Consider the following 104,406-nt stretch of genomic DNA (forward strand, 5'->3'; position numbering starts at 1 on the left):
GTTTCGACAGGTGCGAGATCGAGGCTGTTGGTCATCGCAGCCAGAAGGTGACCATTCTGTCCGACAAGATCGCGATCCATCCAGACGAATATGCCGCGCAACTGATCGCCGAAAAGCTTGGCGTCCATGCGCAGGATCTCCGTAGAGTCGCCTCCTCTAATCGTCAAAACGCCGTTCTCGAAGCGCACAGCCGAGGTCTCGAATCCGGGAACGTCTTCGAAAACGTGCTCGCTGAAGGTTTCGACCTTTTCAGTACTCATATCAGCGATACGGAAGGAGGAGATACGAAGCGTCTTTTCCGGATCGGCAAAGTTCAGCCCGTTCCACTCGTTTTCGCCGACCACGGAGACCAGAGAATAGGGAAGGCCGTAGGTGAGGCCGGCATCGCCGTCCGTGCCGATCGTGAACTGCGCAGTCTTGTAGGCACTGCGGGCGGCTTCACCCATGGCTTCGGCCTCACCGACCGCCAGAACACCGTCGGAACCGTAACCGTTATCTTCCTGCCAGGCGCGAATGGCTGCGACCGTCTGCGGACCAATCGATCCATCGATCGGCGCATCGTAATGGCCGGTCCACACCAGATAATCCTGAATGTTGCGACGAGCTTCTTCCGGCAGGGTATCGTAATATCCGGCATAGGCAGGAGAGACGGCCGTCACGGCGGCGACAAGCGCTGCGCCCGCCATCATCTTGCCTGTCAGTGATCCCGCCTCGAACTGCATTTTCCCTCTCCGGACCTCAAGTCGTGTGAGAGATGAACGTGCATTCCGGCAAAAAGGTTCAATTCCGTCGTTCACACTTCGGTTACGATACCGCCAGGGTGAAGAGATACAGGGCCGGAACTTCATGATTCATAAAGAAAACCCCGCCGCAGCAGCGACGGGGTTTTCATTGCTGCAATCGAGGGCGAAAGCCTAGATTCCTTCCATCGCCTTGACGATTTCCTCGGTCATCTTCTTGGCATCGCCAAGAAGCATCATCGTGCCGTCCTTGTAGAACAGCGTATTGTCGATGCCGGCATAGCCGGAGCCGAGTGACCGCTTGACGAAAAGGCAGGTCCGCGCTTTGTCGACATCGAGGATCGGCATGCCGTAGATCGGCGACGACTTGTCATCGCGCGCAGACGGGTTCGTCACGTCGTTCGCGCCAATGACATAGGCGACATCGGCCTGCGCGAACTCGCTGTTGATGTCCTCAAGTTCGAAGACCTCGTCATAAGGCACATTCGCTTCGGCCAGCAGGACGTTCATATGGCCGGGCATGCGGCCAGCCACCGGGTGAATGGCATACTTCACCTCGACCCCTTCTTCCTTCAGCGCATCGGCCATTTCCCGAAGCGCATGCTGCGCCTGCGCCACCGCCATGCCGTATCCCGGCACGATGATGACCTTGGAAGCATTCTTCATCAGGAAGGCTGCATCGTCGGCGCTACCGCGCTTGACGGTCCGCTCGATGCCGTCGTCACCCGTAGTGGCCGCGCCTCCATCGGAACCGAAGCCGCCGAGAATGACCGAGATGAAGGAGCGGTTCATGCCCTTGCACATGATGTAGGAGAGAATGGCGCCCGACGAGCCGACCAGTGCGCCGGTGATGATCAAGGCGAGGTTGCCGAGAGTGAAGCCGATGCCTGCCGCGGCCCAGCCTGAGTAGGAATTCAGCATGGAGACGACCACCGGCATATCGGCGCCGCCGATCGGGATGATGATCAGCACGCCAAGAGCCAGCGAAACAGCCACGATCAGCCAGAAAACAAGCGGCGATGCGCTCATCACCAGAATGACGATCAGGACGACCAATGCCAATGCCAGAGCCGCATTGATCACGTGACGCATCGGCAGCATGATCGGTGCGCCGCTCATCCGGCCGTCGAGCTTCAGAAAGGCGATGATCGAGCCAGTAAAGGTGATGGCGCCGATCGCCACTCCAATGCTCATTTCCACGAGCGCCTGGCCGTGAATGTCACCGACCGTGCCGATGCCGAAGCTCTCCGGCGCATAAAGTGCAGCAGCAGCCACCATGACAGCGGCAAGGCCGACAAGGCTGTGAAACGCGGCCACAAGCTGCGGCATATCCGTCATCGGAATGCGGCGGGCGATCACCGCACCGGCACCACCGCCGATAGCCAGACCGAGCACGATCATCAGGAAGCCGCCGAGACCGGGAGGCGCGATCAGCAAGGTCGTCAGAATGGCGATACCCATGCCGACCATGCCGAAAGTATTACCCTGACGGCTGGTGGTCGGGTGCGACAGGCCGCGAAGGGCCAGAATGAAGAGGACGCCCGAAACGAGGTAGAGAAGGGCTGCGAGATTGAGGCCGATCATCGTCTCAGCGCTCCTTCTTCTTGTACATTGCCAGCATACGCTGCGTGACGAGGAAGCCGCCGAAGATGTTCACCGAAGCGAGGATCAGCGCGACGAAGCCGAACCCGGTTGCAAGGCCCGAAGCCGAAATGCCCACGGCCAGCAAGGCGCCCACGATGATCACGGAGGATATGGCGTTGGTCACGCTCATCAGCGGCGTATGCAGCGCCGGCGTCACGCTCCAGACGACGTAATAGCCGACAAAGATCGCGAGGACGAAGATCGCGAGGCGGAAGACGAACGGATCGACAAGCCCGCCACTAGCCGCATGGGCGGTTGCGCCTGCGGCGTCGGCGACCCCGTCGATCGGAGCGAGAAGTTGCTCGCGTGCGGCGTCGCGCACCGCTTCGGTCGCGCTCTCCAGCTGTTCGAGCGCGTCTTGCAGAGTGGTTTCCATCACGCTTTTCCTTCGCTCGTATTGCCTTTGCCGGCATCACTGTCGCCCGTACCGGGCTCAACGGCAGGGGCCGCCTCACCTTCCGGGCTTGCGCCGTCATCTGGAGCCGCTGCCGGTGCCTCGGTGGATGCTCCGCCAAACCGTTCATGGACGACCTTGCCGCCATGGGTGAGAAGCGTCGCGGAGACAAGTTCGTCTTCGCGATCGATCGCCACCGAGCCGCTCTCGCCGTCGACCATCGTTTCCAGAAAGGCGTAGAGGTTCTTGGCGTAAAGCTGCGAGGCCGTTGCCGCTATCCGTCCAGCCACGTTGAGATGGCCGATGATCGTGACGTCGTTTTTCGTCACGACGACTTCACCGGCCTTCGAGCCCTCGACATTGCCGCCACGTTCGACTGCAAGGTCGACGATCACCGAGCCGGGCTTCATGGAGGCGACCATGTCCGCGTCGATCAGTTTCGGCGCCGGGCGGCCCGGAATGAGCGCCGTGGTGATGACGATATCCTGCTTGGCGATATGACCGGCGACGAGTTCAGACTGCGCCTTCTTCTCATCATCGGTCAGTTCGCGGGCATAGCCGCCCTCGCCCGAAGCATCCTTCAACGCTTCGGTCATGATGAACTTGCCACCAAGGGATGCCACCTGTTCGCCGGCGGCGGCCCGGACGTCGGTCGCGGAAACCACGCCACCGAGACGCTTGGCCGTTGCAATGGCCTGAAGCCCGGCGACGCCCGCGCCCATGACAAAGACCTTTGCGGCAGGAACCGTGCCGGCTGCCGTCATCATCATGGGTAGCGCCCGGTCATAGGCTTCAGCCGCGTCGATCACGGCCTGATACCCTGCCAGATTGGCCTGACTGGAGAGCACGTCCATGACCTGAGCGCGCGTAATGCGCGGCATCAATTCCATGGCAAAGGCCGAGAGACCGGCATCCGCCATTGCAGACAGAGCCTCTTCGGCACCGAACGGATCCATCGTCGCAAGCACGATGGCGCCTTGCTTATAGGCAGCGATTTCTTCGGTCGTGGGTCGACGAACCTTCAAAATCACGTCGGCCGAGGTCGCATCGGACGCCGAACCAATACGAGCGCCCGCAGTCTCATAGTCTGAATCGAGAATGCGGGAGGCTCGTCCAGCCTCCGTTTCGACAACCACATCCAGGCCGAGCGCCTTGATCCGTTTGACCGTGTCCGGCGAAGCGGCCACCCGCCCCTCGTCAGCCAAACTCTCTTTCGGTACGAAAACCGTTTGCGCCACTTGGCACCCTCCCCTGTGGATCAGCGGAGCCGCGTCATCGGCTCCGTGTCGAAGTCTCATCCGGCAGCCATATGGCAGCCAGCGATTCTTACTTGATCAGAAATGCGCTGACGACCAGCAACAGAATGAAAAGGATGGTGGACGAGATAAAGCCGGCCGTCGTGAAGAAACCAAAAGCCATCGCAATCAGCAATGCGACGCAGAAAAGCGCGCTCCACTTGGTCACCGAAAGGAACATCGAGTAGGTCTTCTCGTGCTCGCCATAATCCATTTCGGCGCCCGTCTCGAACTTCGCCTCATCAAGATGTTCGGCCATGGATGCGTCTCCTCGCTAGCGGCTCGTCCTTTGAATGTCAGCCAATAGCGAAATGCGACCAAGGGAGCAAGCAGCCCTGTCTCTTCGCGCCCACATCAGACGGTCGGACGGCCGCCTCATTCCTCTACCTTGTCGGTCGGGCAGGAAGGCGCCTCGGCACGCTCATCGCCAATCTGAGACGTGAGCGCAGACGATCCGTTTCGAGCAGAAGAGCCCGCCGCGGCTGGAAGCTCGAGCGGTATCTGCGCAAATACCCCGCCACTCCATTGCAGGAAAACCGGTTCGGCCGACCCCGCATGATCGGTGCACGAAAGTTTCAAAGCGGAAGGCAATGGCGCGAGACCGAGCGCTTTCATGCGCTCCGGCGTAAGATTGACGCGTTCCAGCGCAGTGCGAACATCCCCACGCGCCGGATAACGGTCATTCGCCAGTTCCTGTGCTGCTCCCAGCGCCTCGACGGATAATGCTCCGACCAGTTCACCAGTGGCGCGCAGCGGCGGCGTGCCCTCGCCCTTACCTTTACTCGCATCGTCATCGGTCTCGGGCGATGGCGAGCTGGCGGGCGCGGTCATGGCCACCACGCCGAAGCCCTTTCCGCGAGCACCGAGATCCACAAGTGTTTCGTACGCTGCATCGGCAAAGCCACTGACGAGCTGGCCCACCGGATAATCACGCTTTACCGCTTCGCGAAGGACGGTATCGGCGACACCGCCATTACCCCATATAATGATCCGATCGGGCGGACTGACGCCGAAATCCCGAAAGGTGGAGATGATGTCCTGCGCTTCACCGGCTCTCACGGAATAGGTCTGCAAGGTGAAGCCCTGCCGCTCGGACGCGCTCATCAGAGCATCGCGCATATCGCCCCCCCAGGCATCCGCCGAGTGGAAGAGAGCGATGCGCTGCACCGGCTCCTTCTTGTCTGCAGTGCTGGAGGCGGCTTCGAGCAGAGCCAATGCCTGCCGGGAGAGCGAAAGAGGCGGCGCGAAAGACCAGCGCAGCTCCTCACCCTGACTCAGCGCGTCGCGTCCCGCGACGGCGATGAGCGGAAAACCGGATCGCTCGGCTTCGATAGCGAAGGCTTCCAAATCTTCTCGCGGCCAGACGATTGCGAGGCGCGCTTCTGCGGCTGCACCGTTGCAACCCGACGCGCCGAGAAGCGTCGCCGCTTCGGCACCAGCCGGGATATCACATTCCTTCAAATCTACAGTTATATTGTTCAATCCGCCGTCGCGACCGTTTACCGCCGAAACGGCATCCGCAAGCCCCTTCCCGAAGGCTTCGCCGCCATCGTCGCGGCGTCCGGCCTGCCTGAAATACAAAATGGTGAGGGGAGCGCCTTGCGCCTCACCGGACTTGGCATCAGTGGACGCTTCAGCGCCCTCCGCTTTTGGTGGCTCCGGCGCCGTTTCCTGCGCCTCCACCGCCCCGGCCAGTATCACGAACGTGATAAAGGCTACGCAAAACCGTGCAAATCCACCAAAGGATGAACGCAAACCAACTGGACAACGCCGAAGAGCTCGTGCCAATAAAGTGCTCTGCAGGAGGGCAGGCAATCCGTAATAGTGACAGTAAAGGGAAGGGCGCGACCGCATGACGTTCCTCATCGGCCTGTCGTCGATCATTGATGCCGTAACGCGGTTCATGGGGAAGGCCGTCTCCTGGCTCGTACTCGTCGCTGTTCTCGTTTCGGCCTACAATGCGACCATCCGTTACCTGGGAGGTTCGGTTCCGGACTGGATCCCGATCCCCCGCGCGTCAAACGCGCTTCTGGAACTCCAGTGGTACCTTTACGGAGCGGTCTTTCTCATAGCGGCATCATGGACATTGCAGGATAACGAACATATCCGCATCGATCTGCTTTCCAACCGTTTTTCGAAGCGCACGCGCGATATTGTCGATCTCGTCGGGCATCTCGTCGTCCTTCTGCCCTTTACCGGCCTCATGGTCTGGCTCGCATGGCCCTGGTTCTGGCGCTCATACAATAGCGGCGAAATCTCCGGCAACGCCAACGGCCTGATCCTGTGGCCGGCGAAGTTCATCCTGCTTTTCGGTTTTATTCTTCTCTTCATCCAGGGCGTGTCGGAAATCATCAAGCGCGTTGCGGTCCTGATGGATCGCATGGAAGACCCGCACCTCGAAGATTATGATCTGCCGCCCGCAGTCGCAGAGATGGAAAGCGGCAGCGGCCTTTCCGGTGAAGAACAGGGAGGCCACTCGTGATCGATCTTATCGCCCACGAACTCGCGCCCATCATGTTCGTTACCGTGATGGCGATGCTGCTGATCGGCTATCCGGTCGCCTTCACCCTGGCCGCTGGCGGTCTCGCCTTCTTCGTCATCGGCGTGGAGATGAGCAGCATTTCCAGTGAGATCCGTTTGTTCTGGCCCCTGCTCGGGAGCCACCCTGAACGGATCTACGGCATCATGTATAATGATACGCTGCTGGCCATTCCGTTTTTTACCTTTATGGGCCTGGTCCTCGAACGCAGCCGCATGGCCGAGGATCTGCTTGACACGATAGGACAGTTATTCGGTCCCATTCGCGGTGGCCTGGCCTATGCCGTGGTTCTGGTAGGCGCCCTTTTGGCCGCAACGACCGGCGTCGTCGCCGCTTCCGTCATCGCCATGGGCCTCATCTCGCTGCCGATCATGATGCGCTATGGCTATGACCGCTCGTTTGCGACGGGAACGATCGCCGGGGCCGGCACGCTGGCTCAGGTCGTGCCGCCCAGCCTTGTTCTGATCGTGATGGCCGACCAGCTCGGCCGTTCGGTCGGCGATATGTATGTCGGTGCGCTACTGCCCGCTGCCATCATCATCGGTCTCTATTGCCTTTACGTTTTCGGCGTCACGCTCGCTCGACCGGCATGGGCGCCCGCCCTGCCCCCGGAAGCGCGAACATTGGGCACTGGCGTCCTCTCGCTACTTGTCATGATGGCGCTGGCTGCGGGTATCTACGTCGCGGGGCGGAACTACCTCTTCGCCGATTTTCGATACGAAGTTTCGGTGGTGTGGTCGGCCGTCGCGGCGGTCGCCTTTGCGCTGGTGGTCTCGCTGATCAACAGATATGCAAAACTGGGGCTCATCAGCCGGCTGGCGGAGCAGGTCATCATCGTCCTGATCCCACCGCTGGCGCTGATCTTCCTCGTGCTCGGCACGATCTTCCTCGGCATCGCCACCCCGACCGAGGGCGGCGCGATGGGCGCCACCGGCGCACTGGCTCTTGCCCTTATGAAACGGCGGATCAACGGCGAGGTGCTGCGCCAGGCCCTCTATTCGACCACGAAACTCTCCAGTTTCGTCATGTTCATCCTGATCGGTGCACGCGTCTTCGGCCTGACCTTTTACGGCATCAACGGCAATGTCTGGATCGAGGATCTGCTGCTTGCTCTGCCCGGCGGCGAATATGGCTTCCTGATCGTCGTCACCATCATCGTCTTCATCCTTGGCTGCTTCCTCGATTTCTTCGAGATCGCCTTCATCCTCGTGCCCTTGCTGGCTCCGGTTGCCGAAAAGCTCGATATCGACCTGATCTGGTTCGGCATCATTATCGGCCTCAACCTCCAGGCCAGCTTTCTCACGCCGCCCTTCGGTTTCGCGCTTTTCTACCTGCGCTCGATCGCACCGAAATCGGAATGGCTGGACGAGGTGACGGACCGCATGATGCCGGCGATCCGGACAACGGATATCTACAAGGGCGCCCTGCCCTTCATCCTTTTGCAGATGCTGGTCATCGGCCTGATCATCGCGTTCCCCGGCCTTGTCACCCATTACAAAGACGAACCGGTCAAGGTCACCGCTCCGGCAGAGCCGAATACGGGCGGCGGCCAGACGCAGGAACAGCAGGTCCAACCCGACAACCCGTTCCAACTGCCGCCACTCAATCTTGGTCCGCCATCGCCAGGCCCTGCTGGCGAACCGGGCAATGGCGAGGGATCGTCGTCAAACCCGCAATTGCCGGGCCTTCAGCTTCCACCCCTCGAATTCGGCCCGCCCGGCGGAACCTCTGGGGGCGAGCAAGGCTCGTCGCAATCCCCCAGCGCGGAGAGTGGAGAAACGTCAGGCAACGGCACCGGCACACCGCCCGGTTTCCAACTGCCCGATCTTCAGCCTCTCGGCTCGCCCGTTATGCCGCCACAAAATCCGACCGATCAGAACTGAATATTCGGCGAGGATCGCAAAAGCGTTATCATGACGCGTTTGCGGCTCCCCTTGGCATTATAGAACGGTGCAAGATGGTTCGATGAACGAAACGATACGTATCGGCCATACGGCCTGCCCGCATGATTGCCCCTCCACCTGCGCCCTCGAGGTGGAAATCCTCGATAGCGGCCGCATCGGCCGCGTGCGGGGTGCCAAGGCGAATAGCTATACCGACGGCGTGATCTGCGCCAAAGTCGCGCGCTATGCCGAGCGTGTTCACCATCCCGACCGCCTGACAAAGCCGCTTATCCGCACAGGTTCGAAGGGCGGCGGCGCATGGAAGGAAGCCGGCTGGGACGAAACGCTGGACCTGATTGCCGAGCGCTTTCGGCAGGCGGCTGAACGGTATGGCACCGAGACGGTCTGGCCGTATTACTACGCTGGCACGATGGGCCTCATTCAGCGGGACGGCATCCATCGCCTCCGCCATGCCATGCGCTGGAGCTACCAGTTCGATTCGATCTGCATCAATCCCGCATGGACTGGCTACCATGCCGGATGCGGTGCCGTGCGCGGGCTCGATCCGCGCGAAATGCACGAGTCGGATGTGATCGTGATCTGGGGGACGAACGCCGTCGCGACCCAGATCAATGTGATGCGGCACGCCACGCAGACCCGCAAGGAACGCGGGGCGAAGATTGTTGTGATCGACGTCTACGATACCGAGACCATGCGCCAGGCCGATATGGGCCTTATGCTCAAGCCCGGCTCGGACGCGGCCCTCGCATGCGCCGTCATGCATGTCCTTTTTCGCGACGGCCTGGCCGACCGCGATTACATGGCGCGTTTTACACGCGGCTCCGAGGCTCTGGAAACCCATCTGAAATCGCGCGGACCGCAATGGGCCGCGCCCATCACTGGATTGAGCGTCGAGGAGATAGAGGCCTTCGCCCATCTCGTAGGGCGTACGAAGAACAGCTTTTTCCGCCTTGGCTACGGCTTCACCCGCGGGCGCGGCGGGGCGGTGTCCATGCATGCCGCCCTTTGCATTCCCGCTGTCACGGGCGCCTGGCAGGTGAAAGGCGGCGGCGCGCTTCACGGCAATGGCGATATTTTCGGCATCGATAGCTCGGTGGTGAAAGGAACGCGCCGTGCGGACCCGTCGATCCGCCATCTGGATCAAAGCCGTATCGGTGCCATCCTGACCAACGACCCGGAGGCGTTGAATGGCGGCCCGCCTGTAACGGCCATGCTGATCCAGAATACCAATCCCGTGAATGTTGCGCCCGAACAGGAAAAAGTGCGGCGCGGTTTTCTGCGCGACGATCTTTTTACGGTGGTCCACGAGCAGTTCATGACCGAGACGGCCGAACTGGCCGATGTGGTCCTGCCGGCCACGATGTTCGTCGAACATGACGATATCTATCGCGGTGGCGGACATACGCACATCCTTCCGGGCCCGAAACTGATCGACCCGCCGGAAGGGCCGAAGCCAAACCATCATGTGATCGAGGAATTGGCGCGCCGCCTCGGTGTGAGCGAGATGGAAGGGTTCGGCCGGACCGAACGTCAGTTGCTCGATAATCTAACAGAGCGCAGTTGCCTTGGCACTTATGATGAGGTGGTCGAGAAACGCTGGGTCGACAAGGCCATTGCGTTCGAGGAAGCCCACTACCTGAATGGCTTTGCCCATCCCGATGGCCTTTTTCACTTCGATCCGGACTGGACGGATGTCCACAACGGACAGCGGCCAGCCAAGACGATGGGTTTGCAGGGACAGGTTGAGCGTCTCGGAACCCTGCCCGACCATACCGGCCACCTGCTGGAAGAGGCCGACGCGGGTCATCCCTTCAGGCTCGTGACGGCGCCGGCGCGCAACTACCTCAATTCCTCCTTCGCCGAGACAGCGACGTCACAGAAGAAGGAAGTCCGTCCGACCGCCATTCTCAACGAGCAGGATGCGGCGCATCTGAAGATTGCCGAGGGCGACCCTATTGCCCTGTCGAATGGGCGCGGCGAGGTCGTTCTTCATGCCGTGATCGCCAACAAGGCGATGGTGGGCACGGTCGTTGCGGAAGGCATCTGGCCGAACAAGGCCCATGAGAACGGGTGCGGCATCAACACTCTGATCGGCGCGGATCCCATCGCACCGCACGGCGGCGCGGCTTTTCACGATTGCCGTGTGGCTATCCGAAAGCTCTGAAACCACCCTGCACTCACTGCACAGCTAAAAAAGCCCGGCGATCGCAAGACCGCCGGGCTTTTCAGTTTTCAGGGTCGAAGAGATCAGAGCGCGTTGTTGCGCTGCTGGATCATCATGAAGGTATCGAACGTGTTTTCCGAGACCTGCTGCCAGAGATACCACTGCTTGCGGAAATCCTTGACGCTCTCCCACAGCATCTTGAAGTCTTCGTTTTCAGCGCTCACCTCGGAATAGACCTCATTGGCCGCGTCGAAGGATGCGGTAAGGATTTCCTGGCTGAACGGCCGCAGCTGCGCGCCCTTGGAGACCAGACTCTGAACGGCCTTCGGGTTCAACCAGTCATATTGCTGCAGCATGTTGGCATCGGCTGCCTGGCACGCTGTACGCAGCAGCGACTGGTAATGCGGCGGAAGATTCTCATATTCGCTCTTGTTGAACATGAAGTGCACGGTCGGGCCACCTTCCCAGAAACCGGGATAGTAGTAGTACGGCGCCACTTCCTGGAAACCGAGCTTTTCGTCGTCATACGGACCGACCCATTCGGTCGCGTCGATCGTGCCTTTTTCCAGCGCCGGATAGATATCGCCACCAGCGATCTGCTGTGGCACCACGCCCAGCTTCTGCATGACCTGGCCAGCAAATCCGCCGATGCGCATTTTCAGGCCCTGAAGGTCGTTGACCGTGTTGATCTCCTTGCGGAACCAGCCGCCCATCTGCACGCCGGTATTGCCGCCCGGCAGTCCGAAGAGCCCCTGTTTGCCAAGAAACTGGTTGAAGAGGTCAATACCACCGCCATGATAGTGCCAGGCGTTCATGCCACGCGCATTGAGGGCGAACGGCACGGCCGCGCCAACGGCCCAAGCGGGATTTTTGCCGACATAGTAATAGCTGACAGTATGGCATGCCTGCACCGTGCCGGAAGACGCCGCGTCAGCAGCCTGCAGGCCCGGGACGATTTCGCCGGCCGAATAGACCTGAATGTTGAACTTGCCGTCCGTCGCTTCCGAAACCATGCGGGAAAGCACTTCGGCGCCACCATAGATAGTGTCGAGAGCCTTCGGGAAGGAAGACGTCAAGCGCCATGTAACTTCAGGCTGCTCCTGCGCAATGGCCGGGGCTGCCAATGTGGAGCCAGCAGCGGCGCCCGCACCGGCCACACCTGCTTTACGCAAAAAATCGCGACGATCCATGAATATTCTCCTCCCATTCTGGCGTCGTTCGTCTGTCGCAGCAGACAGAGCGGCTAAGCGCCCCGCCTTGAGCTGTCCGGACAATAGGCACACAAATCCGCCTCGTCTATCCCTTGCACGGGCTCCCTTGTCGCCGTTTCGATAAGTTTCTAGAGGAGATATCCCGTTCGAAGGAAATTCGCCCCATGACATCGCCGCTCGTTGCCATCGTCGCCGATACTCTCGTCCATGACAGCTATATCTGGCACGCCACGCCGCAGACCTATCTCAGGGCTGCGATGGAGGTCGCCGGACTGCAACCCTTGATCGTCCCGGCTTTCGGCGACAAGACCGACTTCTATACGATCCTCGCGGCGGTCGATGGCGTGATGCTGACCGGAGCGCGCTCCAACGTCCATCCCGACAATTACGGGGTGAAAGCCACCGAAGCGCATGGCCCGTTCGACCCCGCAAGGGATGCGACATCGCTTCCGATCATTCGGGAAGCGTTGAAGAAGAACTTGCCCGTTCTGGCCATTTGCCGGGGCCATCAGGAGCTGAACGTCGCGCTCGGCGGCACCCTGGCCAACGACATTCAGGATCTTCCCGACAGGGACAATCATCGCGCGCCCGAAGCCGATACACAGGACGAGCGCTATGCCATCCGCCATGAGGTGAATATCCGCAACGGCAGCTCCCTGCAGGACCTGTTCGATGGCGAAACGATTTCGGTCAATTCCCTCCACCGGCAGGCCGTCGATCGGCTTGCCGATGGCCTTTCTGCCGAAGGCACAGCCGAGGACGGCACCATCGAGGCCATGCAGGCGCGGGATGCAAAGGCCTTCGCCTACGGCTTTCAATGGCATCCGGAGTACTGGGCCGAAAGCGATAAGGCATCACGCGCGATCTTCGAAGCCTTTGGCAAAGCTGTCCGCGCTCACGCCTCGAGCCGAGCCTGACAGGCAGGATGGGGCCTCTCTAATGGTCACTCCCGCATAGGGCGTGATCGGCCAGCGACTGGATCACATGGCATTCGCCGAGACAGTCTGCGTCGGAGATATCGACGATCCGCACCAATTCCCGTTCCAGCCTTTTCAGCTTGCGGATGCGTGCCCGGACGGAGGCCAGATGGGCCGATGCGATATGGTGCGCTTCGCCGCACGGCCGCTCCGGCTCCGACGCCAGTTCGACGAGTTCGCGGATATCCTCGATCGAAAGGCCGAGCGCTCTGGCATGCCTTATGAAGGAGAGGCGCTCCAGCCCGGATCGGCTGTAGCGTCGCTGATTGCCTGAGGTTCGCTCCGGGGCCTCCAGCAGGCCGGCCTTTTCATAATAGCGAATGGTCGGAACCTTGACGCCGGTCCGCAGCGATAATTCTCCGATCGAAAACATGAAAACACCCCTTGAACCTCTAGTGGCTAGAGGTTGTACATGATCTGGCATGTCTGAAAAAGGATATGACCATCCGGATAGTCCCGGTCTCGTCAAAGGCGCCGGAGGAACAAAGGAAACCCACAATGCCGCATAGCCATCACGGACACGCCCATGTCGACCCGGAAGCCGGCGATGCGCGCGTCTTCTGGGCGGTTCTCGTCAATCTAGGCCTGACGGTCGCGCAGATCGTCGGCGGCATCCTGTCGGGCAGTCTCGCGCTGATCGCCGACGCTATTCACAACCTCTCCGATGCGCTGGCGCTGATCATTGCGTTCTTTGCACGGAAGATCGCACGTCGCGACGCGGACGAGACCATGACCTTCGGCTATGGGCGCGCCGAAATCGTCGCCGCGCTTATCAATTACACCACGCTGATCGTGATCGGTCTCTACCTGATCTACGAAGCTGCCTTGCGGATCATCGATCCTCAAGGCGTGGACGGGTGGATGGTGGTGATCATTGCCGGCGTTGCGCTGGTGGTCGACGTCGTCACCGCGCTTCTGACATTTTCCCTCTCCAAGGAGAGCATGAACATTCGTGCGGCTTTCCTTCACAATGTGGCCGATGCGCTGGGTTCGGTCGCCGTGATTTTCGCCGGTACGCTGATCATCCTCTATGACTGGCGTCTGATCGACCCGATCGTCACCTTGATGATCGCTGCCTATATTCTCTGGCAATCCTTCGCGGAGATTGGCGGCGTGATCCGGATCCTCATGTTGGGCACGCCGCCCGAAATGGATGCCTATAAGGTGATCGAACGGATGCGTGCGGTAGATGGCGTCGCGGACGTTCATCATCTTCATCTCTGGCAGATGCAGGAGCATGAAAACGCAGTGGACGCGCATGTGGGCATCCAGCCTGGCCGCTGGAGCGAAGCCGACGCCATCAAGCAGGCCGTCAAGGAGCGATTGAAGAGCGAATTCTCAATCGCGCACACCACACTGGAGTGCGAATGCGCAATCCACACCTGTTCGGATCCGGCGATTATCGGGCATGGCAAACCTGAGGAGGATCACGGCCACACAGATCATCAGCATTAAAGAAAAGCGGGTCAGAAACCACAGGACGTAATCGGTCTGACGTCAGATTCTCAGTCGAAAGTGGCGATCAGATCGATCAACTTGCCGCTGTCCGGAGATGCCTCCCAGCCATTGCCGTCGGAAGCGGACAGGTGAAGGAGGTCTTCACCTGCCTCGTTTCTGACGGTCAGGTCACCGGTCCCTCTCTGGAGAACGGAAACGAGCTGGGGATGGCCGATGCCGAGCTTGGAGCACTCAGGCCCGGCGAACCGATAGGCGATCTCGTCTTTGACCTGGCTCATCCAGCAGCGCACGACTTCGCCCTCCACGGCAGCCTGATAGACGGCACGTGGCTGATCGATCGAGCCCGTGGAAATCGCGTCTGTACCCGTTATGGGATCGGGGCCAGAGCGGCCATCGGCGAGGAACGCGGCCGCGCCCACCGACAGGAAGAAACAGATTCCGAGAGCAGTACGCATGGCAGGGACTCGCTAAACGAAGACAGTGCCATGCTTGCAGGCTATGGTTAACGGGACATTACGATCCCGCCCTCTCCGATGGCTTTTAGCGATCCGGTTTTGGAGCGGCAGTCGATTTGCGGACATGCAATTCCGGCGAGATCAGCTGTAGCCCTGTCACCGTCGGATGTTCGTTGATCCGCGCGACAAGCGTTTTGGCCGCCATGCGCCCAACTTCCCGTTGGCCGTTCCAGACGGTGGTCAACGCAGGCGTCGCGATGGCCGCCTCCTGAAGATCATCATATCCCGTGACGGAAAAGTCCTCGCCGATCGAGTAGCCCGACCGGATGAGCCCGTTCATCAGGCCGATCGCCACGAGGTCGTTCCAGCACACCGCCGCCGTTGGCCGGTCGGGCAGGTTCAGAAAGGCCTCTGCCGCCTCGAACCCGGCAAGCTTGGTACGTGGGCCGGAAATGCGCCAGTCTTCTCGAACCTTGAGGCCGGCGCGGTCCATGGCCTGCCGATAGCCGGCATAACGGTCACGGCCTGTCGAGGTCTGGTCGGTCCCGCCAATATGCGCGATCCTCTTGTGCCCGAGTTCGATGAGATGATCGGTTGCAAGCCCGGTTCCGAAGGAATCATCTCCCCGAAAGGAAGGTGTCGAAACCCCATCCACCGAACGCGCGATCAGAACCGCGGGCATCGCGTTGCGCTCGGCCAGCTTGATGTCCTCGGCGGGCGTCCCGATGGCCGGGCTCATAATGACGCCGTCCGCGCCGAGCTGAAGCAGGGTCTCGATGAAATCGCGCTGCTTCTCGACTGAGTCGTAATGGTTGGAGAGAATGAATGTCTGTTTGCTGCGGTCGAGTTCGCTTTCGATCGACTTCAGAATCTCCGCGAAAAAGGGATTCATGATGTCGTGCACGACGACGCCGACAATCCCCGAGCGCGAAGTGCGCAGGGATGCAGCGCGCCGATTGTAGATATAGCCGATCTCGCGGGCATAGGCTTTCACCCGCTCCCGCGTGGTCTCGGCGACCAGCGGACTGTCGCGCAGGGCCAGCGACACCGTCGCAGTTGAGACGCCGAGCGCTTCGGCAATTGTCGAAAGCTTGATCTTTTGTGCCAGAGCTTCGTTTCCCCGAACGCGAAATTAAACTGTTTAATTATGGCCGATCAGGCGGCAAAATCAAATCTGTTTGGCGCAATACCGCAACCGCACGGCCACTGCCCTTCACAAGCCGGAAGAACAGCGTCTCAATCCCGGCGGCCTTGCGAGGTCTTGGAAAGTTCCGCAGTCAGTTCGATATCGATCGATTCGAGAAAGCGCAGAAGCGTTTTCTTCTGCGTCTTGTCCAGCGAGCCAAGCATCTTCCGCTCGACCTTCTTGACTGTCTTCTTGACGTCGTCGACCAGCGCATGGCCGTCATCCGTCAGGGCGATATGGCTCACCCGGCCATCCTCCTCCGAAGGCGTGCGGAAGACGAGCCCCTGCGCTTCAAGCCGTGTGATTGCACGGGTTATGGTCTGCGCTCTCACCCCGAGGTGATCGGCAATCCCGGAAAGCGGCATGCGCTCTTCTTCGCTGAGCGCCAGAAGAATCTGCTCCTGGCCGGCGTGCAGACCAAGCTCGGAAAGCTGTGCCGAAAGCGCGGTGCGCGCATGGCGGGCTGTTGCCGACAACTGGCTAAGTACGGCCCCTTTCGGCGCCTTGTTCATCTTCTTCGGGTTCGACGGTAGTCGTCCCATCGCCTCCTTGTCGATCTTGGCCATTATACTCCGGCGTCCCTTTACCCTTGACCGCCCCCGGTGCGGACTGCTGGAAGAATAAGTCAGCCAGCGAAGCTTCGAGCCCTTGATATGACACAAGTTCATCCGACGTCCACCGATGCGCCGACAATCGCCGTCCTGCCCCTCGGCGCAACCGAGCAGCATGGCCCGCATCTGCCGCCGGAGACCGATACGCTGATCGCATCCGCCATGGCGAAAGCGCTGGAGGAGGCCGCGCCCGATCTGCACCTGGAAATTCTTCCCACCGAAGCGGTCGGCTATTCGCCGGAACATCTCAACTGGCCAGTGACGCAATCAATGGAATGGAACGAGGCGATTGACCGCTGGATCGGGATTGGCGACGATCTTGCAGCGCGCGGCATCCGCCGCCTTCTCCTTTTGAACGCCCATGGCGGCAACTCGCCGCTTCTGACCATTGTCGCGATGGAGCTGCGACGCCGCCATGCCATGTTGTGCGTCGCGACGAACTGGCACCGGTTCATCCAGCCGGGCGGCATCGTTTCCGCTGAAGAACGCGCGCTCGGCATTCACGCCGGCCAGATCGAGACCTCGGTCATGCTGGCTATCGCGCCCGAGCGTGTAGAAATGCAAAAGGCGGCCGATTTTCCCAGCGCCCAGTCCGATTTCTCCGAGCGTTTCACCCATCTGCGCGCATATGGCTCGCACGCCTTCGGCTGGATGATGGACGATCTGAATGCCGACGGTGCTACGGGCGACGCGGCTGCCGCCAATGCCGAGATCGGGCGTCAGCTTATCGATCTGGCTGCACAAGGCCTCGCGGCCCTCGCCCGCGACATTGCAGCGTTTGATCTGACGCGCTTTTCGTCCTCCGCCCCCTAGGAACGCGGCACCGCTCGCTCCTATATGGGGCCAAACATTTCAGAGGTTCTTTCATGACCGAAGCCGCTCAGCAGCAGCTCACACCCATCACCGTTCTCACCGGCTATCTTGGGGCAGGTAAGACCACCCTCCTCAACCGCATTCTCTCTGAGGCCCACGGCAAGCGTTATGCGGTCATCGTCAACGAATTCGGTGAGATCGGCATCGACAATGACCTCATCGTCGAGAGCGACGAAGAGATCTACGAAATGAACAATGGCTGCGTCTGCTGCACGGTGCGCGGCGATCTCGTCCGCGTCGTCCAGGGCCTGATGCGCCGACCGGGGCGCTTCGACGCTATCGTCGTCGAGACGACCGGCCTTGCCGATCCTGCACCCGTGGCGCAAACCTTCTTTATGGATGACGACGTCCGCTCGAAGACGGCGCTCGACGCCGTGGTCGCTCTGGTCGACGCCAAGCATCTGCCCCAGCGACTGAAGGACAGCCGCGAGGCCGAGGACCAGATTGCCTTCGCCGACGTCGTCGTCCTCAACAAGACGGATCTGGTTTCCGCCGATGAACTGGCCAATGTCGAACGCCTCGTGCGGTCTCTCAATCCGATCGCGCCGATCCATCATGCCGAGCGCTCCAATGTCGATCTCGCGAAGGTTCTCGATCGCGGCGCGTTCGACCTGAAACGCGTGCTCGATAACGATCCGCATTTCCTCGATCACGACGATCCCGCTCACGAATGCGGGCCGGCTTGCGATCATCACCATCATGATCACGACCATGAACACCATCATCACCACCACGGCGATGGCCCGGCCGATATTCACGATCTGACGGTCAAGAGCGTCTCGCTGCGCGGGGGCGCGATGGACCAGAGCCGCTTCTTCCCCTGGATCCAGAACCTGACGCAGGTGAAAGGGCCTGACATTCTGCGCCTAAAGGGCATCATCGCCTTTGATGGAGATGATGATCGTTACGTCGTTCAGGGCGTGCACATGATCATTGAAGGGGACCATCAGCGTCCCTGGCGCGCGGACGAAGCCCGCGAGAGCCGGCTTGTCCTGATCGGTCGCGATCTGGACGAGGCCTCTCTTCGGGAGCAATTCGAAGCCTGTCAGACGAAAGCCGCCTGATGCCCTCGGTCGCTCCACTCGATGTTGACGGCCACGTTGCCCATCTCGGCTGGCTGGGAGACGTTGCATTTTTTGGCGATGCCGATGGTTTTCTCCATCGGCTTGGCGGCGAGACCGGCAAAATCGAAGTCCATGATGGCCTTCTTTGCCTCGCGGTCGATCAGAAGCGCCGCCGCATTCTGACCGGCGGCGAGGATGGCCGCGTGGTTGCGACCAACGCCGACGGGACGACCGAGGAACTGGCTCGTGAGAAAGGCAAATGGATTTCCGCCATTGCCTATGCGCCGGACGGAACGGTCGCTTATTCCCATGGCAAGTTTGCCAAGGTGCTTCTAAAAGGCGGAGCGAAGTCCATCGAGCACGAGCGAAGCGTGGAAGCCATGAGTTTCGCGCCGAAAGGCCTGCGCCTTGCCTGCTCGCATTATAATGGCGTGAGCCTGCACTTTCCGGCCACCGAAAGCCTGCCGACGATTCTGGGCTGGGCCGGGGCGCATCTGCTTGTCACCTTTTCCCCCAATGGCGACAGCCTGGTTACAGCCATGCAGGAGCCCGCTCTTCACGGCTGGCGCTTGGCAGACGGCCGCCACATGCGCATGGAAGGCTACCCCTCCAAGGTCAAAAGCCTCTCCTGGAGCGCGAAAGGCAAATGGCTTGCGTCCTCCGGCGCCAACGCCGCCGTTGTCTGGCCGTTTCAGGGCAAGGACGGACCGATGGGCAAGGCGCCGCTTGAACTCGGCACGCGTGGCGACTCGCAGGTCACCGCCGTCGCGTGCCATCCCAAGGAAGAGATGGTCGCCATCGGCTATCAGGACGGGATGATTCTGGCTGTCCGGTTCGAAGATTCCAAGGAGGCGCTGTTGCGACGCCCCGGCAAAGGGCCGATCACCGCCATAGACTGGGATGGAACAGGCAAACGTCTGGCCTTCGGATCCGAAGCCGGCGATTGCGGCATCGTCGATATCAGCGCGTAACGACGCGGTTCGCCGCTTAACGGCTTCTTCAGATTCGATTTTATCGAATCGGCGCGAATCGATGTTCTATTGACGTGAACCTAACACGAACATAAACTGAACATATGGGTAAACTCAGTGTTCGGGATAAGCTGTCGATTCTGTCCGATGCCGCCAAATATGATGCGTCCTGCGCGTCGAGCGGGTCGGCCAAGCGCGACAGCCGCAAGGGCGGCCTCGGCTCAACCGAAGGCATGGGCATTTGCCATGCCTATGCACCGGATGGCCGCTGTATTTCGCTGCTGAAAATTCTGCTGACCAATTTTTGCATCTACGATTGCAGCTATTGCATCAACCGATCGTCGTCGAACACGAAACGGGCCCGCTTCACCATTGCCGAAGTGGTGGATCTCACCATCGAATTCTACAAGCGAAACTATATTGAGGGGCTGTTCCTCTCATCGGGGGTCATCCGCTCGCCCGATGACACGATGGGCGAGATGGTCGAGATCGCCCGTCGCCTGCGCAATGACCATGGCTTCAAAGGCTATATTCACCTGAAGACCATTCCTGAATGCGACCCGGCCCTGCTGGAACAGGCGGGGCAATATGCCGACCGTTTGTCCATCAATGTGGAACTGCCGACCGATAGCGGCGTGCAACGCCTTGCCCCGGAAAAGAAGCCGCAGACGATCCGCCGTGCCATGGGAACGGTGCGCGGCGCGATCGAAGAGAAGAGCGAACCGACCCTCCGCACACGAAAAAAGCCACGCTTCGCGCCGGCCGGTCAATCCACGCAGATGATCGTCGGTGCCGATCCGGCGCCGGATGCGGTGATTCTGAAAAGCTCTGCCAGGCTTTACAGTTCATATCATCTGAAGCGCGTCTATTATTCGGCCTTTTCACCCATTCCGGACTCATCAGCCGCCCTGCCCCTGATGAAACCGCCTTTGATGCGCGAGCACCGGCTTTATCAGGCCGATTGGCTGATGCGATTTTACGGATTCGATAATGAAGAGATCCTGGCCGGATCGCCCGACGGCATGCTCGATCTTGCGATCGACCCGAAGCTCGCCTGGGCGCTGCGGAACCGACATCTTTTTCCAGTCGACATGAATCGTGCCGACAAGGAGACCTTGCTTCGCGTCCCTGGTTTGGGTGCCAAATCGGTGATGAAAATTCTGCAAGTGCGCCGCTACCGCACGCTCCGGCTGGAAGATATCGGCGCGCTTGTCCAATCCATCGAAAAGATCAGGCCGTTCATTACGGCGGTGGGCTGGTCACCCGGCGGCTTGACCGAGATGGAAAACCTTCGCGCGCGTCTCTCGCCAGAGCCGCAGCAACTGGCCCTTTTTTAGTGGGGCGACAATGACAGAAGATGCGGGAACTGCGAGCGAGTATTTTACGATCTCGTTGAAAACCGAGACCGATTTCGAGGGCTGGCGCAAAGCCGCACGCGCTTTGGCGATGTCGGGCGTACCTGCGTCATCCGTCACGTTCCTGACACCGTCATCGTCGTCGCAATCGCTTTTTGCCGGCGCCTCAGAACCTCTGCCCAACGCGTCTGGAGATATCACTTTCGATATTGCCAAAAGTTTCGTGCAGAAGGCGCAAACGGCCACCCATCACTCCGATGCAGATCGCTACGACTTTCTCTATCACCTGCTTTGCCGGCTTCTCGCCGAGCCCAATCTGATGAAAATCGCGTCCGACCCCGACATTCGGCGCCTCGAAGCCATGGGGAAGTCCATTCGCCGCGACGCGCACAAGATGCATGCTTTCGTGCGCTTTCGAAAGACCGGCGATATGGACGCGAGGGACGACGAAGCCCATTATGTCGCGTGGTTCGAACCCGATCATTTCATCGTCGAACGTGAGGCCGGCTTTTTCACGCGCCGCTTCGCGCAGATGAACTGGTCGATCCTGACGCCGAAGGGGTCGATACATTGGGATCGTGAAACGCTCACTGCGGGACCGCCCGCGCGACGTTCGGATGCACCGTCAGATGATGCGACCGAGGAACTGTGGCGCACCTATTTCTCCAACATCTTCAACCCTGCCCGATTGAAGGTGAAGGCAATGCAGTCGGAAATGCCGAAGAAATACTGGAAAAACATGCCGGAGGCGGCGCTCATTCCGGACATGATCGCGGGTGCCGAGAACCGGGCGAAGGCCATGGTTGCCGCCATGCCCAGCACCCCTCCGCCGACCCATGCCGCCATTCGCGACCGGCACTGGAGGAGTGCTCATATGGCCGAAACCGACAATGCGCCGCCGCCTCCTGCCAACGACTTGGCCACCTTGCGAAAACAGGCGGAGGCCTGCCGCCTCTGCCCCCTCCACGAGCCGGCCACCCAGACGGTTTTCGGCGAAGGGCCGGCCGATGCGCGGCTCGTCTTCGTCGGCGAACAGCCGGGCGACAAGGAGGATATTGCCGGCCAGCCGTTTATCGGACCGGCCGGGCAGCTTTTCGATTCAACACTTGAGGAAGCAGGCATAGACCGCTCATCGGTCTATGTGACCAATGCAGTCAAGCACTTCAAATTCCAGCCGCGCGGCAAATTTCGGCTGCATCAGAAACCGAATGGGGATGAAGTCCAGACCTGCCGCTGGTGGCTCGGTCAGGAACTGCAGCTGATCGATCCGGAGCTCACCGTGGCGCTGGGCGCAACAGCAGCGCAAAGCCTTCTCGGCCGGTCGATGGCAGTCACCAAAGAGCGCGGCCAGATCCTGGAAAGTGAAGGAGGCAGACAGGTCTTCATCACCGTGCACCCCTCCTTCCTGCTGCGCATTCCCGATGAGAGACACAAGGCGGATGAGCGCGCGCGCTTTCGCGACGACATGATCGCCGTGCGCGAATTGATGGCGGCTTGAGCCGTCCGGTTATCAGACAGCTTCCATAGCAAGCGCAATTCCCTGTCCGACACCGATGCACATGGTGGCCAGAGCCAGCTTGCCGCCGCGTTCCTTCAACTCCAGAGCGGCCGTTCCGCCAATGCGTGCACCGCTCATGCCGAGTGGATGACCCAGCGCGATCGCCCCGCCATTCGGGTTCACATGTTCGGCTGTCTCCTCGATGCCGAGATCCCGCAGCACGGCAATCCCCTGACTGGCAAAGGCCTCGTTCAGCTCGATCACATCGAAATCGCCAGACTTGAGGCCGAGCCGCGCGCAGAGTTTCTTCGTCGCCGGCGCGGGGCCCATTCCCATGATGCGAGGGGGCACGCCGGCCGTCGCTGCGCCGAGAACACGTGCAATGGGGGTGAGCCCATGGCGCTTGGCAGCCTCTTCCGACGCTATGATGAGAGCCGCCGCTCCATCATTGACACCAGACGCATTGCCGGCCGTCACCGTGCCGCCCTCGCGAAAAGGGGTCGGCAATCCGGACAATTTCTCCAGTGTGGTGTCGGGTCGGGGATGCTCGTCCGTGTCGACGAGAATCGGTTCCTTCTTGCGCTGGGGGATCGAAACAGGGACGATCTCCCTGGCGAAGCGGCCATTCTTCATCGCTGCGGCCGCCTTCTGCTGGCTGCGCATCGCAAAAGCGTCCTGGTCGTCTCGACTGATATTATAGGCCTCGGCGACATTTTCACCGGTTTCCGGCATGGAATCGGTGCCATACTGCTCGGCGAGTTTCGGATTGACGAAACGCCAGCCGATCGTCGTGTCGTAAACGGTGTTGTCACGCGAAAAAGCACTGGTCGCCTTCGGCATGACGAACGGTGCACGGCTCATACTTTCGACCCCGCCAGCGATCATCAGATCCGTATCGCCCGCGCGGATGGCACGAGCGCAATCGGCAATCGCGTTGAGGCCCGAGCCGCATAGCCGGTTCAGCGTCGCACCCGGCACGAGGTCGGGCCAACCGGCCAGCAGCACGGCCATCCGGGCGACATTGCGATTATCCTCGCCCGCCTGATTGGCGCAGCCGAGCAAAACGTCGTCGATGGCTTCCAGATCCATGGAGGGATTGCGTTCCGCGATGGCCTTCAGGGGAATGGCGCCGAGGTCATCGGCACGCACCGGCGCGAGCGCGCCACCGTATCGGCCTATCGGTGTACGAATATAATCGCAGATAAATGCCTCGGTCATGGCTCCCTCCTCTGAACGCCCGGCTCGATCCTTCTATCGTAAATTTTGCCGACCGGTCGGTCAATAAAAGGTTCAGGGTCCGATCATCAGCCGAATGCCGTAACCAAGGGCCGAGACCGCAAGTACGCCGAAGAGCCAAAGCAGGAGAAACCAGCCGAGCTTCGCGGCCATGCTCCGCTGCGATTTGCTTGGCTCAGGACCTTTCAATGATAGCCGCTTTCCGGATCGACCTTCCCGCGGAAGACCCAATAGGCATAGATCGTATAGCCGAGGATCATCGGCACCAGAACGATGGCGCCGACAAGGAGAAACTCCAGCGAGGCCTCCGGTGCGGCAGCCTCTTCGATCGTCAGCGCGGCGGGAACGATATAAGGATAGAAGCTGATCCCGATGCCGATATAGCAGAGAATGAAGATGCCGAGCGCTGACAGGAACGGCCATGCATCCCTGTTTCGAACCATGCCCTGCCACATGATCCAGACGCAGCCAACAATCGCGGCAGGCACGAGAAACGAGAAGATTTCCGTCGGAAACGTGAACCAGCGCTCGTAATAAAGCGGGTCGATAAAGGGCGTCCAGAGACTAACGATTCCGATCAGGGCCAGTGTGGCCAGCATCGCCCACCATACGAAGCTGCGCGCGCGCTCACGCACAGCGTCGGTCGTCTTCATGTTCAGCCACGTCGCACCCAGAAGGGCGTAGCCGACAGCAAGAGCCGCCCCTGTGAGCATGGAAAAAGGCGTCAGCCAGTCCCACCACCCGCCGACATATTCCCGATTTTCGATCGCAATGCCTTGCACCAGCGCACCGAGCGCGATGCCCTGCGCCAGTGCCGCGACCAAACTGCCGGAGAAGAAGGCCCAGTCCCAGATCCATCGTGCGCGATGGGTACGCCAGCGATATTCGAACGCCACGCCCCGAAAGACGAGGCCGAGCAGCATGGCGATGATCGGCGCGTAAAGAGCCGGCAGCACGGTCGCGTAAGCCAGCGGAAACACCGCCATCAATCCGCCGCCTCCAAGAACGAGCCACGTTTCGTTACCGTCCCAGACGGGCGCCACCGAGTTCATGGCCTGGTCCCGCTGCACCCCCTTGTCGAAAAGCGGAAACAGGATGCCCACTCCAAGATCGAAGCCGTCCAGAATGACGTAGGCCAGTACCGCGAAAGCGATCAGCCCGGCCCAGATGAATGCGAGATCAAACTCAGGCATGGTCGGCCGCATCCTTTCCGTGGCTTGGGCCGGGCATGATACCGCCCGCACGTACCGGCCCTTCGCTGTCGACCGGTTCATCGATTGCGATCGCTGGACGGTTCATCAAGCGCAATATGTAATAGGTGCCCGCGCCGAAGACGGCCGTATAGATGACGATGAAGGCCATGAGCGAGGTGCCGACGGCGGGCGCCGCCAGAGGCGAAGCGGCCTCTGCCGTCTTCAGCATGCCGTAGACCACATAGGGTTGGCGGCCGACTTCCGTGGTGATCCAGCCGCAGAGAACGGCGACGAAGCCCATCGGCGACATGATCACCGCTGCGCGGTGCAGCCACGGCGCGCGATAAAGCCGGCCGCGCCAGCGCGCCCAAAGGCTCCAGATACCAAAGCCGAGCATAGCAAAGCCAATGGCGACCATCACCCGGAAGGTCCAGAAAATAAGTTCCGCCGGTGGCCGTTCGTCTTTGGCCCAGCTTTTCAGTCCGCGCAGGGGGCCGTCCAACTCATGCGTGAGAATAAGCGAAGAGAGTTTCGGGATTTCCACGCTGTAGCGAACCGTCTCAGCATCATCGTCGGGCAGACCGAAGAGGATCAGCGGCGCCCCGTCGGGGTGATCGTCGTAATGACCTTCCATCGCAGCGATCTTGGCCGGCTGATGCTCAAGCGTGTTCAGTCCGTGCAGGTCGCCTGCGAAAATCTGGATCGGCGCGACGAGCGTCGCCATCCACATCGCCATCGAAAACATCGTCCTGGCACCAGGCGTATCGATATCCCGTCGCAGCAGGTGAAGCGCACCGACACCCCCGACGACGAAAGCGGTCGTCAGGTAGGCTGCGAGCACCATGTGAACGAGGCGATAGGGAAAGGACGGATTGAAGACGATCGCCCACCAGTCTTCCGGCACGAACTGACCGACCTCATTGATGGAATATCCTGCCGGTGTATGCATCCAGCTGTTCACGGCAAGGATCCAGGTGGCGGAAATCAGGGTTCCGACGCCGACCATCGCCGTGGCGAAAAAGTGCAGTTTCTCGCCCACCCGTTCGCGACCGAACAGCATCACCCCTAGAAAGCCGGCTTCGAGGAAGAAAGCTGTCAGAACCTCATATCCCATGAGCGGACCGAGTACGGGGCCGGTCTTGTCGGAAAACACGCTCCAGTTGGTGCCGAACTGGTAGCTCATCGTGATGCCGGAGACGACGCCCATACCGAAGGCGACGGCGAAGATCTTTTTCCAGTAGTCGAAAAGGGAGAGATAAACCGGCTTGCCGGTCCACAGATGCAAGCCGTTCAATACGGTGAGATAGCTGGCGAGACCAATGGAAAAGGCTGGAAAGATGATATGAAAGGAAACGGTGAAGGCGAACTGCAAGCGCGCCAGAAAAATCGCATCGAACCCTTCGAACATTCCCTTCTCCGGTCTCGTCGAACAGGAAGCGTTTCGCCTCCAGAACATCGGAGGCCCAGCCCTCGAAGGGCAATCGCTTCTCATGCTAAGTGGGTTGCTGGACCAGGGGCTTCAATGCTTGCGCAGACGGCCTGCCAGCCTTCAAACGATTTTATTTCCGGCTTTCGGATGGTGCCTCTTCTGCCGCGTCCTTCCGAAACCGTGCACATGGGTCGCCTCTGTCGACGGCCGGCGTCAGGCGGATCACGTCAAATGCAGCCCCATCGGCCGGCTCGGGCGCTGTGTCGCTCTCAATCTGTCCGATCGCCAGGCTCTGATCCGCTGGCAAGAATCGTGGCACGCCATGATCGCGCCGGACATGGCCGTCCCCGGCAATGAGAATCGCACCGACCGATCCTGCCTCGATCATGATGCGCGCCATCGCGCCATCGCGGGCGCTTTGCATCAGCACCATCGGTTCGGCAGACCTCTCATCCACCATGCCGCAATGGCTTTCAACGATGGTCCGCAGCAGGGTCTGTCGCCCCGCCGCCTCTAGCGGTCGATCCAGCAGAAGTTCCTTTGTCCGCGCCGACGAAAGGGCGTCGCGTCCGCCCGTGCCGATTTTCATCAGCTCGTCACGTTCCAGGGCCGCGCCGCGCATCCTCAGACCATGGGCTTTCGCAGCGTCGAAGATCGGTCGGTAGATTTCGAAATCCGGCCAGCCGCTCTCATTCCAGCCAAGCGCCGGCTCCAGTTCCTCCGGCTGGAGTTCGCCGGCGATCCATCGATCGAGAACCTCGTCCATGGCCCGTGTCACCATCTCCAGCACGATCTGCGGCTCGCGGCCACGATCGGCAAGCGCCTCGATCAGCCGTGCCTGGAAAGCGTGGTGGCTCGCTGCCGGATGGATTTCGCCGATCAGGATAAAGCGCTTCTCCACCGCCCGATCCAGAAGGCTGGCGAAGCGCAAGTCGTCTTCGCCAGCCGCGCCGACCAGACGCGCTTGGGCGGCTGTCAGCGACAGCAGCAGGAAGGGCAAAAGAAAAAGACCTCGTAAAATGAAATGCATTCGGTGGGACCGCCTTTTCACGTGCGATTTTTCTTGGCGCGATTCGCCTGACCAGATCGGGTCAGAACACTTTTACCCTTTCCTGCATATAAAAGAGGCAGTTTTCAGCGAATTATTTTTGCAGTGCAAATTAAATCGAGCCGATTTACTGCGTTGCACATAATACCTTCGCCGCAGTTTTGCCGTCTTTGCTTCAAAATGGGAAAGAACCCTCTTAGTGTTTCGCGACCAACGGCCGGGGAGGGCCGAAGGCAAAACCCTGGGAGGATGCTTATGTCCAAACTGAATTTTTCGCGCCGCGGTCTGCTCAAGGCCGGTGCGGCGACCGGCGTGGCGCTTGGCGCGCCGATGCATTTCATCAAAGGCGCGTATGCGCAGGACCAGATGTCCTGCAACGTACCGACCGGCAGCGAAGTCGTGCTCGGCTTCAACGTTCCGCAATCCGGTCCCTATGCGGACGAGGGCGCGGATGAATTGCGCGCCTATCAGCTCGCCGTCGATATTCTTAACGGCGATAGCGATGCGAGCGCCATTTCCGCCTTTTCGGGCGCCAGTAACCTGAAGGGCAACGGCATTTTGGGCAAGAAGGTCACTTATGTGACCGGCGACACCCAGACCAAGTCCGACGCCGCACGGGCATCCGCGCAGAAGATGATCGAGGATGGCGGGGCCATCATGGTCACGGGCGGCTCTTCCTCCGGCGTTGCGATCGCGGTTCAGTCGCTCTGTCAGGAACGCGGCGTCATCTTCATGGCGGCGCTGACACACTCCAACGACACGACCGGCAAGGACAAGAAGCGCTATGGCTTCCGCCACTTCTTCAACGCCTACATGTCCGGCGAAGCGCTCGGCACTGTTCTGGCCGAGGAATATGGCACCGACCGCACGGCATACCACCTGACCGCCGACTACACCTGGGGATGGACCCAGGAAGAGTCGATCAAGAACGCCACTGAGAAGCAGGGCTGGAAAACGGCGCAGGCTGTCCGTACCCCGCTCGGCGCAGGCGATTTCAGCCAATACATCACCCCCGTGCTCAATTCCGGCGCCGATGTGCTCATCCTGAACCACTACGGCAAGGACATGGTCAATTCCCTCACCCAGGCCGTGCAGTTCGGCCTTCGTGACAAGCAGGTCAACGGGAAGGATTTCCAGGTCGTCGTGCCGCTCTTCTCGGAACTGATGGCGCAAGGCGCAGGGCCGGCCATCAAGGGCATTCTGGGAACGGCCAACTGGGACTGGAAGCTGGACAATGAAGGCACCAAAGCCTTCACGCAGGCCTTCGGCAAGAAATATGGCCAGCCGCCGAGTCAGGCAGCCCAGACGGCCTTCGCCCAGACCATTCTCTACGCCGATGCGTGCGAGCGGGCGGGCACTTTCTTTGCGCCAGAGGTCATCAACGCGCTGGAAGACTACGAGCACGACGGTCTTGGCAACGGCCCGACGCTTTATCGCGGCGCCGACCACCAGTGCTTCAAGGACGTGCTGGTGGTGCAGGGCAAGGACGACCCGAAGGATCAGTTCGACCTCCTCGAGGTTCGAAAGATCGTCGCCCGCGATCAGGTCACCTACGATCCGTCGATCTTTGGCGGTGACCTCGGCCCGGCAGACGCCAAGAAGTGCTGAGCGCCAATAAACGGTCATGAATGAGATCGGCCGCATTGGCGGCCGGTCTTCCCCTTCATTTTCGTAGCTCACGCCACGAACACCGTAACAGGGCAGGATCGCAACGCGATGGACGCGCTGATTCTTCAACTACTCAACGGACTGGACAAGGGCGGCGCCTACGCGCTGATCGCTCTCGGCCTGACACTCGTCTTCGGCACGCTGGGCGTCGTCAATTTCGCCCATGGCGCTCTTTTCATGCTTGGCGCCTTCTGCGCCGTGGTCTTCAACCGTCTCCTGAACATCGAAACCGTGAGGATCGACGAGACTCAGACCACCCCATGGGGCACGCCGATGGAAATTCGCGAGCCTTATGTGCAGGCGATGCTTGGCGATGTGGGCGGTTTTCTTGTCGACTATTCCGTTCCCATCTCTATCCTGATCGCCATTCCCATCATGCTGGTCATCGGCGTGATCATGGAGCGCGGATTGATCCGCCATTTCTATAATCGCCCTCATGCCGATCAGATTCTGGTGACATTCGGCCTCGCCATCGTTCTGCAGGAGGTCATCAAGCACTTCTTCGGAGCCAATCCGATCCCTCAGGGCGCACCGGACGTAGTGAACGGAAGCGCCAATATCGGCGCCATGCTCGGGGTCGACGGCTTCATCGTCTACCCGTGGTGGCGGCTGATCTACTTCCTCTTTTCCCTGCTCTGTATCGGAGCCGTCTTCGCCTTCCTGCAATTCACCACCTACGGCATGGTGGTTCGCGCCGGCATGCGCGATCGCGAGACCGTCGGCCTTCTCGGCATCGACATCGAAAAGCGCTTTACGGTCGTCTTCGGCATCGCCGCAGTCGTCGCAGGCCTGGCGGGGGTCATGTACACGCCCATCCTGCCCCCGGATTACCACATGGGCATGGACTTCCTGGTCCTGTCATTCGTCGTGGTCGTGGTCGGCGGCATGGGATCGCTCGCAGGAGCGGTGCTGGCCGGCTTCCTCCTCGGCATTCTGCAATCCTTCGCTTCCATGACCGAGGTGAAGTCCATTCTGCCTGGCATCGACCAGATCATCATTTACCTCATCGCCGTCGTCATCCTGCTGATCCTTCCGCGTGGATTGATGGGTCGAAAAGGCGTCATGGAGGACTGACATGTTCGGCAATATGTCCGGAAAAGACTGGCTCCTGTTTCTCGGCTTTTCGCTCGTGGTACTGACGGCACCGATATGGCTCGCGCCGCTGGGCGCGGCCTATCCAGGCCTCATGCAGAAATTCTGCATCTTCGGTATCTTCGCGATCGGCTTCAATATCCTGTTCGGCCTGACCGGCTATCTGTCCTTCGGTCACGCCGCGTTTCTGGGCGTCGGCTCCTATGCGGCGGTCTGGATGTTCAAGCTCCTGAGCATGAACGTCATCATCTCGACCCTCTTCGCGATGGTCTGCGCCGGTCTTTTTGCCCTCGTCATCGGCTATGTCAGCCTGCGGCGTTCGGGCATCTACTTCTCGATCCTGACACTGGCCTTCGCGCAGATGATGTACAATGTCGCCTATTCGGTGCTGACACCCATCACCAATGGCGAGACCGGCCTTCAGCTTGAACTCAGCGATCCAAGGATGCTGGATCGGGCGCTCGGTGTTTCGGAGGGCATCGGCCTGCCGCGCACCAGCTTCTTCGGCTTCGATATCTCCGGCGGCGGCATTGCCGGCTTCTATTTCTGCGCCGTTCTGCTCATCATCTGTTTCTTCCTTTCGATCCGCATCTTCCGCTCGCCCTTCGGCATGATGCTGCGGGCGATCAAGTCGAACCAGACGCGTATGCGCTATACGGGCTTCAACCCCCGGCCCTATCTGCTGGCAGCCTTCGTGATCTCCGGCATCTATGCCGGCCTCGCCGGATCGCTAATGGCCGCGACAGACCCCTTGGCCGGTGCCGAGCGCATGCAGTGGACCGCATCGGGAGAGGTCGTGCTGATGACGATTCTCGGCGGTGTCGGCACCCTTGTCGGCCCCATGATCGGCGCCACCGTCATCAAGTATTTCGAGAACATTTTCTCGGCCTTCAACGAGAACGCGCTCAACGCGACCTTTTCCTTCCTGCCTGCCGACCTGCGCGAGCTGGTCGTGGAAGTGGCCAGTCTTTTCGTGGGCGAAGGATGGTTCCTCACGCTGGGCCTCGTCTTCATGATCGTCGTGATCTTCCTTCCCGGAGGTATCATGGAAGGCATTGCGCGGATCCGCGCGCTTTTCTCTCGCAAGAAATCCCAGGACGATGCCGCCGAAGGCAGCGTCGTAGCGGCGGAGTGACCCGATGAGCAATGAAAACGTCGTCCTGCACGTCGCGGATGTGAACAAGAGCTTTGGAGGCCTCAAAGCCCTCACGGACGTCGATCTGTCGGTAAAGGAGGGCACGGTCCACGCTATTATCGGGCCGAATGGCGCAGGCAAGAGCACATTGCTCAATGTTTGCATCGGGCGCATTCCCCCCGATACCGGGCATGTGATCTTCGATGGCAACACGCTCGACGAAATCACGCCGCACCAGATCAATCAGCTCGGCGTGAGCCGCGTCTTTCAGACTCCGGAGATTTTCGCCGACCTGTCACTGCTCGAAAACGTGATGATTCCCGCCTTTGCGCGCCGTGATGGCGCGTTCAAGTTCAACCCGATGAGGGCCTTGGCAGGAGAAGGCGAGATCCGCGAACAGGCCGAGGCCAATCTTCAGGATGTCGGCCTCTACGAGAAACGGCATACCGATGCGGGCTCCCTGTCGCGCGGCGACAAGCGCCGCCTGGAGATGGCGATGTGCCTGATCCAGAAGCCTCGCCTGCTCTTGCTGGACGAACCGACGGCCGGGATGGCGCGACACGATACCAATACGACGATCGAGCTTCTGAAAACGCTGAAGGATCGCGGCATGACCAAGGTCATCATCGAGCACGACATGCATGTGGTCTTCTCGCTGGCCGATCGCATTTCTGTTCTGGCACAGGGCCGGATCATCGCAGAAGGCACGCCGGACGAGGTGCGCAACAGTCCCAAGGTCAAGGAAGCCTATCTCGGGGAGAGCCATTGATGAACGTCGCGGCAAGCCCCGAAAGCCTGGCAGGAGCCCACGAAATGACAGAAACACAGGACTCCTTCTTCTCCGTTCGGGATATCCACGCCTATTACGGCGAGAGCTATATCGTCCAAGGCGTCTCATTCGACCTGAACAAGGGAGAGGTCCTCTCGCTCCTCGGCCGCAACGGCGCGGGCAAGACCACCACGCTGCGCACATTGGCGAGGCTCGACAATCCGCAACTGCGAAGCGGTGAGATATGGCTGAATGGCGAACCGCTTCACAACAAGAAATCCCACCAGGCGGCGCAGATGGGCATCCAGCTCGTGCCGGAGGATCGCCGTATCATCGGGGGGCTGACGGTCGAGGAAAATCTCGTCCTGTCGCAGGTCTCCGGCGAAATCGGTTGGGAAATCGAAAAGATCTACGAGTATTTCCCGCGACTCGCGGAGCGCCGGAAGCAGGAGGCGCCCACCATGAGTGGCGGCGAGCAGCAGATGCTGGCCGTGGCGCGTGCGCTGGCTCGCGATATCAAGGTTCTATTTCTTGACGAACCCTATGAGGGCCTCGCGCCGGTTATCGTGCAGGAGATCGAGGGGATCGTCCGGCAGATCCGCGATATCGGCATCACGACCATCATCGTCGAGCAGAACGCTGTCGCGGCCCTGCGGCTGTCGGATCGGGCCGTCATCATGGATACCGGCCAGATCGTCTATGAAGGCACGGCGCAGGAAGTGCTCGATAACGAGCAGCTTCGCCACGAATATCTGGCCATCTGACGCTGCCTCTGCGCGCCGCTCCGACAGAGGTCCGAGTTCAGCCGGATTGGCGGGAGGCCTTTCTCGCCACCTCCAGCGCTTCTTCGATAATGCCCTTATCGCCGATGTGATTGAACAGCGTCAGGATGAGCCGGGCATTGAGCGCCGCGCTCTCATCGTCGGAAAGACCTTCATGAGCCGCAATCAACGAGGCGTAAATACCGTCGGCATCCGGGATATTCCGGCTTCTGTTCAGCTTTGCCATCTCAAGCCTCCCGCACTTTGCCGGCGGCCCGGTCAAGGGCCTCGCGCACCGTATTGACGTTCCAGTCTGGCCAGCGTCCGGCAATATGCTGGTCGGGACGGATCAAATAGACCGCCTGCTCCACATTACCGAGATAACGTTCATCGATGAGCGGGACGGCCCCCTTGGAAAACACGATGCGGTCCGCATCGAGGTCCCCTTCGAAATCGGGAACATCCACACCGATCGCCAGTACGGCGAAACGGTCTCCGATCCGATCCAGAAGGAAGTCGCCGTCGAGCGGCGCGTCAGGGCAGACGGCGCCGGGACGGCTTCGGGCGGGAGCATCCGGTAGAGCGTCCTCGGTATTCAGAGAAGAGCCGTCGAGCGTCGCCGGCACGGAAAGCCGGCCTGAATTGACGAAAGGCCGCGCGAAATCATTTTCTTCCGACAGATCGAGCACCGCATTTCGGAAAATCTTGCTCATCTTCGATTTCGGCGTGATGAAATCGGTCGCCCGTGTCGAGTTCAGAATGTTCTCGTCGGTGGCGACCAGCCGCTCTTCATCATAGGTGTCGAGAAGGTGTTCCGGCGATTGACCGTCGATCACCCGCTTCAGCTTCCAGCCGAGATTGTCTACATCCTGCATCCCGCTATTGCAGCCGCGCGCACCGAAGGGTGAAACCTGATGCGCGCTATCGCCCACAAAGATCACATGGCCGTGGCGGAACTTCTCCATTCTGCGGCATTGAAAGGTATAGATCGACGTCCAGACGATCTCGTAATCGATACCAAGAGGCCCCAGCATGGCGTCGAGACGCGCACGGATATTTTCTTCTTTGAGTTCTTTCTTCCGGTCGATGTCCCAGCCGATCTGAAAATCGATGCGCCATTCGCCATCCGGCTGTTTATGCAGCAGGGCGGAATCGCCCGAACCCTTGAAAGTCGGCTCGAACCAGAACCGCCGCTCGACCGGAAAATCGGCCTTCATCCGCACATCGGCGATCAGGAAATTATCTTCGAAGACTTTCCCCTCGAAACCGAGGCCCATCATGGTGCGGGTCGGTGAACTGGCGCCGTCGGCCACGATGACCCAGTCGGCGGTCAGGCTGTAGTCGCCATCGGGCGTCGCGACCCGAAGCGTAACCTTCTTCTCGGACTGCTCGATTCCCGTGACCTTGTTGCGACCACGAATCTCGATCGGCACGCCTTCGTCCTGCGCCTGCCGGATGCGCTCCACCACATATTTTTCGAAATAGGGCTGCTGCAGATTGATGAAGGCCGGGAACCGGTGGCCCTCTTCCGGCAGGAGGTTGAAATCGAAGACCTCTTTATCGCCATGAAAGACGCGCCCGAGGCTCCACTCCACCCCCTTTTCGATCATTGGATCCGCACAACCGAGCCGGTGAGCGACCTCCAGACAGCGTTTCGAAAAACAGATGGCGCGACTGCCCTGCCCGACACCTTCATGATCGTCCAGAACCAGAACCTCGATCTCCTTGAGACCCAGTTCCAGCGCGGCAGCCATTCCCACCGGTCCTCCACCAATGACAATGGCCTTGTGATGAACCGGCTGGGCCGCCTCCTGATCCTGCGATCGCGCATACGGATAGAGCCGATGCGCCAGAGCGTAACGGTCTTCAAGCATGTTTTTCCTCCCGGCTAGAAGACTAGCCCTGCAACTCCGCCCACATTTCCTTGTCGCGCTCCGCCGTCCAGATACGCGGATTCTCAATGCCGCGCGCTTCATCGAAGGCCCGCGCCACATTGAACGGCAGGCAGTGCTCGTAAATCGCATAGTCGCCGAATTTCGGGTCGCAGGCGGCACGGACAGCCGCCATGGCCTCCTTGAGCGAGCCACCTCTTGCCGCCACTTTCGCAGCCGCGTCATAGGTCGAGCGAACGAAATCGGCCGTATTGTCCAGCGCCTCATTGACCATTTTCGAACCGGTCAGCGCATCGCCACGGCCCGGCGCGATGGCTGCCAGATCATATTGGCGAATCGACTCCAATGTGCCCGGCCAGTCACCATAATGGCCGTCTCCGCAGTAGCAGGCCGAGTGATATTCGACGATATCGCCAGTGAACATCACATTCTCATCCGGCACGTGGATCACGATGTCGCCGGCTGTATGAGCGCGGCCCACCTGCTTGATGTCGACCCGGCGATTGCCGAGCCAGACCGTCATCGAGCCGGTGAAGCTGATGGTCGGCCAGGTCAGGCTCGGAATTTCCTCATGGCCCTGAAACAGACGCGGAAAGCGGTCGAACTCGCTGTCCCAATCCTCTTGACCGCGTTCCACCACCATCGAGCGTGCCTTGTCGCTCATGATGATTTCACGCGCGTCGAAAGCGGAAGCACCAAGCACGCGGACCGCGTGGTAATGCGTCAGCACAACGTGGCTGATCGGCTTGTCCGTCACCGAACGCACGCATTCGATCACTTTTCGCGCCAGACGAGGCGTGGCCTGGGCTTCGACGATCATCACGCTTTCTTCGCCGATGATGACGCCAGAATTCGGATCGCCCTCGGCGGTGAAAGCGTACAGCCCCTCCCCGATCTGGCTGAAGCTGACATTCTTTTCCGCCATGTCGCCGGCGGATGCGAATTGCTTGCTCATAATCTTGTCCCGCTTCCTCGGCTCAGTCCTGTTTTTCGACGGTCTGCTCGATCGCGCCAAAGATCGAATGGCCCTCCGCATCCTTCATCTCGATCCGGACCTTATCGCCGAACGCCATGAAATCGGTCTGCGGCTTGCCGTTCTGGATGGTCTCGATCATCCGCTGCTCGGCAAGACAGGAATATCCTGCCCCGCCCTCCGAAACAGGCTTGCCGGGATCGCCATCAGGCCCCTTGTTGGAGACGGTGCCCGACCCGATGATCGCGCCGGCGGCGAGCGGCCGTGTCTTGGCGGCATGGGCCACCAGCCTGCCGAAATCGAACGTCATGTCCGTGCCGGCATCGGCCTTGCCGAACGGCTTATCGTTCAAGGAGACCAGAAGCGGCAGGTTCACCTTGCCGCCGTCCCACGCATCGCCCAATTCGTCGGGCGTGACCGCAACCGGCGAAAACGCGCTGGAGGGCTTACTTTGGAAGAACCCGAATCCCTTTCCGAGTTCGTTCGGAATCAGCCCGCGCAGCGACACGTCATTGACCAGCATGATGAGGCGGATCGCCTTGCGCGCGGTTTCCTCGTCGGCACCGAGCGGCACATCGTCGACGATCACCGCGATTTCGCCCTCGAAATCGATTCCCCAGCCCGGCACGGCCTCTGCCGGAAAGACGATCGGCTCACGCGGACCGAGAAAAGCGTCCGAGCCACCCTGGTACATCAGCGGATCGGTCCAGAAACTCTCTGGCATCTGCGCGTTGCGCGCCTTGCGCACCAGTTCGACATGATTGACGTAGGCCGAGCCATCCGCCCACTGATAGGCACGCGGCAATGGCGATGCCGCCGCATGTTCGTGAAACCGCTCACTGGGCTGACTGCCCGATTTCAGCCCTTCCGCCACACGCTCCAGACGCGGCGCGACATGGCACCAGTCATCCAGGGCTTCCTGAAGGGTCCGTGCAATATGCGGCACCTCCGAATAGCGGGTCAGGTCGCGCGAGACGACCACAAGACGTCCGTCACGAGTGGAATCCTTAAGGGTTGCGAGCTTCATCAATCCTCCAGAGCAGGCAATTTCTTGAAATTTGAAATATGAGGGACCCGGCCGAAATAGAAAGGCCGGTCACTTCACGCCGGGCGTGCCATCGAATTTCTTTTCCAGAGTTTCCCAGCAATCGATGTAGTTGTCCTGAAGCGGCGCTTCCTTGGCGGCGAAGGCCGTCAGGTGCTGCGGGAATCGGGTTTCGAACATGAAGCTCATCGTATTGTCGAGTTTTTCCGGCTGAAGTTCGCTGTTGGACGCCTTTTCGAACGCCTCGCGATCAGGCCCGTGCGGCAACATCATGTTGTGAAGGCTCATCCCGCCCGGTACGAATCCCTGCGGCTTGGCGTCATACTGGCCATAAATGTTGCCCATCAGCTCACTCATCACGTTTTTGTGATACCAGGGCGGACGGAACGTATCCTCCATCACCATCCAGCGTTCGCGGAACAGTACGAAGTCGATATTGGCGGTGCCCGGTACGCCCGACGGTGCCGTCAGAACCGTGAAGATCGACGGATCGGGATGGTCGAACAGGATCGCGCCGACCGGGCAATAAGTCTTCAGGTCGTACTTCACCGGAGCATAATTGCCGTGCCAGGCAACGACATCGAGCGGACTGTGATCGATCTCGGTCGTGTGGAACTGGCCGCACCATTTCACTGTGACGGTCGAGGGTGCATCGCGATCCTCGAAAGCAGCGACCGGCGTCTTGAAGTCGCGGCGGTTGGCCATGCAATTGGCGCCAATCGGTCCACGCCCCGGCAATTCGAATTTCTGGCCGTAATTTTCGCAGACGAAGCCGCGCGCCGGCCCTTCGATGACCTCCACCCGATAGACGAGGCCGCGCGGCAAGACGGCGATTTCCTGCGGTTCGAGATCGATGATGCCGAGCTCCGTGGAGAACCGCAGGCGGCCCTGCTGCGGCACCACCAGCAATTCGGAGTCAGCCGAATAGAAATAGTCGTCCACCATCGATTCGGTGACGAGATAGATATGGGTCGCCATGCCGACCTGCGTATTGACATCCCCAGCGGTCGTCATGGTCCGCATACCGGTCAGCCAGTTCATACCGCCCTCGGAATGGGGCACCGGATCCCAGCGGTACTGGCCAAGCGAGATCACGTCCGGATCGACATTCGGCGCACTCTTCCAGTACGGCAGATCGATCTTCTTGAACCGGTGCGTATGCTTGACCGACGGCCGGATACGATAACACCACGTCCGTTCGTTCTGGTGCGCTGGCGCAGTGAAGGCGGTGCCCGTCAGCTGCTCGCCATAGAGGCCGTAATTGCATTTCTGCGGGCTGTTCATTCCCTGGGGAAGAGCACCGGGCAGCGCCTCGGTCTCGAAATCATTGCCAAAGCCGGGCATATAGCCTTCAGTGGTGCCGATGGGCGTCGCTGCCTGCGTCAGAGCCTCGGTCTTCGTCTGCTTGTTCATGTCGATCTCCTCCCGACAATTTGCGCAGGAGCCTAATAGTTGCTTTTGTAACTATCAACCCGAAAGATCGAGCCGATAAAACAGATGAAGAGGAGAAAGAACCACGATGACTGAGAGCGGTGCGTTCGATCTGAAAGGATTTCTCCCCTACCTTCTGAACCAGGCGGCCGAAGAAACAAGCCTCCACTTCAGCAACACCTATCGCGAGCGTTATGGCCTGTTGCGAACCGAGTGGCGTGTTCTGTTTCACCTTGGCCGTTATGGCGATCTGACCGCTTCGCAGATCAGCACCATGGCCAAGATGCATAAGACGAAGATTTCCCGCGCCGTCAGCGCCTTGGAAGACAAACACTTTCTGAAGCGCGATGAATCGCGCGAGGACCGGCGCCGCGAAATCCTCTCTCTGCTCCCCCAGGGAAAGGCGGCCTATGACGACCTCACTGCGGCGGCCGAGATCTATAATAGGGAGTTGGCCTGCCAGTTTTCGCCGGAAGAATGGGCTATCCTGAAAGACAGCCTGACGCGGCTTGCCCAACTGCCGCAAACCGGAGAATAACGCGGGCCAACAGACGGCATATCGCCCTCGACCCTCTCTCTTTCCGTTCCGACAGCACGCGTGAAAGCGGACTCCGCTTGACTCTCAGCAATAACCAGAATTAGAACATAAAGAGAACATTTAGACCCTGATGACCCATGCCTGATGACCGGATTTCACGCCCGAATTTCGGCAAGGGAGCCGTCTGTGTCCGTCCCCTTGCCAGATGGGCGGCCCCGGCTTGCCGAAGCCTTTTCCTCGCGCTCCGCAGATGGGGCCAATACGGGATTCGTGCTGGCGCATCTGAGCAGGACGACCCGGCCGTTTCTGTGGATCACCGACCGGCTGACGCTATGCGAAATCGGCGAGCCCTATGCGGTATCCAGACCTTTCATTCGCGCGCGCTTGTCCAGACCCGCCGATGTATTGATCGCTGCCGAAGAGGGGTTGCGCTGTGGTGCGCTCTCGGCGGTCGTGGCGGAAATATGGGGCAACCCGAAAGTGCTGGACTTCACCGCCAGCAAGAGATTGGCCATGCGGGCCGAGACCAGCGGCACACCGTGCTGGCTGATCCGTCATGGTGCGAAAGCCGATCTCAGCGCCGCGCGGGACCGCTGGCGGCTGCACTCGCTTCCCTCTGCTCCGCTCCCTTACGATCCGAAAGCGCCAGGCGGCTCGCTCTGGCATGCCGAACTGTTTCGCTCCCGTGACCGGCGCCCGGGCCACTGGGTGGCATCCTATGACCGCGCGGCGCATCGTCTCCATCTGGCTCCCGCGCTTTGCGATGGAACGCTGGCTGGCGTGGCGGAAGAGGCAGGCAGACGAGCCGCCTCCTGACCTGCCGCTCGCTCTGATCGCGGACGGCCCGAAAGGCCCGGTCATCCATGATCTCAACGAAGGGGCCAGAAAAGCCGGCGTCCGCAAGGGGGCAAGAGCCGTCGACATGCGCGCCCTTTGTCCGACGCTTCAGCTCGAACAAGCCAATCCTGTCGGCGACAGGGCCGCGCTGGAAAAGCTGGCCTTCTGGTCGCGCCGCTGGTGTCCCTGGAGCGTGGCTGAAGGCAGCAACGGCTTGCTGCTCGATACCACCGGTTCCGATCATTTGTGGGGCGGAGAAGCCGCCATGCTGGCCGATATGGAGGCGCGATTTGGCAGCCTTGGCTATGGCTGCCGCATTGCCATCGCGCCTACCATCGGCGCCGCCCACGCCTTCTCTCATTATGGCGAAAGCCATACGCTCTGCATGGAGCCGGCGGCGGACCTTGCGTCCCTGCCGGTCGCGGCCCTTCGGCTGGAGGCCGAGACCGTGCTGTTGCTGCACAGGTTGGGCTTGCGACGGATCGCCGACCTGATGAAGATGCCTCGCCTGCATCTGACACGGCGTTTCTCGCGCAGCGAATTGTCCGCCAATCCCCTTTTGCGTCTCGATCAGGCGCTGGGGCGAACGGAAGAACCCCTATCCGCGCCAAACGAAGCGCCGCATTTCGCTGTCCGCAAGAGACTGGCCGAACCGATCATCGACCCTGTCAGCCATTTACCGGAACTGTGCGACCGGCTCTGCGAGATTCTTCTGGAGCCGGGGCAAGGCGCCAGGCGTGTCCGTCTCTCCGTTTATCGGACGGATGGAGAAACAAGCCGTATTGAAGCGGCCACGGCCGCACCGACACGCGACGCAAACCATATGGTTTCGCTCTTTGCCGAGCGGGTCGAAAAGCTCGATCCCGGCTTTGGCTTCGACGTCATCATGCTGGAAGCTCTGGCAACCGAAGCCATGAATACGGTCCAGTCGGATCTGACCAGCCCGCTCGGGGACGACCTCGATCTGCCTCGCCTTATCGACCGGCTGACCAACCGCTTTGGCAACACAACCATCTACTGCCCCCACCTCTACCCAAGCCATGTGCCGGAACGGGCACGCCGAAACGGCGCGCCTCTGGCGGAGCAGGAAGACGCCGTCGACGAAGCAGAAAGGAAAGAACGCCCCCTTCGCCTGCTCGATCCGGCCGAGGAGGTGCGCGTACTCTATGCCGTGCCGGAGGGACCGCCCGCCCAATTCGTCTGGCGCCGCCGCCCCCATCGCATCGCTCGCTATCAGGGGCCCGAGCGGATCGCTCCGGAATGGTGGCGCGACCGGTCAGGAACGCGGCTTCGCGATTATTACAAGGTGGAAGACGCAACCGGCTGCCGGTTCTGGATCTATCGCGAAGGCCTGCACGATGACGGTCGCGGCAGCGAACCGCGCTGGTTCCTGCATGGCCTTTTTGCGTGAGGCTGCACCATGCCGCAGAACGACCACCAGCACCCGCGCAAGATGATCAGTGGAGACTTCACCGCTAACCCCCGCACGCCTTATGTCGAGCTCGGCGTGATGAGCGCCTTCTCCTTTCTTCGCGGCGCCTCCGATGCAGCGGAACTGGTCGGCACCGCCTGGGCGCTTGGCTATGATGCTCTCGGCATTGCCGATATCAACAGCATGGCCGGTGTGGTGCGCCTTCATGCCGATGCGGTGAAAGCCAATATCCGCCCGGTGATCGGCTGTCGCCTGCACCTGCTGACCGGCGAGGCCTTTCTGGCCTATCCGAGCGACCGCGCCGCCTATGGCCGGCTCTGCCGCCTGCTCTCCAAGGGAAAGATGAACGATGCCGAGGGCAACTGGCAGCAAAAGGGTGTGTGCGACATCACTTTGGGTAATCTGGCCGCCCATGCCGAAGGCACCCAGCTTATTCTTCTGCCGCCGGACGATCTGCCGGAGGATCTCTCCTACCTGACGGCCAGTCTGCCGACGCTTCGTCATCTGGCGGCCTGCCACCATTATCGGGGCGATGACCGCGCACGCATCAACCGGCTCGACCGGATCGCCCGGCAGAACGGGTTGGGCCTGCTGGCCACCAACGACGTGCATTATCACGAGGCGGCGCGTCGCCCGCTGCAGGACATCATGACCTGCATCCGCGAAAAGACCACGATTCAGAAGGCCGGCTTCCTTCTCGACGCCAATGCCGAGCGGCATTTGAAGTCACCACAGGAGATGGTTCGCCTGTTCGCCGAATGGCCGCACGCTGTCGCCGCAACGCGCCAGGTTGCCGATGCCTGTCATTTCGACCTGAGAGAACTGGCCTATCACTATCCCAATGAAACAGTGCCTGAAGGCGAGACAGCGCAGAGCCAATTAGAGAAACTGACCTGGGCCGGGGCGGCCAGACATTATCCGTCAGGCATTCCCGACAAGGTTCGAAAGACGCTGGACAAAGAATTGTCGCTGGTGCGGAAGAAGAAGATTCCGCAATATTTTCTGACCATCCACGACATTGTGACGTTCGCGCGAGACCAGGGCATTCTCTGCCAGGGGCGCGGCTCGGCCGCCAACTCCGCTGTCTGCTATGTCCTCGACATCACCTCGGTCGACCCGGCCGAAAACGAAATGCTCTTCGAACGATTCATCAGCGAAGAGCGGGAGGAACCGCCCGATATCGACGTCGATTTCGAGCATGAGCGGCGCGAAGAGGTTATCCAGCATATCTATGAAAAATACGGGCGGCATCGTGCCGGCCTCTGTGCCACCGTCATCCACTATCGCCCCCGCTCCGCCATTCGTGAAGTCGGCAAGGCGATGGGCCTGTCGGAAGATGTAACGAGTGCGCTCGCCCGAACCGTCTGGGGCAGTTTCGGCCGCGAAATGGGCGAAAAGAACGTCAATGAGGCGGGGCTCGACCTGTCCGACCCCATCCTGTCACGCACCATCCGTCTCGCCACGGAAATGATCGGCATGCCGCGCCATCTCAGCCAGCATGTTGGCGGCTTTATCCTTACCGAAGGCCCATTGATAGACACCGTCCCCATCGGCAATGGCGCCATGGCCGACCGCAGCTTCATCGAATGGGACAAGGACGATATCGATGAACTGCGCATCCTGAAGGTCGATGTGCTGGCGCTCGGCATGCTCACCTGCATCGGAAAATGCTTCGACCTGATCGCAGCCCATTACGGCAAGCGTTATGAGCTCGATACCGTGCCGAAGGAGGACACGGCAACCTACGAGATGCTTTGCCGCGCCGACAGCCTCGGCGTCTTCCAGGTCGAAAGCCGGGCGCAGATGAACATGCTGCCCCGCCTGAAGCCGAGAGAACTCTACGATCTGGTGATCGAGGTGGCGATCGTTCGGCCCGGACCGATTCAGGGCGATATGGTCCATCCCTATTTGAGGCGACGGAACAAGCAGGAGAAAGTCGACTACCCAAAGCCTGCCCCGCCGCACGATCCTGATGAGCTGAAGAACATTCTGAAGCGAACGCTCGGCGTGCCGATCTTCCAGGAGCAGGCCATGAAAATCGCGCTCGAGGCTGCCCAGTTTTCGTCCGAGAAGGCCAACGAACTGCGCAAGGCCATGGCAACGTTCCGCTCCCGTGGCACGATCGGCGCGCTTCAGAACGAAATGATCGAAGGCATGGTAAAGCGCGGCTACGAAGAAAGTTTCGCGCGGCGATGCTTCGATCAGATCAAGGGCTTCGGCGAATACGGTTTCCCGGAGAGCCATGCGGCCAGCTTTGCCAAGCTGGTCTACATCTCGTCCTGGCTGAAGTGTCATTACCCGGATGCCTTCGCCGCCGCGCTTCTCAATTCGCAGCCCATGGGCTTTTACGCGCCGGCGCAAATCGTCCGCGACGCGCGCGAACACGGCATCGAGGTACGCGAGGCGGACGTCAATTATAGCGCGTGGGACAACACGCTGGAGCCATCCGGGACAGGCTGGGCGCTAAGGCTTGGCTTCCGGCAGATCGAAGGACTGGGCAAAGAAGCCGCAGCCCGGCTGGGTGCAGCCCGCGAAGCACCGTACGAGACGGTTGAAAGCCTGAAAAGCCGTGCCGGCCTTGCCAGTGGTGCGATCCATACGCTGGCCGCAGCAGACGCTTTTCGTTCGATGGGGCTGGACCGTCGCGCCGCGCTGTGGGAAGCGCGTGCCATTCGCGATGCACCGGACCTGCCATTGTTCCGTCAGGAGCACGATGAAGGAAAAGAACAGCCGGTCCTGCTGCCGGCCATGTCGATCTGCGAACATGTGGTTGCCGATTACCAGACCACGCGTTTGTCCCTGAAACAGCATCCCATGCACTTTCTGCGCAAGTCGATGGAGCGGCAGGGCTATAGGACGGCGGCGGATTTGAAAGCGCTGCGATCGGGCGCGCGCCTCAAGCTCGCCGGCCTGGTCCTGATCCGTCAGCGGCCCGGCAGCGCCAAGGGTGTTTGCTTCATCACGCTGGAGGATGAAACCGGCGTTGCCAATCTCGTCGTCTGGCCGAAAGTGATGGAAACATTCCGCAAGGCGGTCATGACGGCCCGTCTGATGGCGGTGGAAGGCTCGATCCAGAGGGATGCCGATGTGATCCATGTCGTCGCACGACGGTTGACCGACCGCAGCGACGCACTGGAACGGCTTTCAGAAGGACGGCTCGCAGCTCAGCTCTGCCGGGCCGATCATGTCACAAACCCGTTGCCACCCATGCAGATGCGCCACCCGCGCCAGGCACGCATCATTCCAAAATCCCGTGATTTCCATTGAACCGGAAAGCGTCACTTTCACAAATCAGCGGCGTTGTGAAGATCATTGAATCCGTCCTTGAAGCCCCCGAGGAAAAAAACGGCTTTTGTGGATGGTGGATCAAGGAATCTCTGCCTTACCAAAGGGCATGACTTGTCATCAGCCCAATTCTGTCGTTTGTTGCACGCCAAGGCTGCGCCCTTCGAGCGATTACCGCCGGGGATGAGACGCGGCCCTTGCCAAGAAGCAAGATGTTCCAATTGGGAGATTCCATACGATGAAACTCAGCCGTAAAGTTCTGGCAGCCACCGCTTTGTCCGCTGCCATGGCCGCCGGCTTGCCTCTGGCCGCCCAGGCCAAGACGCTCGTCTATTGCTCCGAAGGCTCGCCCGAAGGCTTCGACCCGGCTCTCTATACCGCCGGCACCACCTTCGATGCGTCCTCCAAGCCGGTCTATAACCGTCTGGTCCAGTTCAAACCCGGCACGACCGAGCTGGAAAACGGCCTCGCCGAAAGCTACGAGGTTTCCGACGACGGCCTGGAATACACCTTCCATCTTCGCCCAGGCGTGAAGTTTCATTCCACCGACTATTTTACGCCGAGCCGCGAATTCAACGCCGACGACGTGATTTTCTCCTTCGAGCGGCAGATGAATGAAGACAACCCTTTCCATCAGTATGTGGAAGGCGCGTCATGGGAATATTTCAACGGCATGAGCATGCCGGACCTCATCGAGTCGATCGAGAAGGTCGACGATATGACGGTGAAATTCACCCTCACCCGTCCGGAAGCGCCCTTCGTCGCCAACCTCGCCATGGATTTCGCGTCCATCCTGTCGAAGGAGTATTCCGACCAGCTGGCTGAAGCCGGTAATGAAGCGCAGCTCAATCAGCAGCCGATCGGCACCGGTCCGTTCCAGTTCGTTGCCTATCAGCCCGATGCCGTCATTCGCTACAAGGCCAACCCGGACTATTTCCGCGGCAAGCAGCCGATCGACGACCTCGTTTTCGCCATCACGACCGACACCTCGGTCCGCCAGCAGAAGCTGCAGGCCGGCGAATGCCAGATCATGCCCTATCCGAACCCGGCCGATATCGAGAGCCTGAAGTCGAACGACGACCTGACCGTGATGGAGCAGGAAGGGCTGAACGTCGGCTACATGGCCTACAACACCAAGATGGAGCCCTTCGACAAGCCAGAAGTGCGCAAGGCGCTCAATATGGCGATCAACAAGGAAGCCATTCTCGACGTCGTCTTCCAGGGTGCCGGCGAGGCCGCGAAGAACCCGATCCCGCCGACAATGTGGTCCTACAACGAGGCGATCGAGGACGACGCATACGATCCGGAGCAGGCCAAGAAGATGCTGCAAGAAGCCGGCGTCGAAAACCTTTCCATGAAGGTCTGGGCGATGCCGGTAGCCCGTCCGTACAACCCGAATGCCCGCCGCATGGCCGAGCTGATCCAGGAGGATTTCAGCAAGGTCGGCGTCGATGTGGAAATCGTCTCCTATGAATGGGGCGAGTATCTGGAACGTTCGAAGGCCGAAGATCGTGACGGTGCCGTCCTACTCGGTTGGACGGGCGACAATGGTGACCCGGACAACTTCCTCGCCGTTCTGCTTGGCTGCGATGCAGTCGGTGGCTCCAACCGCGCCCAGTGGTGCAATGAAGAGTTCAACGACCTGATCACCAAGGCCAAGTCCGGCACGCAGGAAGAGCGCGCCGAGCTCTACAAGCAGGCTCAGGAAGTCTTCAAACGGGAGGCGCCCTGGGCGACCATCGCTCACTCCGTGACGGTCATGCCGATGAGCAACAAGGTCACCGGCTATAAACAGGATCCGCTCGGAGGCCATGCTTTCGAGGGTGTGGATCTCGAAGACTAAAACGAAACGGCCGGGCCTCAGGGCCCGGCCTCTTCCATCAGAACAGACATGCTACGCTTTTTCCTCAAGCGCTTCGGACTGCTGATCCCGACCTTTATCGGCGTTTCGATCGTCACTTTTGCATTCATTCGTCTCATTCCCGGCGATCCCATCCTGATGCTGGCTGGCGAGCGCGGTATGAGCGCGGAGCGCTATGCCGAACTGCGCGCGCTCTACGGCTACGACCAGCCGCTCTTCATGCAGTATTTCGACTATGTGTGGAGCGCCCTGCAGGGTGATCTCGGCACATCGGTCGTCACCAAGCGCCCGGTTCTGGAAGAGTTCTTCACGCTCTTCCCGGCCACGATCGAGCTGGCATTCGTCGCCATCATCATCGCGGTGGCCGTGGGCATCCCGGTCGGTGTGCTGGCCGCCGTGAAACGCGGCTCGTGGCTCGATCAAAGCCTGATGGGCGTAGCGCTAGTGGGCTACTCCATGCCGATCTTCTGGTGGGGCCTTCTGCTCATCATCCTGTTTTCCGGCATTCTTCAGTGGACGCCTGTCTCGGGCCGTATTTCGCTTCTCTATTTCTTCCCGCAGGTGACAGGTTTCATGCTGATCGACAGCCTGCTGTCGGGACAGGAGGGCGCGTTCCTTTCAGCGCTCAGCCATCTCATCCTGCCATCGGTCGTGCTGGCGACGATTCCGCTCGCGGTTATCGCGCGTCAGACGCGTTCGGCCATGCTCGAAGTTCTGGGTGAGGATTATGTCCGAACCGCACGTGCCAAGGGGATGCCGCCCCGCCGCGTGATCGGCCTGCATGCGCTCAGAAATGCGCTCATTCCTGTCATCACCACCATTGGCCTGCAGGTAGGGGTGCTGCTCGCCGGCGCCATCCTGACGGAAACGATCTTTTCCTGGCCGGGCATCGGCAAGTGGATGGTCGATAGCGTTTTCAAGCGCGATTATGCCGTCGTTCAGGGTGGGCTGCTGCTGATCGCGGGCATCATCATGATCGTCAACCTGCTTGTCGACGTCGCCTATGGCCTCGTCAATCCACGTATCCGGCACTGAGGAACCATCATGGTCCATGTCGAAGCTCAGGAAAGCGACGCGCATACCAAACCCGTCGGAGAGGTGACCGTCTGGTCCATCCGCCGGCAGCGGGCGCGCGAATTCTGGCATTATTTCTCTCGCAACAAGGGCGCCGTGATCGGCCTGATCGTCTTCGCGACCATCGTCCTGATCGCCATCTTTGCACCGTTGATCGCACCCTATGATCCCGCCGCTCAGGACCGCGGTGCACTGCTCCTTCCGCCCTTCTGGCAGGAGGGAGGCACCAGCGCATATCTGCTGGGCACGGACGCGGTTGGCCGCGATCTGCTGTCACGCCTCATCTACGGCGCGCGCTTCTCGCTCTTTGTCGGGCTTTTCGTCGTCGCCCTCTCGGTTTCCGTCGGCGTCATCATCGGCCTGATCGCCGGATGGTTCGGCGGCTGGATCGATACCGCGATCATGCGGATCATGGATGTGATCCTGGCTTTCCCATCCCTTCTGCTGGCGCTCGTGCTTGTCGCCATTCTGGGACCGGGCCTCATCAATGCGATGATCGCCATCGCGCTCATCCTTCAGCCGCACTTTGTGCGTCTGACGCGCGGTTCCGTCCTGGCAGAAAAGAGACGTGAATATGTGACGAGTGCCGAAGTGGCCGGCGCCGGGCCGCTTCGTCTGATGTTCGTCACCATTTTGCCGAACTGTCTGGCACCGCTGATCGTGCAGGGCACGCTCGCCTTTTCCAATGCCATTCTCGACGCTGCGGCGCTCGGCTTCCTTGGCATGGGCGCCCAGCCGCCCACACCGGAATGGGGCACCATGCTGGCCGAGGCCCGCGAATTCATTCTTCGCGCATGGTGGGTCGTCACCTTTCCGGGCCTCGCCATTCTCGCAACCGTCCTCGCCATCAATCTGATGGGCGATGGTTTGCGTGACGCCCTCGATCCCAAACTGCGGGAGAGCTGACGCCATGGCTCTTCTTAACATTGAAAATCTCTCCGTCACCTTCGCCACGGCCTCCGGTCCGTTCCGTGCGGTCGACAACGTCTCGCTATCTTGCGACGGCGGCGACATTCTTTCGATCGTCGGGGAGAGCGGCTCCGGCAAGTCGGTCTCCATGCTGGCGCTGATGGGTCTTCTGCCCTTCACGGCCACGGTGACGGCCGACCGGCTGGAATTTGACGGCAATGATCTGCTGACGATGAAGACGCGCGAGCGCAGGAAGCTGCTTGGCCGTGACATCGCCATGATCTTTCAGGAGCCGATGAGCAGCCTCAATCCCTGCTTTACCGTCGGCTTCCAGATCGGTGAATCCCTGCGCAAGCATCTCGGCCTTGGTCGAACCGAACGCAAGGAGCGGACGATCGAACTTCTGTCGCTTGTCGGCATCCCTTCGCCCGAGACACGCCTGTCGCAATTTCCGCACCAGCTTTCCGGCGGCATGAGCCAGCGCGTCATGATCGCCATGGCGCTCGCCTGCGATCCGAAGCTCCTCATTGCCGACGAGCCGACCACCGCGCTCGACGTCACCATCCAGGCACAGATTCTGGACCTGCTCGGAAATCTTCAGCGCGAACGCGGCATGGCGCTCATTCTGATTACCCACGATATGGGCGTCGTGGCCGAGACGGCTCAGCGCGTTCACGTGCAATATGCAGGCCAGCGAGTCGAAGAGCAGGATGTACGCCCGCTCTTCGAAAACCCGCATCACCCCTACACGGCGGCACTGCTCTCCGCCCTGCCGGAGCGGGCCACGAAACATGGCCGTCTGCCTGCCATTCCCGGCAAGGTGCCGGGCGCCGATGACAGGCCGACCGGCTGCCTCTTCTCGCCCCGCTGTGCGTTCGCCACCGACCTTTGCCGGCGTACCGTCGAGCGACAGGGTACGGAATTCGGACATGCATTGTGCAACTATCCGCTGGAACAGGGCGTCCCGCGCGGGCACCCCTACCCCACGCCCGTTGGTCAGGCAATGGCGGAGTTGACGGAATGAGCATGGCGCAAACCACCAGCGAAACACCGGTCCTTCGCACGCGCCACGTCGGCAGCGAAGAGCCCCTTCTGATCGCCCGCGACCTGAAGCAACGCTACGAAGTTGCCCGCGGTTTATTCCGCGAGAGTGGCACCGTTCACGCCGTGGATGGCGTCTCCTTCGATCTCTACGCCGGGCGGACGCTCGCGGTTGTCGGAGAAAGCGGCTGCGGCAAATCGACGCTTGGCCGTATGGTCACGATGATCGAGGCTCCGGCCGAAGGCAGCATCACCATCGACGGCAAGCCGCTCGACAGGTCTTCAGCGGAAATGCGCAAGGCGGTCCAGATCGTCTTCCAGAACCCTTATGGATCCCTCAATCCGCGTCAGAAGATCGGTGCGATCCTTGAAGAGCCTCTCAAGATCAATACCGATGACGATGCACCGACGCGCCAGCGCAAGGCAAAAGCCATGCTGGAACGCGTCGGCCTGCGCGCCGAGCACTATCAGCGCTTTCCGCACATGTTTTCGGGCGGCCAGCGCCAGCGCATCGCCATCGCGCGCGCCCTCATGCTCAATCCGAAGGTGCTGGTCCTCGACGAGCCCGTCTCGGCACTGGACGTTTCCATCCAGGCTCAGGTCCTGAACATCCTGATGGATCTTCAGGATGAGTTCGGTCTCGCCTACCTTTTCATCAGCCATGACCTGTCCGTCGTCCGGCACATCGCCGACGAGATCATGGTCATGTATCTTGGCAAGCCGGTCGAGGTCGGTGAGGCCGAGACGGTCTTCAACCAGCCGCGCCATCCCTATACCGCCGCGCTGCTCTCCGCCACGCCGGTGGCCGATCCATTCGCGCAGAAGAACCGTATCCGTCTTGAGGGTGAATTGCCGTCTCCTCTCAATCCGCCGACCGGCTGCAACTTCAATCCGCGCTGCTTCAATGTGCTGGAGAAATGCGGCAGCCAGGAGCCGCCATTGGAGCCTGTCGACGAACGTCTTTGCGCCTGCTTCAACCCCGTCACCGAGAAGGTGGAAGGGGCCTAGCGAAACAAAGCGTTTCAGCTTCAGAGATCGTGGCCCGAACGTCGCTCTCCGCCGACCCAGACGGAAGCGATGTTTGCGCGGCTGGCATTGAACAGGATGGTCTGCAGGATCTGGTCCCCCTCGTAGAGATCGGGCCAGAGGCGGATCGTCCCGCGCGGCGCGTCGGGATCAACCAGAATGGCGTCGAACTGCTGACCCACCTCGAAACTGCCGACCGGCAGGCCAACAGCGTGCCCTCCACCGGCCGTCGCCAGATGAAACGCCTCGCGAAAATCGATCCGCACATCGCCGCGCCGGGACCGCTCCTCCCGAGAAAGGGCAGGATCTGTGCCGCGTTCCAGAAGGCGGGCGCTGGAAACCGTGCTGCGCACGCTGTCGAACATGCTGGCTGAAGGGCCACCGGAAATATCGGTCCCGAGGCCGACCCTCAGGCCTTTCTGAAGCGCGGACTTCAGGGGGAAGACCGCGTCGGAGAAGTAGATATTGGAAAGCGCACAGTGCGCAATTGCCGACTGGCGCACCTTGATCTTCTCCATATCGCTTTCGGATATGAAGTTGCCATGCGCAAGAACGGTGCCGGATCGTAGAAGCCCGAATCTGTCAAGGCTCTCCGTATCCGTCATGCCGTGCCGCTCCAATACGTAGCCATGTTGCCAATCGCTCTCGGAACAATGGGTCTGCGTCGTGCAGTCATGTGCAGCGGCAAGCGCGCCGAGTTCGCCGAGAAGTTCATCGGTACAGGAAGGGATAAAGCGGGGCGTGACGATCGGTCTCACCCGCTCGTCCTTATTATCGGGATGCGACCGAATGTGTTCGATCAGCCCCGCAGTGCCGGTAAGCGCCTCCGCGACTCCGGCATCACGGTAGAAGTCCGGACATTCTTCGGGATTGTCCATTGCCACACGTCCGACGAAGGCGCGTTGCCCCTTCTCGATGCAGAGGTCGGCCAGCAGACGGTTCGCATCATCGTGGATCGTGCCGAAATAGACCGCCGTCGTCGTCCCGGACGCCAGAAGGTCATCGACGAGTACGGTGTAGGACCGACGCGCGAAGGCGAGATCCGCATAGCGTGCCTCGAGCGGGAATGTATAGGTCTGCAACCAGACCTCCAACGGCACGTCGAGGGCGTTGCCGAGTTGCGGATATTGCGGGGCGTGAATGTGGAGGTCCACGAAGCCTGGCAGAAGGATTGCATCATCCGGCAAATCGACAAGCGACTCGCTTTGGCGCGCCGATCTCAGCGTCTCCTCATAGGCATCATCTCCGGACCGTAAGACCGCCTCGATCATTCCATCGGCCCCGATCCGAATCAGGGAATCATCGAAATGATCGATCTCGCCGCAGACGGGCGCGTGAAATCCGGTCGCCCGAAGAGTTTTGCCTCGAAGATTATTCATGATCCTGCGCGCTCGCTTTCAATAGACGGCACAAAAGCCTCTGGCGACAATAACCGCCTTCAACGCCCTTTTGCGAACCGTTCTTGTCGGAAAAGGTCAGTCTTTCGCTTTTTGAAAGCCGCCATTGGAGGGCCGCCCATCAAGCACTAGACCCTCAATCTCCATATTCCAGTGACAATTTCGCCACAGTCGAAACAAGCCACTGAAACGCTTGATCTAAATCAAATCATACGCCTCTCACAAGCCTAGCGTCCGGCCGTCGAAACACAAATGATTAGAGGGGTTTAATCATGCTCTCCAAGACGCTCGCCCAAACCGGCATTGCCGCGCTTGGGCTTCTTCTCGCAGGCCCCGTTGCCCAGGCCGCAGATTACCAGGTTGTCGATTATACGGAAGCTCCGGTTGCTGCCAGCCGCTGGCAGGTCCGCGCACGCGCCGTCTTTGTCGGCGTCGAGGACGAAGGTGGTATTGACGATCTTGACGATTCCGAACTGGATTTTTCCGATACGGTCATCCCTGAGATCGACATCTCCTACTTCTTCACGCCGAACATCGCGGCAGAACTTATTCTCGGAACGACCTATACCGACGTTTCGGAAGAAGGCCTCGGCCTTGGCGATGTTGGTAGCACGTGGGTCCTGCCCCCCACACTGCTCCTGCAGTATCACTTCACCAATTTCGGCAAGTTCCAGCCCTATGTCGGCGCCGGTATCAACTACACGATCTTCTATGAAGAAGAAGGCGAAGGTGCGCTTGCTTCCATGGATATCGACGATGCCTTCGGTGCTGCCGTGCAGGTCGGCTTCGACTACATGGTCAACGACCATTGGGGCGTGAACTTCGACGTCAAGAAGCTGTTCCTGGAAACCGAGTGGGAAGCCACGACCGTTGCAGGCGACGAGCTGACCGGCGACGCCAACATCAATCCTTGGCTGATCGGCGCGGGCGTCACCTACCGCTTCTAAGCGGGGACGAGCCTGCAGTAGAGACTACGATAGCTACCCCACTGGGCCTGGTCGGAGATCAGGCCCAGTGGGGTTTTCTCTTTTCAAGAAACGACGCTATGCCTTCACGGGCTTCATCTGTTTCCCATGCATCGGCAAGCTGCGCGATCGTATGCTCGATCACCTGCTCATCGATTCTGGGACCCAGCGAACGTGCAAGGTGCTTTGCGCGGCCCACCGCCTCGCGCGGCAATTTCAGATAAGGCGCCACTTCCGCCTCGACGGCCTCGTCCATCTGATCCGCAGCAACCGCCTTGGCGACAATCTCGAGTTCGGCAGCTTCCCCGCCATTGAAAAGACGCGCGCTCATGAAGACGCGCCGCGCCTTTCCTTCACCCATCCGGGCGAGAACGTAGGGACTGATCGTCGCCGGAATGATCCCGAGCCGCGTTTCGGTAAAACCGAATCGACAATCCTCTGCCGCAATGGCGGTATCGCAAATGCAGGCCATGCCAATACCACCGCCCATGGCAACGCCTTCAACCCGGCCGATCAGGGGCACGGCCATTTCGTTCATGGCCTTCAGCATGAAAGCCAGCCGCCGCGCTTCTTCCATCCGGCCCTGCCGGTCGGTCTCGATCTGCGTCATCATCCAGCCCAGGTCGCCGCCCGCGCAGAATGTCTTTTCAGAGCCGGCCAGCACCACCGCCCTGATGCTCCTGTCATTTTCCACCAGCCGGACGAACTCGATCAGTTCGTCCATCATGCCGGCTGAGAGGGCGTTCTTCTTCTCGGGGCGGTCAAGCGTGAGATAGGCAACGCCCCGTTCATCGGTCGCGACGGAGATGGTCGTGAAATCACCTTTCATCATTTTACCCTGCCTCCTGCGCAGCCGTTTCGCGCAGTTTTGCACGGATGATCTTGCCGGTGGTCGTCATCGGCATTTCGTCTACAAATCGTATGATGCGCGGATACTCATGAGCGGCGAGGTGCGACTTCACGAACTCCGCGATCTCTTTCGCCAGTTCGTCAGACGGAACGGCCTCCTCCGCCAGCACGATAAAGGCCGCAACCACATGGCCGCGAAGATCGTCAGGCCAGCCGACCACGCCGGCCATTTTGACAGCGGGGTGCCGCAGCAGGCAATCCTCGACCTCGGCGGGACCGATCCGATAACCCGCCGAAGAGATCACATCATCATCCCGTCCGATAAACCGGATGCGGCCATCGTCCTCGATGACGCCGCGGTCTCCCATCAGCATCCATCCGTCGTTCACATCACCCGTCACGAACTTCTCTGCCGTCGCCTCAGCTCTGTTCCAGTATCCCAGAAACATCACCGGGTCAGGCGCACGCACGGCGATGGCGCCCTCTTCTCCCACTGCCAGAGGCGAGCCGTCGTCTTCATCGACGACGATGACCTCGTGGCCGGGTGATGGCCGACCCATGACACCCGGTTTGGCCGGCTCCAGCTCTGCGCATGAGGAGACGACCATGTTGCATTCGGTCTGGCCGTAGAATTCATTGATCGTCACGCCAAGCGCATCACGACCCCATTCGATCAATTCAACGCCGAGGGTTTCGCCGCCACTGGCGACCGACCTCAAATCGACAGATGCGCGCTTTTCGGGTGGCACCAGTCGCATCATCTTCAGAGCCGTTGGCGGCAGGAAGGTATTGCGAATACCATGCTCGGCGATGAAGGCGAACGCCCCCTCACCCGTGAATTTGCGAAAACGGTGCGCCACGACTGGAACACCGTGATGCAGCGCCGGCATCAGAACATCGAGCAAACCGCCGATCCAGGCCCAATCGGCTGGCGTCCACATGCGGTCGCCGGGTTGAGGCAAAAAATCATGGCTGATCTCGACGCCGGGCAGATGGCCGAGCAGCACGCGATGCGCGTGCAGCGCGCCCTTCGGGGCACCGGTCGTGCCGGAGGTGTAGATAATCAGGGCCGAATCGTTCGCCGCCGTATCCACCGGCGTGAAAGAGCTGCTGCCCCCGGCACAGAAGGTCTCAAAATCCTCGCACCCTTCCTGTGGCCCATCCACGCAGAGAATGAGTTTCAGATCGGGAAGATCGGGGCGGAGCGCCGCGAGTTTGGCTGCGCCTTCGACGTCGGTCACGACCACCGAGGCACCGGAATCGGCCAGCCTGTGCATCAGGGCTTCGGGACCAAAAAGCGTGAAGAGCGGAATGGAGATGGCGCCGAGCTTAAGCGCTGCAATATGAGCGACCGCCGTCTCGATCCGTTGCGGAAGAAGAACGCCGATGCGATCACCGTTCGCTTCACCGGCCCGTCGTCCGACGCCGCGACCGGCCAGAGCACTGGCGAGCTTGTCGGTCATGGTCCGAAGTTCACCGAAACTGTAGCGCCGCACGCTCCCGTCCTGTGCAACTTCGGCAATCGCTTCCCGGTCGGGCTCGGTTTCGGCCCACCGGTCACAAATATCGACCCCGATATTGTAACGCTCGGGTATCTGCCACCGAAACGACGTCCGCACATCCTCCCAGTCTTTGCCCCGGGTCAGCATGACGGCCTCAATGTCCGGGCAAAGCGGCCTGCCTCTGTCAGCGCATCCCGGTCGATACCGGTCGCAAAGCCTTCCCCTTCCAGCATATCCACCACCGCTTCCGTCGCGACATTGCCTTTCGCCCCCGGCGCGTATGGACAACCGCCCAGCCCGCCAGCAGTCGAGTCGAACGTGCGAAGACCGAGGGCGAGACTGGCTTTGATGTTGTCCAGCGCGCGACCACCCGTATCGTGGAAATGACCAGCGAGCCTGTCCGCAGGTAGCCGCTCCAGAACCGCCCGAAGCATCACGGAGACGGTTTCGGGCGTACCCTTGCCGATCGTGTCACCGAGCGAGACTTCGTAAACGCCGAGCGCATCGAGATCGGCGGCCACATTCGCCACCGCTTCCGGCGCGATCTCGCCCTCATAGGGGCAGTCGGTGACGCAGGACACATAGCCCCGCACCGGCAGCCCCGCCTGACGCGCCGCCTGGACCACAGGCGCGAAGCGCTCCAGGCTTTCGGCGATGGAGCAGTTGATATTCTTCTGGCTAAAGCTCTCCGAAGCGCTTGCGAAGATCGCGACTTCATCGACATTGGCCGCGATGGCGCGCTCCAAGCCTTTGATGTTCGGCGTGAGCGCCGTGTACCGCGTTTTCTCGCGGCGTTTTATACCGGCCAGGACTTCAGCGCCGTCTGCCATTTGCGGGACCCATTTGGGCGACACGAAACTGGCGGTTTCGATCTTTTGAAACCCGCAGACCGAAAGCTTGTCGACCAGCGCGATCTTCTGCTCCGTCGAAATCGGCGTCTTCTCGTTTTGCAAGCCGTCTCGAGGCGCCATCTCGAAGATCAGGACGTCGTCTCCTGCTGCCATCGGATCACTCCTCCTCCGGTTCAAGCTGGAGCAGGACCGCGCCTTGTTCGACCTGATCGCCTTCCTTCACCATCAGTTCGGCGATCACACCGTCGCGTGGCGCTGTCAGCGAATGCTCCATCTTCATCGCCTCCAAGACGATGAGCGTCTGGCCCTTCTCGACTTCGGTGCCTTTCGACGTGCTGACCTGACGGACAAGCCCGGGCATTGGAGCGACCAATCCGTCGCCGCCGAGCCCCTGATCCGTCGCGGCGGGATCGTGCCGCGTGAAACTGTGAGCGTGTCGGCCGCGCGCCACCGTGACCGTGCCGCCATCTCGGATGATGACTGCGCGACCAAGATGCCCGTTCCGTCGGAAGGTGAGCGCGCCATCGGGGCCGATCTCGAAGGCTTCAAAACTGAGAAGCCCTTCGGGCAGACTCACATGGCGGGCGCCATCCCTTTCGCTCCGGACGGCGATTTCCTGCGCGCCTCCATCCTTGTCGTCCAGGAGGACGAGCTGCTGCGCGGCACCATAGAGCCGGAAATCGGCAAGTGCCTCGAACGGATCGGTGAACCGGCCAGGCTCTTTGCGTTGTAGAAGCGCGAGAACGGCGAGTGCCTTCGTTTCGGCATCGGCCTCGTCAGCGGCCGCCAGTTCATCCTGCTTTCGAGCGATCAGGCCGGTATCGACGTCGCCTGCGGCAAAGTCGGGATCGGCAGCCAGCCGCGCGAGAAAGGCGCGATTCGTAACCGAGCCGGTGATGATCGTCTCTTCCAGCGCTCGTTCGAGTTTGGCGAGCGCGCTGCTGCGATCCGGTCCATAGGTTATGATCTTCGCGATCATCGGATCGTAATGCGGGGTGATGGCATCGCCTTGGCGCACGCCCGTATCGATACGGACACCTCCCGTTTCTTCGGCAAAGCGAAGCGTTTTCAGCTCACCCGTTGCCGGCAGAAAGCCCGCCTCGGCATCTTCGGCGTAAAGGCGCGCCTCGAAGGCGTGGCCGGAAAGTGTCAGGTCGTCTTGCGCAAAGGGCAGCTCCTCGCCCTGCGCCACCGCAATCTGAAGTGCGACGAGATCAAGACCCGTAACATACTCCGTCACCGGATGCTCGACCTGCAGACGCGTGTTCATTTCCATGAACCAAAAGCCATCCGGGCGCAGACCATCCGACGCATCGACGATGAACTCGACGGTGCCGGCACCGGCATAGTTCACGGCCTTCGCCGCCTGCACGGCAGCTTCGCCCATGGCGGCACGCATGTCCTCGGTCATGCCGGGCGCCGGGGCTTCCTCGATCACCTTCTGGTGACGCCGCTGCAACGAACAGTCGCGTTCGAACAGGTGAACCACATGGCCATGCTGGTCGCCGAAGATCTGCACTTCGATGTGGCGCGGCTTCTCGATATATTTCTCAATCAGACAGGCGGGATCGCCGAAGCTGTTCTGCCCCTCGCGGCGGGCACTGGCGAAGGCCTCCTCGAAATCCTCGGCACGTTCGACAAGGCGCATGCCTTTACCGCCTCCGCCCGCACGCGCCTTGATGAGAACCGGGTAGCCGATCTCACCAGCCTTTTCTTTCAGCGCAGCCGGATCCTGATCGTCGCCGTGATAGCCGGGCACGACAGGCACGCCCGCCTTCTCCATCAGCGCCTTGGCCTGATCCTTGAGGCCCATGGCGCGAATGGCCTCGGCGGACGGACCAACAAAAACCAGTCCGGCCTTTTCGACGGCATCGACGAAATCGGGATTTTCCGACAGGAAGCCATAACCCGGATGGATCGCGTCCGCGCCTGTCCGGGTCGCGGCATCGATGATCGTATCGCCCTTGAGGTAGCTCTCGCCGACCGGCGCGGGACCGATGCGAACGGCCTCATCCGCCATGGCGACATGCATGGCCGACGCATCGGCATCCGAATAGACGGCGACGGTCGCAATGCCGAGATCGCGCGCCGTGCGGATCACCCGGCAGGCGATTTCGCCGCGATTGGCGATGAGGAGTTTTCTGATGGTCATGATAATCTCCTCACATCCGGAACAGGCCGAAGCGCGTCTCTTCGATCGGCGCGTTCAGCGTGGTGGCCAGCGAAAGCGCCAGCACGTCGCGGCTCTTTGCCGGGTCGACGATACCGTCGTCCCAGAGGCGGGCCGATGCGTAGAGCGGATGGCTCTGGCGGGCGAACATCTCTTCCGTCGGTTTGCGGAAAGCGGCCTCGTCCTCTTCGCTCCATTGCTCGCCTCGCTTTTCCATGGCCTGGCGTTTGACGATGGCAAGCGTCCGCGCGGCTTGCTCTCCGCCCATCACCGCGATGCGGCTGTTCGGCCAGGACCACAGGAAACGGGGGGAATAGGCGCGCCCCGCCATGCCGTAATTGCCGGCGCCGTAAGAGCCGCCGACGATCATCGTGATCTTGGGCACCGCCGTTGTCGAAACAGCCGTGACGAGCTTTGCGCCGTGGCGCGCGATGCCGCCGGCCTCCGCCTGCCGCCCGACCATGAAGCCGGTAATGTTCTGCAGGAAGAGCAGCGGGATCTTCCGCTGGCTGCACAGTTCGACGAAATGCGCGCCCTTCACGGCGCTTTCGGAGAACAGGACGCCATTATTGGCCAGAATGCCGACCGGCATTCCGTAAAGATGCGCAAAGCCGCAGACCAGCGTTTCGCCGAAGCGCGACTTGAACTCGTCGAAGCGCGAACCATCCACCAGACGCGCGATCACTTCACGAATATCATAAGGCGTTTTCGGGTCGGCGGGAACGATACCCATCAGTTCGGAGGGATCATAGGCTGGCGCTTCGGGCGTCAGGAGGTTGAGCGAGGTTCGCTCGGCCGGACCGAGATTACCGACGATGCGCCGCGCGATGGCGAGCGCATGCGCGTCATTCTCCGCCAAGTGGTCGGCAACGCCGGAAAGGCGCGTATGAAGATCGCCGCCGCCGAGTTCTTCGGCCGTGACATCCTCACCCGTCGCCGCCTTGACGAGCGGCGGACCGGCCAGAAAGATCGTGCCCTGATCGCGGACGATGATCGTCTCGTCGCTCATGGCCGGCACATAGGCCCCGCCCGCCGTGCACGAGCCCATAACAACCGCGATCTGCGCGATGCCCTTGGCACTCATCTGGGCCTGATTGAAGAAGATTCGCCCGAAATGGTCGCGATCGGGGAAGACCTTGTCCTGGTTCGGCAGATTGGCCCCGCCGGAATCGACCAGATAGACGCAGGGCAGACGGTTCTGTTCGGCGATTTCCTGCGCGCGCAGATGCTTCTTGACCGTCAGCGGGTAGTAGGTCCCACCCTTCACCGTGGCGTCATTGGCCAGCACCATAACGTCGCGGCCCATGACGCGGCCAATACCGGCGATAGCGCCTGCCGCCGGTATTTCATCGCCATAAAGTCCGTTTGCGGCCAGCAGCCCCACCTCCAGAAAGGGGGAACCGGGGTCGAGCAGGCTCTGAACACGGTCGCGAGGCAACATCTTGCCACGCGAAAGATGGCGCTCGCGCGCCCGCTCGCTGCCTCCCGCAAGTGATTTCTCCGCAACCTCGCGGACCGCCTCCATCTGGCTTTCCATAGCCTGCCGGTTCGTTTCGAATGCTTCGGAACGAACGGCAAGCTGACTCTGAATGATCGCGCTCATGCCGTCTCCGTGAAGAGTTCGCGGCCGATCAGCATGCGGCGAATTTCGCTGGTGCCGGCACCGATCTCGTAGAGCTTCGCATCACGCAACAGGCGACCGGTGGGATATTCGTTGATGTAGCCGTTACCGCCCAGCGCCTGAATGGCCTCGAGCGCGACCTGCGTCGCCTTTTCCGCAGCGTAGAGAATGCAGCCGGCAGCGTCCTTGCGCGTCGTTTCGCCACGGTCGCACGATGCCGCGACGGAATAGACATAGGCGCGGCAGGCATTCAGCGTGACGTACATATCTGCCACTTTCGATTGCATGAGCTGGAAGGTGCCGATCGGCTGACCGAACTGTTCGCGTTCATGAATATAAGGCACGACCACATCGAGGCAGGCCGCCATGATGCCGAGCGGCCCGGCGGCGAGCACCACCCGCTCATAATCGAGCCCGCTCATCAGAACGCGGACGCCGCCATTCTCCTCGCCGAGAATGTTCTCATAAGGGACTTCGCAATCCTCGAAGACGAGTTCGCAGGTATTGGAGCCGCGCATACCGAGCTTGTCGAGCTTCTGGGCGGTCGAAAATCCCTTGAAATCCTTTTCGATCAGGAAAGCGGTAATGCCGCGTGGTCCCGCATCCGGCTCGGTCTTGGCGTAGACGACCAGCGTATCGGCGTCCGGCCCGTTGGTGATCCACATCTTGTTGCCATTCAGGATAAAGCGGTCATTGCGCTTCTCGGCCTTCAGCTTCATCGAAACGACGTCGGAGCCGGCACCCGGCTCGCTCATCGCAAGCGCGCCGACATGAGCGCCCGAAATGAGATTGGGCAGATAGTCCTGCTTTTGCTCTTCGCTGCCGTTGCGGTTGATCTGGTTGACGCAAAGATTGGAGTGGGCGCCATAGGAAAGCCCCACGGAAGCAGAAGCGCGGGAAATCTCTTCCAGTGCGACGCAGTGGGCGAGATAGCCCATCTCGACGCCGCCATAGGCTTCCGGCACGGTCACGCCGAGCAAGCCGAGATCCCCCATCTTCCGCCAAAGGTCGGAGGGGAATTCGTTGCTGGAATCAATCTCGGCGGCACGCGGCGCGATCTCCTCCGCCGCGAAACGGCGAACCGTCTCGCGAAGCGCGTCGATCTCCTCTCCGAGAGCGAAATTCATGGTCTGGTCGAACATCAGTCCTCTCCTCCAATGGGGTAATCGATCCCCACACTTTGCAATGTTATCTGTACGTAACTCTCGATGACGTCACGGCGACCGAGACGTCCGCCTTCCCGGTACCAGACGGTGACACCCGTCATCATGGCGATGAGCGCGCGCGCCTGAACCGCTGCATCCGGCCCGCGAAAGGCGCCGTTTCTCAGCCCCTCGGCCAACACGTCCCGCAGGACGGCCTCGTAGCGATTGCGCAGGGCATGGACCCGCTCGCGGCCCTCCGGCTCGAGATTTCGGAGTTCCATGTAAGCGATGAAGACATCGTCTGGCTTGTCGATGTGGTAGCCGACATGGAACCGAACGAAGGCCTGCAGCCTGGCGATCGGGCCGCTTTCTCCCGACAGAGCCTCATCCAGAGCCAGGATAAGCGTTTCCATATGTTCGATCATCAAGGCGGCGAGCAGATCCTGCTTGCCGGCAAAATGATTGTAGATCGCACCCTGCCGCACACCGACCGCCTCGGCGATATCGCGCATCGAGACCGCTGCGTAGCCGCGCTCGGCAAAAAGCCGCAGCGCTTCGCGGCGCAACTCATTGCGGGTATCGGGACGGCGTGTCTTCAACAAAAGCAGCTCACCGGTTAATGAATGATCGTTCATTCATTGCATTTCGCAGGGAGAAATGCAAGCCAGCGGACGTTGAATCCAGATGCTTGGGCAATGTGAAACGGGTCAGCCCGCCAACCAGACCACCGGGCTGGCAAAGACATATCCCGCTCCGTAAACGGTCCGGATGAAGTTCGGGCTCTTGGGATTGTCGTTGAGTTTCTTGCGAAGGCGCGAGACACGCACATCCACGCTCCGGTCGAATGGCTCTTCACCGCTTGCAAAAAGGCATTCGAGCAGAAAGTCGCGGGTAATCACCCGCCCGGACGCATTGAGAAATGCTTTCAGAATTTCCGCATCGGCGTTCGAAAGAGACTGGACCACGCCATCCGGGCCGGTCAGTTCATAACGTGTGAAGTCGCACCGCCAGCCGGAAAACTCAGCAATTCGCTCTCGGTCGGCCTGGTTGGCAGGGGCTTTCGCCAGTTGAGCCGACTGACGCGAACGGCGCAGCACGCTTCGCACACGGGCGACCAGTTCTGCCGGTTCGACAGGCTTTGGCAGATAATCATCCGCTCCCTGTTCCAATCCCTTGAGCCGATCGTCCAGCGTGCCCCGTCCGCTGACGACGACGGTCGGAACGCCGGCATCGCCAAGGCGGTTACCGAGCACCGATAGTCCGTCGCCATCGGGCAGACCGAGATCGATGATGCAAAGTGAAGGCGCTCGCTGCTCCAACGCCGCGCGAAAATCCGATAGCCGCTGAAAATAAGAGACGGCCATGCCGGCAGCTTCCAGCTCCCGTCGGAAGACCGCGGCAAGGTCCCGCTCGTCTTCCAGCAGATAGATCAGATCCTGTTCACTCATCAATCCACACTCCGGTCGGCACCGGCTCTTTCATGCTCGATGAACGAGGCCGCCACGGCAAGACTCGATGCTATGGCCGCCGCATCCACCGGCTTGTGCGCAATCGGCACACCGGCGGGCAGTCGTCCATCCTTGGCTTCCGCGCCATAGCCGGAGAGAAGCGTCACAGGCAAATTCGGCCAGTTCCGACGAACGGCACCGGCCAGCTCTATACCGCCCATCACGGGCATCGACACGTCGGACACCACCGCCGCTATTCCCGGCACGCTCTCCAGAAGTTCCAGCGCCTCCGCTCCATTATCGGCTTCGAGGATATGCGCGCCCGAGGCCACCAAGTCGCGCCGCAGAACATGGCGCACGGCATCCTCATCGTCGACGAGAAGAAGGAGTTTGCCCGAGAGGGCAAATGTCTGACTGGTCACGATGGAGCCATCGACAAGAGCACTGACGCCATCTTCGACCAACGAATTGGCGGCCGGCAGATCCAGCGTGAATACGGTCCCCTGCCCCGTCGCGCTTTCGACTGAAATTGCCCCACCTGAATCGGTAACGAACCCCTGCACCATGGTGAGGCCGAGACCGCTTCGTTCCCCACCCGGCTTGGTCGAATAGAAGGGTTCGAAGATCCGCGTACGCTGCTCCTCATCCATGCCTTTGCCATCATCGGCGACGACGATCTGAACCGTATCGCCCGCTCCGTTGCGCGCACTGATGGTGATCGTGCCATGACCGTCGATCGCATCGGCAGCATTAATGACAAGATTGATGAGGCTGGTTTCCAGGAGCGCTGGATCGGCATAGGCATGAGGTTCCTCATGGCTGCTTTGCAGAACCAGTTCCACATCTTCGCCGAGCGAGGGGCGGACAAGATCGGTGACCGTTCGGATTGAGTCATTCAGATCGACCCGCATGGGAGAGAGCGGCTGGCGTCTGGCGACGGCGAGAAGACGGCGCATCAGATCCGCCCCCCGCCTTGTCGCGCGGATCGCCGGCTCCACCATCTCACGACGCAGTTCGTCGTTCTCGATCCGGTCGGCGAGCGGCTTCAGATTACCGAGAATGATGGTCAGAAGATTGTTGAAGTCGTGCGCGATGCCGGAAGAAAGCTGACCGAGCGTTTCCATCTTTTGCGCCTGAGCCAGCGCTGCGGCAGCCATCTTTTCCCGGGTGATGTTCACGGTCAGCACGTAGAAGCCGTTCACCGTATCGTCAGGCGCCCTGTCGGGCCTGAGAAATGTGCGCGTTTCCAGTGTTCTGCCGTCCGGAAAGTGGATCGGTATGTCGAATGTCTGCGCTTCGCCGCGCGATGCACGGGCGAAAAAGGGACGCACGCGCTGCCAGGTCTCCGTCGAGAGAACCTCGTTCTCCTGCTTTCCAACCAGATCATCGGGATCGCGCTGGTAGGCCCGCGCGAAACGCCTGTTCACGAATTGAAAGGCGCCACTCCGATCCAGGTAAGCGATACCGGCGGGCACCTCATTGGCCATGAGGCGCAGGCGCTCCTCGCTCTGCCGCAATTCTTCGGTGCGTTTGAGAATGCGCCGTTCCAGCTCCAGTTCCCGGCGCCGCTGAAGCGTGATGTCAGAGTAAAGCGTTGCGAAACCGCCGCCCGGCAGCGGCCAACCCGACACATTCAGCACCACGCCATTTGGCCGAACGCGCTCAAGGGTGTGACTGCGGAACAGACGCGCCGTACGAACCCGCTCCGCTACCATCGCCTCCACCTCGCCAGCACCATATTCTCCGCGCATGGCGTTCCAGCGTATCAGCGCTTCGAATGGTGTGCCCGGCCGCGTCAATTCCTCTGGGAGACCGAGTAGATCCGACGCCCGTTCATTGACAAAGACCAGCTTGAGATCAGCGTTGAACAGGGTCAGCCCCTGATCGATCCGGTTCAGACCGTCTTTCAGCATGTCGAGCGTATCGGGCATGAATTCCGCCGTCATGACGCCTTCCCTCCTCACGTCAGAGAAGCGAAACTGCCAGCGCTGGCAAGGATTGGCAAAGCCAAATCACTGTGAAACGGAACTTTGACGGGAAATGTTTCGGTCGCAAAACTCTTGAAACATTTCTCTCCGAATTAGAGCCTCGGCTTTGGGAGGAGCTGCCGGCGGGCAAACGCCCGCCGGCGGACATGCCGATGGGAGGATTCTGCTTGGCAGATCAGGAAAACACGCTTTTGCGCGTTGACGGCGTCTCGCTGCAGTTCGGCGGCGTGAAGGCGCTGAGCGACGTTTCGTTCGATGTAAAAAAGGGAGAGCTGTTCTCCCTGATCGGACCGAACGGCGCTGGCAAGACATCGATGCTCAACTGCATTTCGGGTCGCTATCGCCCCACCGAGGGAAAGATCGAATGGCGCGGTGACAACCTGCTGAAACATTCGATCAATGACCGGGCGAAACTCGGCATCGGCCGCACCTTCCAGAATCTCGCGCTCTTCGGACATATGAGCGTCCTCGACAACATTCTGGTTGGCCGCCACCATCGGCTGAAGAACAATTTCCTGACAGGCATGGCCTATTGGGTCGGCGGCGCCCGGCGTGAAGAGCTGGCCGAGCGGCGCTTCGTCGAAACCATCATCGACTTTCTGGAAATCCAGCACGTGCGGAACGAGCCGGCAGGAACCCTTTCCTATGGCCTTCGCAAACGCGTCGAACTGGCACGCGCCGTCGCGATCGATCCCGAACTGATCCTTCTCGATGAGCCGATGGCGGGCATGAACCTCGAAGAGAAAGAGGACATGGCCCGTTTCATCATCGCCCTGCGCGAAGAATTCGCCATGACCATCATGATGATCGAGCACGATATGGGCGTGGTCGTCGATCTCTCCGACCGCGTTGCGGTGCTGGATTTCGGGCGTGTCATCGCCGCCGGCCAGCCTGAGGAAGTGCTCGCCGACGAACATGTGAAGAAGGCCTATCTCGGCGAGGAGGATGAGGTGCTCGATGCTCTTGCCGACGAACAGGAAAGGGAAATCGCATGACAGAAAAACGTCTGACGATTTCCGGCAGCGAGATCGGCTGGCCCGAGGCATCCGAGGATATCCGGGAAGCCGGCCAACTGAAGACCTTGCCGAAGCTCCTTCGCCGCAATGCCGAGCGCTTTCCGAAGGCGATCGCCCAGCGCGAAAAGGAATTCGGCATCTGGATCAGCTATGACTGGGCCGAGGTCGAAGGCCATATTTCGAAAATGGCCGCCGCATTCCGCGATATAGGCGTCGGCCAGGGCGATGTGGTGGCCTTGATCGGCGATAATCGCCCGGAATGGGTATGGGGCGAAGTGGCTGCCCATGCGTGCCGTGCCATGAGCCTCGGCATCTACCGGGACGCACTGGAAGACGAGATCCGCTATCTGGTGGACTACGCCAAGCCGAAGGTCATCATCGCGGAAGACGAGGAGCAGGTCGACAAGCTGCTCGAGCTTGGTGACACGATCCCGAGCATCAAGGCCATCGTCTACACCGACGACCGCGGCATGAGGAAATATGAAGATCCGCGGCTGATCTCGATCGAGGCACTTGAAGAGCGCGGCAAGGCCGTCCTGGACAAGGAAGCCGGGCTCTGGAGCCGCATGGTGGAAGAGACCGATGGCGCCGACGTCGCCATTTTGTGCACCACCTCCGGCACCACATCGAATCCCAAATTGGCGGAGTGGACCGGCAACGCCTTCATCGGCCACGCCGTGACCTATCTTCGCGCCGACCCGCGCGGCCCGGAAGACGAATACGTCGCGGTTCTGCCGCTCTCCTGGGTGATGGAGCAGATGTATTCCGTTGCATGGAACTTCCTGGCGCGGATGAAGGTGAACTTCCCCGAGGAAGAAGAGACCATGATGGCCGATCTGCGCGAGATCGGGCCGACCTTTGTGCTTCTTTCGCCGCGCGCATGGGAATCGGTGGCTGCCGATATTCGCGCCCGCATCATGGATGCGCGTCCCTGGAAGCGCCGCATCTACAACTGGGGCGTGTCGCGCGGCATGAAAGCCATGGAAGGCGGCGAAAGATCCTCTGCTGCCGAATGGTTTCTTTTCCGCCATCTGCGGGACCGGCTGGGCTTTTCGCGGCTGAAATCTGCGGCCACTGGCGGCGCCGCCATGGGGCCGGAAACGTTCCGGTTCTTTCAGGCAATGGGACTGCCGCTCAAGCAGCTTTACGGCCAGACCGAAGCGCTCGGCGCCCACACCGTCCACCAGGCGGGGCATGTCGACTATGAAACCGTCGGATTCCCGATGCCCGGCTGTACACTGACCATTCGTGACCCCGATTCCGAAGGCTTGGGCGAGGTGCTGGTGCGCCATCCGCACATGATGAGCGGCTACTACAAGAATCCGGAAGCCTCCGCGGAGAGCTTTTCAGAGGACGGGTGGTTCGAAACCGGCGATGCCGGCTACCTGACCGAAAAAGGTCATCTCGTCGTGATCGACCGCATCAAGGATCTGGCGACAACATCACGCGGCGTGCGTTTCTCACCGCAGTTCATCGAGAACAAGCTCAAATTTTCGACCTATGTCGCCGAGGCTGTCATTCTCGGCAAGGACCGGCCTTATCTCGCAGCGATGATCTGCATCCGCTATCCGATTCTCGCCAAATGGGCCGAGGAACGACGGATCTCGTTCACGACCTATTCCGATCTCGCCTCCCGGCCGGAGGTCTATGCGCTGCTTCGCGAGGAGGTCGAACGCGTCAACGCAACGCTTCCGAAGCAGCAACGCATCACGAAATTCCTTCTTCTCTACAAGGAACTGGATGCCGATGACGGCGAACTGACCCGCACGAAGAAGGTCCGCCGCAGCGTCATCGCGGAAAAATACGAGGGCATTATCGAGCGCATCTATTCGGGCTCCGATCATGTCGACATCGACACGGTCATCAACTTCCAGGACGGCAGCAAGCAGCGCATCGTCACGACGCTGGCGATCGAAACGCTTGAAAACGCCCCGGACGCACAACCGACGGAGAGCCAGGCAGCATGAACACCTCACTTCTCGTCCAGCTTCTGGTGAACGGCGCCATTGTCGGCATGCTCTACGGCATCGTCGCCATGTGCTTCGTGCTCATCTACAAATCGACACAGGTCGTGAACTTCGCCCAGGGCGAATTCGTGGTCCTTGGCGCATGGGTCTGTCTGTCCCTCGTCGTCTCCATGGGCCTGCCCTTCTGGCTCGCCTTTCTCTTTTCGCTCGTGTTCATGATGCTGTTCGGCATTCTGGTTCAGGTCGTCCTGTTACGACCGTTGGTCGGTGAACCGGTCATTTCGGTCATCATGGCAACGATCGGCCTGTCGATCTTCATGCGGTCGACCATGAACTGGATCTTCGGCAACAATGCCGTCCGCTTTCCGCAGGTCTTCGATACCGCAACGGTCCAGATTGCGGGCCTCAATGTCGAGACCGCCTACATTATGAGCTTGGTGCTCTCACTATTCGTGATGGGTCTCTTCTTCTGGTTCTTCCAGTATTCGCGCTGGGGACTGGCGATGCGCGCCACCGCCTGGAACCAGCAGATCGCTCAATCGCTCGGTATCTCGGTCGGACGGGTCTTCGCAATGGCTTGGGCCATCTCGGCGGTCGTCTCGGGCATCGCCGGCGTGGTCATCGGCCTCGTCTCGGCCGTCTCCAACTCACTCGCCATCATCGGCATCAAGGTCTTCCCGGCCGTGATCGTTGGCGGTCTGGACTCCATTGTCGGCGCGATTATCGGCGGCCTGACGATCGGCATTCTGGAAAACCTCGCCGAGTTCGTCGACGGTCAGTACCTCCATGTCGGCAACATGTACTCCGTGGCGCCTTTCTACGTCCTTCTCATCATCCTGATGATCAAGCCTTACGGCCTGTTCGGCACACCCGATATCGAGCGAGTGTAAACTGATGGTTCACGTCCCGAATCCAAGACCGACCGGCGATTTCCGCGTCTCCTATGCGGCGGACCGCACGATCTTCCGCACCAGAAATGAGACCATGGCGGTCATGGTCGGCCTGGCACTCGTTGCGCTGGCTCCGCTCTTTTTCGGCGGATACGTTCTGTCGCAGCTTATTCTGATCGGCATCTACGGAATCGCCGCGCTGGGACTGAACGTCCTGACGGGCATGACCGGCCAGATATCACTCGGCCACGGCGCCTTTTTCGGCTTCGGCGCCTTCGCATCGGCCTGGATCGCAAGCCGCGGCATCCCGGTGCTGATCGCAATCCCGCTGGCCGGTGTCATGACCATGGCTGTCGGCATGATCTTCGGCATCCCGGCCGCGCGGCTGAAAGGTCTCTATCTCGCCATTGCCACGCTCGCCTCACAGTACATCCTCGAGGACTTCTTCGCCCGTGCCGACTGGTTCACCGGAGGCACCTACGGTTCGCTTGCTGAAACGGCCAGCCTCTTCGGCTTCCAGTTCAACAGCGATGCGCGCTATCTCTATCTGGTCCTGTTCTGGGTGATCGTGACCTTCATCGGGGTCGCCAATCTTTCGCGAACCCGTGACGGTCGCGCGCTTGTCGCGGTGCGCGATCACTATCTCTCCGCCGAGATCATGGGGATCAACCTGACGAAGTACCGCATCCTTTCCTTCGGCATATCGTCCTTCTTCGCCGGGATCGGCGGCGCACTCTACGGCCACTATCTTGGCTTCGTCTCTGCGGAAGGTTTCACGATCCTGTTGTCGATCGAGTTCCTGGCGATGATCATCATTGGCGGTCTCGGATCCGTATCCGGATCGCTGCTCGGCGCAGCCTTCATCCTTCTGTTGCCGCAAGCGATGGAAGTGTTCGCAAACGCGCTGGCGACAGTTGTGCCGGCCATCGCGCAGGGCACGGCCTATATCAAACAGATGAGCGTCGGAGCCGCGATTATCCTGTTCCTTGTTCTGGAACCGGAAGGACTGGTTCACCGCTGGCGCATGATGCGTGCGAGCTGGAAACTCTACCCGTTCTCGCACTGACCAATTGCCACGTAGCCCGGGAGGGGCACGTGGCGACACGGACTGTGGCGGTCCTCGCGGCGCCGCCCAATCTGACCGAACAAGGCCGCGACTGGGAGGAACGACTATGATGTCGCTCACACGACTGACCTTCGCCACCGCCTTTGCGGCAGGCACCATTCTTTCGGGTTCGGCCTTGGCACAGGAAGACAGCGTTCTGGTCGGCCATCTGGCTGACTATACGGGCGCCACCTCCTTCGTCGGAAAACAGTACGGGCCCGGCGTTTCCGACGCATTCAAGCAGATCAACGCCGATGGCGGCATCGATGGGACCATGGTCGAGCTCGACACTGTCGACTACGCCTACAAGGTTCCAGAGGCCATTGCTCTCTTCAAAAGGTGGGTCGGCAACGGCATGGTCGCCCTTCAGGGATGGGGCACGGCTGACACCGAAGCCCTGATCTCGTTCGTGGCGCGCGAAGAAATCCCGACGATCTCCGGTTCCTATTCGGCCCACCTCACCGATCCGCAGGGCAAGAACCCCAATACAAGGGCACCGGCGCCGTTCAATTTCTTCTACGGTCCGTCCTATTCGGATTCCTGCCGTGCGCTCGTCCAGTGGGCCTCGGAAGACGCCAAGGAGAAGGGCGTCGAGAACCCGACCTTCGTCCATACGGGCGACAACCACCCCTATCCGAACGCTCCGAAAGAAGCCTGCGCATCTTACGCGGAAGAGCTGGGCTTTACCGTGGCTCCGCCGGTTGTCGTGCCGCTCGCACCGGGTGACTTCAAGGCGCAGTGCCTGACCATCAAGGATAGCGGTGCCCAGTATGTTTATATGGGCAATCTGGGCGGCTCGGTCGTTTCGCTCATCAAGAGCTGCAACACGGTCGGCGTCGAAGCCACCTATATGGGCAACCCATGGGCCGGCGACTATCAGACGGTGGAAGCTGCCGAGACGCAGAACCTCATCTTCCCGTCCTCCACACCGTTCTACGGCGCTGACGTACCCGGCATGGAACTGGTCAAAAAGATCGTCGAGAACGGCGAAGGCCAGGTCGGCGATCGTCCGACCCACCATTACCTGCGCGGCGTCTGCTCGGCCTATTACATGAAGGAAGCCATGGAATGGGCCAAGGCCAATGGCGGCATCAATGGCAAGAACATCCGTGATGGCATGTACCAGAAGAGCGATTGGGTGCCGGAAGGCCTCGAAGGCGTCTGCTCGCCCTCGACCTGGACCGAGGACGACCATCGCGGCCTGCTGAAGGTGACGATCAACTCCGGCTCGTTCAAGGACGGCGAAGCTGTCATCGAAAAGATCGCCGAGATCGACGTCCCGCGCCGTGATGAATGGCTCGGCCAGTAAGCCGAAATGACATTGCTGGCCGGCCCGGACAGGCCGGCCAGCGACCACCACCCGTCGGGCAAGCCAAGCGGAAAGCCAACGCAACATGACCATGACCGCCGAAGCCAAAGTCTCGGATAATGCGCCCTCTAAGGCGAACGACACATTGCTGTCGCTGAACAATGTCGAGGTCGTCTTCAACGACGTGATCCTTGTTCTGCGCGGCATGTCACTCGATGCGCGGCGCGGCCAGATCACGGCGCTGCTCGGTGCGAACGGCGCAGGCAAATCCACCACGCTGAAAGCAATTGCCGGCCTGTTGAAGACCGAGGATGGCGAAATCACCCGCGGAACGGTGAGCTATAACGATAGCGATATCACCTACACAGCCCCCGACAAGAAGGTTCGCGACGGCATCTTTCTTGTCATGGAAGGGCGCGGGATCGTTCAGGACATGACGATCCGTGACAATCTCCGGCTCGGCGCGTTTACCCGCCGCGACGCCGATATCGAGTCAGAAATCGAGGAAGTGTACCGCTTCTTTCCCCGCCTGCAGGAACGCAAGGGCCTCGCTGGCTACCTTTCTGGCGGCGAGCAGCAGATGCTGGCGATCGGGCGCGCCATGATGGCGAAGCCGAAGCTGATCATGATGGACGAGCCGTCCATGGGCCTGTCTCCGCTTCTGGTGAAAGAGGTTTTCGGCATTATCCGTCGCCTCAATGAGGAACTCGGCATTTCCATTCTTCTCGTCGAGCAGAACGCCAACATGGCGCTCAAGGTCGCCGACTACGGATACATCATGGAAAACGGCAAGATCGTGCTCGACGGCACCGGCGCCGAGCTGTCCGAGAACGAGGACGTCAAGGAATTCTATCTGGGCGGCGGCGAGCGCCGCTCGTTCCGAAACGTCAAGAGCTTCCGTCGCCGGAAGCGCTGGCTTTGACGGAAGCGGAGGATACCATGTCCAAATTCTTCGACAGACTTGAAGAGCGTACGGCGCACGACCGCGAATCCGACCTGTTCGACGCCCTGCGCCGCCAGATATCCAACGCCAAATCGAACGCGCCCTATTACCAGCAGGCGCTGGCCGATATCGATCCCCAGACGGTAGGTGACCGTGGCGCGCTCGCGAAGCTCCCGATCCTGCGCAAATCGGATCTGCCCGCCCTTCAGGCGGAAAGCCCGCCCCTCGGCGGCCTTGCGACACAGGATGCGGGTAAGTTTCGCCGTCTCTTTTTGTCGCCCGGCCCGATTATCGAGCCGGAAGCCGATGAGGAGCACTGGCGCATGGGCCGGGCTCTGCATGCAGCCGGCATCGGCGCGGGCGATCGTGTCATGAATACCTTCGCCTATCATCTGACCCCCGCCGGCTTCATGTTCGATCATGGCTGCATGGCCGTCGGTGCTTCGGTCTTCGCAGGCGGCATCGGCAATACGGAGCAGCAGGCCGAGGCGATCGGCAGACTTGGTCTCACCGCCTATGTCGGCACACCCGATTTTCTCAAGACCATTCTGGAACGGGCCGACGCCAGTAACATCGATGTGTCAGGGCTCACCCGCGCTCTTGTAAGCGGCGGCCCCCTCTTTCCAAACCTGCGCGAATGGTACGCCGCGCGAGGCATCACCGTACGCCAGTGCTACGGCACGGCCGAACTCGGGCTGATCGCTTATGAGAGCGCCGGTCCCGCCGACGGCATGGTGACCGATGAAAATGCTTTGGTCGAGATCGTCCGGCCCGGAACGGGCGATCCGGTGGAGAGCGGCGAGGTCGGCGAGGTCGGCGAGGTCGTGGTGACGACCTTCAATCCGCACTATCCGCTCATTCGCTTTGCCACCGGCGATATGTCGGCCTTTATGGCGGAACCATCGCCCTGTGGCAGAACCGCGCCGCGTTTGAAGGGATGGATGGGACGTGCCGACCAGACGACGAAGGTCAGGGGCATGTTCGTTCATCCCTCGCAGGTGGCCCGCATCATCAAGCCGTTTGACGGGATCGACCGCGCGCGCCTGATCGTTACCGAAAACGAGGGCCACGACCAGTTGACGCTACACGTGGAATGCGAGGGCGAACCGAATGGTCTGGCCGAACGGCTGGCCGATGCCTTGCGGGCGGAATGCCGCCTTCGCGGTAATATCGTATTCGATCGTCCCGGCAGTCTGCCCAATGACGGCAAGGTTGTGGATGATCGCCGCCAATTGGGGGTATGAGAGGCCCTGGCCTTACACCCCGGCCCCTCACTCAGGAGTTTGCCATGACATCTGAAACCATCGTGATCACAGGCGCTGCACGAACCCCTATGGGTGCTTTCCAGGGCGAACTTTCCGGCGTATCGGCGACGGAACTCGGATCGGCAGCCATCGAGACCGCTCTGAAGAAGGCTTCAGTGTCCGGCCAGTCGGTCGACGAGGTTTTCATGGGCAACGTCCTTCCGGCAGGCCTCGGCCAGGCGCCGGCGCGTCAGGCTGCCATTCATGCCGGCATCGATCAGAAAACACCGTGCAACACCATTTCGAAGGTCTGCGGCTCGGGCATGCGGGCCGTCATGTTCGCCCATGACGCTCTGAAGCTCGGTCAGGGTGACGTGATGGTGGCCGGCGGCATGGAGAGCATGAGCAACGCGCCATATCTTTTGCCAAAAGCAAGGAGCGGCTATCGGATCGGCCACGGCCAGGTTCTCGACCACATGATGCTGGACGGCCTTGAAGACGCCTACGACGTCGCACCCGATGGAACGCGCCGTTCGATGGGAACCTTCGGAGAGGACTGTGCCGAAAAATACCAGCTGACCCGCGATGCGCAGGACGCCTACGCGATCGCGAGCGTGGAGCGCGCGGCCAAGGCCAATGAGGATGGTGGCTTCGATTGGGAGATGACTCCGATCATCGTCAAGTCGCGCCGCGGCGAGACCGTCATCGACAGCGACGAAGGCCCCCGCAGCATAAAACTGGACAAGATTCCGAATTTGCGACCGGCCTTTCGAAAGGATGGCACGATCACGGCAGCGTCCTCCTCCTCCATCAACGATGGCGCGGCGGCGCTGGTCCTGACGACCGCATCACAGGCGGAGAAAAGCGGCACCACCCCAATCGCCCGCATTGTCGGCCACAGCGCCTATGCGGCGGAGCCGGGATGGTTCACGACCGCACCGATCTTCGCCATGGACAAATTGCTGGAACGGATCGACTGGTCCTATGACGATGTCGACCTCTTCGAGATCAACGAGGCGTTCGCGGTGGTGCCGATGGTGGCAATGAAGCAGCGCTCCATACCGCATGAGAAGGTGAATGTGCATGGCGGCGCGTGTGCGCTCGGCCATCCGATTGGCGCCTCCGGCGCGCGCATTCTGGTGACACTATTGGGTGCTCTCAAGAGCCGGGGACTCACCAAGGGCGTTGCCTCTATCTGTATCGGCGGCGGAGAAGCCACGGCACTTGCGGTGGAAATGCTCGACTAGTCGATCGAGCTTTCCATCGGAGACATTGCGTCGGGAATTCATCGCTGCTTTCCTCCCGGATCGGCCTGTCAGTCGTGGACTGCAGGTGCGTAGTCCTTGGATGAAACGGCGGAGGCAAAGTGAATTCCCGACCCAACGGCAATTTGTGGCGCCATAGCAGCGCCGAATGCGTCGAAACGGAGCCTCTCGCCGCCGACAAGTCAGCTGATCTCGTCATTATCGGCGGCGGCTATACCGGGTGTTCGGCAGCATTGGAGGCCGCGACGCAAGGCGCCTCAGCATGTCTGCTGGAGGCAGAGACGGTTGCCGATGGCGGGTCGGGCCGCAATGTCGGCCTCGTCAATGCCGGGCTCTGGCTTCCGCCCGATGCGCTGATCAAGGCCATGGGCCGGGAAGCGGGCGAGAGGCTTGTCAATATCCTTGCCCGCGCCCCGGATGAGGTTTTCAGACGCATCGAGACGTATGGGATCGAGTGCGAGGCGACACGCTCTGGCACACTTCACTGCGCTCACTCGCCTTCGGGCTTGAAGGACCTCGAAGACCGTTATCGGCAGGGTAATCGCTACGGTGCCCCTCTCCGGCTGCTTGGCGCAGAGGAGACCCACGTGCGAACCGGAGCCGCCAGCCTTCACGGCGCCCTGTTCGATCCGCGCGCCGGCACGATACAGCCGCAAGCCTATTGCCGCGGTCTGGCAAGAGCCGCCCGCGACGCGGGCGCATCCATTCATGACCACAGCAAGGTCGACCGGATCAGCCGTAATGGCGGTGAATGGCTCGTCGAGACGAACGGCCATTCCGTCCGGACAAAACGCCTTCTGCTTGCAACGAATGCCTACCACCGCCAGATCGAAGGGCAGAGCAAGCCTCATTTTGTTCCGGTCCACTATTCGCAGTTTGCGACTGCGCCGATACCGGAAGACAAAAGAGCCAATCTCCTGCCTGGAGGCGAAGGCTGCTGGGACACCGGCCTTATCATGACATCGTTTCGCCTGGACGCAGCCGGGCGCATGATCCTGGGCGGGGTCGGCGATTTGGATGGTCCCGGTCGAGCTATCCATCACGGGTGGTCACGCCGCAAATTGCACACGCTCTTTCCAGAGATCGGCGATATTCCCTTCGAATTTGCATGGCAGGGCCGTATCGCCATGACCGCAGACCATGTCCCGAAGATCCTTGCTTTCGGTCCAGATGCCTATGCGCCGTTCGGTTATTCAGGCCGCGGCATCGGGCCAGGCACCGTCTTCGGAGCGGCCACCGCTCGCGCATTGCTCTCCGGCGATGAAGAGAGTCTGCCTGTTGCGCCGGTGCGCAGCTATTCGGAGCGCTTCAAACCGCTTCGCCAGATCTTTTACGAGACGGGCGCCACCGCGATGCATGCGGTCAGTAGCCACCGGGGCTCACCGTAACCGCAGCCGCCGCTTTCGTACCATCCTTAGCGGACGGCCATAGACCCATAACGCAGCAGGAACAGCAGGAATGCCGCGATCCAAAGAGAGCCGCTGAGCGTCAGGATCAGCGGATCAGGCGCAATGGCATAGTCGAAGCGCAGTAGAACCGAGGCGGCCAGCGCCGCATAGATCGAAAGGATCGGCCCGTCCGCATGGAGCTTCTGACCGGTATGTCCAAGGCTGGCGCGGGTCATGACCGCCATGGTCATCATGCCGATCGCACCTGCCGTCAGCAGGTGAAGACTGCCAGTCGGCGGCACCAGATCGGGAGTGACGATGGAAAACGCCACGGCGAGCAGCCCGAGGGGTATGAACGCGTAGGCCAGATGGAGGATGATGAGCAGCCCCTCCCGGCCCGTTTTCCACCCCCTCCAGCGATATAGTCGAAACATGTTCAATACGGACGCGAGACCGAGAATGAAGGCGGTCGCCGCATGGTCTGGCAAACCGGTCCATACCAGAAGTGCCATGGCCGACACGGCGATCGTCGCACCATCGTAACGGCCGAACGGGACCGGCAACGATGAACTCTTGCGCTGAACCAGCCAGTTCCGCGTGAAGCTTGGGATGATCCGCCCCCCGATCAGCATGATCAGGACCAGAATGACGGCGATCCCGCCTCGCCGGCTGTAATCGCTCGTTCCTGATAGCGCGACCTCGACATGAAAGGCCAAGTTGGCCGCGGCGAAAAAAGTGCAGAGAACGAGCACCCGCAGATTGCGGTAGTTTTTTCCTGCAATCAGTTCGCGGGCGATCACGAAGATGAGGTAGGCGGGAAACAGAAGATCAGCGAACGCGGCGACCCATCCGCCGATGAAAGCGGACGTGCCGACCGCCACGCGACCGATGAGCCAGAGCAGAAAGAGAAAAAGCAGACGCCCGCCTGCGACCGGCAAACGCTTTGTCCAGTTGGGCACAGCGGTGAGCAGAAAACCCGCAATCACCGCCCCGGTGTAGCCGAACAGCAGTTCATGAATATGCCAGTCGACGGGCGTGAAGGCCGTTTGCAGAACATCGAAACCGGAAAGGGTCAGCACGAACAACGCCATGACGAGCACAGCCCACAGCGCCGCGGAAAGAAAGAATATCCGAAATCCCTGGCGTAGAATGGCAGGAGTATCCGCATAGCGGGCCGACGCGCGCGCTCCGGACTTGAGAACATGCATAAGGCACCCAATCTTGCCGTCGGCCGGACATATTCGCCGTCGGCCGGTCAGAAACTGATGACCGGTGCATCACTATCCGGAGCAAGGCCACAGATGTTTGCGCAAGAACAAACGCCTGGCATTTCGTGATTGGACGGCGATGGGCGAGCGCTTAGCGGGAGGAAGCGGTCTCGAAGGACGAAAAACGATCACGCGTCCGGTTCGCAAAAGCGACCAGCGAGAGCATGACAGGCACCTCGACCAGAACACCGACCACCGTCGCGAGCGCCGCACCCGAATTCAGCCCGAACAGGCTGATCGCCACCGCCACCGCCAGTTCGAAGAAGTTCGACGTTCCGATCATCGCACAAGGTGCCGCGATCTTGTGCGGCACCTTCAATGCGAAGGCTGCGCCATATGCGAGCGCGAAGATGCCGTAGCTCTGAATCAGGATCGGCACAGCGATGAGAACGATCATCAATGGCTGCGCAAGGATGACACTGCCCTGCAGCCCGAACAAAATGACAACGGTGGCGATCAGGCCGATGATCGACCACGGCTTGATCCGCGCCGTAAAGGCCTCGATCCTTTTTGGTGAGCCTAGCGCGCGGCGGGTCAGCAGGCCTGCCAGAAGCGGCAGGACCACATAGAGGACAGTTGCCAGAAGTAGCGTTTCCCACGGCACCGCTATGTCTGTTACGCCAAGCAGGAATGCGACGATCGGTGCGAAAGCCACGATCATGATGAGGTCATTCACCGAGACCTGGACCAGCGTGTAGGTTTCGTCGCCACGTGTCAGTTGCGACCAGACGAAGACCATCGCCGTGCAGGGTGCCGCGCCGAGCAGGATCAGACCGGCGGTAAACTGGTCTGCTTCCTCGGCAGAGATGAGTGGCGCGAAAATGTATTCGAAGAAGAGAACGGCCAGCAAAGCCATGGTGAAGGGTTTGACCAGCCAGTTGATGACGAGGGTGAGCAAAAGCCCCTTTGGCTGCCGGGCAACGCCCGACACGGCGCCAAAATCGACGCCGATCATCATCGGATAGACCATCGCCCAGATCAGCACGGCCACGACGAGATTGATCGAAAAGACCTCCGCCGATGCGACAGCATCGACAAGCCCCGGCGCGACACTGCCGAGAATGACGCCAGCGACGATCGCCAGTGCGATCCATAGCGTGAGATAGCGCTCGAACGCCCCGAGCGGTTGGCCGGTCGGCTCGGAAGTATCAGTCATGCAATCTCCATTGCCAGCCTCTGGGGGCGGGCCGTGTTGAACCTGTCGCGAAATTCCTCATGGCAGGACGGCACGTCACGAGCGTTTATCTCGTCCTGCCGGCAGACAACCCGCCAGCTCGTTTACCAGCGACCCACACAGATCCGCCCTGCCCCCGCAACAATCATTGACGAGAAAGAGCATCAGTTCACGTAGCCGCCCGATATCGGCTCGATAGATAATCGACCGGCTCTGCCGTTCGTTTGATACCAGTCCCGCCCGCGCAAGAACGGAAAGATGAGCCGACATGGTGTTCTGCGGAACGGCCATTTCCCGTGCGATCGCGCCGGCAGCCATGCCATCCGGCTCATGACGGACGAGCAGACGAAAAGCCTCCAGCCGCGAGGGCTGCGAAAGGGCCGTGAGAACCAGACTGGCGTCTTCCATATCCATATATCCAGAATGACGGATACAATTAGCACCGTCAAGGCGCTCCTTCCTTCTCTCTGCCCGGAATTTTCAGTCACAGGCGAGATGACGGCGCTCGTTTTCAAAGGTCTCGCGTCGAGATAAGGGGGTCAGAATATTGACGCCGGCCGTCTGGAGGCGCTCTCCGAGATGGTCCTGCGGTAGAGTGTCACTTACGAGCGTATCGATTTCGCTGAAACTGGCGACGCGCGAGAGGTGAGTGCGGCCGAACTTGCTACCGTCGATCAGAAAGCGGCAGAGGCGGCTCTGCCCCATCATCGTACGCTTGACCGTATCAAATTCCTCGATGGCCTCCGTCACACCTGCTTCACTGAGGCCGGACGCTCCAAGAAAGCACGCATCGACATGAAAGCGCTTCAGATAATCGCACGTTTCGGTCCCGACGACGGCCGCCTCCTGCGGCAGGTAGGCACCGGGAGCGAGCTTCACACGAGCCTTTGCACTCTGTCCGAGGATCAGCGCGACTTGGAGACTGTTGGTAATCGCAAGCACCCGGCGGTCAGCGAAAGCGAGGGCACGCGCAAACTCCATGACCGTTGCGCCCGCATCGATCATGATCGTATCGCCATCGGAAACCAGCGTCGCAGCAAACTGGCCGAGGCGCTCGCGTTCGGCGATGAATTCGAGCCGCCGCGCATCGAGACTGTGCTGGGACCCAGGATGAGGAGCGCTGGCGCCGCCATGCGCGCGTTGAAGCAGGCCCTCGCGGCTCAGATCCTCAATGTCGCGCCGCACGGTTTCTGTTGTTACGCCAAACTGTCCAGCAAGATCGGCAACCCGCACATGCGGCTTCAACTTCAGTTCCAACAGAATTTGCTGGTGGCGTTCCTGCTTTTTCAGCCGCCGGGACTCGCTCGTCTGCGCCATTATCAAACTGCCTTTCCGCAAGGACCGAACAAGTTTCTATGAGAAAAGCCAAAAATTCTAGCCGTCTCTTGTTGCATATCCCAAAAAACGATGGTGTCATCGAAACGACCGCGTCATATTGGCGCGCATGAGTATGAGTGGGAGGAACTATAAATGCTCAAGGAAACAGTTTTTAGTACAACGCTCTTTGCGGCGCTGATGCTGGCCGCCCCGGCCCTGGCTCAGGACAATTGCGAAAATCGCGGCGCGCTGGATAAGCAATATTGTGATGCCGACGGCGATCTCGTGGCAGACGCCCCGACCGACGAGAGCAAGCTTCGCGATCCCGATACGCTGGTGTTTGCCTACACACCGGTCGAAGATCCGGCAATTTACGAAGATATCTGGGAGCCCTTCATTTCGCACCTCGAAGAAGTGACGGGCAAAGATGTACAGTTCTTCGCCGTTCAGTCCAACTCCGCCGAAGTGGAGGCGTTGCGCTCTGGCCGGCTTCACATCGCCGGCTTCTCTACCGGCCCGACGCCGTTCGCCGTCAATCTCGCCGGCGCCGTTCCCTTCGCCATCATGGGCGCTGACGATGGGCAGTTTGGCTACAAGCTGCAGGTCTATACCCAGGCCGATAGCGACATCAAGGAAGTCGCCGATCTGGCGGGCAAGCGCGTCGCGCACACGTCGCCGACGTCTAACTCGGGCAACCAGGCTCCGCGCGCCCTCTTCCCCGATCTCGGCGTCGTGCCGGACGAGGATTACGAAGTCACCTATTCCGGCAGCCACGACCAGTCGATGCTCGGCGTGGTCGCTGGCGACTACGACGCCGCTCCGGTTGCGTCCGAGGTGGTGGACCGGATGGCCGAGCGTGGCCTTTACGATCCATCCGAGGTCCGTATCGTCTGGGAAAGCGACCCCTTCCCGACGACGTCCTACACCTATGCGCACGACCTGACCCCCGAACTGAAGGACAAGATCGAAGAAGCCTTCTTCAGCTTCGACTTTACGGGTACCGCTCTTGGTGAAGAGTTCAGCGGCGTCTCCAAGTTCATTCCGATCACCTACAAGGATCAGTGGAAAGTGATCCGCCAGATCCAGAAAGCGAACGGCGTGGAATACACGCCCGAAGGTCTGGCCGCCGAATAAGCAGGCAGTGGCGAGCCGGCGCACCTCATGCGATGCGCCGGCTTCCGCACGGAGTGAACAAACATGTTGGAAATTACCGATCTGGTGAAGCGCTATGGCAGCGGTGATCCAGTCCTCAAGAACTTGAACCTCACCATCGAGGGTGAAAGCGTCGTCTCGATCATCGGCTCCTCCGGCGCCGGCAAGTCGACGCTTCTGCGATGCATCAACCGGTTGGTCGAGCCGACCTCCGGATCCATCGTGCTCAACGGCACCGAACTGACGGGCCTGCGCGGCAAGAAACTGCGCGCTGCCCGGCGCAAGATCGGCATGGTGTTTCAGGGATTCAATCTCGTTGACCGCCTCACTGTCATGGAGAACGTGCAGTCGGGACGCCTGGGATATATCTCCACCTGGGCCGCGATCATGCGCCACTATCCCAAGGAAGATATCCGGCACGCCTATGAACTGATGGAGAGAGTCGGCATCGCCCAATACGCCAACACGCGGGCGGACCAGCTTTCCGGCGGCGAGCGCCAGCGCGTCGGTGTCGTGCGCGCGCTGATGCAAAACCCGGAAATCCTGCTCGCGGACGAGCCGACGGCGTCTCTCGACCCCAAGACCTCCGAACAGATCATGGGGCTCTTGCGGGATCTGGCGGGCGAGCTGAAACTCCCCGTCCTGATCAACATCCACAATGTGACCGAGGCCAAGGAATATACCGACCGGATCGTCGGTATGCGCTACGGTCGCATTATCTTCGACGACAAGCCGGCCCAGCTCGATCAGCATGCCATGGAGGAAATTTATTCCGGCAATCCGCATGCCGACCGCAGCGGAGATTTGAGGGAAGCGTCATGACGGCCGCGCGCGATACATGGAAGCGCCCGCCCTTCATTTCCAATCCCGTCGTCCGGTGGACGGTCTATATCGTCGCCATCGTCTACTTCGGCTGGGTCGCAGCGACGATGCCGATCGACTGGCAGCGCGTCATCGACGGGTTCGGCCGGGCCGGCCTTATCTTCGGTGGGGCCTTTCCGCCCAGCTTTGAAAGAAGCGGCCTTCTGATCGATGGCTTTCTGGAAAGTCTGAAGATCGCGATTCTGGCGACGGCCGGCGGCGTCCTGCTGTCCATTCCGATCGCCTTCATGGCGGCTCGCAATGTGGCGCCCCTGCCCATCTATTATCTGGGTCGCTTCATCATCATCGTGGCGCGCAGCTTTCACCCCGTGATCGTTGCTATCATCTTCGTCAAAGCAGTGGGTTTCGGTCCCTTTGCCGGCGTCCTGACGCTGATCGTCTATTCGATCGGTTTTGTCGCCAAAATGCTGGCCGAGCGCATCGAGGAGATCGATTTCGGCCAGGTCGAGGCAATGCGGGCAGCAGGCGTTCCTTATCTCTCGACCGTCTTCTATGCGATTTTCCCGCAGATCATGCCCCGGCAGATCGGACTGACGATCTATCAGCTCGATTCCAATCTCCGTGCCTCGGCGGTGGTCGGCATCGTAGGAGCCGGCGGGATCGGCGCGACGCTTGCCAATGCGTTCGGGCGTTATGATTACGATTTCGCGCTCGCCATCACCATCGTCATCGTTGCCGTGATCCTTCTCTCCGAAGGCATTTCCGGACAGATCAGGAAGCGGGTCGCATGAGTACGATTTCCGAACAATTCGGGCGGGACGAATGGACCCGCTTCACGCCCAAGCAGCGCATGCAGCGCTATGGCATCTTCGCCCTCACGGCGCTGGCTATCGCCTGGGCCTTGAGTTCGATCGAAGTCATCTGGGCATGGGTGTGGGATGCGCCAAGCCAGATGGGCGACCTGTTTGGCCGGATGTACCCGCCGGACGCAACGAATCTCGGATCGATCCTTCGCATCCTGTGGGAGACGGTCAACATCGCCACCTTCGCGACAGTCCTCGCGGTCTTCATGTCGCTGCCCGTCGCCTATCTGGCCGCCCAGAACACCACGCCAAACCGTGTGACGCTCTGGCTCGGACGTCTGATTCTGGTGACGTCCCGCTCGGTCAACACGATCATCTGGGCCCTGCTCTTCGTGGCAATCTTCGGCCCCGGCGTGGTGGCCGGCATCGTGGCGATTATGTTCCGGTCGATCGGCTTCATCGGCAAGCTCCTCGGCGAAGCGATCGAGGAGATCGACAAACGACCGGTCGAGGCTTTGGAAGCTACCGGCGCATCGCGTTTCAAGGTCATTGCCTATGCGATCGTGCCGCAGGTCATGCCGACCTTCTGGGCGGTATCGATCCTGCGCTGGGACATCAATCTGCGGGAATCCACCGTTCTCGGGCTGGTCGGCGCTGGCGGTATCGGCATCATCCTTCAGGGTGCGATCGATACGTTCAACTGGCCCGAGGCGGCAACGGTGCTATTGGCAATCCTGGCTTTGGTGATCGTCGGTGAGATCGTGTCGGCCTTCCTGAGGCGCCGCATCCTTTGATCGGTGGATGGAATGCCCAATGAACGATCGGCGCGCTTCGGGCGCGCCGATCAAATGATGATCGGCTCCTGAACGAGATCGACACCATAGCGCGATTTGACGGCGCCCTTCACCTCTGCCGAGAGATTTGCGATCTCGTCGTAGGTCGCGCCGCCGTGATTGACGACAATCAGGGCGTGCCTGTCGTAAATGCCGGCCCCACCCACCCGATATCCCTTGAAACCACACCGATCGATCAGCCAGGCGGCCGAAAGCTTGGTTCGCCCGTCCGGCATGGGGTAGCCGGGTACGCCGTCGATCTTTTCGGCGGTGTCAGACGACACGATCGGATTGTGAAAGAAAGAGCCGCAATTGCCGATCCGGTGCCAGTCGGGCAGCTTGGCCGAACGGATATTCAAGACGGCATTCATGACCGATAGTGCGTCGCCGAGGGCGGGATCATCCGAAAGACCGGGATAATGGAGAACCGGGGTCCAGCTCTTCGACAAGGAAAGGGTCACGCTCGTGATGATGTATCGCGGTGCGGTCTGTTTGAAGAGACTGGTGCGATAGGCGAACTGACATGCTGCCGGCTCAAAGGTGACGAACCGATCCTCGACGGTGTCATACGCGGTGAGAGAGTGAAGACGGCTTTCCAGTTCGACTCCATAGGCGCCGATATTCTGAACCGGAGCCGCGCCGACGGTTCCCGGAATGCCGGCCAGGTTCTCAAGGCCACATAGGCCCTGACGGACGCTCCATTCAACAAGTGAGGGCCAGTCTTCGCCAGCCTGTGCTGTCAGCAGCACCTTTCCGCCTTCGAGTTCGCGGATGGTCTTGCCCTGGGCTTCCATTACGGCAACCACCGCGTCGATATCGTCTCTGAGGAGGCAGTTGCTGCCACGCCCCAAAATGTGGAGCGGCCGTTCTGCCTGCCGCGCCATCTGCACCAGAGCCGGAATTTGTTCCACATCGGTGACTGCCGCGCCCAAATGCGCAACGGATCGCAGCCCCATCGTATTGTTGGAGGAAAGGTCGAAACCTTCGGTCAATTGCATCGATGTCACGTCGTCGGTGGTTCCAATGAAGGTGAGTTGGTCGGGTGGATAGCAGCAAACGCCTCCTCCGCACACAGCCTCTCGATCCTGAGCCGCGTTTTTGTCCAGTCTGCACCGCACGTGCTGCCAAAAATAGGGGAAATGATGAAGCGTGGCAGCCGGGCCATCTGAAGGGGTTCAGCGCAGATGGCCGGTGCAGGGACAAAGCAGACCTGCGCCCTTATTCTTGACTAATTAGGTCACATAATAAAAAAGCGCCGGCAACGCCACGAGATCATCATGCGCCCCGATTCCGAAACATCTCAGCCGGCTACGGTCGATGGAGGCTTCGAACACCACCTCCCTGCACTTCCCCAGCGCCTTTTCGTCGGGGCTCTCGAAGGTGTGCGTACATGTACGCTAGACGATGAGGAACATCCTGTCTGGCCGAAATTCATGGTCATGATCCTGCTTCAGGGTTCGCAGCAGTTCTTTATGGATGGGGTGGAGTTTCGTCTCGATGCTGGCGACAACCATCATCCCAGGCCGACCGCGCTGCTACTGAATGTCGCACGGTTCTGCTCGGTTCGGTTTGGCCATGACAGTCAAACCACCCTACGCAAAGTGATGATATCGGCGCCGCGCCCCTGGCTGCAACGCCTCATGGATGCGCAACAGGCCGAAGAGCCGTGCTTTCGCAATTTTCTGGGGGTTCATCTGGCGACGTTCCAGTTCGAACCCGGGCGCCACATCGTCAGACTGGCCGAGCAGATCATGCGGCCGCCAGCCTTTCTGCAGGGCGAAATGCTGACGCTTCACAAGCAGTCACGCGCTTTCGAGATCATCTGGCAGTGCTGGGGTTCTATGTTGCAGAGCTGCGAGCCCCTTGATCAAAGCCCTTCCCTCCTCCATTGCCGCCAATGCGAAACCGTACGCCAATACATTCTCGACAATCTGCAGGAAGAGCTGACCATCGAAACCATCGCCGCCGAAGCGGGCCTCAGCGTCTCGACGCTACAGCGCTATTTCCGAGAATGCTTCAATATGACGGTTTTCGAGTTCATTCGCCAGGAGCGATTGAGCAGGGCTCGCGCAGCCTTGGAGAAAGAAGGCGTCCCGATCGCTGAAGCGGCCTATATCGCTGGATATAATAGTATTTCCAGTTTCACGACCGCCTTTCGGAAGGCTTACGGCCTCACGCCAAAACGGGTCCGCGGTTGAGTAAAATCCCACGACGCAAGTGCGTCATGCCTCTTCGCCAAGACTGACCATTTCGGAAAATAATCTGGCGCTTGAACGCAATAGAATACGCTCGACAGAACCGGCGCAGAATAATTATGACTTCATGAGTCATCTTTAATTTCCTTCATCCGACGCCCGCTGCTTGAGGGCGCTGAGGCTGAAGGATGTCGGTTCGTGTAGGGTTCATGATCGCTTCGCTTCCATACGACAATTCCATGTGTTGGTTGGGCAGGGCAAAGGCAGGGGTTTCATGACCCTGTCCCGCCTCTTTGTCGATCTGTCGCTTCTCCGGGAAAATGCAGCTTTCCGACAGGTTCTGATCGCCCGGACGATTTCGATCATGGGGCTCGGCATGCTGGCCGTCAGCGTGCCGGTTCAGGTCTATGATCTGACTGGGTCCAGTTTTTATGTCGGTATCGTCTCCGCGCTTGACGGCGCGGGGCTCTTCGCCGGGCTTCTTCTCGGCGGCGTGCTCTCCGATCTCTATGACCGGCGCCGCCTGATCCTTTTCGCCCGAAGCGTCTGCGGCTTCGGCTTTGTCGCATTGGCTGCCAACACCTATTTCGGGCCGTCCTCCGTCATCGCCATATGTGCGCTGGCGTTTTGGGACGGGTTCTTCGGCGCGATAGGCGTTGCGGCGTTGATGGCCGCTATGCCCAACATTGTCGGTCGTGAAAACATCATGCAGGCCGGCGCGCTCGGCATGATGGCGGCACGCTTCGCCACCATCATTTCCCCGGCGATCGGCGGTATCGTCATCGCATGGCAGGGTGTCGGCCTGAACTACGTCATCGCCGCCGTCGGCACGCTGATCACCGTGCTGACCCTGCTTGGCCTGCCGACAATGGTCCCGCCACGACTGGAGATGCACCACCCGCTCCGTATGCTGAGCCAGGCCTTTTCGTTTGTCCTCGGACGGCGGGCGATCCTGGCCATCTTCGCTTTCGGCAGCCTTCTTACGCTCTCGAGCGCGATCCGCGTCCTGTTCCCTGCCCTTACGACTGAAACCTATGGTGGCGGCGCATTCGAAGTCGGTCTGCTCTATTCTGCCGTGCCGGTCGGCGCGACCCTTGGGGCTGTTCTGAGCGGCTGGGCGCGAACCGTCGTAAAGCCGGAAGCCGTCATGATCGGCATGTGCGCCACGGCATTCGCCTGTGTCATGGCACTCGGTCTGATGCCCAGCACCTATTTGGCGCTGCCGGTGCTCGCACTTTACGGCTATGCGACGGCCATCGCCTCTCTCCTTCAGTATTCGATGATTCAGGCGGAGACGCCCGACCATTATCTCGGTCGGATCAACAGTCTTTGGTCTGCGCAGGAAGCCCTTGGCGATATTGTGGGCGCGCTGATGATCGGCGCTCTGGCGCAGGCGTTTTTGCCGGCCGGAAGTATCCTGGTCCTCGGGGCGGCCGCCATCGGCGCCACAGCCATCCTCGCCCTTCTTCTTCGCCTAGCAGACCGTCGTGCGGCGGCTGCCGAGCCGGTCGCCGATACGCAAGGGATACGGTCATGAGACCGGCCCGATCCGACATCTCACAGCGCGTCAGAACATGACAGAGGAACAGATGAGCCAAGCCCAAGCCGCAACGACAGACCCTCGCATCTCCAAACAGTCGCTTCGCGAGCAACTCAGTCGTTTTCTCGATGAAGAGCCTGAGGACGACGACAATCTCATGGATTTCGGCCTGACCTCGATCGGCGCGATGAAGCTCGTCAGCGAATGGAAGGCAGCCGGCATTCCGGTGAGTTTTCCAGAGCTGGCAAGCAATCCCACCATCGACGGGATCTGGGACCTTCTACAGGCAAAAGCGCCCGAGCCTCGCCTCGACGACCAATGGCATTAGGGACCGCTGCTATGGACACCGATGCACAGACCAACCCGTTTGACGATGAGAGCCATCGCTTCCTCGTGCTGGCGAATACTGAGGGCGCCTACAGCCTCTGGCCTGATTTCGCCGTGGTACCGGCGGGCTGGACCGCCGTTTTCGGACCCGATGAGCGCTCCAAGTGCCTCGATCACGTCGAGCATCACTGGGCCGATATTTCGCCGGCAAATGGCGCGGATGATCAGCGCCACTGACGTCACTGGATAGCAACCCCATGGTTACACTTCCTCTCCTCAGCACTCAGCAGGGCATCTGGTTCGCCGATCAGGTGGGCAGCGCTGCCAATGCCTATGCGATCGCCCACACGATCGAACTGCGGGGCGAGATCGATCTCGCTTGCATGCAGCAGGCGATCCGCACAGGCTTGGCCGAAGCCGATACGGTGATGGCCCGCTACGTTGAGAACGAGGCCGGCCCCTGGCAGGAATTGAGGGGCGGCGATACCGAGACCGTTCCCGAGCCTGAACTGCTCGATCTCACCGCGAGGCAGGACGCACGCGCCGCCGCCGAACGGTTCATGGCCGACGATCTTCGCGGTGATCTGCGCGTTCCGAGCGACCAATGCCTGTTTCGGCATGTGCTCATCGACTGCGGCCATGTCGATGGAGAACGTCTCTGGCTCTGGTATCAGCGCTATCATCACATCATGCTTGACGGGTTCAGCTTCACCGCGCTGACCCGGCGCATCGCGGAGATTTACAGCGACCTCACCAATGGTGACGACCTCTCGCCCTCACCATTCTGCCCGGTCGCCGACGTTATCGAGGAAGAAAAAGCCTATCTCTCCTCTTCCCGCATGGAGCGCGACCGTCTGTTCTGGACGGAATATTGCCGCGACCTGCCGCCGGACCTGAGCTTGTCCTCAAGCGACGAAGGTACCGCCTCCGAAAGCATGGCCGGTGTCATCGCACACCTGCACAGGCTGCCACCGGAGAGCCTGCCGCTCGTTCAGCAGAAAGCGGAAACCCGCGGTGTAGAGATATTCGACCTCCTCCTGGCCACGGTCACCGCCTATCTGCACCGCCTCTCTGGCGAGACGGATCAGGTCGTCGGCGTGCCGTTCATGCGGCGCATGGGGTCAGTCGCCATCCGTTCCACCGCGCCAGTCGTCAACGTCCTTCCGGTGCGGGTCGCAGTCGATCCGACAGCCTCTCTGATCGCGCTTGCCCAGAGCATAAGCGTCAATCTTCGGCAGGTTCGGAAACATCAGCGCTACGACGCAGAACGCATCCGCCGTGACCTTGGCCTTGTCGGATCGAGCCGCGAATTATACGGCCCCGTCGTCAATTATCGCATGTTCGACTACGATGTCCGGCTTGGTTCAATAGTCGGGCAAACCCACCATTTGGCGACCGGCCCGGTCGACGATATCGAATTTGGCCTGCTGATCCGCGACGGGCGGATCACCTTCGAGCTGCGTGCCAATGCCCAACGCTATGCCGATGACGATCTGAAGCGCCACGGCGTACGTCTCGAAACGCTTCTCGACGCGTTCCTCGCGGATGAGGCCGCTTCGATCGGGGCATTGCCGGCGACAGGTTCTGAAGAGCGGGACCTGCTCGCCAGAGTTTCGACGGGACCAGAGGTCGAAACACCCGGGGCGCTCAGATCGATCGTCGACGTCTTCGCCCGCCAGGCCGCGAAGACACCCAATCGGGTCGCGCTCGTGCACGAAGAGACCGTGTTGAGCTTCGGCGAATTGTCTGGCGCGGTCAGCCGCCTCGCGCGCCACATCATAGCCTGGCAGGTCGGGCCGGGTGACACTGTCGCGGTCGCTCTACCCCGTTCGGACGAGACGGTTGTCGCCATGCTGGCCGTCCTGACCAGTGGCGCGGCCTATATGCCTCTCGACCTTGATTATCCCCCCGAGCGGCTCACCATGATGTGCGAGGATGCCGCCCCCAAACTGATCCTGACGGTAGCCGCCGAGGCTCAAGGACTGCCGGACGGTCCGCAGCGGATTTGCCTCGATGATGCGGAAACGCGCGCCGCCATCGAGAAACGGGAGGCATCAGCGCTCCGGCCCGATGAACGGAAGGCTCCGCTCAGCACAGATACGACCGCTTATATCATTTTCACCTCCGGTTCGACCGGCCGTCCCAAGGGTGTGATGAACACCCATGGTGCACTTCTCAACCTGTTCCTGTCACATATGCCGACCATCTACGCTCCCGGACTGAAGGCGGTTGAAGAGAAGCATCCCGGACGCGCCTTGCGCGCCGCCCACACGCATTCCTTCGCCTTCGATTCCTCCTGGCTGCAGATATTCTGGATGCTGCACGGTCAGGAGCTTCACGTCTTCGGCGAAGATTTGCGCCGCGACGCCGAGCACGTGGTCGAGGCCGTCGCCGCTCGCCGTATCGATGCCATGGATCTGCCGCCCTCCTTCTGCGCGCAAGCGATCAATTGCGGTCTTCTGGAGACGGGCGCTCACCAGCTTTCAGTGCTGTTGGTCGGCGGCGAGGCCGTATCGCTGACACTTTGGGATACGTTGCGCCGCTACCCGCAGGTGCAAGCGCATAATCTCTACGGCCCGACCGAATATACGGTCGATGCGCTTCACGCGCCGCTGACCTGCTCGAACCGACCGGTTATCGGCCGCCCCATCGGCAATACCGTGGCGCATGTTCTGGATGACCGGTTGCGGACGGTCCCCATCGGCGTGGTGGGCGACCTTTACCTGTCCGGCAGCGGCCTTGCGCAGGGCTATCTCGGTCGTCCGGCGCTAACCGCCGAGCGTTTCGTTGCAAACCCGTTCTGCGCGGGACAGCGCATGTACCGAACCGGCGACCGGGTGCGTTGGAACGGCGCAGGACAAGTCGAATTCCTGGGTCGCAGCGACCATCAGATCAAGGTCCGAGGCTATCGGATCGAGACCACCGAAATCGAAGCGGCGCTGCAGAGGCTGGACGGCGTTTGCGAGGCGCTGGTGGTGGCCGAGGCGGTTCATGACAGCCACCGGCTGATCGCCTATTGCACGGTCGATGACGCGGCGACGGCCGCCCACACTGAGGATCGGTCCGAGAGCCTGCGCCACGAGCTTCGCACGCACCTTCCCGATTATATGATCCCGTCGGCCTTTGTGACGCTCGACGCCTTCCCGCTGACGGTCAATGGCAAGATCGATCGGGAGCGACTGCCTGCACCGTCCGTGTCGGTGCGGCGGGCTGCCTCGACACCAGAGGAGGTCGCGATCTGCCAGGCGATGGCAGACGTGTTGAAGTTGCCTGCGATCGGCTTGGAGCACGACTTCTTCTCGCTTGGCGGCGACAGTATCACGGCCATCATGCTATGCGCCGCCCTTCGATCGAAAGGGCTGGGTCTACGCCCCCGCGATGTGTTTTCGGGACGAGACGCCCTCCACATGTCTGCGCTGCTACAGCCTCTCGCAAAGCCCGAGCCGGACCCCGTGGCGACACAGGAATGGACGAACCTGGTCGACGAGGCAGCGCTTTCCGCCCGTTACGGCGAAGTGGAGACCGTCGTCCCGCTTCTACCGACGCAGAAGGGTTTGCTGTTCCACGCCGAAACAGGCGATCAAGCGAGCGCTTATAACGCTTACACCCGCCTCGATCTCGTCGGCCCTCTCGATGCACCGAGGTTGCGACAGGCCTTCGATGACGTCCTGAGACGCCATCCACAATTGGCCGGTCTCTTCGACACGCAGTTCGCCGACGAGCCGTTGCTGGTCATCCCCCGGCTGGAAAGCGACGAGAGCCATATCTGGCCCTGGGAAGAGCACGATCTTTCTCACCTCTCCGCAAGCGAACAGACGGCAGCCCTGCATCGTCTCGAAACCCTTGCGACCGAACGCCACCATTACGGCGCCGGTTTCCGCAACCTGATCAGCGCCACACTGATAAGGCTCTCCGGCGAGCGGCACGTTCTGCTCATCGTCGTGCATCATCTGATGATCGATGGCTGGTCGACACCGATCCTGCTGCGCGCGCTCTTCGATGGCTATGAGCATCCGGAGGGGCTGACAGAACCGCCTGCCGACTATGCTGCGGTCGTAAGACAGCTTGCCGCGCGAGACACGACTTCGGACCGAAAGGCATGGGAAGCCGCGCTTGAAGGCGTCGTGCCGACCCGTCTTTTCGATCATATTTCGGCGAGCGGCACGGTGGAGGAGTGCGAGCGGGCCCTGCCGGCTGACCTCACTGCGGATCTGACGGCCCGCGCACGTCAAGCAGGTGTGACGCTCAATGTGCTGATGCAGACGGTATGGGGCGCCGTGCTCGGCGCGATGGCGGGCCGCGACGATGTGGTTTTCGGCACCCCCGTCGCGGGGCGCTCTGCGCCGGTGGACGGCATTGCGGAACAGATCGGACTGTTTCTGAACACCATTCCGGTTCGCGCCCGTCTCACACCCAATCTCGATCTCTGGAATCAGGCAAAAACGCTTCAGGCCAGCCAATCGGTCCTGATGGACCATGACGGTATGGGGCTGGGCGAGATCCAGTCGGTCGCTGGCGGCGAATCCCTGTTCGATACGCTGCTCGTGGTCGAAAACTATCCGGACAACGACTATCTGGCGCGAGACTTCGCCGGGCTCTCGGTCCGCAATGTCCATAATCGCGGCTATAGCCACTATCCGTTGGCGCTGCTCGTTCTGCCCGGTGAGCGGCTCACGCTCCTGATCGAAAATCGCGGCGCTATCGATGACGCCGAGGCTTTGGCGGACCGCGTCGTCGCCATTCTCGAAGCCCTCGTCAGGTCACCGGAGCGGACCGTCGCCTCCCTAGTGCTGCAAACGAGCGGCGAACGCGCGCTGATCAAGCAGATCAACGCAACACGCCACATTCTTCCTCCCATTACCCTGCGCGATCTTCTGATGGCGCAGGTGGGGCGCACGCCCGACGCGATCGCACTTGTCGAGGATGACCTCGAACTTACCTTCCAACAGGTTCGGCATGAAGTCCTGCATCTGGCGGCGTGCTTGCACCGCAAGGGGGTCGGACCCGGCGATATCGTCGCCGTCGCCCTGCCCCGCTCGGCCAGGCTCAGCATCGCGATTCTGGCAACGGTCGAGGCAGGCGCTGCTTTCCTGCCGCTCGATCTCTCCTATCCCTCGGACCGTCTCGCTTTCATGCTGAGCGATGCCTCGCCGAAAGCGGTCATTACCGATCAGGCATCCGCTTCACTTCTCGCTGCCGACGAACTGCCCGCAATTGTCTTCGAAAAGATCGGCGAAGCGGACGCAGAGGTTCGCGACAGCTCGGCAGACAGTCTCATTACGCCGGATTCACCGGCCTATGTGCTCTACACATCCGGCACAACCGGCCGCCCCAAGGGCGCAGTCATCAGCCATCGAGCCATCGTAAACCGCATACTATGGATGCAGGACCAGTATCCGCTCGCGCCCGAAGATACGGTGCTTCAGAAAACCCCTTGCGGCTTTGATGTCTCCGTCTGGGAATTCTTCTGGTCCTACATTGTCGGCGCCAGGCTTGTGATGGCACCGCCCGATGCCCATCGCGATCCTTCCGCGCTGATCGACCTGATCGACCGGCATGCCGTGACGACGCTCCATTTCGTGCCGTCCATGCTGGCAATCTTCCTCGAAGAGGCGAGGGATCAGTCACGCTCGCAAAGCGTCTGCACAACGCTAAGGCGCGTCTTTTGCAGCGGCGAGGCCCTGCCAAAAACCCTTGGCCGAGATTTCATCCGTCTTTTCGAAGCCGAACTTCACAATCTCTACGGCCCCACCGAAGCGGCAATCGATGTCACGTTCGCGCCCGCTCTTGGCGCACATCTCGAGGGCGACGGCAATGTGCCGATCGGCCGCCCCGTCTGGAACACGCAATTGCGCATTCTGGATCATCTGCTGCGACCCGTCCCGGTCGGCGTTGCAGGCGAACTCTATCTCTGCGGCGTGCAGCTTGCCGATGGCTATCTCGGACGACCCGGTCTGACGGCCAGCCGTTTCGTCGCCGATCCGTTCGCCCAGGGCGAGCGCATGTACCGCACCGGCGATCTGACCCGCTGGCTGCCGAATGGCGAGGTCGAATATCTCGGCCGAACGGATCATCAGATCAAGATCCGCGGCCAGCGCGTCGAACTCGGGGAAATCGAGGCCCAGATCGAAAAGCTGCCGGGGGTTAGCCAGGCTGTGGTACAGCCCATGCAGATCGGTGCCGCCAGCCTTGACGGCGCCGACGGCCGCCAGCTCGTCGCCTATCTCGTCTCATCGCATGACGAACATTTGGAAACAGAGGCGATCGGCGAAGCGCTGCGCGCTGTGCTGCCGGCACATATGCTGCCAACGATCTTCATGCCGATCGAAAGCATGCCCCTTTCACCGAACGGCAAGCTCGACCGCAAGGCGCTGCCGCAGCCGGACATATCGCTGGAACGGGAGAAAAGCCGCCTGCCGGCTGAAGGGCTTGAAAGCCAGATCGCCGCGATCTTCGCCGAACTGCTCGGCCGGGAAGTCATTTATGCCGAGGACGACTTTTTCGCCGTCGGCGGCCACTCTCTTCTGGCGATGCGACTGGCGGCGCGCATCCGGCGTGATCTGAAACGTCGCATCTCGGTCGGACAGATCATGTTGAAGCCGACCGTGGAGAAGCTGGCCGAGGATCTCGTCGCCGGCGAATTGGTCGGCCGCATGGCCGAAAGCGGTTTCGATCCGGTCATCCGTCTGCGCGACGGCGATGGGCCGCCACTCATCTGTATCTATCCCGCGTCCGGCGTCTCCTGGCAGTACAGCGTCCTGTCGAGATATTTGCGGGCCGGAATGCCGATCGTCGGCCTGCAATCGCCCCGGCCAAACGGTCCGATCGCAATGAGCCACACCATCGACGAGGCCTGCGATCGTCAATTGGAGATTCTCCGCGAAGTCCGGCCCCACGGGCCTTACTACCTGCTCGGTTATTCGCTGGGCGGCACCATCGCGCATGGTCTGGCAGTACGGCTGCGCAAACTCGGTGAGACAGTACGCTTTCTGGGTCTGCTCGACACCTATCCGGCGGAAGAACACGACTGGAGCGATCCAGAGGGAGCGCAGGCCAATCTCGGTGCCGAACGCGAGCAGGAACAGTTCATCAACGAAGCCATGGCCGATGTGATGGATGACGACTTCCGCCGCGAGAAGGAAGAGATGTTCGGCCACATCTTCGAGAACTACAACGACGCCGTGACCCTGCTCTCTTCGGCGACAACGCCGGACTATGAAGGCCGGCTCACACTATTCGCCGCCGGAAAATCGGTCCCCCCCGGGATCGATCCCGATCGCTGCTGGCTGGGCCGTGTCGGCGACCTGTCCGTCCACCGTCTCCCGCACTGCTCCCACGAGGACATCATGTCCCCCGCCTCGCTCGAAATCCTCGGGCCGCTCATCGACACGCTGATCCGCGAGGCGATCGAGGCAGATGACGGCGACACATCGCAACATGCCCCGGTGAAAAGAAATACGACCGGGACCCCTCAGACGAGGACCCTGCCATGACCGAGATGACCGTCGAAACCAACACCGCCCGGACGCTCGACGAAAAGGATGCGCTCTTCGCGTTCCAATCCCGTCACCATGCCTTCCGCGGCCTGGGACGCGCGGCCATGCTGCCGCGGGGCAATGCCTCAACCATCAGCGAAAGAAGCGGCGCTTTCTTTGCCAAGGCTGGCGCGGAAGCGATTCTGGCCGGCGCCCTGCCGTTCGACAGGGGTGGGGATGACTATCTCTGGCAGGCCGAGCAGGTTGTGCCGGCGCGAAGCTGGGCTCTGCCAAGGCCCGCACCTCCGCTTCGCTGGAACCTCCGCGCCGAGCCGGACGCCGCCGAATATGCCAAAGCGGTCGGCAATGCCCTACGGATCATGGCTGCCGACACGGATGGCAGCGACAGACTGACCAAGATCGTTCTGGCGCGAAGCCTCCTGGCTACCGCCGATCACGACATCGATGTGGAAGCGCTGTTCGGAAAGCTGGCAACCGACCCAGCCGTGACCGCCTTTCTCGTTCCTCTTCCCGAAAAGGACGGACGACCAAGGTTGATGGCTGGCGCCACGCCGGAATTGCTGCTGGAAAAAACGGGCACTCAAATCGTTTCGCATCCCCTGGCGGGCTCGGCCAAACGCCATGATGAGCTGGCCAGGGATGCCGAAGCGGCCGCAGCCCTCAACAGGTCCGTGAAAGATCGTAGCGAACACGCCATCGTGGTGGAGTTCATCCTCGATATGCTGGCGCCCTATTGCAGTGATCTGCGCCGGCCGGACGGGATGACCGTCACGAGCACACGGAGCATGTGGCACCTCGGCACGCGGATCGAAGGCGAACTGAAAAACCCGGATGTTCCGGCCGTTGTGCTGGCCTCCGCTCTTCACCCAACCCCGGCCGTATGCGGCCTGCCGCGCGACCGCTGCACACGGCTGATCCGCGATCTCGAACCCGCCGAACGCGACTTTTATGCAGGCTCGGTCGGCTGGTGCGACGGAAAAGGCGACGGCGCCTGGTACGTCACCATTCGCTGCGCCGAAATTTGCGGCGCGCAGGCACGGCTCTTCGCCGGCGCGGGCATCGTCCCCCAATCCGACCCTGTCGCCGAAGCTGCTGAAACCGGCGCCAAATTCAACGCCATGCTGAATGCACTCGGCATCGATCCTTCACTGGAGGCCTTTTCATGAAGCCCGCCGAACAGATATGGCCCGCCCATCTGGCCGAACGCTACCGCGCCGCCGGTTACTGGCGTGGTGAGACCTTTTCCGCATTTCTGCGCCGCAACGCCACCAATCGTCCGGACACGGTCGCGATCGTCGACGGCGGGCGCCGCTGGACCTATGGCGAATTGCAGCGCCGAGCCGAAACCCATGCCGCCGGCTTTCTCGAACTCGGCCTGAAGCCGGGCGAACGGGTTCTGGTACAGATGGGCAATGTGGCGGAGTTCTTCTCCACAGTATTCGGCCTGTTCCGCGCGGGCCTTGTGCCGGTCTATGCGCTGCCGGCCCATCGGCTGACGGAAGTGGACCACCTTGCCAGACGTTCGGAAGCCGCTGCCTATATAGCGTGCGATAGCTACGACGGCTTCGACTATCGCGAACTGGCGCGTGACTTGAAAGCGCAGGTCTCGACGATCCGGCATGTAATCCTCTCCGGCGAAGCGCGGGAGTTCATCTGTCTTGAAGACTGCGTGGCAGAGCCGGTCGATCTGCCTGCCGATCCCGATCCGTCCTCTGTTGCATTCATGCAGATTTCGGGCGGCAGCACGGGACTGCCGAAGCTGATCCCCCGAACCCATGACGACTATATCTACAGCTTCCGCGCCAGCAACGAGATCTGTGGCGTAACGCAGGAAAGCGTCTATCTCGTCGCTCTGCCGGCTGCTCACAATTTCCCCATGAGTTCGCCCGGCCATATGGGCACCTTGTATGCGGGCGGACGGGTTGTGCTGACGAGGGCGGCCAGCCCCGATATCGCGTTCGCGCTGATCGAGCGAGAACAGGTGACCATCACCGGTCTCGTGCCGCCGCTCGCTCTGCTTTGGCTGAAGGCCTCAGAAACCAATACGGCCGACATCTCCAGCCTGGAGGTGCTGCTCGTCGGCGGCGCGAAATTCCTGCCGGAAGCCGCCCGTCACGTAAAACCGAAACTGGGCTGTCAGTTGCAACAGGTTTTCGGCATGGCCGAAGGGCTGGTCAACTATACTCGCCTCGACGACCCGGACGACACCGTGGTTCACACGCAGGGCCGCCCCATCAGCCCTCATGACGAAGTGCTCGTGGTCGACGATGGCGACCAGCCAGTCGAGGACGGCAGCGCCGGGCATCTACTGACGCGGGGTCCCTATACGATCCGCGCCTATCATGACGATCCGGCGGCCAATGCGCGCTCCTTCACAATGGACGGATACTACCGCACCGGCGATGTGGTCCGAAAAATGCCGGATAGCTATCTGGAAGTGCTCGGCCGCGCCGGAGACCACATCAACCGCGCGGGCGAAAAGATTTCGGCCGAAGAGGTCGAAGACCACCTGCTCGCCCACCCTGACGTCTTCGATGCCGCCGTTGTCTCCGTACCCGACCCGGCGCTTGGCGAAAGAAGCTGCGCCTTCGTTCTGTCAAAAGCCGAAACGATCAAACCGTCGGCGCTCAAAAGCTGGATGCGCAAGCGCGGGATCGCAGCTTTCAAGATTCCGGACCAGATCGTTCACCTCGACCGCTTCGAGACGACCGCCGTCGGCAAGATCAGCCGCAAGGAACTGCGGGCCCGTCTGCGCGAGCAGCTTCTGGCAAACGATGAGGAGAGCGCCGCATGAACGCGCCCGGCCTGCCCACAATCGCGCCCTATCCCCTGCCGGTCAGGGATGACCTTCCCAAAGCGCGCGCGCCTTTCAGGCTCGAAGCCGACCGCGCGGCGCTTCTTGTCCACGATATGCAGCGTTATTTCCTGCGACCGTATCAGCCCGATAGCGATCCGATCGCAACGGCGAGCGCCAATATTCAGCGCCTCATCTCGAAATGCCGCCTGGTGGGCGTGCCTGTCTTTTATACGGCGCAGACCACCAATCAGGACCGTCGCGATCGCGGCCTTCAGGCGGAATTGTGGGGTCCCGGGATGAGCGATCCTGACATCCATCAGCCGATCGTGTCGGATCTCGCGCCCGGTGAAAACGAATTCGTGCTGACCAAACACCGCTACAGCGCTTTCCAGCGGAGCAATCTGGAAAGGGCGATGCGCGCACGTGGCCGCGACCAGATCGTGATCTGCGGTGTCTATGCACATATTGGCTGTCTGCTCACTGCCGCAGATGCATTCATGCGCGATATCGAGCCCTTCTTTGTCGCCGACGCACTGGCCGATTTCTCCCGTGAAAAACACGATATGGCGCTCTCCTATGTCGCCTCGGTCTGCGGCGTGCCGTGCCTGGCAGATGATATCGAGGCGGCCCTATGACCATTCATCCTGCCGGTTTGTGGGGTCTTGAGAACAAACTTGTTCTTGTGACGGGCGCCGCAGGCGGTATCGGCCTTGCACTCGTGAAAGCACTTGCACGCGAGGGGGCACGGGTTCTCGCAACCGATCTCGATATCGCTGCAATTCCCCCAAACGATGCCATCATCCCCAGATCGCTTGACGTTTCGAACACGGCAGACGTCGAAGCGCTGGTCGATGAGGTCGAAGAGACGCTTGGACCGATCGATAGCGGCGTCAGCCTCGCCGGCGCTCTAGCGACCGGTCTGGTGACGGAAACGACCGACGATGATTGGCGGCGGGTCTTCGCCGTCAATACCGATGGCGTATTCCACCTTTCCCGCGCCCTTGCCCGGCGGATGGTGAAAAGACGTACCGGCAACATCGTCACGGTCAGTTCAAACGCGGCAGGCGTTCCGCGCCACGCCATGGCGGCTTACGCCGCGTCGAAGGCGGCCGCCACCATGTTTACGCGCTCACTCGGACTGGAGCTCGCGCCGCACGGTATCAGGTGCAATATCGTTGCGCCCGGCTCCACCCTGACGCCGATGCAGACGGGCATGTGGTCCGATGCCGATGGCGCAAAGGCCGTCATCGCCGGCTCGGCTCAGACATTCAAGGCAGGCATTCCTCTCGGCAAGCTGGCCACACCGGAAGACGTGGCCGATGCGGTCCTGTTTCTGCTGTCCGACCGGGCATCCCATATCACCATGGCGGATATCTATGTTGACGGCGGCGCAACCCTTCGCGGCTAAACGCCGCCCTCCCGACCGGTCGCCGAGCGGCTTACGGGCGCTCGGTGAAGGGCAGGTCGATATCTGGCGAATGCAAATCCCGAGCTCGCTGCCTGCAAGGATGGGCGCTGTCCTGTCCACAGATGAGAAGGAACGTGCCGCTCGCTGCAGTCCGCAAGTTGCCCGAGCCTTCATCTGCGCCCGCAGCGCATTGCGCCGTGTCCTCGCCGGCTATGTCGGGCAGCCCGCCGCGACACTCGCATTCCATATCGACGAGTGGGGCAAGCCCTCTCTGCCCGGCCCCGCAAGAGCCATTCATTTCAATTTGTCGCACAGCGGGAACGAGATCGTCTTCGCCATATCGCGTCATATTGTCGGGATCGATATTGAACGCATCTCGCCCACCCCACCCTATGAGATCATTCCACTGGTCTTGGCCCGGCGAGAGCAACAATGCCTCGCCCGCTTACCGGAGAAGGAACGAGCCGGTTTCTTCTACGCTCTCTGGTGCCGGAAGGAAGCAGTAACCAAGGCAATCGGCCGCGGACTGGACATCGATCTGCGCCAGATCGATGTCAGTGCGGGCGTCGATCAGGGGGAAACAAAAGCGTCGCTGTCGATCGATCTCAAGGCCGTCCATGGCGCGTGGCACCTCCACCATATTGCAATCGCTACCGGTTTTGCTGCCGCGGTCGCATGCGCAGAGCCGAATTGCTCGCTCGCCTTCCGGGAGTTTCACGATCAGGAGGCTCTCGCGGTGTGACACTCCTGCACCGAGAAGCAGGAAAAAAGACCCGCTCCAGCAATTTAGTTGACTCTTTAAGTCATATAATATTGCAAGGAGGCCACCACTTCAAATTCAATAGCTTAGACGTCCATGAGGGGAATTATGGTCAATAAGAACAACGTCTCGAATTCGGAGCGCCCATCGAAGGGCAGCCTTCCGTTGATGGTGAGACATTCGCTTTCACTTCTCGCTTCAGCGAGTACCATTGCCTGTTTCGGCTCTCCCTCGTACGCACAGACCGATAGCGAGCCGACGGTGCTGGAGCAGATTACGGTCGAGGGTCAAGGGGAAGCCGGCGATGGCCCGGTCGAGGGTTATATCGCCAAAAGCAGCCGGACCGGGACGAAAACCGACACGCCGATCGAAGAGACACCGCAGACGATCTTTGTCGTCCCGGCCGATCAGGTCGAGGATCAGGGGGCCCAGTCCGTAGCCGAGGCGCTTCGGTATACACCCGGCGTCTTCACCGAATACCGAGGCTCTAACCAGCTATATACACAGCTCTTCATGCGTGGCTTCTACTACACGCCAATCTTCGTCGATGGCTTGCAGTTCGGCGATAGTTCGGCCCGCCAGATCAGCCAGATGGATCCGTGGTTCCTGGAACGGCTGGAGGTCCTGAAGGGGCCGTCCTCAATCCTTTACGGTCAGTCGAATCCCGGCGGCATCGCCAACCTGGTCACCAAAAAACCAACAGGCGAAACGGGAGGAGAAGCGCAGATCGAAGTCGGCAGCAACTCCCGCATCGGAGCCAGCTTCGACCTCTACGGAACCTTGGACGAGGCGAAAGACTGGTCTTACCGTCTGGTCGGCACAGGCTGGCGAACGGACCTTCAGGAAGAGTTCGCAGAACAGAGCCGCTTCGGCATCGCGCCCTCGCTGACATGGCAGCCAACCGAACAAACCTCGCTTACGCTGCAGGCTTTTTACCTGAATGAGCCGGATGCCGGCTATCACAACTTTCTGCCCCTCGAAGGCACGCTCGAGCGCACATCCGCCGGCTACATCCCGCGCGATTTCTTCGTTTCCGATCCAGATGTTCAGAAGTCCGAACGCCAGCAGTTCTACGTCGGCTACCAGTTCGAACACGCGTTTGAAAACAACGTTACCGTCCGACAGAATGCTCGCTACAGCTACTTCGACCTCGACTATGACACGCTGATTTCCTGCTGCATCCTGTCCGGAACGGAGACCACGATCCGACGCAACCTGAGCAGAACGGCAGATGGTCGTCACCAGTTCTCGATCGACAACCAAGCTGAGGCCAAAATCGATACCGGCCCCTTATATCACACGATCCTGGGCGGGTTGGATTACCGCTATACGGCACGTGATTACGATGACGGGACCGCCTACGTCGTCAATACGATAGACTGGACCGACCCGGACTACGGCCTCGGCGATGTCGATTACCCGTTTGATGATGAGGCCAGCACCGATACCTACGCCTCGCAGCTCGGTCTGTACCTTCAGGATCAGATCGAGTTCGGCAATCTTCATCTGGCTTTTGGCCTGCGCTACGATCTGGCCGAGACGAAAATCGACGATAATCTGACCGATACGAGTTCCGACTTCGATGCGGATGCGCTGACATACCGCGCCGGTGCGATCTACAATTTCGAAAACGGAATTGCGCCCTTCGTCAGCTACAGCACGTCCTTCGAGCCCTCTCTGGAGAGCCCCGACAGCGGCCAGGATCCCTTCGATCCGACCACCGGCGAACAGTTCGAGATCGGTGTGAAATACGCACCGGATTTCGCGAATTGGTCAGCGACGGCGACATATTTCGATATCACGCAAAACGATATCGTGATGGGAAGCCCATGGACCGGGTTTTATCAGGTCGGAGAGATCCGCAGCCGTGGTTTCGAATTCGAAGCGCGCGCCGAAATTTTCGACAATCTCAGCATCATCGGATCCTATGCCTATCTCGATAGCGAGATCATCGAAACAACGGAGCCGGAGACGGTCGGCAAGATGCCCCAGCGCACGCCCAATCATCTCGCCTCACTCTGGAGCCGATATGAATTTGATCGCGGCGCTCTCAACGGTCTCAGCCTGGGCGGCGGCGTGCGCTATATCGGCGAAAGCTGGGCTGATGACGAAAACACGATCAGAGTGCCCGATGTCGCGCTTTTCGACGCTGCAATCAGCTACGATTTCGCAGCGAAGGCACCGGAACTCGAAGGACTGACAGCACAGATCAACGTGCAGAACATCGCGGATGAACGCTATATTGCGTCCTGCGCGAATGGCTCGGACTGCTTCTACGGCAACGGGCGCACCATTACCGGCTATCTGAAGTACAAGTGGTGATGCCAAGGCTGAGCGATCTGGCCGGAGCCGGAATCCTGATAACTCTCGTGGCGGGCCTCAACGGGCCCGCCATCTGTGCTGAAAAACCGGCGGAGATTGCGATGGACCAGAGCCAAAGCGCCGTACTGGAAACAAGGCGCGCCACCGCCGATTTTCGCCTGCGCGCTCGAAAGGGCGACTACATAAGGGGCCGTGCGCGTGTCGAAAGCGGACGGATCACGCTGGACCTTCTGGATAGGAAGGGTGTTTCGTCGCGCCGCCTCGTCACCGACGGAGCCGGCGACAATCGCTTCTTCTTCATGGTCCAGGAGGACGATCCGTTGCTTCGCGCGACGGCGGAGCGGGCAGAAAGCGCGATCACTTTGATCATCGACAGGCAGGTCGCCTCCGAGCAGCAGAGAAAGGAGGAAACCTATCTCAGCCCCCGCCTCAACGCTCTGGCCGAAAAACTGCCGGACACGACGGCGTTGGAAACGTTCTGGGAGGAAGTGAAGGCGGAAGGCACCCCCATTGTCGAGGATGCTTCCGACGGCATGAAAATCGTCACCTTCCTGGCGCGCGGCGCAAAGCGCAATGTCCGCATTCTCAGCGCGCCGTCGGGTGACCATGAAGAGATGAGTCGGCTTGCCGGAACCGACATCTGGTATATGAGCTTTTCCGTACCGGACACCGCATTGCTGTCCTACCAGATCGCACCCGACGTTCCTGACGTTCCGGGCAATGCCCGCGACCGGCGGGTTGCCATTCTCGCCACCTCGAAAGCCGATCCGCTCAACAAACACCCTTGGCCCGCCGATGCGCCAGATGCCTTCAATCAGGAGTCGACGCTGGCGCTGGAGAATGCGCCGAGGGCAGAATGGGCAGAGGAAAGCGGCGGTGCAAAGGGTGAAATCCGGCGCCTGAGTGTCAGAAGCGAACAGCTCGGCAATGAGCGTGACGTCTATTTCTACACGCCAGCCGGTTTCGATCCCTCCCATCCTGACAATCTGCTTCTCTTCGTCTTCGACGCCGAGAAATTCCTGAAAGCCATCCCGACGCCGCGCATCCTGGACAACATGATCGCAGAAGATGCGCTCCCGCCGACGGCTGCAGTATTCATTTCTCCGATCGACAGCACGACGCGCGGCAAAGAGCTTGCACCGAACGCCAATTTTGCGAACTTCGTTGCCGAGACCCTTTTGCCTTTGGCCGAGAAGGAATTTGGGATCGATGCGACGCCCGATCGAACGATTATCGCCGGGTCGAGCTTCGGAGGGCTTGCCGCGACAAGCGTCGCCTGGAGCCATCCTGATAGTTTCGGAAATGTCATCAGCCTTTCCGGATCATTCTGGTGGCATGCCGATGATGCACCGCCCGGAAGAGACAATGAGGTAGCATGGGAGATCGCGCGAGCCGACAAAAAGGATCTGCGCTACTTCCTCGCCGCCGGGCTGTTCGAAGTCGGACGGCGCGGCACCGCGGCGATCCTCGATATGAACCGACAGTTGCGGGACGTGCTCGTTGCCAAAGGCTATCCCCTATTCTACCAGGAATATGCTGGCGGCCATGATGAGTTCATGTGGCGGATTGCCTTGGCGGATGGCCTTCTCGCGCTCTTTGGTGAGGAATGAACGGGCGACCACGACACGTCAGCCCCCAGGGCCTTGAGGCGAAGTTGCTGGATTGGAACAACAGCATCTAGCGCATCCTTTCCGACATCTTGTCTGGCTATGGCAGCGTCATCGGCGCTTCGGTCCCCGTCTCCGGCGCCGCGCGGATAGATCCACAAGGCGTCTGAACGTGGGACATTCCATGTGCGACGGCGCCGAACAGTCGGCCACATGCCGTAGAGTGTCGCGAAGTGCGGTCAGTTCGCGAATATGCCGATCCAGTTCGTCCGCTCGATCGTGAAGCTGCTGTCTCGGTAGCTTAGCTTTCCCGTCGCGCCCGAACATTCCCGAGATTTCCTCGAGCGAGAATCCGGCCGATTTGCCCATCGCGATCAGCGCCAGTTGCAACAGCACATCCGGTCCGAACTGCCGCCGAAGTCCGTGGCGACCGAGCGAAGAGATCAGTCCGATTTCGTCGTAGTAGCGCAATGTCGAGGCTGGAACGCCGGAGCTTCTGGAGACCTCTGCAATATCGAGCAACTTCATGCTTGACCTCAAGTTGACTTGAATTCGTACCATGGCCGCTCGTGATGATTTTGGGAAGCGGGTCGGCCAATGCGCAATTTCAGATTACCTCAATTTAGGGGAGTGCATTCGCAGGCCCCCTTCTGCCTGGCGCTCTCAATGCTCCTTGCTTCGCTTGGAACGAGTATCGTCAACATCGCGCTACCGACCCTATCGCTCGTTTTCGACGCGTCGTTCCACGAAGTGCAATGGGTGGTGATCGTCTATCTCGCAACCCTGACGGTGTTCGTCGTACCCGCAGGAGGGCTCGGGGACAGGTTCGGCCGACAACGGGTTCTGGTCTTCGGTCTGGTCCTCTTCTCATCAGCCTCTGCTTTTTGCGGTTTGGCATCGAACCTTTGGCTGCTAATAGCAGCACGGGCGGCCCAAGGGGTTGGGGCAGCATTCATGATGACGCTGACCATCGCACTGGTACGGGAAACGATCGCGACGGCGCGCGTCGGACAGACCATGGGGCTACTCGGCACCATGTCTGCCATCGGAACGGCGCTCGGCCCATCCATGGGCGGCCTGTTGGCCGGATGGCTTGGATGGCGGGCAATCTTCATGGTTTTGGCACCGATAGGAGTTTTGACGGCGTTTCTGGTCCTACGAGCGCTACCCGATAATGCTCCGAGCCGAGGATCAGCCCGAATTGACCTTTCCGCCTTTCGTGATCTCCACGTTCTTCCCTACTTGATCGCAAACTTCCTCGTCGCGAATATTATGATGGCCACACTGATCGTCGGGCCATTCTATCTTGCCTTTGCCCTCGGCCTCCGCGAGGCGATCGTCGGTATGGTCATGTCGATCGGGCCAGCCATCTCAATTTGCGCAGGCGTACCGTCCGGTCGACTGGTGGATATGAAGGGTCCACGGCCCGTCTTGTCGCTTGGGCTGATCGTGCTCCTATCGGGCGCCATCTTGCTGGCGATGCTGCCGCAGATAGCGGGATTGTCGGG

General features: G+C 60.6%; 87 protein-coding genes (2 of these 87 only partly in view). 51 read left to right on the forward strand and 36 right to left on the reverse strand.

What is annotated here, in order from left to right:
- The 6 genes from D8780_RS09990 to D8780_RS10015 form a co-directional block, all read right to left on the reverse strand.
- Positions 1 to 722, reverse strand: partial view of a trypsin-like peptidase domain-containing protein gene (locus D8780_RS09990; RefSeq protein ID WP_158598483.1) — the 5' portion only. 709 nt of this gene lie to the left of the window's left edge; only the first 722 of its 1,431 coding nucleotides appear in the window; the start codon lies at positions 720 to 722; its stop codon lies off the left edge, out of view.
- Between the two features lie 192 nt (positions 723 to 914).
- Positions 915 to 2,321: an NAD(P)(+) transhydrogenase (Re/Si-specific) subunit beta gene (locus tag D8780_RS09995; RefSeq protein ID WP_121646506.1), complete on the reverse strand. Its 1,407-nt coding sequence runs from the start codon at positions 2,319 to 2,321 to the stop codon at positions 915 to 917.
- A 7-nt stretch (positions 2,322 to 2,328) separates the two neighbouring features.
- Positions 2,329 to 2,760, reverse strand: a complete 432-nt coding sequence (locus D8780_RS10000; RefSeq protein WP_121645458.1) for an NAD(P) transhydrogenase subunit alpha part 2 — start codon at positions 2,758 to 2,760, stop codon at positions 2,329 to 2,331.
- A complete protein-coding gene (locus D8780_RS10005) occupies positions 2,760 to 4,016 on the reverse strand; it encodes a Re/Si-specific NAD(P)(+) transhydrogenase subunit alpha (RefSeq protein WP_121645459.1) in 1,257 nt (418 codons plus the stop codon). Before D8780_RS10005 ends, D8780_RS10000 begins: the two co-directional genes overlap by 1 nt.
- Before the next feature lie 88 nt (positions 4,017 to 4,104).
- Entirely contained in the window at positions 4,105 to 4,332 is a 228-nt protein-coding gene (locus tag D8780_RS10010; protein WP_121645460.1) for an aa3-type cytochrome c oxidase subunit IV, read from the reverse strand.
- A 116-nt stretch (positions 4,333 to 4,448) separates the two neighbouring features.
- On the reverse strand, positions 4,449 to 5,756 hold the full coding sequence (locus D8780_RS10015; protein WP_210209460.1) for a type 1 periplasmic-binding domain-containing protein: 1,308 nt from the start codon (positions 5,754 to 5,756) through the stop codon (positions 4,449 to 4,451).
- Positions 5,757 to 5,925: 169 nt separating this feature from the next.
- Here D8780_RS10015 and D8780_RS10020 point away from each other — a divergent pair, with 169 nt between their 5' ends.
- The 3 genes from D8780_RS10020 (at position 5,926) to D8780_RS10030 (ending at position 10,680) form a co-directional block, all read left to right on the forward strand.
- Positions 5,926 to 6,555 carry a TRAP transporter small permease subunit gene (locus tag D8780_RS10020; RefSeq protein WP_121645462.1) on the forward strand — a complete coding sequence of 210 codons (630 nt, stop codon included), beginning with the start codon at positions 5,926 to 5,928 and terminating at the stop codon, positions 6,553 to 6,555.
- Positions 6,552 to 8,495: a TRAP transporter large permease subunit gene (locus D8780_RS10025; RefSeq protein ID WP_121645463.1), complete on the forward strand. Its 1,944-nt coding sequence runs from the start codon at positions 6,552 to 6,554 to the stop codon at positions 8,493 to 8,495. The genes D8780_RS10020 and D8780_RS10025 overlap by 4 nt, the downstream gene beginning before the upstream one ends.
- Positions 8,496 to 8,577: 82 nt before the next feature.
- Positions 8,578 to 10,680 carry a molybdopterin-dependent oxidoreductase gene (locus D8780_RS10030; protein WP_121645464.1) on the forward strand — a complete coding sequence of 701 codons (2,103 nt, stop codon included), beginning with the start codon at positions 8,578 to 8,580 and terminating at the stop codon, positions 10,678 to 10,680.
- Positions 10,681 to 10,763: 83 nt separating this feature from the next.
- Here the strand turns inward: D8780_RS10030 and D8780_RS10035 are convergent, their stop codons facing one another.
- Positions 10,764 to 11,870, reverse strand: coding sequence for a TRAP transporter substrate-binding protein (locus D8780_RS10035; RefSeq protein ID WP_121645465.1), 1,107 nt, complete (start codon positions 11,868 to 11,870; stop codon positions 10,764 to 10,766).
- Positions 11,871 to 12,055: 185 nt separating this feature from the next.
- Here D8780_RS10035 and D8780_RS10040 point away from each other — a divergent pair, with 185 nt between their 5' ends.
- Positions 12,056 to 12,808, forward strand: coding sequence for a gamma-glutamyl-gamma-aminobutyrate hydrolase family protein (locus D8780_RS10040; protein WP_121645466.1), 753 nt, complete (start codon positions 12,056 to 12,058; stop codon positions 12,806 to 12,808).
- Between the two features lie 19 nt (positions 12,809 to 12,827).
- Here the strand turns inward: D8780_RS10040 and D8780_RS10045 are convergent, their stop codons facing one another.
- Positions 12,828 to 13,241: a MerR family transcriptional regulator gene (locus tag D8780_RS10045; RefSeq protein ID WP_121645467.1), complete on the reverse strand. Its 414-nt coding sequence runs from the start codon at positions 13,239 to 13,241 to the stop codon at positions 12,828 to 12,830.
- A 125-nt stretch (positions 13,242 to 13,366) separates the two neighbouring features.
- On the opposite strand from D8780_RS10045, the gene D8780_RS10050 reads away from it, so the two are divergent.
- Positions 13,367 to 14,323: a cation diffusion facilitator family transporter gene (locus tag D8780_RS10050; RefSeq protein ID WP_121645468.1), complete on the forward strand. Its 957-nt coding sequence runs from the start codon at positions 13,367 to 13,369 to the stop codon at positions 14,321 to 14,323.
- Positions 14,324 to 14,373: 50 nt separating this feature from the next.
- Here D8780_RS10050 and D8780_RS10055 read toward each other — a convergent pair whose 3' ends face one another.
- The 3 genes from D8780_RS10055 to D8780_RS10065 form a co-directional block, all read right to left on the reverse strand.
- Positions 14,374 to 14,781, reverse strand: coding sequence for a hypothetical protein (locus D8780_RS10055; RefSeq protein WP_121645469.1), 408 nt, complete (start codon positions 14,779 to 14,781; stop codon positions 14,374 to 14,376).
- A gap of 85 nt (positions 14,782 to 14,866) precedes the next feature.
- Positions 14,867 to 15,889, reverse strand: coding sequence for a LacI family DNA-binding transcriptional regulator (locus tag D8780_RS10060; protein ID WP_121645470.1), 1,023 nt, complete (start codon positions 15,887 to 15,889; stop codon positions 14,867 to 14,869).
- Between the two features lie 128 nt (positions 15,890 to 16,017).
- The gene (locus D8780_RS10065) at positions 16,018 to 16,533 is read right to left on the reverse strand and encodes a MarR family winged helix-turn-helix transcriptional regulator (protein ID WP_158598485.1); all 516 of its coding nucleotides are present in this window, start codon (positions 16,531 to 16,533) and stop codon (positions 16,018 to 16,020) included.
- An 87-nt stretch (positions 16,534 to 16,620) separates the two neighbouring features.
- Here D8780_RS10065 and D8780_RS10070 point away from each other — a divergent pair, with 87 nt between their 5' ends.
- The 5 genes from D8780_RS10070 to D8780_RS10090 all read left to right on the forward strand — a co-directional run bounded on the left by D8780_RS10070 (position 16,621) and on the right by D8780_RS10090 (position 22,339).
- Positions 16,621 to 17,391 (forward strand): creatininase family protein, encoded by a 771-nt coding sequence (locus D8780_RS10070; protein WP_121645471.1) that lies wholly within the window; start codon positions 16,621 to 16,623, stop codon positions 17,389 to 17,391.
- Positions 17,392 to 17,444: 53 nt separating this feature from the next.
- Positions 17,445 to 18,515: a CobW family GTP-binding protein gene (locus D8780_RS10075; protein ID WP_121645472.1), complete on the forward strand. Its 1,071-nt coding sequence runs from the start codon at positions 17,445 to 17,447 to the stop codon at positions 18,513 to 18,515.
- Positions 18,515 to 19,486: a WD40 repeat domain-containing protein gene (locus D8780_RS10080; protein ID WP_121645473.1), complete on the forward strand. Its 972-nt coding sequence runs from the start codon at positions 18,515 to 18,517 to the stop codon at positions 19,484 to 19,486. Before D8780_RS10075 ends, D8780_RS10080 begins: the two co-directional genes overlap by 1 nt.
- Positions 19,487 to 19,590: 104 nt before the next feature.
- On the forward strand, positions 19,591 to 20,823 hold the full coding sequence (locus tag D8780_RS10085) for a putative DNA modification/repair radical SAM protein (protein WP_121645474.1): 1,233 nt from the start codon (positions 19,591 to 19,593) through the stop codon (positions 20,821 to 20,823).
- 10 nt (positions 20,824 to 20,833) lie between these two features.
- The gene (locus D8780_RS10090) at positions 20,834 to 22,339 is read left to right on the forward strand and encodes a UdgX family uracil-DNA binding protein (RefSeq protein ID WP_121645475.1); all 1,506 of its coding nucleotides are present in this window, start codon (positions 20,834 to 20,836) and stop codon (positions 22,337 to 22,339) included.
- 12 nt (positions 22,340 to 22,351) lie between these two features.
- Here D8780_RS10090 and pcaF read toward each other — a convergent pair whose 3' ends face one another.
- The 4 genes from pcaF to D8780_RS10110 all read right to left on the reverse strand — a co-directional run bounded on the left by pcaF (position 22,352) and on the right by D8780_RS10110 (position 27,227).
- Positions 22,352 to 23,557 carry a 3-oxoadipyl-CoA thiolase gene (gene pcaF / locus D8780_RS10095; protein ID WP_121645476.1) on the reverse strand — a complete coding sequence of 402 codons (1,206 nt, stop codon included), beginning with the start codon at positions 23,555 to 23,557 and terminating at the stop codon, positions 22,352 to 22,354.
- Positions 23,558 to 23,760: 203 nt separating this feature from the next.
- Positions 23,761 to 24,768 (reverse strand): cytochrome d ubiquinol oxidase subunit II, encoded by a 1,008-nt coding sequence (gene cydB, locus D8780_RS10100; RefSeq protein WP_121646508.1) that lies wholly within the window; start codon positions 24,766 to 24,768, stop codon positions 23,761 to 23,763.
- Positions 24,761 to 26,176 carry a cytochrome ubiquinol oxidase subunit I gene (locus D8780_RS10105; protein WP_121645477.1) on the reverse strand — a complete coding sequence of 472 codons (1,416 nt, stop codon included), beginning with the start codon at positions 26,174 to 26,176 and terminating at the stop codon, positions 24,761 to 24,763. The genes cydB and D8780_RS10105 overlap by 8 nt, the downstream gene beginning before the upstream one ends.
- A gap of 151 nt (positions 26,177 to 26,327) precedes the next feature.
- Positions 26,328 to 27,227 carry a ChaN family lipoprotein gene (locus D8780_RS10110; protein ID WP_121645478.1) on the reverse strand — a complete coding sequence of 300 codons (900 nt, stop codon included), beginning with the start codon at positions 27,225 to 27,227 and terminating at the stop codon, positions 26,328 to 26,330.
- A 267-nt stretch (positions 27,228 to 27,494) separates the two neighbouring features.
- Here D8780_RS10110 and D8780_RS10115 point away from each other — a divergent pair, with 267 nt between their 5' ends.
- The 5 genes from D8780_RS10115 (at position 27,495) to D8780_RS10135 (ending at position 32,673) form a co-directional block, all read left to right on the forward strand.
- Positions 27,495 to 28,853, forward strand: a complete 1,359-nt coding sequence (locus tag D8780_RS10115; protein WP_121645479.1) for a substrate-binding protein — start codon at positions 27,495 to 27,497, stop codon at positions 28,851 to 28,853.
- A gap of 108 nt (positions 28,854 to 28,961) precedes the next feature.
- A complete protein-coding gene (locus D8780_RS10120) occupies positions 28,962 to 29,987 on the forward strand; it encodes a branched-chain amino acid ABC transporter permease (protein WP_121645480.1) in 1,026 nt (341 codons plus the stop codon).
- A 1-nt stretch (position 29,988) separates the two neighbouring features.
- Positions 29,989 to 31,140, forward strand: a complete 1,152-nt coding sequence (locus tag D8780_RS10125) for a branched-chain amino acid ABC transporter permease (protein ID WP_121645481.1) — start codon at positions 29,989 to 29,991, stop codon at positions 31,138 to 31,140.
- 4 nt (positions 31,141 to 31,144) lie between these two features.
- A complete protein-coding gene (locus D8780_RS10130; RefSeq protein ID WP_121645482.1) occupies positions 31,145 to 31,909 on the forward strand; it encodes an ABC transporter ATP-binding protein in 765 nt (254 codons plus the stop codon).
- A 44-nt stretch (positions 31,910 to 31,953) separates the two neighbouring features.
- Positions 31,954 to 32,673 carry an ABC transporter ATP-binding protein gene (locus tag D8780_RS10135; RefSeq protein WP_121646509.1) on the forward strand — a complete coding sequence of 240 codons (720 nt, stop codon included), beginning with the start codon at positions 31,954 to 31,956 and terminating at the stop codon, positions 32,671 to 32,673.
- Between the two features lie 37 nt (positions 32,674 to 32,710).
- On the opposite strand, the gene D8780_RS10140 is transcribed toward D8780_RS10135, so the two are convergent.
- From D8780_RS10140 to hmgA, 5 genes are all read right to left on the reverse strand, one after another.
- Entirely contained in the window at positions 32,711 to 32,917 is a 207-nt protein-coding gene (locus D8780_RS10140) for a DUF2783 domain-containing protein (RefSeq protein WP_121645483.1), read from the reverse strand.
- Between the two features lies 1 nt (position 32,918).
- Complete coding sequence (locus tag D8780_RS10145; protein ID WP_121645484.1) at positions 32,919 to 34,544, reverse strand: FAD-dependent oxidoreductase; 1,626 nt, start codon at positions 34,542 to 34,544, stop codon at positions 32,919 to 32,921.
- Between the two features lie 22 nt (positions 34,545 to 34,566).
- Entirely contained in the window at positions 34,567 to 35,517 is a 951-nt protein-coding gene (locus D8780_RS10150) for an MBL fold metallo-hydrolase (protein WP_121645485.1), read from the reverse strand.
- Between the two features lie 22 nt (positions 35,518 to 35,539).
- Positions 35,540 to 36,562, reverse strand: coding sequence for a fumarylacetoacetate hydrolase family protein (locus D8780_RS10155; RefSeq protein WP_121645486.1), 1,023 nt, complete (start codon positions 36,560 to 36,562; stop codon positions 35,540 to 35,542).
- A gap of 69 nt (positions 36,563 to 36,631) precedes the next feature.
- Complete coding sequence (gene hmgA / locus D8780_RS10160; protein ID WP_121645487.1) at positions 36,632 to 37,993, reverse strand: homogentisate 1,2-dioxygenase; 1,362 nt, start codon at positions 37,991 to 37,993, stop codon at positions 36,632 to 36,634.
- Positions 37,994 to 38,099: 106 nt separating this feature from the next.
- Between hmgA and D8780_RS10165 the strand changes: the two genes are divergently transcribed.
- The 9 genes from D8780_RS10165 (at position 38,100) to D8780_RS10205 (ending at position 49,996) form a co-directional block, all read left to right on the forward strand.
- Positions 38,100 to 38,549 (forward strand): MarR family winged helix-turn-helix transcriptional regulator, encoded by a 450-nt coding sequence (locus D8780_RS10165; RefSeq protein ID WP_121645488.1) that lies wholly within the window; start codon positions 38,100 to 38,102, stop codon positions 38,547 to 38,549.
- A 186-nt stretch (positions 38,550 to 38,735) separates the two neighbouring features.
- Positions 38,736 to 39,365: an ImuA family protein gene (locus tag D8780_RS10170; RefSeq protein ID WP_199699588.1), complete on the forward strand. Its 630-nt coding sequence runs from the start codon at positions 38,736 to 38,738 to the stop codon at positions 39,363 to 39,365.
- Positions 39,268 to 40,797, forward strand: a complete 1,530-nt coding sequence (locus tag D8780_RS10175) for a Y-family DNA polymerase (protein ID WP_121645489.1) — start codon at positions 39,268 to 39,270, stop codon at positions 40,795 to 40,797. Before D8780_RS10170 ends, D8780_RS10175 begins: the two co-directional genes overlap by 98 nt.
- A 9-nt stretch (positions 40,798 to 40,806) precedes the next feature.
- The gene (locus D8780_RS10180) at positions 40,807 to 44,085 is read left to right on the forward strand and encodes an error-prone DNA polymerase (protein WP_121645490.1); all 3,279 of its coding nucleotides are present in this window, start codon (positions 40,807 to 40,809) and stop codon (positions 44,083 to 44,085) included.
- A 256-nt stretch (positions 44,086 to 44,341) separates the two neighbouring features.
- Complete coding sequence (locus D8780_RS10185; protein WP_121645491.1) at positions 44,342 to 45,946, forward strand: ABC transporter substrate-binding protein; 1,605 nt, start codon at positions 44,342 to 44,344, stop codon at positions 45,944 to 45,946.
- Between the two features lie 48 nt (positions 45,947 to 45,994).
- On the forward strand, positions 45,995 to 46,999 hold the full coding sequence (locus tag D8780_RS10190; RefSeq protein ID WP_121645492.1) for an ABC transporter permease subunit: 1,005 nt from the start codon (positions 45,995 to 45,997) through the stop codon (positions 46,997 to 46,999).
- A 9-nt stretch (positions 47,000 to 47,008) separates the two neighbouring features.
- Positions 47,009 to 47,944, forward strand: coding sequence for an ABC transporter permease subunit (locus D8780_RS10195; protein ID WP_121645493.1), 936 nt, complete (start codon positions 47,009 to 47,011; stop codon positions 47,942 to 47,944).
- 4 nt (positions 47,945 to 47,948) lie between these two features.
- The gene (locus tag D8780_RS10200; protein ID WP_121645494.1) at positions 47,949 to 48,971 is read left to right on the forward strand and encodes an ABC transporter ATP-binding protein; all 1,023 of its coding nucleotides are present in this window, start codon (positions 47,949 to 47,951) and stop codon (positions 48,969 to 48,971) included.
- Between the two features lie 2 nt (positions 48,972 to 48,973).
- Complete coding sequence (locus D8780_RS10205) at positions 48,974 to 49,996, forward strand: dipeptide ABC transporter ATP-binding protein (protein WP_121645495.1); 1,023 nt, start codon at positions 48,974 to 48,976, stop codon at positions 49,994 to 49,996.
- Between the two features lie 20 nt (positions 49,997 to 50,016).
- Here D8780_RS10205 and guaD read toward each other — a convergent pair whose 3' ends face one another.
- Positions 50,017 to 51,393, reverse strand: coding sequence for a guanine deaminase (guaD, locus tag D8780_RS10210; protein ID WP_121645496.1), 1,377 nt, complete (start codon positions 51,391 to 51,393; stop codon positions 50,017 to 50,019).
- Positions 51,394 to 51,683: 290 nt separating this feature from the next.
- Here guaD and D8780_RS10215 point away from each other — a divergent pair, with 290 nt between their 5' ends.
- Positions 51,684 to 52,358 carry an OmpW/AlkL family protein gene (locus D8780_RS10215; RefSeq protein WP_121645497.1) on the forward strand — a complete coding sequence of 225 codons (675 nt, stop codon included), beginning with the start codon at positions 51,684 to 51,686 and terminating at the stop codon, positions 52,356 to 52,358.
- Between the two features lie 58 nt (positions 52,359 to 52,416).
- Here the strand turns inward: D8780_RS10215 and D8780_RS10220 are convergent, their stop codons facing one another.
- From D8780_RS10220 to D8780_RS10260, 9 genes are all read right to left on the reverse strand, one after another.
- Positions 52,417 to 53,208, reverse strand: a complete 792-nt coding sequence (locus tag D8780_RS10220) for a crotonase/enoyl-CoA hydratase family protein (RefSeq protein WP_342633432.1) — start codon at positions 53,206 to 53,208, stop codon at positions 52,417 to 52,419.
- 1 nt (position 53,209) lies between these two features.
- Positions 53,210 to 54,874 (reverse strand): AMP-binding protein, encoded by a 1,665-nt coding sequence (locus tag D8780_RS10225; protein WP_121645498.1) that lies wholly within the window; start codon positions 54,872 to 54,874, stop codon positions 53,210 to 53,212.
- Positions 54,868 to 55,731, reverse strand: a complete 864-nt coding sequence (locus D8780_RS10230) for a hydroxymethylglutaryl-CoA lyase (protein WP_121645499.1) — start codon at positions 55,729 to 55,731, stop codon at positions 54,868 to 54,870. Before D8780_RS10230 ends, D8780_RS10225 begins: the two co-directional genes overlap by 7 nt.
- Positions 55,732 to 55,735: 4 nt before the next feature.
- On the reverse strand, positions 55,736 to 57,730 hold the full coding sequence (locus tag D8780_RS10235) for an acetyl/propionyl/methylcrotonyl-CoA carboxylase subunit alpha (protein ID WP_121645500.1): 1,995 nt from the start codon (positions 57,728 to 57,730) through the stop codon (positions 55,736 to 55,738).
- 10 nt (positions 57,731 to 57,740) lie between these two features.
- A complete protein-coding gene (locus D8780_RS10240) occupies positions 57,741 to 59,351 on the reverse strand; it encodes a carboxyl transferase domain-containing protein (protein WP_121645501.1) in 1,611 nt (536 codons plus the stop codon).
- Positions 59,348 to 60,496 (reverse strand): isovaleryl-CoA dehydrogenase, encoded by a 1,149-nt coding sequence (locus D8780_RS10245; protein WP_483466382.1) that lies wholly within the window; start codon positions 60,494 to 60,496, stop codon positions 59,348 to 59,350. The genes D8780_RS10240 and D8780_RS10245 overlap by 4 nt, the downstream gene beginning before the upstream one ends.
- Before the next feature lie 14 nt (positions 60,497 to 60,510).
- Entirely contained in the window at positions 60,511 to 61,149 is a 639-nt protein-coding gene (locus tag D8780_RS10250) for a TetR/AcrR family transcriptional regulator (RefSeq protein ID WP_121645503.1), read from the reverse strand.
- A 72-nt stretch (positions 61,150 to 61,221) separates the two neighbouring features.
- On the reverse strand, positions 61,222 to 61,962 hold the full coding sequence (locus D8780_RS10255; RefSeq protein WP_121645504.1) for a response regulator transcription factor: 741 nt from the start codon (positions 61,960 to 61,962) through the stop codon (positions 61,222 to 61,224).
- The gene (locus D8780_RS10260) at positions 61,962 to 63,908 is read right to left on the reverse strand and encodes a hybrid sensor histidine kinase/response regulator (protein ID WP_121645505.1); all 1,947 of its coding nucleotides are present in this window, start codon (positions 63,906 to 63,908) and stop codon (positions 61,962 to 61,964) included. Before D8780_RS10260 ends, D8780_RS10255 begins: the two co-directional genes overlap by 1 nt.
- Positions 63,909 to 64,102: 194 nt before the next feature.
- Between D8780_RS10260 and D8780_RS10265 the strand changes: the two genes are divergently transcribed.
- The 9 genes from D8780_RS10265 (at position 64,103) to D8780_RS10305 (ending at position 75,077) form a co-directional block, all read left to right on the forward strand.
- Positions 64,103 to 64,945, forward strand: a complete 843-nt coding sequence (locus D8780_RS10265) for an ABC transporter ATP-binding protein (protein WP_121646512.1) — start codon at positions 64,103 to 64,105, stop codon at positions 64,943 to 64,945.
- 59 nt (positions 64,946 to 65,004) lie between these two features.
- On the forward strand, positions 65,005 to 66,933 hold the full coding sequence (locus D8780_RS10270) for an AMP-binding protein (RefSeq protein WP_245412404.1): 1,929 nt from the start codon (positions 65,005 to 65,007) through the stop codon (positions 66,931 to 66,933).
- Complete coding sequence (locus D8780_RS10275; RefSeq protein WP_121645507.1) at positions 66,930 to 67,823, forward strand: branched-chain amino acid ABC transporter permease; 894 nt, start codon at positions 66,930 to 66,932, stop codon at positions 67,821 to 67,823. The genes D8780_RS10270 and D8780_RS10275 overlap by 4 nt, the downstream gene beginning before the upstream one ends.
- 4 nt (positions 67,824 to 67,827) lie before the next feature.
- Entirely contained in the window at positions 67,828 to 68,889 is a 1,062-nt protein-coding gene (locus D8780_RS10280) for a branched-chain amino acid ABC transporter permease (RefSeq protein WP_121645508.1), read from the forward strand.
- A gap of 106 nt (positions 68,890 to 68,995) precedes the next feature.
- Positions 68,996 to 70,237 carry an ABC transporter substrate-binding protein gene (locus D8780_RS10285; RefSeq protein ID WP_425373628.1) on the forward strand — a complete coding sequence of 414 codons (1,242 nt, stop codon included), beginning with the start codon at positions 68,996 to 68,998 and terminating at the stop codon, positions 70,235 to 70,237.
- 85 nt (positions 70,238 to 70,322) lie between these two features.
- Positions 70,323 to 71,159 carry an ABC transporter ATP-binding protein gene (locus D8780_RS10290; RefSeq protein ID WP_199699589.1) on the forward strand — a complete coding sequence of 279 codons (837 nt, stop codon included), beginning with the start codon at positions 70,323 to 70,325 and terminating at the stop codon, positions 71,157 to 71,159.
- 17 nt (positions 71,160 to 71,176) lie between these two features.
- Positions 71,177 to 72,424 (forward strand): phenylacetate--CoA ligase family protein, encoded by a 1,248-nt coding sequence (locus D8780_RS10295; RefSeq protein ID WP_121646515.1) that lies wholly within the window; start codon positions 71,177 to 71,179, stop codon positions 72,422 to 72,424.
- A 44-nt stretch (positions 72,425 to 72,468) separates the two neighbouring features.
- Entirely contained in the window at positions 72,469 to 73,671 is a 1,203-nt protein-coding gene (locus D8780_RS10300; RefSeq protein ID WP_121645509.1) for an acetyl-CoA C-acyltransferase, read from the forward strand.
- Positions 73,672 to 73,790: 119 nt separating this feature from the next.
- Positions 73,791 to 75,077, forward strand: coding sequence for an NAD(P)/FAD-dependent oxidoreductase (locus D8780_RS10305; RefSeq protein WP_121645510.1), 1,287 nt, complete (start codon positions 73,791 to 73,793; stop codon positions 75,075 to 75,077).
- A gap of 26 nt (positions 75,078 to 75,103) precedes the next feature.
- Here the strand turns inward: D8780_RS10305 and D8780_RS10310 are convergent, their stop codons facing one another.
- From D8780_RS10310 to D8780_RS10325, 4 genes are all read right to left on the reverse strand, one after another.
- A complete protein-coding gene (locus D8780_RS10310; RefSeq protein ID WP_121645511.1) occupies positions 75,104 to 76,285 on the reverse strand; it encodes an NnrS family protein in 1,182 nt (393 codons plus the stop codon).
- A 151-nt stretch (positions 76,286 to 76,436) separates the two neighbouring features.
- Positions 76,437 to 77,501, reverse strand: a complete 1,065-nt coding sequence (gene arsB, locus D8780_RS10315) for an ACR3 family arsenite efflux transporter (RefSeq protein ID WP_121645512.1) — start codon at positions 77,499 to 77,501, stop codon at positions 76,437 to 76,439.
- Between the two features lie 75 nt (positions 77,502 to 77,576).
- The gene (locus D8780_RS10320) at positions 77,577 to 77,933 is read right to left on the reverse strand and encodes an ArsR/SmtB family transcription factor (RefSeq protein WP_121645513.1); all 357 of its coding nucleotides are present in this window, start codon (positions 77,931 to 77,933) and stop codon (positions 77,577 to 77,579) included.
- Between the two features lie 66 nt (positions 77,934 to 77,999).
- Positions 78,000 to 78,836 (reverse strand): DeoR/GlpR family DNA-binding transcription regulator, encoded by an 837-nt coding sequence (locus D8780_RS10325; protein ID WP_121645514.1) that lies wholly within the window; start codon positions 78,834 to 78,836, stop codon positions 78,000 to 78,002.
- 198 nt (positions 78,837 to 79,034) lie between these two features.
- On the opposite strand from D8780_RS10325, the gene phnD reads away from it, so the two are divergent.
- The 4 genes from phnD to phnE (D8780_RS10345) all read left to right on the forward strand — a co-directional run bounded on the left by phnD (position 79,035) and on the right by phnE (D8780_RS10345) (position 82,407).
- Positions 79,035 to 79,970: a phosphate/phosphite/phosphonate ABC transporter substrate-binding protein gene (gene phnD / locus D8780_RS10330; RefSeq protein ID WP_425373651.1), complete on the forward strand. Its 936-nt coding sequence runs from the start codon at positions 79,035 to 79,037 to the stop codon at positions 79,968 to 79,970.
- Between the two features lie 63 nt (positions 79,971 to 80,033).
- Positions 80,034 to 80,810, forward strand: coding sequence for a phosphonate ABC transporter ATP-binding protein (gene phnC, locus D8780_RS10335; protein ID WP_121645516.1), 777 nt, complete (start codon positions 80,034 to 80,036; stop codon positions 80,808 to 80,810).
- Positions 80,807 to 81,601 (forward strand): phosphonate ABC transporter, permease protein PhnE, encoded by a 795-nt coding sequence (gene phnE / locus D8780_RS10340; protein ID WP_121645517.1) that lies wholly within the window; start codon positions 80,807 to 80,809, stop codon positions 81,599 to 81,601. Before phnC ends, phnE (D8780_RS10340) begins: the two co-directional genes overlap by 4 nt.
- Positions 81,598 to 82,407: a phosphonate ABC transporter, permease protein PhnE gene (phnE, locus tag D8780_RS10345; RefSeq protein ID WP_121645518.1), complete on the forward strand. Its 810-nt coding sequence runs from the start codon at positions 81,598 to 81,600 to the stop codon at positions 82,405 to 82,407. Before phnE (D8780_RS10340) ends, phnE (D8780_RS10345) begins: the two co-directional genes overlap by 4 nt.
- A 50-nt stretch (positions 82,408 to 82,457) precedes the next feature.
- Here phnE (D8780_RS10345) and murB read toward each other — a convergent pair whose 3' ends face one another.
- Positions 82,458 to 83,444: a UDP-N-acetylmuramate dehydrogenase gene (gene murB, locus D8780_RS10350; RefSeq protein WP_121645519.1), complete on the reverse strand. Its 987-nt coding sequence runs from the start codon at positions 83,442 to 83,444 to the stop codon at positions 82,458 to 82,460.
- A 279-nt stretch (positions 83,445 to 83,723) separates the two neighbouring features.
- Between murB and D8780_RS10355 the strand changes: the two genes are divergently transcribed.
- The 12 genes from D8780_RS10355 to D8780_RS10410 all read left to right on the forward strand — a co-directional run bounded on the left by D8780_RS10355 (position 83,724) and on the right by D8780_RS10410 (position 102,901).
- Positions 83,724 to 84,644, forward strand: coding sequence for a helix-turn-helix transcriptional regulator (locus D8780_RS10355; RefSeq protein ID WP_121645520.1), 921 nt, complete (start codon positions 83,724 to 83,726; stop codon positions 84,642 to 84,644).
- A gap of 271 nt (positions 84,645 to 84,915) precedes the next feature.
- Entirely contained in the window at positions 84,916 to 86,178 is a 1,263-nt protein-coding gene (gene entS, locus D8780_RS10360; RefSeq protein ID WP_121645521.1) for an enterobactin transporter EntS, read from the forward strand.
- A 52-nt stretch (positions 86,179 to 86,230) separates the two neighbouring features.
- Positions 86,231 to 86,509: a phosphopantetheine-binding protein gene (locus tag D8780_RS10365; protein ID WP_199699590.1), complete on the forward strand. Its 279-nt coding sequence runs from the start codon at positions 86,231 to 86,233 to the stop codon at positions 86,507 to 86,509.
- Positions 86,510 to 86,520: 11 nt separating this feature from the next.
- Positions 86,521 to 86,745 carry an MbtH family protein gene (locus D8780_RS10370; protein WP_121645523.1) on the forward strand — a complete coding sequence of 75 codons (225 nt, stop codon included), beginning with the start codon at positions 86,521 to 86,523 and terminating at the stop codon, positions 86,743 to 86,745.
- Between the two features lie 20 nt (positions 86,746 to 86,765).
- Entirely contained in the window at positions 86,766 to 94,001 is a 7,236-nt protein-coding gene (locus D8780_RS10375; protein WP_121645524.1) for a non-ribosomal peptide synthetase, read from the forward strand.
- Positions 93,998 to 95,170: an isochorismate synthase gene (locus D8780_RS10380; protein WP_199699591.1), complete on the forward strand. Its 1,173-nt coding sequence runs from the start codon at positions 93,998 to 94,000 to the stop codon at positions 95,168 to 95,170. The genes D8780_RS10375 and D8780_RS10380 overlap by 4 nt, the downstream gene beginning before the upstream one ends.
- The gene (locus tag D8780_RS10385; protein WP_121645525.1) at positions 95,167 to 96,798 is read left to right on the forward strand and encodes a (2,3-dihydroxybenzoyl)adenylate synthase; all 1,632 of its coding nucleotides are present in this window, start codon (positions 95,167 to 95,169) and stop codon (positions 96,796 to 96,798) included. The genes D8780_RS10380 and D8780_RS10385 overlap by 4 nt, the downstream gene beginning before the upstream one ends.
- Positions 96,795 to 97,436: an isochorismatase family protein gene (locus tag D8780_RS10390; protein WP_121645526.1), complete on the forward strand. Its 642-nt coding sequence runs from the start codon at positions 96,795 to 96,797 to the stop codon at positions 97,434 to 97,436. The genes D8780_RS10385 and D8780_RS10390 overlap by 4 nt, the downstream gene beginning before the upstream one ends.
- The gene (locus tag D8780_RS10395; protein WP_121645527.1) at positions 97,433 to 98,209 is read left to right on the forward strand and encodes a 2,3-dihydro-2,3-dihydroxybenzoate dehydrogenase; all 777 of its coding nucleotides are present in this window, start codon (positions 97,433 to 97,435) and stop codon (positions 98,207 to 98,209) included. The genes D8780_RS10390 and D8780_RS10395 overlap by 4 nt, the downstream gene beginning before the upstream one ends.
- A gap of 70 nt (positions 98,210 to 98,279) precedes the next feature.
- The gene (locus D8780_RS10400; RefSeq protein ID WP_158598486.1) at positions 98,280 to 98,951 is read left to right on the forward strand and encodes a 4'-phosphopantetheinyl transferase family protein; all 672 of its coding nucleotides are present in this window, start codon (positions 98,280 to 98,282) and stop codon (positions 98,949 to 98,951) included.
- Positions 98,952 to 99,077: 126 nt separating this feature from the next.
- Positions 99,078 to 101,291 carry a TonB-dependent siderophore receptor gene (locus D8780_RS10405; RefSeq protein WP_121645528.1) on the forward strand — a complete coding sequence of 738 codons (2,214 nt, stop codon included), beginning with the start codon at positions 99,078 to 99,080 and terminating at the stop codon, positions 101,289 to 101,291.
- A gap of 101 nt (positions 101,292 to 101,392) precedes the next feature.
- A complete protein-coding gene (locus tag D8780_RS10410) occupies positions 101,393 to 102,901 on the forward strand; it encodes an alpha/beta hydrolase (RefSeq protein WP_158598487.1) in 1,509 nt (502 codons plus the stop codon).
- 108 nt (positions 102,902 to 103,009) lie between these two features.
- Here the strand turns inward: D8780_RS10410 and D8780_RS10415 are convergent, their stop codons facing one another.
- The gene (locus tag D8780_RS10415) at positions 103,010 to 103,426 is read right to left on the reverse strand and encodes a helix-turn-helix domain-containing protein (protein WP_121645530.1); all 417 of its coding nucleotides are present in this window, start codon (positions 103,424 to 103,426) and stop codon (positions 103,010 to 103,012) included.
- A 138-nt stretch (positions 103,427 to 103,564) separates the two neighbouring features.
- Here D8780_RS10415 and D8780_RS10420 point away from each other — a divergent pair, with 138 nt between their 5' ends.
- Positions 103,565 to 104,406, forward strand: the 5' portion of a protein-coding gene (locus D8780_RS10420; RefSeq protein WP_245412321.1) for an MFS transporter. The gene runs 325 nt beyond the window's last position; the window shows 842 of its 1,167 coding nt (coding positions 1-842); the start codon lies at positions 103,565 to 103,567; its stop codon lies off the right edge, out of view.

It is taken from the genome of Notoacmeibacter ruber, assembly GCF_003668555.1.
GTDB lineage: Bacteria > Pseudomonadota > Alphaproteobacteria > Rhizobiales > Rhizobiaceae > Notoacmeibacter > Notoacmeibacter ruber.

Bases quoted from the DNA above. Each gene is read 5' to 3' on its own strand.
- D8780_RS10355 (WP_121645520.1), top strand. From the start codon at position 83,724: ATGCGCCCCGATTCCGAAACATCTCAGCCGGCTACGGTCGATGGAGGC.
- D8780_RS10000 (WP_121645458.1), bottom strand. From the start codon at position 2,760: ATGGAAACCACTCTGCAAGACGCGCTCGAACAGCTGGAGAGCGCGACC.
- D8780_RS10400 (WP_158598486.1), top strand. From the start codon at position 98,280: ATGCAAATCCCGAGCTCGCTGCCTGCAAGGATGGGCGCTGTCCTGTCC.
- D8780_RS10405 (WP_121645528.1), top strand. From the start codon at position 99,078: ATGGTCAATAAGAACAACGTCTCGAATTCGGAGCGCCCATCGAAGGGC.
- D8780_RS10120 (WP_121645480.1), top strand. From the start codon at position 28,962: ATGGACGCGCTGATTCTTCAACTACTCAACGGACTGGACAAGGGCGGC.
- D8780_RS10040 (WP_121645466.1), top strand. From the start codon at position 12,056: ATGACATCGCCGCTCGTTGCCATCGTCGCCGATACTCTCGTCCATGAC.
- D8780_RS10365 (WP_199699590.1), top strand. From the start codon at position 86,231: ATGAGCCAAGCCCAAGCCGCAACGACAGACCCTCGCATCTCCAAACAG.
- D8780_RS10035 (WP_121645465.1), bottom strand. From the start codon at position 11,870: ATGGATCGTCGCGATTTTTTGCGTAAAGCAGGTGTGGCCGGTGCGGGC.
- D8780_RS10175 (WP_121645489.1), top strand. From the start codon at position 39,268: ATGACCGCGCGGCGCATCGTCTCCATCTGGCTCCCGCGCTTTGCGATG.
- D8780_RS10030 (WP_121645464.1), top strand. From the start codon at position 8,578: ATGAACGAAACGATACGTATCGGCCATACGGCCTGCCCGCATGATTGC.
- D8780_RS10075 (WP_121645472.1), top strand. From the start codon at position 17,445: ATGACCGAAGCCGCTCAGCAGCAGCTCACACCCATCACCGTTCTCACC.
- D8780_RS10260 (WP_121645505.1), bottom strand. From the start codon at position 63,908: ATGACGGCGGAATTCATGCCCGATACGCTCGACATGCTGAAAGACGGT.
- D8780_RS10080 (WP_121645473.1), top strand. From the start codon at position 18,515: ATGCCCTCGGTCGCTCCACTCGATGTTGACGGCCACGTTGCCCATCTC.
- D8780_RS10055 (WP_121645469.1), bottom strand. From the start codon at position 14,781: ATGCGTACTGCTCTCGGAATCTGTTTCTTCCTGTCGGTGGGCGCGGCC.
- D8780_RS10215 (WP_121645497.1), top strand. From the start codon at position 51,684: ATGCTCTCCAAGACGCTCGCCCAAACCGGCATTGCCGCGCTTGGGCTT.
- D8780_RS10145 (WP_121645484.1), bottom strand. From the start codon at position 34,544: ATGCTTGAAGACCGTTACGCTCTGGCGCATCGGCTCTATCCGTATGCG.
- D8780_RS10255 (WP_121645504.1), bottom strand. From the start codon at position 61,962: ATGAGTGAACAGGATCTGATCTATCTGCTGGAAGACGAGCGGGACCTT.
- D8780_RS10155 (WP_121645486.1), bottom strand. From the start codon at position 36,562: ATGAAGCTCGCAACCCTTAAGGATTCCACTCGTGACGGACGTCTTGTG.
- phnC (WP_121645516.1), top strand. From the start codon at position 80,034: ATGTTGGAAATTACCGATCTGGTGAAGCGCTATGGCAGCGGTGATCCA.
- D8780_RS10390 (WP_121645526.1), top strand. From the start codon at position 96,795: ATGAACGCGCCCGGCCTGCCCACAATCGCGCCCTATCCCCTGCCGGTC.
- D8780_RS10090 (WP_121645475.1), top strand. From the start codon at position 20,834: ATGACAGAAGATGCGGGAACTGCGAGCGAGTATTTTACGATCTCGTTG.
- D8780_RS10230 (WP_121645499.1), bottom strand. From the start codon at position 55,731: ATGGCAGCAGGAGACGACGTCCTGATCTTCGAGATGGCGCCTCGAGAC.
- D8780_RS10295 (WP_121646515.1), top strand. From the start codon at position 71,177: ATGTCCAAATTCTTCGACAGACTTGAAGAGCGTACGGCGCACGACCGC.
- D8780_RS10395 (WP_121645527.1), top strand. From the start codon at position 97,433: ATGACCATTCATCCTGCCGGTTTGTGGGGTCTTGAGAACAAACTTGTT.
- D8780_RS10085 (WP_121645474.1), top strand. From the start codon at position 19,591: ATGGGTAAACTCAGTGTTCGGGATAAGCTGTCGATTCTGTCCGATGCC.
- D8780_RS10150 (WP_121645485.1), bottom strand. From the start codon at position 35,517: ATGAGCAAGCAATTCGCATCCGCCGGCGACATGGCGGAAAAGAATGTC.
- D8780_RS10220 (WP_342633432.1), bottom strand. From the start codon at position 53,208: ATGATGAAAGGTGATTTCACGACCATCTCCGTCGCGACCGATGAACGG.
- D8780_RS10235 (WP_121645500.1), bottom strand. From the start codon at position 57,730: ATGACCATCAGAAAACTCCTCATCGCCAATCGCGGCGAAATCGCCTGC.
- murB (WP_121645519.1), bottom strand. From the start codon at position 83,444: ATGCAATTGACCGAAGGTTTCGACCTTTCCTCCAACAATACGATGGGG.
- D8780_RS10375 (WP_121645524.1), top strand. From the start codon at position 86,766: ATGGTTACACTTCCTCTCCTCAGCACTCAGCAGGGCATCTGGTTCGCC.
- D8780_RS10180 (WP_121645490.1), top strand. From the start codon at position 40,807: ATGCCGCAGAACGACCACCAGCACCCGCGCAAGATGATCAGTGGAGAC.
- D8780_RS10010 (WP_121645460.1), bottom strand. From the start codon at position 4,332: ATGGCCGAACATCTTGATGAGGCGAAGTTCGAGACGGGCGCCGAAATG.
- D8780_RS10240 (WP_121645501.1), bottom strand. From the start codon at position 59,351: ATGAGCGCGATCATTCAGAGTCAGCTTGCCGTTCGTTCCGAAGCATTC.
- D8780_RS10205 (WP_121645495.1), top strand. From the start codon at position 48,974: ATGGCGCAAACCACCAGCGAAACACCGGTCCTTCGCACGCGCCACGTC.
- arsB (WP_121645512.1), bottom strand. From the start codon at position 77,501: ATGACTGATACTTCCGAGCCGACCGGCCAACCGCTCGGGGCGTTCGAG.
- D8780_RS10105 (WP_121645477.1), bottom strand. From the start codon at position 26,176: ATGTTCGAAGGGTTCGATGCGATTTTTCTGGCGCGCTTGCAGTTCGCC.
- D8780_RS10370 (WP_121645523.1), top strand. From the start codon at position 86,521: ATGGACACCGATGCACAGACCAACCCGTTTGACGATGAGAGCCATCGC.
- D8780_RS10290 (WP_199699589.1), top strand. From the start codon at position 70,323: ATGACCATGACCGCCGAAGCCAAAGTCTCGGATAATGCGCCCTCTAAG.
- D8780_RS10320 (WP_121645513.1), bottom strand. From the start codon at position 77,933: ATGGATATGGAAGACGCCAGTCTGGTTCTCACGGCCCTTTCGCAGCCC.
- cydB (WP_121646508.1), bottom strand. From the start codon at position 24,768: ATGCCTGAGTTTGATCTCGCATTCATCTGGGCCGGGCTGATCGCTTTC.
- D8780_RS10045 (WP_121645467.1), bottom strand. From the start codon at position 13,241: ATGTTTTCGATCGGAGAATTATCGCTGCGGACCGGCGTCAAGGTTCCG.
- D8780_RS10020 (WP_121645462.1), top strand. From the start codon at position 5,926: ATGACGTTCCTCATCGGCCTGTCGTCGATCATTGATGCCGTAACGCGG.
- D8780_RS10115 (WP_121645479.1), top strand. From the start codon at position 27,495: ATGCTTATGTCCAAACTGAATTTTTCGCGCCGCGGTCTGCTCAAGGCC.
- D8780_RS10110 (WP_121645478.1), bottom strand. From the start codon at position 27,227: ATGCATTTCATTTTACGAGGTCTTTTTCTTTTGCCCTTCCTGCTGCTG.
- D8780_RS10165 (WP_121645488.1), top strand. From the start codon at position 38,100: ATGACTGAGAGCGGTGCGTTCGATCTGAAAGGATTTCTCCCCTACCTT.
- D8780_RS10070 (WP_121645471.1), top strand. From the start codon at position 16,621: ATGACACAAGTTCATCCGACGTCCACCGATGCGCCGACAATCGCCGTC.
- D8780_RS10065 (WP_158598485.1), bottom strand. From the start codon at position 16,533: ATGGCCAAGATCGACAAGGAGGCGATGGGACGACTACCGTCGAACCCG.
- D8780_RS10285 (WP_425373628.1), top strand. From the start codon at position 68,996: ATGATGTCGCTCACACGACTGACCTTCGCCACCGCCTTTGCGGCAGGC.
- phnE (WP_121645518.1), top strand. From the start codon at position 81,598: ATGAGTACGATTTCCGAACAATTCGGGCGGGACGAATGGACCCGCTTC.
- phnE (WP_121645517.1), top strand. From the start codon at position 80,807: ATGACGGCCGCGCGCGATACATGGAAGCGCCCGCCCTTCATTTCCAAT.
- guaD (WP_121645496.1), bottom strand. From the start codon at position 51,393: ATGAATAATCTTCGAGGCAAAACTCTTCGGGCGACCGGATTTCACGCG.
- hmgA (WP_121645487.1), bottom strand. From the start codon at position 37,993: ATGAACAAGCAGACGAAGACCGAGGCTCTGACGCAGGCAGCGACGCCC.
- D8780_RS10265 (WP_121646512.1), top strand. From the start codon at position 64,103: ATGGGAGGATTCTGCTTGGCAGATCAGGAAAACACGCTTTTGCGCGTT.
- D8780_RS10190 (WP_121645492.1), top strand. From the start codon at position 45,995: ATGCTACGCTTTTTCCTCAAGCGCTTCGGACTGCTGATCCCGACCTTT.
- D8780_RS10050 (WP_121645468.1), top strand. From the start codon at position 13,367: ATGCCGCATAGCCATCACGGACACGCCCATGTCGACCCGGAAGCCGGC.
- D8780_RS10385 (WP_121645525.1), top strand. From the start codon at position 95,167: ATGAAGCCCGCCGAACAGATATGGCCCGCCCATCTGGCCGAACGCTAC.
- D8780_RS10200 (WP_121645494.1), top strand. From the start codon at position 47,949: ATGGCTCTTCTTAACATTGAAAATCTCTCCGTCACCTTCGCCACGGCC.
- D8780_RS10135 (WP_121646509.1), top strand. From the start codon at position 31,954: ATGACAGAAACACAGGACTCCTTCTTCTCCGTTCGGGATATCCACGCC.
- D8780_RS10130 (WP_121645482.1), top strand. From the start codon at position 31,145: ATGAGCAATGAAAACGTCGTCCTGCACGTCGCGGATGTGAACAAGAGC.
- D8780_RS10410 (WP_158598487.1), top strand. From the start codon at position 101,393: ATGGACCAGAGCCAAAGCGCCGTACTGGAAACAAGGCGCGCCACCGCC.
- D8780_RS10125 (WP_121645481.1), top strand. From the start codon at position 29,989: ATGTTCGGCAATATGTCCGGAAAAGACTGGCTCCTGTTTCTCGGCTTT.
- D8780_RS10225 (WP_121645498.1), bottom strand. From the start codon at position 54,874: ATGCTGACCCGGGGCAAAGACTGGGAGGATGTGCGGACGTCGTTTCGG.
- D8780_RS10195 (WP_121645493.1), top strand. From the start codon at position 47,009: ATGGTCCATGTCGAAGCTCAGGAAAGCGACGCGCATACCAAACCCGTC.
- D8780_RS10325 (WP_121645514.1), bottom strand. From the start codon at position 78,836: ATGGCGCAGACGAGCGAGTCCCGGCGGCTGAAAAAGCAGGAACGCCAC.
- D8780_RS10185 (WP_121645491.1), top strand. From the start codon at position 44,342: ATGAAACTCAGCCGTAAAGTTCTGGCAGCCACCGCTTTGTCCGCTGCC.
- D8780_RS10250 (WP_121645503.1), bottom strand. From the start codon at position 61,149: ATGAACGATCATTCATTAACCGGTGAGCTGCTTTTGTTGAAGACACGC.
- D8780_RS10245 (WP_483466382.1), bottom strand. From the start codon at position 60,496: ATGAATTTCGCTCTCGGAGAGGAGATCGACGCGCTTCGCGAGACGGTT.
- pcaF (WP_121645476.1), bottom strand. From the start codon at position 23,557: ATGACCGAGGCATTTATCTGCGATTATATTCGTACACCGATAGGCCGA.
- D8780_RS10415 (WP_121645530.1), bottom strand. From the start codon at position 103,426: ATGAAGTTGCTCGATATTGCAGAGGTCTCCAGAAGCTCCGGCGTTCCA.
- D8780_RS10300 (WP_121645509.1), top strand. From the start codon at position 72,469: ATGACATCTGAAACCATCGTGATCACAGGCGCTGCACGAACCCCTATG.
- D8780_RS10310 (WP_121645511.1), bottom strand. From the start codon at position 76,285: ATGCATGTTCTCAAGTCCGGAGCGCGCGCGTCGGCCCGCTATGCGGAT.
- D8780_RS10140 (WP_121645483.1), bottom strand. From the start codon at position 32,917: ATGGCAAAGCTGAACAGAAGCCGGAATATCCCGGATGCCGACGGTATT.
- D8780_RS10280 (WP_121645508.1), top strand. From the start codon at position 67,828: ATGGTTCACGTCCCGAATCCAAGACCGACCGGCGATTTCCGCGTCTCC.
- D8780_RS10380 (WP_199699591.1), top strand. From the start codon at position 93,998: ATGACCGAGATGACCGTCGAAACCAACACCGCCCGGACGCTCGACGAA.
- D8780_RS10275 (WP_121645507.1), top strand. From the start codon at position 66,930: ATGAACACCTCACTTCTCGTCCAGCTTCTGGTGAACGGCGCCATTGTC.
- phnD (WP_425373651.1), top strand. From the start codon at position 79,035: ATGCTGGCCGCCCCGGCCCTGGCTCAGGACAATTGCGAAAATCGCGGC.
- entS (WP_121645521.1), top strand. From the start codon at position 84,916: ATGACCCTGTCCCGCCTCTTTGTCGATCTGTCGCTTCTCCGGGAAAAT.